At 64.1% G+C, this 110,535-nt stretch carries 111 protein-coding genes, 1 tRNA gene and 1 riboswitch (1 of these 113 only partly in view); of the genes, 58 read left to right on the top strand and 54 right to left on the bottom strand.

Annotated elements, in window-relative coordinates:
- Positions 1 to 201: 201 nt before the first annotated feature.
- From AKL02_RS20170 to tsaD, 4 genes are read right to left on the bottom strand one after another with little or no spacing between them, the layout of a single operon-like run.
- Entirely contained in the window at positions 202 to 624 is a 423-nt protein-coding gene (locus AKL02_RS20170) for an EVE domain-containing protein (RefSeq protein ID WP_083079464.1), read from the bottom strand.
- Positions 624 to 893 (bottom strand): YciI family protein, encoded by a 270-nt coding sequence (locus tag AKL02_RS20165; RefSeq protein WP_083079462.1) that lies wholly within the window; start codon positions 891 to 893, stop codon positions 624 to 626. The genes AKL02_RS20170 and AKL02_RS20165 overlap by 1 nt, the downstream gene beginning before the upstream one ends.
- A gap of 1 nt (position 894) precedes the next feature.
- Positions 895 to 1,851: an NAD(P)H-dependent glycerol-3-phosphate dehydrogenase gene (locus tag AKL02_RS20160; RefSeq protein WP_083079460.1), complete on the bottom strand. Its 957-nt coding sequence runs from the start codon at positions 1,849 to 1,851 to the stop codon at positions 895 to 897.
- Complete coding sequence (gene tsaD / locus AKL02_RS20155) at positions 1,848 to 2,942, bottom strand: tRNA (adenosine(37)-N6)-threonylcarbamoyltransferase complex transferase subunit TsaD (protein ID WP_083079458.1); 1,095 nt, start codon at positions 2,940 to 2,942, stop codon at positions 1,848 to 1,850. Before tsaD ends, AKL02_RS20160 begins: the two co-directional genes overlap by 4 nt.
- A 73-nt stretch (positions 2,943 to 3,015) precedes the next feature.
- Between tsaD and AKL02_RS20150 the strand changes: the two genes are divergently transcribed.
- Positions 3,016 to 3,741 (top strand): uroporphyrinogen-III synthase, encoded by a 726-nt coding sequence (locus tag AKL02_RS20150; RefSeq protein ID WP_083079456.1) that lies wholly within the window; start codon positions 3,016 to 3,018, stop codon positions 3,739 to 3,741.
- A gap of 61 nt (positions 3,742 to 3,802) precedes the next feature.
- Here AKL02_RS20150 and AKL02_RS20145 read toward each other — a convergent pair whose 3' ends face one another.
- Positions 3,803 to 4,525: a hypothetical protein gene (locus AKL02_RS20145; protein WP_133051999.1), complete on the bottom strand. Its 723-nt coding sequence runs from the start codon at positions 4,523 to 4,525 to the stop codon at positions 3,803 to 3,805.
- On the opposite strand from AKL02_RS20145, the gene AKL02_RS20140 reads away from it, so the two are divergent.
- The 3 genes from AKL02_RS20140 to AKL02_RS20130 all read left to right on the top strand — a co-directional run bounded on the left by AKL02_RS20140 (position 4,488) and on the right by AKL02_RS20130 (position 6,968).
- Positions 4,488 to 5,312: a COG4223 family protein gene (locus tag AKL02_RS20140; RefSeq protein ID WP_133051998.1), complete on the top strand. Its 825-nt coding sequence runs from the start codon at positions 4,488 to 4,490 to the stop codon at positions 5,310 to 5,312. The two genes, AKL02_RS20145 and AKL02_RS20140, sit on opposite strands and share 38 nt — an antisense overlap.
- Positions 5,313 to 5,322: 10 nt before the next feature.
- Positions 5,323 to 6,840 carry a heme biosynthesis protein HemY gene (locus AKL02_RS20135; protein ID WP_083079449.1) on the top strand — a complete coding sequence of 506 codons (1,518 nt, stop codon included), beginning with the start codon at positions 5,323 to 5,325 and terminating at the stop codon, positions 6,838 to 6,840.
- A 52-nt stretch (positions 6,841 to 6,892) separates the two neighbouring features.
- A tRNA-Thr gene (locus tag AKL02_RS20130) sits at positions 6,893 to 6,968 on the top strand.
- Positions 6,969 to 7,050: 82 nt separating this feature from the next.
- Here AKL02_RS20130 and AKL02_RS20125 read toward each other — a convergent pair.
- The 5 genes from AKL02_RS20125 to AKL02_RS20105 form a co-directional block, all read right to left on the bottom strand.
- Positions 7,051 to 8,148, bottom strand: coding sequence for a flagellar basal body P-ring protein FlgI (locus AKL02_RS20125; protein WP_198453232.1), 1,098 nt, complete (start codon positions 8,146 to 8,148; stop codon positions 7,051 to 7,053).
- Positions 8,148 to 9,149, bottom strand: a complete 1,002-nt coding sequence (locus tag AKL02_RS20120; RefSeq protein WP_083079447.1) for a flagellin family protein — start codon at positions 9,147 to 9,149, stop codon at positions 8,148 to 8,150. Before AKL02_RS20120 ends, AKL02_RS20125 begins: the two co-directional genes overlap by 1 nt.
- A gap of 1 nt (position 9,150) precedes the next feature.
- Positions 9,151 to 10,605, bottom strand: a complete 1,455-nt coding sequence (gene flgK / locus AKL02_RS20115; RefSeq protein WP_083079445.1) for a flagellar hook-associated protein FlgK — start codon at positions 10,603 to 10,605, stop codon at positions 9,151 to 9,153.
- Positions 10,606 to 10,635: 30 nt separating this feature from the next.
- Positions 10,636 to 11,970 carry a flagellar hook protein FlgE gene (locus AKL02_RS20110; protein ID WP_083079443.1) on the bottom strand — a complete coding sequence of 445 codons (1,335 nt, stop codon included), beginning with the start codon at positions 11,968 to 11,970 and terminating at the stop codon, positions 10,636 to 10,638.
- A gap of 119 nt (positions 11,971 to 12,089) precedes the next feature.
- Complete coding sequence (locus AKL02_RS20105) at positions 12,090 to 12,938, bottom strand: flagellar motor protein MotB (RefSeq protein ID WP_083079442.1); 849 nt, start codon at positions 12,936 to 12,938, stop codon at positions 12,090 to 12,092.
- Between the two features lie 144 nt (positions 12,939 to 13,082).
- On the opposite strand from AKL02_RS20105, the gene AKL02_RS20100 reads away from it, so the two are divergent.
- From AKL02_RS20100 to AKL02_RS20085, 4 genes are read left to right on the top strand one after another with little or no spacing between them, the layout of a single operon-like run.
- Positions 13,083 to 13,697 carry a paraquat-inducible protein A gene (locus tag AKL02_RS20100; RefSeq protein WP_232621678.1) on the top strand — a complete coding sequence of 205 codons (615 nt, stop codon included), beginning with the start codon at positions 13,083 to 13,085 and terminating at the stop codon, positions 13,695 to 13,697.
- Positions 13,694 to 14,308 (top strand): paraquat-inducible protein A, encoded by a 615-nt coding sequence (locus AKL02_RS20095; protein WP_232621677.1) that lies wholly within the window; start codon positions 13,694 to 13,696, stop codon positions 14,306 to 14,308. Before AKL02_RS20100 ends, AKL02_RS20095 begins: the two co-directional genes overlap by 4 nt.
- Entirely contained in the window at positions 14,305 to 16,329 is a 2,025-nt protein-coding gene (locus AKL02_RS20090) for an MlaD family protein (RefSeq protein WP_078551049.1), read from the top strand. The genes AKL02_RS20095 and AKL02_RS20090 overlap by 4 nt, the downstream gene beginning before the upstream one ends.
- Positions 16,330 to 16,341: 12 nt before the next feature.
- The gene (locus tag AKL02_RS20085) at positions 16,342 to 16,905 is read left to right on the top strand and encodes a PqiC family protein (RefSeq protein WP_165757038.1); all 564 of its coding nucleotides are present in this window, start codon (positions 16,342 to 16,344) and stop codon (positions 16,903 to 16,905) included.
- 16 nt (positions 16,906 to 16,921) lie between these two features.
- Here AKL02_RS20085 and AKL02_RS20080 read toward each other — a convergent pair whose 3' ends face one another.
- The 5 genes from AKL02_RS20080 to AKL02_RS20060 form a co-directional block, all read right to left on the bottom strand.
- Complete coding sequence (locus AKL02_RS20080) at positions 16,922 to 17,455, bottom strand: flavin reductase family protein (RefSeq protein WP_232621802.1); 534 nt, start codon at positions 17,453 to 17,455, stop codon at positions 16,922 to 16,924.
- An 80-nt stretch (positions 17,456 to 17,535) separates the two neighbouring features.
- Positions 17,536 to 18,003: a DoxX family protein gene (locus tag AKL02_RS20075; protein WP_078541467.1), complete on the bottom strand. Its 468-nt coding sequence runs from the start codon at positions 18,001 to 18,003 to the stop codon at positions 17,536 to 17,538.
- A complete protein-coding gene (locus tag AKL02_RS20070) occupies positions 18,000 to 18,773 on the bottom strand; it encodes an HvfC/BufC N-terminal domain-containing protein (protein ID WP_083079434.1) in 774 nt (257 codons plus the stop codon). Before AKL02_RS20070 ends, AKL02_RS20075 begins: the two co-directional genes overlap by 4 nt.
- Positions 18,757 to 19,599 (bottom strand): MNIO family bufferin maturase, encoded by an 843-nt coding sequence (gene bufB, locus AKL02_RS20065; RefSeq protein ID WP_108722437.1) that lies wholly within the window; start codon positions 19,597 to 19,599, stop codon positions 18,757 to 18,759. Before bufB ends, AKL02_RS20070 begins: the two co-directional genes overlap by 17 nt.
- 57 nt (positions 19,600 to 19,656) lie before the next feature.
- Positions 19,657 to 19,929, bottom strand: coding sequence for a BufA1 family periplasmic bufferin-type metallophore (locus AKL02_RS20060; RefSeq protein ID WP_078522705.1), 273 nt, complete (start codon positions 19,927 to 19,929; stop codon positions 19,657 to 19,659).
- 126 nt (positions 19,930 to 20,055) lie between these two features.
- Between AKL02_RS20060 and AKL02_RS20055 the strand changes: the two genes are divergently transcribed.
- Together AKL02_RS20055 and AKL02_RS20050 are read left to right on the top strand one after the other, a co-directional pair.
- Positions 20,056 to 20,631 carry a sigma-70 family RNA polymerase sigma factor gene (locus tag AKL02_RS20055; protein ID WP_232621676.1) on the top strand — a complete coding sequence of 192 codons (576 nt, stop codon included), beginning with the start codon at positions 20,056 to 20,058 and terminating at the stop codon, positions 20,629 to 20,631.
- The gene (locus AKL02_RS20050) at positions 20,628 to 21,257 is read left to right on the top strand and encodes an NrsF family protein (RefSeq protein ID WP_083079430.1); all 630 of its coding nucleotides are present in this window, start codon (positions 20,628 to 20,630) and stop codon (positions 21,255 to 21,257) included. The genes AKL02_RS20055 and AKL02_RS20050 overlap by 4 nt, the downstream gene beginning before the upstream one ends.
- 3 nt (positions 21,258 to 21,260) lie before the next feature.
- On the opposite strand, the gene AKL02_RS20045 is transcribed toward AKL02_RS20050, so the two are convergent.
- The 3 genes from AKL02_RS20045 to AKL02_RS20035 form a co-directional block, all read right to left on the bottom strand.
- A complete protein-coding gene (locus AKL02_RS20045; protein WP_078602445.1) occupies positions 21,261 to 22,046 on the bottom strand; it encodes a 3'(2'),5'-bisphosphate nucleotidase CysQ in 786 nt (261 codons plus the stop codon).
- Complete coding sequence (locus AKL02_RS20040) at positions 22,033 to 23,382, bottom strand: TldD/PmbA family protein (RefSeq protein WP_083079428.1); 1,350 nt, start codon at positions 23,380 to 23,382, stop codon at positions 22,033 to 22,035. The genes AKL02_RS20045 and AKL02_RS20040 overlap by 14 nt, the downstream gene beginning before the upstream one ends.
- Before the next feature lie 69 nt (positions 23,383 to 23,451).
- Complete coding sequence (locus tag AKL02_RS20035; RefSeq protein ID WP_165757037.1) at positions 23,452 to 24,942, bottom strand: DUF2125 domain-containing protein; 1,491 nt, start codon at positions 24,940 to 24,942, stop codon at positions 23,452 to 23,454.
- 118 nt (positions 24,943 to 25,060) lie between these two features.
- Between AKL02_RS20035 and AKL02_RS20030 the strand changes: the two genes are divergently transcribed.
- Positions 25,061 to 25,678, top strand: a complete 618-nt coding sequence (locus AKL02_RS20030; RefSeq protein ID WP_083079424.1) for an enoyl-CoA hydratase/isomerase family protein — start codon at positions 25,061 to 25,063, stop codon at positions 25,676 to 25,678.
- 60 nt (positions 25,679 to 25,738) lie between these two features.
- Here the strand turns inward: AKL02_RS20030 and AKL02_RS20025 are convergent, their stop codons facing one another.
- The 4 genes from AKL02_RS20025 to AKL02_RS20010 form a co-directional block, all read right to left on the bottom strand.
- Entirely contained in the window at positions 25,739 to 26,080 is a 342-nt protein-coding gene (locus tag AKL02_RS20025) for a DUF2853 family protein (protein WP_078522711.1), read from the bottom strand.
- A gap of 100 nt (positions 26,081 to 26,180) precedes the next feature.
- Complete coding sequence (locus tag AKL02_RS20020) at positions 26,181 to 26,525, bottom strand: TraR/DksA family transcriptional regulator (protein WP_078541458.1); 345 nt, start codon at positions 26,523 to 26,525, stop codon at positions 26,181 to 26,183.
- A gap of 99 nt (positions 26,526 to 26,624) precedes the next feature.
- Positions 26,625 to 28,016 carry an adenosylhomocysteinase gene (ahcY, locus tag AKL02_RS20015; RefSeq protein ID WP_083079422.1) on the bottom strand — a complete coding sequence of 464 codons (1,392 nt, stop codon included), beginning with the start codon at positions 28,014 to 28,016 and terminating at the stop codon, positions 26,625 to 26,627.
- A gap of 73 nt (positions 28,017 to 28,089) precedes the next feature.
- Positions 28,090 to 28,599, bottom strand: coding sequence for a hypothetical protein (locus AKL02_RS20010; RefSeq protein ID WP_083079420.1), 510 nt, complete (start codon positions 28,597 to 28,599; stop codon positions 28,090 to 28,092).
- A 130-nt stretch (positions 28,600 to 28,729) separates the two neighbouring features.
- Here AKL02_RS20010 and AKL02_RS20005 point away from each other — a divergent pair, with 130 nt between their 5' ends.
- Together AKL02_RS20005 and AKL02_RS20000 are read left to right on the top strand one after the other, a co-directional pair.
- Positions 28,730 to 29,686 carry a glycosyltransferase family 8 protein gene (locus tag AKL02_RS20005; RefSeq protein ID WP_232621675.1) on the top strand — a complete coding sequence of 319 codons (957 nt, stop codon included), beginning with the start codon at positions 28,730 to 28,732 and terminating at the stop codon, positions 29,684 to 29,686.
- Positions 29,683 to 30,267: an HD domain-containing protein gene (locus AKL02_RS20000; protein ID WP_083079418.1), complete on the top strand. Its 585-nt coding sequence runs from the start codon at positions 29,683 to 29,685 to the stop codon at positions 30,265 to 30,267. The genes AKL02_RS20005 and AKL02_RS20000 overlap by 4 nt, the downstream gene beginning before the upstream one ends.
- 55 nt (positions 30,268 to 30,322) lie before the next feature.
- Here the strand turns inward: AKL02_RS20000 and AKL02_RS19995 are convergent, their stop codons facing one another.
- The 3 genes from AKL02_RS19995 to AKL02_RS19985 all read right to left on the bottom strand — a co-directional run bounded on the left by AKL02_RS19995 (position 30,323) and on the right by AKL02_RS19985 (position 31,984).
- Positions 30,323 to 30,631, bottom strand: coding sequence for an H-NS histone family protein (locus tag AKL02_RS19995; protein WP_078541453.1), 309 nt, complete (start codon positions 30,629 to 30,631; stop codon positions 30,323 to 30,325).
- Between the two features lie 71 nt (positions 30,632 to 30,702).
- Positions 30,703 to 31,257, bottom strand: a complete 555-nt coding sequence (locus AKL02_RS19990) for an ActR/PrrA/RegA family redox response regulator transcription factor (RefSeq protein WP_078522717.1) — start codon at positions 31,255 to 31,257, stop codon at positions 30,703 to 30,705.
- A 64-nt stretch (positions 31,258 to 31,321) separates the two neighbouring features.
- Entirely contained in the window at positions 31,322 to 31,984 is a 663-nt protein-coding gene (locus AKL02_RS19985; RefSeq protein WP_083079416.1) for an SCO family protein, read from the bottom strand.
- 105 nt (positions 31,985 to 32,089) lie between these two features.
- Between AKL02_RS19985 and regB the strand changes: the two genes are divergently transcribed.
- The 8 genes from regB to trxA all read left to right on the top strand — a co-directional run bounded on the left by regB (position 32,090) and on the right by trxA (position 44,064).
- Positions 32,090 to 33,472, top strand: a complete 1,383-nt coding sequence (gene regB / locus AKL02_RS19980) for a sensor histidine kinase RegB (protein ID WP_083079414.1) — start codon at positions 32,090 to 32,092, stop codon at positions 33,470 to 33,472.
- A gap of 99 nt (positions 33,473 to 33,571) precedes the next feature.
- Positions 33,572 to 35,176: a PAS-domain containing protein gene (locus AKL02_RS19975; RefSeq protein WP_083079412.1), complete on the top strand. Its 1,605-nt coding sequence runs from the start codon at positions 33,572 to 33,574 to the stop codon at positions 35,174 to 35,176.
- Between the two features lie 40 nt (positions 35,177 to 35,216).
- Complete coding sequence (gene tsaE / locus AKL02_RS19970) at positions 35,217 to 35,711, top strand: tRNA (adenosine(37)-N6)-threonylcarbamoyltransferase complex ATPase subunit type 1 TsaE (RefSeq protein ID WP_083079410.1); 495 nt, start codon at positions 35,217 to 35,219, stop codon at positions 35,709 to 35,711.
- The gene (locus AKL02_RS19965; protein WP_083079408.1) at positions 35,704 to 36,699 is read left to right on the top strand and encodes an aminoglycoside phosphotransferase family protein; all 996 of its coding nucleotides are present in this window, start codon (positions 35,704 to 35,706) and stop codon (positions 36,697 to 36,699) included. Before tsaE ends, AKL02_RS19965 begins: the two co-directional genes overlap by 8 nt.
- Complete coding sequence (locus AKL02_RS19960) at positions 36,675 to 37,358, top strand: nucleotidyltransferase family protein (protein ID WP_083079406.1); 684 nt, start codon at positions 36,675 to 36,677, stop codon at positions 37,356 to 37,358. The genes AKL02_RS19965 and AKL02_RS19960 overlap by 25 nt, the downstream gene beginning before the upstream one ends.
- Positions 37,351 to 40,302: a double-strand break repair protein AddB gene (gene addB / locus AKL02_RS19955; RefSeq protein WP_083079403.1), complete on the top strand. Its 2,952-nt coding sequence runs from the start codon at positions 37,351 to 37,353 to the stop codon at positions 40,300 to 40,302. Before AKL02_RS19960 ends, addB begins: the two co-directional genes overlap by 8 nt.
- Entirely contained in the window at positions 40,299 to 43,688 is a 3,390-nt protein-coding gene (gene addA / locus AKL02_RS19950; RefSeq protein WP_083079401.1) for a double-strand break repair helicase AddA, read from the top strand. The genes addB and addA overlap by 4 nt, the downstream gene beginning before the upstream one ends.
- A gap of 55 nt (positions 43,689 to 43,743) precedes the next feature.
- The gene (trxA, locus tag AKL02_RS19945) at positions 43,744 to 44,064 is read left to right on the top strand and encodes a thioredoxin (protein ID WP_078522726.1); all 321 of its coding nucleotides are present in this window, start codon (positions 43,744 to 43,746) and stop codon (positions 44,062 to 44,064) included.
- A gap of 47 nt (positions 44,065 to 44,111) precedes the next feature.
- Here the strand turns inward: trxA and AKL02_RS19940 are convergent, their stop codons facing one another.
- Positions 44,112 to 45,017 (bottom strand): UDP-N-acetyl glucosamine 2-epimerase, encoded by a 906-nt coding sequence (locus AKL02_RS19940; RefSeq protein ID WP_083079399.1) that lies wholly within the window; start codon positions 45,015 to 45,017, stop codon positions 44,112 to 44,114.
- A 93-nt stretch (positions 45,018 to 45,110) separates the two neighbouring features.
- Between AKL02_RS19940 and hslV the strand changes: the two genes are divergently transcribed.
- From hslV to AKL02_RS19920, 4 genes are all read left to right on the top strand, one after another.
- Positions 45,111 to 45,668, top strand: a complete 558-nt coding sequence (gene hslV, locus AKL02_RS19935) for an ATP-dependent protease subunit HslV (RefSeq protein ID WP_083079397.1) — start codon at positions 45,111 to 45,113, stop codon at positions 45,666 to 45,668.
- Positions 45,661 to 46,722, top strand: coding sequence for a hypothetical protein (locus AKL02_RS19930; protein ID WP_078541443.1), 1,062 nt, complete (start codon positions 45,661 to 45,663; stop codon positions 46,720 to 46,722). Before hslV ends, AKL02_RS19930 begins: the two co-directional genes overlap by 8 nt.
- A gap of 3 nt (positions 46,723 to 46,725) precedes the next feature.
- Positions 46,726 to 48,033, top strand: a complete 1,308-nt coding sequence (hslU, locus tag AKL02_RS19925) for an ATP-dependent protease ATPase subunit HslU (RefSeq protein ID WP_078602462.1) — start codon at positions 46,726 to 46,728, stop codon at positions 48,031 to 48,033.
- A 61-nt stretch (positions 48,034 to 48,094) separates the two neighbouring features.
- On the top strand, positions 48,095 to 49,186 hold the full coding sequence (locus tag AKL02_RS19920) for an alpha/beta hydrolase (protein WP_083079395.1): 1,092 nt from the start codon (positions 48,095 to 48,097) through the stop codon (positions 49,184 to 49,186).
- On the opposite strand, the gene AKL02_RS19915 is transcribed toward AKL02_RS19920, so the two are convergent.
- The 3 genes from AKL02_RS19915 to AKL02_RS19905 are packed head-to-tail and all read right to left on the bottom strand — an operon-like array spanning position 49,183 to position 51,325.
- A complete protein-coding gene (locus AKL02_RS19915; protein ID WP_083079393.1) occupies positions 49,183 to 49,776 on the bottom strand; it encodes a Smr/MutS family protein in 594 nt (197 codons plus the stop codon). The two genes, AKL02_RS19920 and AKL02_RS19915, sit on opposite strands and share 4 nt — an antisense overlap.
- Positions 49,773 to 50,660 carry a murein transglycosylase A gene (gene mltA / locus AKL02_RS19910; RefSeq protein WP_232621674.1) on the bottom strand — a complete coding sequence of 296 codons (888 nt, stop codon included), beginning with the start codon at positions 50,658 to 50,660 and terminating at the stop codon, positions 49,773 to 49,775. Before mltA ends, AKL02_RS19915 begins: the two co-directional genes overlap by 4 nt.
- 5 nt (positions 50,661 to 50,665) lie before the next feature.
- Positions 50,666 to 51,325, bottom strand: a complete 660-nt coding sequence (locus AKL02_RS19905; protein WP_083079527.1) for a Tim44/TimA family putative adaptor protein — start codon at positions 51,323 to 51,325, stop codon at positions 50,666 to 50,668.
- Positions 51,326 to 51,443: 118 nt separating this feature from the next.
- Here AKL02_RS19905 and AKL02_RS19900 point away from each other — a divergent pair, with 118 nt between their 5' ends.
- The 5 genes from AKL02_RS19900 (at position 51,444) to AKL02_RS19880 (ending at position 59,024) form a co-directional block, all read left to right on the top strand.
- Entirely contained in the window at positions 51,444 to 51,971 is a 528-nt protein-coding gene (locus AKL02_RS19900) for an FxsA family protein (RefSeq protein ID WP_083079391.1), read from the top strand.
- 59 nt (positions 51,972 to 52,030) lie between these two features.
- Positions 52,031 to 52,543, top strand: coding sequence for a protein-export chaperone SecB (secB, locus tag AKL02_RS19895; RefSeq protein WP_078522734.1), 513 nt, complete (start codon positions 52,031 to 52,033; stop codon positions 52,541 to 52,543).
- Between the two features lie 135 nt (positions 52,544 to 52,678).
- Positions 52,679 to 53,206, top strand: a complete 528-nt coding sequence (locus AKL02_RS19890) for an isopentenyl-diphosphate Delta-isomerase (RefSeq protein ID WP_108722436.1) — start codon at positions 52,679 to 52,681, stop codon at positions 53,204 to 53,206.
- A gap of 113 nt (positions 53,207 to 53,319) precedes the next feature.
- Positions 53,320 to 55,113 (top strand): autotransporter assembly complex protein TamA, encoded by a 1,794-nt coding sequence (locus AKL02_RS19885; RefSeq protein WP_083079387.1) that lies wholly within the window; start codon positions 53,320 to 53,322, stop codon positions 55,111 to 55,113.
- Complete coding sequence (locus AKL02_RS19880; protein WP_083079384.1) at positions 55,113 to 59,024, top strand: translocation/assembly module TamB domain-containing protein; 3,912 nt, start codon at positions 55,113 to 55,115, stop codon at positions 59,022 to 59,024. Before AKL02_RS19885 ends, AKL02_RS19880 begins: the two co-directional genes overlap by 1 nt.
- A 44-nt stretch (positions 59,025 to 59,068) precedes the next feature.
- Here the strand turns inward: AKL02_RS19880 and AKL02_RS19875 are convergent, their stop codons facing one another.
- Complete coding sequence (locus AKL02_RS19875) at positions 59,069 to 59,962, bottom strand: YihY/virulence factor BrkB family protein (protein ID WP_083079382.1); 894 nt, start codon at positions 59,960 to 59,962, stop codon at positions 59,069 to 59,071.
- Positions 59,963 to 60,281: 319 nt separating this feature from the next.
- Between AKL02_RS19875 and AKL02_RS19870 the strand changes: the two genes are divergently transcribed.
- From AKL02_RS19870 to AKL02_RS19855, 4 genes are all read left to right on the top strand, one after another.
- Positions 60,282 to 62,090, top strand: a complete 1,809-nt coding sequence (locus tag AKL02_RS19870; protein ID WP_083079380.1) for a PhoX family protein — start codon at positions 60,282 to 60,284, stop codon at positions 62,088 to 62,090.
- Positions 62,091 to 62,170: 80 nt separating this feature from the next.
- Complete coding sequence (locus AKL02_RS19865) at positions 62,171 to 63,805, top strand: Aq_1262 family (lipo)protein (RefSeq protein WP_083079378.1); 1,635 nt, start codon at positions 62,171 to 62,173, stop codon at positions 63,803 to 63,805.
- 89 nt (positions 63,806 to 63,894) lie between these two features.
- Entirely contained in the window at positions 63,895 to 64,674 is a 780-nt protein-coding gene (locus AKL02_RS19860) for a MipA/OmpV family protein (protein ID WP_083079375.1), read from the top strand.
- 126 nt (positions 64,675 to 64,800) lie between these two features.
- Positions 64,801 to 65,463 carry a CerR family C-terminal domain-containing protein gene (locus tag AKL02_RS19855; RefSeq protein WP_165757036.1) on the top strand — a complete coding sequence of 221 codons (663 nt, stop codon included), beginning with the start codon at positions 64,801 to 64,803 and terminating at the stop codon, positions 65,461 to 65,463.
- A gap of 51 nt (positions 65,464 to 65,514) precedes the next feature.
- Here AKL02_RS19855 and AKL02_RS19850 read toward each other — a convergent pair whose 3' ends face one another.
- The gene (locus AKL02_RS19850) at positions 65,515 to 65,688 is read right to left on the bottom strand and encodes a DUF1328 domain-containing protein (RefSeq protein ID WP_075776656.1); all 174 of its coding nucleotides are present in this window, start codon (positions 65,686 to 65,688) and stop codon (positions 65,515 to 65,517) included.
- 177 nt (positions 65,689 to 65,865) lie between these two features.
- Here AKL02_RS19850 and AKL02_RS19845 point away from each other — a divergent pair, with 177 nt between their 5' ends.
- The 3 genes from AKL02_RS19845 (at position 65,866) to AKL02_RS19835 (ending at position 67,782) form a co-directional block, all read left to right on the top strand.
- Entirely contained in the window at positions 65,866 to 66,060 is a 195-nt protein-coding gene (locus AKL02_RS19845; RefSeq protein ID WP_093477206.1) for a PLD nuclease N-terminal domain-containing protein, read from the top strand.
- Positions 66,061 to 66,169: 109 nt separating this feature from the next.
- Complete coding sequence (locus AKL02_RS19840; protein WP_078541429.1) at positions 66,170 to 66,589, top strand: phage holin family protein; 420 nt, start codon at positions 66,170 to 66,172, stop codon at positions 66,587 to 66,589.
- Positions 66,586 to 67,782: a hypothetical protein gene (locus AKL02_RS19835; protein ID WP_083079373.1), complete on the top strand. Its 1,197-nt coding sequence runs from the start codon at positions 66,586 to 66,588 to the stop codon at positions 67,780 to 67,782. Before AKL02_RS19840 ends, AKL02_RS19835 begins: the two co-directional genes overlap by 4 nt.
- A gap of 170 nt (positions 67,783 to 67,952) precedes the next feature.
- Here AKL02_RS19835 and AKL02_RS19830 read toward each other — a convergent pair whose 3' ends face one another.
- Positions 67,953 to 68,150, bottom strand: a complete 198-nt coding sequence (locus tag AKL02_RS19830) for a CsbD family protein (RefSeq protein ID WP_078522745.1) — start codon at positions 68,148 to 68,150, stop codon at positions 67,953 to 67,955.
- 158 nt (positions 68,151 to 68,308) lie between these two features.
- On the opposite strand from AKL02_RS19830, the gene AKL02_RS19825 reads away from it, so the two are divergent.
- The gene (locus tag AKL02_RS19825; protein ID WP_083079370.1) at positions 68,309 to 69,370 is read left to right on the top strand and encodes an AI-2E family transporter; all 1,062 of its coding nucleotides are present in this window, start codon (positions 68,309 to 68,311) and stop codon (positions 69,368 to 69,370) included.
- A 54-nt stretch (positions 69,371 to 69,424) separates the two neighbouring features.
- Here AKL02_RS19825 and AKL02_RS19820 read toward each other — a convergent pair whose 3' ends face one another.
- The 4 genes from AKL02_RS19820 to AKL02_RS19805 all read right to left on the bottom strand — a co-directional run bounded on the left by AKL02_RS19820 (position 69,425) and on the right by AKL02_RS19805 (position 73,639).
- Positions 69,425 to 70,996: a phospholipase D-like domain-containing protein gene (locus AKL02_RS19820; RefSeq protein ID WP_083079367.1), complete on the bottom strand. Its 1,572-nt coding sequence runs from the start codon at positions 70,994 to 70,996 to the stop codon at positions 69,425 to 69,427.
- A 62-nt stretch (positions 70,997 to 71,058) separates the two neighbouring features.
- Entirely contained in the window at positions 71,059 to 72,909 is a 1,851-nt protein-coding gene (locus AKL02_RS19815) for a sensor histidine kinase (RefSeq protein ID WP_083079365.1), read from the bottom strand.
- A complete protein-coding gene (locus AKL02_RS19810) occupies positions 72,906 to 73,496 on the bottom strand; it encodes an RNA polymerase sigma factor (RefSeq protein ID WP_078522749.1) in 591 nt (196 codons plus the stop codon). The genes AKL02_RS19815 and AKL02_RS19810 overlap by 4 nt, the downstream gene beginning before the upstream one ends.
- Positions 73,493 to 73,639, bottom strand: coding sequence for a NepR family anti-sigma factor (locus AKL02_RS19805; protein WP_078522790.1), 147 nt, complete (start codon positions 73,637 to 73,639; stop codon positions 73,493 to 73,495). The genes AKL02_RS19810 and AKL02_RS19805 overlap by 4 nt, the downstream gene beginning before the upstream one ends.
- A 97-nt stretch (positions 73,640 to 73,736) precedes the next feature.
- Between AKL02_RS19805 and AKL02_RS19800 the strand changes: the two genes are divergently transcribed.
- Together AKL02_RS19800 and AKL02_RS19795 are read left to right on the top strand one after the other, a co-directional pair.
- Positions 73,737 to 74,534 (top strand): response regulator, encoded by a 798-nt coding sequence (locus AKL02_RS19800; RefSeq protein ID WP_078522750.1) that lies wholly within the window; start codon positions 73,737 to 73,739, stop codon positions 74,532 to 74,534.
- A gap of 180 nt (positions 74,535 to 74,714) precedes the next feature.
- Positions 74,715 to 75,719 (top strand): SDR family oxidoreductase, encoded by a 1,005-nt coding sequence (locus tag AKL02_RS19795; RefSeq protein ID WP_083079362.1) that lies wholly within the window; start codon positions 74,715 to 74,717, stop codon positions 75,717 to 75,719.
- A 65-nt stretch (positions 75,720 to 75,784) separates the two neighbouring features.
- On the opposite strand, the gene AKL02_RS19790 is transcribed toward AKL02_RS19795, so the two are convergent.
- Both AKL02_RS19790 and AKL02_RS19785 read right to left on the bottom strand, forming a co-directional pair.
- Positions 75,785 to 77,683 (bottom strand): glycoside hydrolase family 15 protein, encoded by a 1,899-nt coding sequence (locus AKL02_RS19790; protein ID WP_165757035.1) that lies wholly within the window; start codon positions 77,681 to 77,683, stop codon positions 75,785 to 75,787.
- Between the two features lie 171 nt (positions 77,684 to 77,854).
- Positions 77,855 to 78,559 carry a GntR family transcriptional regulator gene (locus tag AKL02_RS19785; RefSeq protein ID WP_083079356.1) on the bottom strand — a complete coding sequence of 235 codons (705 nt, stop codon included), beginning with the start codon at positions 78,557 to 78,559 and terminating at the stop codon, positions 77,855 to 77,857.
- A gap of 411 nt (positions 78,560 to 78,970) precedes the next feature.
- Here AKL02_RS19785 and ehuB point away from each other — a divergent pair, with 411 nt between their 5' ends.
- The 7 genes from ehuB (at position 78,971) to AKL02_RS19750 (ending at position 85,075) form a co-directional block, all read left to right on the top strand.
- The gene (gene ehuB / locus AKL02_RS19780) at positions 78,971 to 79,813 is read left to right on the top strand and encodes an ectoine/hydroxyectoine ABC transporter substrate-binding protein EhuB (protein ID WP_083079353.1); all 843 of its coding nucleotides are present in this window, start codon (positions 78,971 to 78,973) and stop codon (positions 79,811 to 79,813) included.
- A gap of 76 nt (positions 79,814 to 79,889) precedes the next feature.
- The gene (ehuC, locus tag AKL02_RS19775; RefSeq protein ID WP_078551092.1) at positions 79,890 to 80,555 is read left to right on the top strand and encodes an ectoine/hydroxyectoine ABC transporter permease subunit EhuC; all 666 of its coding nucleotides are present in this window, start codon (positions 79,890 to 79,892) and stop codon (positions 80,553 to 80,555) included.
- Positions 80,556 to 80,558: 3 nt separating this feature from the next.
- Positions 80,559 to 81,230, top strand: coding sequence for an ectoine/hydroxyectoine ABC transporter permease subunit EhuD (ehuD, locus tag AKL02_RS19770; RefSeq protein WP_078541419.1), 672 nt, complete (start codon positions 80,559 to 80,561; stop codon positions 81,228 to 81,230).
- Positions 81,230 to 82,045 carry an ectoine/hydroxyectoine ABC transporter ATP-binding protein EhuA gene (ehuA, locus tag AKL02_RS19765; RefSeq protein WP_078522757.1) on the top strand — a complete coding sequence of 272 codons (816 nt, stop codon included), beginning with the start codon at positions 81,230 to 81,232 and terminating at the stop codon, positions 82,043 to 82,045. Before ehuD ends, ehuA begins: the two co-directional genes overlap by 1 nt.
- Positions 82,046 to 82,147: 102 nt before the next feature.
- Positions 82,148 to 83,194 (top strand): pyridoxal-phosphate dependent enzyme, encoded by a 1,047-nt coding sequence (locus AKL02_RS19760; RefSeq protein ID WP_083079350.1) that lies wholly within the window; start codon positions 82,148 to 82,150, stop codon positions 83,192 to 83,194.
- Complete coding sequence (locus AKL02_RS19755; protein ID WP_083079347.1) at positions 83,187 to 84,362, top strand: M24 family metallopeptidase; 1,176 nt, start codon at positions 83,187 to 83,189, stop codon at positions 84,360 to 84,362. Before AKL02_RS19760 ends, AKL02_RS19755 begins: the two co-directional genes overlap by 8 nt.
- Positions 84,362 to 85,075, top strand: a complete 714-nt coding sequence (locus tag AKL02_RS19750) for a maleate cis-trans isomerase family protein (protein ID WP_083079344.1) — start codon at positions 84,362 to 84,364, stop codon at positions 85,073 to 85,075. Before AKL02_RS19755 ends, AKL02_RS19750 begins: the two co-directional genes overlap by 1 nt.
- Before the next feature lie 44 nt (positions 85,076 to 85,119).
- On the opposite strand, the gene AKL02_RS19745 is transcribed toward AKL02_RS19750, so the two are convergent.
- The 15 genes from AKL02_RS19745 to AKL02_RS19675 form a co-directional block, all read right to left on the bottom strand.
- Positions 85,120 to 85,284 carry a peptidase M23 gene (locus AKL02_RS19745; RefSeq protein ID WP_108722435.1) on the bottom strand — a complete coding sequence of 55 codons (165 nt, stop codon included), beginning with the start codon at positions 85,282 to 85,284 and terminating at the stop codon, positions 85,120 to 85,122.
- Positions 85,281 to 85,769 (bottom strand): hypothetical protein, encoded by a 489-nt coding sequence (locus AKL02_RS19740; protein WP_078551097.1) that lies wholly within the window; start codon positions 85,767 to 85,769, stop codon positions 85,281 to 85,283. Before AKL02_RS19740 ends, AKL02_RS19745 begins: the two co-directional genes overlap by 4 nt.
- Positions 85,770 to 85,772: 3 nt before the next feature.
- Complete coding sequence (locus AKL02_RS19735) at positions 85,773 to 87,047, bottom strand: agmatinase family protein (RefSeq protein ID WP_146673635.1); 1,275 nt, start codon at positions 87,045 to 87,047, stop codon at positions 85,773 to 85,775.
- A gap of 103 nt (positions 87,048 to 87,150) precedes the next feature.
- On the bottom strand, positions 87,151 to 87,942 hold the full coding sequence (locus AKL02_RS19730) for an ABC transporter ATP-binding protein (RefSeq protein WP_083079341.1): 792 nt from the start codon (positions 87,940 to 87,942) through the stop codon (positions 87,151 to 87,153).
- Positions 87,939 to 88,751: an ABC transporter permease gene (locus AKL02_RS19725; protein ID WP_078522763.1), complete on the bottom strand. Its 813-nt coding sequence runs from the start codon at positions 88,749 to 88,751 to the stop codon at positions 87,939 to 87,941. Before AKL02_RS19725 ends, AKL02_RS19730 begins: the two co-directional genes overlap by 4 nt.
- A 56-nt stretch (positions 88,752 to 88,807) precedes the next feature.
- Entirely contained in the window at positions 88,808 to 89,875 is a 1,068-nt protein-coding gene (locus AKL02_RS19720; protein ID WP_083079338.1) for a putative urea ABC transporter substrate-binding protein, read from the bottom strand.
- Positions 89,876 to 89,971: 96 nt separating this feature from the next.
- Positions 89,972 to 90,080, bottom strand: a riboswitch (guanidine-I (ykkC/yxkD leader).
- Positions 90,081 to 90,289: 209 nt separating this feature from the next.
- Positions 90,290 to 91,507, bottom strand: a complete 1,218-nt coding sequence (locus tag AKL02_RS19715; protein ID WP_083079335.1) for an efflux RND transporter periplasmic adaptor subunit — start codon at positions 91,505 to 91,507, stop codon at positions 90,290 to 90,292.
- Positions 91,508 to 91,510: 3 nt separating this feature from the next.
- The gene (locus AKL02_RS19710; RefSeq protein ID WP_165757034.1) at positions 91,511 to 93,874 is read right to left on the bottom strand and encodes an ABC transporter permease; all 2,364 of its coding nucleotides are present in this window, start codon (positions 93,872 to 93,874) and stop codon (positions 91,511 to 91,513) included.
- 4 nt (positions 93,875 to 93,878) lie between these two features.
- A complete protein-coding gene (locus AKL02_RS19705) occupies positions 93,879 to 94,583 on the bottom strand; it encodes an ABC transporter ATP-binding protein (RefSeq protein ID WP_078551102.1) in 705 nt (234 codons plus the stop codon).
- Between the two features lie 140 nt (positions 94,584 to 94,723).
- A complete protein-coding gene (locus AKL02_RS19700) occupies positions 94,724 to 95,218 on the bottom strand; it encodes a hypothetical protein (protein ID WP_083079330.1) in 495 nt (164 codons plus the stop codon).
- A gap of 146 nt (positions 95,219 to 95,364) precedes the next feature.
- The gene (locus AKL02_RS19695) at positions 95,365 to 95,751 is read right to left on the bottom strand and encodes a DUF302 domain-containing protein (protein WP_083079327.1); all 387 of its coding nucleotides are present in this window, start codon (positions 95,749 to 95,751) and stop codon (positions 95,365 to 95,367) included.
- A 28-nt stretch (positions 95,752 to 95,779) separates the two neighbouring features.
- Entirely contained in the window at positions 95,780 to 97,165 is a 1,386-nt protein-coding gene (locus AKL02_RS19690) for an MBL fold metallo-hydrolase (protein WP_083079324.1), read from the bottom strand.
- A 137-nt stretch (positions 97,166 to 97,302) separates the two neighbouring features.
- Positions 97,303 to 98,667, bottom strand: a complete 1,365-nt coding sequence (locus tag AKL02_RS19685; RefSeq protein ID WP_083079322.1) for a sensor histidine kinase — start codon at positions 98,665 to 98,667, stop codon at positions 97,303 to 97,305.
- Entirely contained in the window at positions 98,667 to 99,332 is a 666-nt protein-coding gene (locus AKL02_RS19680) for a response regulator transcription factor (RefSeq protein ID WP_083079319.1), read from the bottom strand. Before AKL02_RS19680 ends, AKL02_RS19685 begins: the two co-directional genes overlap by 1 nt.
- Complete coding sequence (locus AKL02_RS19675) at positions 99,332 to 99,685, bottom strand: PepSY domain-containing protein (protein WP_083079317.1); 354 nt, start codon at positions 99,683 to 99,685, stop codon at positions 99,332 to 99,334. Before AKL02_RS19675 ends, AKL02_RS19680 begins: the two co-directional genes overlap by 1 nt.
- Before the next feature lie 125 nt (positions 99,686 to 99,810).
- Here AKL02_RS19675 and AKL02_RS19670 point away from each other — a divergent pair, with 125 nt between their 5' ends.
- The 8 genes from AKL02_RS19670 (at position 99,811) to AKL02_RS19635 (ending at position 105,505) form a co-directional block, all read left to right on the top strand.
- Complete coding sequence (locus tag AKL02_RS19670) at positions 99,811 to 100,281, top strand: PepSY domain-containing protein (protein WP_078522774.1); 471 nt, start codon at positions 99,811 to 99,813, stop codon at positions 100,279 to 100,281.
- A gap of 460 nt (positions 100,282 to 100,741) precedes the next feature.
- Positions 100,742 to 101,209, top strand: coding sequence for a GNAT family N-acetyltransferase (locus AKL02_RS19665; protein WP_083079314.1), 468 nt, complete (start codon positions 100,742 to 100,744; stop codon positions 101,207 to 101,209).
- A gap of 168 nt (positions 101,210 to 101,377) precedes the next feature.
- Positions 101,378 to 102,265, top strand: a complete 888-nt coding sequence (locus AKL02_RS19660) for a LysR family transcriptional regulator (RefSeq protein WP_083079312.1) — start codon at positions 101,378 to 101,380, stop codon at positions 102,263 to 102,265.
- 106 nt (positions 102,266 to 102,371) lie between these two features.
- Positions 102,372 to 102,995, top strand: a complete 624-nt coding sequence (wrbA, locus tag AKL02_RS19655; protein WP_083079311.1) for an NAD(P)H:quinone oxidoreductase — start codon at positions 102,372 to 102,374, stop codon at positions 102,993 to 102,995.
- Positions 102,995 to 103,633 carry a DsbA family oxidoreductase gene (locus AKL02_RS19650; RefSeq protein WP_083079310.1) on the top strand — a complete coding sequence of 213 codons (639 nt, stop codon included), beginning with the start codon at positions 102,995 to 102,997 and terminating at the stop codon, positions 103,631 to 103,633. The genes wrbA and AKL02_RS19650 overlap by 1 nt, the downstream gene beginning before the upstream one ends.
- Before the next feature lie 12 nt (positions 103,634 to 103,645).
- Complete coding sequence (locus AKL02_RS19645) at positions 103,646 to 103,795, top strand: hypothetical protein (protein ID WP_165757033.1); 150 nt, start codon at positions 103,646 to 103,648, stop codon at positions 103,793 to 103,795.
- Between the two features lie 92 nt (positions 103,796 to 103,887).
- Positions 103,888 to 104,787, top strand: coding sequence for an EamA family transporter (locus AKL02_RS19640; protein ID WP_198453231.1), 900 nt, complete (start codon positions 103,888 to 103,890; stop codon positions 104,785 to 104,787).
- 25 nt (positions 104,788 to 104,812) lie between these two features.
- The gene (locus AKL02_RS19635) at positions 104,813 to 105,505 is read left to right on the top strand and encodes a DUF4386 domain-containing protein (protein WP_232621673.1); all 693 of its coding nucleotides are present in this window, start codon (positions 104,813 to 104,815) and stop codon (positions 105,503 to 105,505) included.
- Between the two features lie 70 nt (positions 105,506 to 105,575).
- Here AKL02_RS19635 and AKL02_RS19630 read toward each other — a convergent pair whose 3' ends face one another.
- Complete coding sequence (locus tag AKL02_RS19630; protein WP_083079309.1) at positions 105,576 to 106,688, bottom strand: zinc-binding dehydrogenase; 1,113 nt, start codon at positions 106,686 to 106,688, stop codon at positions 105,576 to 105,578.
- A 329-nt stretch (positions 106,689 to 107,017) separates the two neighbouring features.
- Here AKL02_RS19630 and AKL02_RS19625 point away from each other — a divergent pair, with 329 nt between their 5' ends.
- The 3 genes from AKL02_RS19625 to AKL02_RS19615 form a co-directional block, all read left to right on the top strand.
- Complete coding sequence (locus AKL02_RS19625) at positions 107,018 to 108,382, top strand: NAD-dependent succinate-semialdehyde dehydrogenase (protein ID WP_083079308.1); 1,365 nt, start codon at positions 107,018 to 107,020, stop codon at positions 108,380 to 108,382.
- Complete coding sequence (locus AKL02_RS19620) at positions 108,379 to 108,993, top strand: glutathione S-transferase family protein (RefSeq protein WP_078570525.1); 615 nt, start codon at positions 108,379 to 108,381, stop codon at positions 108,991 to 108,993. Before AKL02_RS19625 ends, AKL02_RS19620 begins: the two co-directional genes overlap by 4 nt.
- A 175-nt stretch (positions 108,994 to 109,168) precedes the next feature.
- On the top strand, positions 109,169 to 110,535 hold the 5' portion of the coding sequence (locus AKL02_RS19615; protein WP_198453230.1) for a flavin monoamine oxidase family protein. The gene runs 277 nt beyond the window's last position; the window shows 1,367 of its 1,644 coding nt (coding positions 1-1,367); the start codon lies at positions 109,169 to 109,171; its stop codon lies beyond the right edge, outside the window.

Below are 110,535 nucleotides of genomic sequence, written 5' to 3'. Positions count from 1 at the left end.
CGTGAGTTTTCGGTTAACGCCCTGAATTTTAGGAATATTGTCCGTAGATGCCATTTGCGCGACCGCATCTTTGCATATACGCATAAGGCAGAGGCCAGGATGGCCAGACCCGAGATTTAGTTTCACGTGTGGTGCGTAGGGGTGCACGTGGGTGAAGGAGGGTTCTGGCTGGGGTGCCGGAACCCTCCTGTTTTATCCGGTTCAGGTCGGATCGGTCTCGCCCATCTCGCAGACGATCTTCCATTCCTCTTCGGTGACCGACTGAACCGACAGCCGCATCGAGGTCACAAGCGACATCTCCGACAGGCGCGGCTCGCCTTTCACGTCGGCCAGCGTGACCGGCTTGGTGAAGGGTCGCACCGCCTTGAGGTCCACGCAATCCCAGCGTGGATCGTCGGTCGTGGAATCCGGATGGCTCTCGGCCACGATCTCGCAGATCCCGACGACCTCCTTGCCGATATTCGAATGGTAGAACAGGCCGCGATCGCCGATCTTCATCTCGCGCATGTTGTTGCGCGCGAGATAGTTGCGGATGCCGTCCCATTCCTCACCCGCATCGCCCTTGGCGACCAGATCGTCCCAGGAAAACTTGTTGGGTTCCGATTTGAACAGCCAGTACCGCATCAGCCGATCACCTTCTTCCATGCCTTGACCTGCACGTCCGCGAACAGCCCCGCCTTGGCATAGGGATCGTTCGCGGCCCAGTCCTGCGCGGCCTCGAGGCTGTCGACCTCCACGATCACGAGCGAGCCGACCATCTGGTCATTCTCGAGAAACGGGCCCGCCATGAAGACCACGCCGGTCTCTTCGATATAGGCGAGGTGCTTCTCGCGGTTGTCCATCCGGGTTTGCAGAGCGCCGGGCTTGTCGCGGCAGATCACGGCAAAATACATCTCATTCCTCCTTCAAGGGGCGGGCGAGCAGAGCCTGCATCGCCTCATCCACGCTGATTGACTGTTCGGTAAGGGCCATAACCATCGCGGCGACCGGAATTTCCAGCCCGCGCGCATGGGCCAGCTTGTTCAGGGCCTGCGCGGTCGCGGCCCCCTCGACGGTGATCGAGGGATCGAAGGCTTCGCCCGCGCCGATCGCGTGGCCCAGCCGGAAATTGCGCGATTGCGCCGAGGTGCAGGTCAGCACCAGATCGCCAAAGCCCGACAGGCCCGACAGCGTCTCTGGCCGGGCGCCGAGTTCCGTCGCAATCCGCAACATTTCGGCGAAACCGCGGGTCATCAGCGCGGCGCGCGCGGAATCCCCGAGCCCCGCGCCGATTACGGTACCCGCTGCGATCGCGTAGACATTCTTCAGCGCGCCGCCGAGTTCCGCCCCGGTCGTGTCGGTCGTGCGATACAGCCGCAGCGTCGGTGTCGACAGCTCGGCCTGCAGTTCCTCAGAATGATCGGCGCAGGCCAGCGTCAGGGCGGTCGGAAGGCCGCGCGCGATATCGCCGGCAAAGCTCGGCCCGGTCAGCACGGCAGCCCGCGCGCCCGGCACTTTCGCGCGGATCAGGGCCGTCGGCCCTTGGCCGGTGGACAGGTCGATCCCCTTGGAGCAGGAGACCAGAGTCTTGCCCGCAAGGGTGTCGGAGTGGGTGTCGAGAAACCCGGCCATCTTCTGCATCGGCATCGCGAGGAGCAGCGTCTCAGCCTGCAGCGCATCTGCGATTTCCGCCGAAACAGTGACGTTCTCGGGCAGTTTGACACCCGGAAGGCGGCGCGCGTTTTCACCGCTCTCGCGCATGGCCTGCACATGCTCGGCATCGCGCGCCCAAAGGGTCACCGGCCCGTTTTGCGACAGCGTCACCGCCATCGCCGTGCCGAAAGCGCCCGCGCCCAGGACCGAAATACTCATGCCTTGGCCCCCTTCTTTCCCGATCCAAGAAGCGGCGCGGCGCTGCGATCCAGCGGCCAGCGGGGGCGGGCGGTCAGGTCCATCCCGTCTTGCGCGCCACTGCGGAACCGTTCGATCCCGGCCCATGCGATCATCGCCGCGTTATCGGTGCAAAGCTTCAAGGGCGGGGCCACGAAATCCGCGCCCATTTCACGTGAAACAGCCTCTAATCCAGCCCGAATAGCCTGATTTGCCGCGACACCGCCTGCGACCGCGAAGCCGGGGTTGGCGGGTGCGAGTTTCAGGTATTCCGCCAAGGCGCGCCGTGATTTCTCGATCAGGACATCCGCGATCGCCTGCTGAAAACCGGCGCAAAGATCGGCGCGGATCTGGCGCGGCAGCCCGCCATGCTCTGCCACCACCTGATCGCGGGCGCGCAGCAGCGCGGTCTTCAGCCCAGAGAAGGACATATCGCAGCCCGGCCGATCCAGAAGGGGGCGCGGGAAGGCAAACGCCTTGGGATCGCCCTTGCGCGCCTCTGCCTCGACCGACGGTCCGCCGGGTTGGGGCAGGGCCATCAGCTTCGCCGCCTTGTCGAAGGCCTCGCCCGGCGCGTCGTCGATCGTGCCGCCGAGGCGCGAGAAATCCTCCGGCCCTTTCGCGATCAGGAACTGACAATGCCCGCCGGAGACCAGCAGCATCAGATAGGGAAAAGCGAGCCCATCGGTCAGGCGCGGGGTCAGCGCATGGCCCGCCAAGTGGTTCACGCCGACCAGCGGCAGACCCGCCCCGGCGGCGAGGCCCTTGGCGCACATCACGCCCGACATCACCCCGCCGATCAGCCCCGGACCCGCCGTCACCGCAATGCCATCCAGCGCGTCGAGCCCAAGCCCAGCCTCTTCCAACGCCTCTTCGACGCAGAGATCGAGCTTCTCGGCATGGGCGCGCGCGGCGATTTCGGGGACCACGCCGCCGAAGGCCGCATGCAGATCGGTCTGCCCGGCGACGACGCTCGAGAGGATCTCCGGCTTGCCATCCGTCAGGCGCACGATCGCCGCTGCCGTATCGTCGCAGCTCGATTCCAGCCCGAGAAAGGTCAGCGTATCGGTCATCGGGGCGCCTGTTGCGTGGGTTATCCAACGCAGGTAACACCGGGGAAGCGTTCGCACAATCCCGGGGCGGTGGATGGACAGCCAGCCTGAGAGACCGATTCTCCTCGTCACGCGACCCGCCGTCGCGGCAGAAGGATTCGTCGAGGCATTTCGCAACAGGTTTGGGCAGGATTGGCCTGTCATCGTCTCTCCGCTCACGGAGATCGAGCCTTTAGACACGCCGATACCCGAGTTTCAGACCGCAATCTTCACCTCGCAAAATGCCGTGGCCGCCTTCCGACGACTGGCTCAGGGACAAGGCCGCCGCGCCTATTGCGTGGGACAGCGCACGGCGCAGGCGGCGCGCGAGGCCGGGTTCGTTGCCATCGCCGGGCCGGGCGATGCGGAGGCGTTGAGCGAAATGATCGCGCAGCGGGAGCTCGGCGGAAAACTGCTGTTTCTGAGGGGAGAGCAGGTCGCCTTCGATCTCGAAAATCGGCTGAATTCCGCCGGAATAGAGACTGAATCTGCGATCATTTACCGCCAGGTCTCACGCCCGTTGAGCGGTGAGGCGCAGGGGGTTCTGCGCGCATCGCGCCCTGTTTTAGTGCCGATTTTCTCGCCAAATGCGGCGGATCGCTTCCTAAATTCTATGCCCGATGCGCTCAAGCCGCCGCTCTTTGTCGCAGCCATGAGCGAGGCAGTGGCGTCTCGCCTCAAAAGCGCTAGCTTGTGCCATCTGGAAGTTGCCCCGCATCCCGATGCGCAAGGGATGCTCGATGCGCTTGCCGTCTTGCTGCAAAGGCAAAAGGCGGGTTGAGCAGTCGCGGACTGACTTCTAAGTTGATGTGAACGCGCAATTTGGTGCGGCAGTGGAGGGCTTAGACGATGGCGAAACGGACAACCGGAAAATCTTCCGACGCGAACAAGCCGGAAGACGCGAAATCGACGACCGAGTCCGAGACCAAATCTGACGCCACTTCTTCGCAAACCACGCCGAAGGACACGAAGGCCCCGACGACGCCCGAAGCGACGGACAAGTCGAGCGCGGCTGCGTCCAGCAAGCCCGCTGCGGCATCGAAATCGAGCACGCCTGCGAAGTCGTCCTCCACGTCTACGCCAGCGACCAAAGCGGATACCTCCAAGAGCCCGAGCGGGACCGCCAAGCCGACCTCCACGCCGGCAACCAAGGCGGAGACCCCTGCGAAATCCGATCCGGCACCGAAGTCCGGCGCCACGCCTGCGAAGGCCGAGACGACCTCGACCCCGGCCACGACCAGTGCAAAACCGGAGGCCGAGCCGAAGAAGTCGACCGCAAGCGGCGCATCGGAAGATAAAGCGCAGGCCGCGAAGCCCGCGAGCGCTGCGACGACAAGCAGCGCCACGACCACCGACAAGACCCCGCCGAAAAGCGATACGGCAAAGGCGAGCACCTCGCCCCAGCCGGTGATCGAAAAGCGCGGCGGGTTCGGCTCTGCTTTCCTGGGCGGCGTGATTGCGGCGGTGATCGGCGCAGGCGTCGCGATCTGGGCGATCCCCAATCTGCCGCCGCAACTTTCCGGATGGTTGCCGACCGCACCGGCCCCGGTGGACGAGGCGGCCATTCAAGCCAAGCTCGATGACCAATCGAAGCAAATTGGCCAACTCTCCGAAGAGATTGCGACCCTGAAATCGTCGCAGCCGCCCGCGCCCGATCTGTCGGGCGTTCAAGGCGCACTCGATCAGGTTAACGCGGATATCCGGGCGAACAAATCCGCGCTGGAGGATCTGAAATCGCAGATCGCGTCGCTGCAGACCGACACTGGCGGCAGCGCGGCGCAAGCCGAGATCGAAGCGGCCGCGAAAGCCGCCGAAGCCCGGATCAAAGAAGCCGAAGCGCAGGCGCAGAACCTGAAATCGCAAAGTGAAGCGGCTGCCAAGGCGGCGATGACGCAGGCTGCGGCGGCGCGCGTGAAAGCGGCGCTGGATGCGGGCACGTCGCTTGACGCGCCGCTGGCCGATCTGCGCGACGCAGGTGTGGACATCCCGGCGGCGCTCAGTGGTGACATTCCGAGCCTGCAGTCGCTGCAATCGAGCTTCCCGGACTCCGCGCGGGCCGCACTTCAAGCGGCGCGCCGCACCGAGACGGGCGGCTCGATCAGCGATCGCGTCGGCGCCTTCCTTCTGGCTCAGACCGGGGCACGCTCGGTCGCGCCGAAAGAGGGCGATAGCGCAGATGCGGTGCTGTCGCGGGCGCAGGCCGATGTCGACCGGGGGGCCTTGTCCGAGGCGCTCGACGAGATTGCGAAACTGCCCGACCCCGCGCAGGAGGCGATGTCCGACTGGGTGAACCAGGCGAAAGCACGGGTGGCTGCGATCGACGCGGCCAACCAGCTTGGCGCGACGCAATAAGGAGACAGACATGATCTGGTCATTCATCAAAATCGCGCTGTTTCTGATTGTCGTCGCCGCGGCGACCCTGGGCCTCGCGCATCTCGCCGAGATGACGGGCGGTCTGCGGATCACGACGCTCGGTATGGAATTCACCTTGGGCCCGCTGCAGGCGGTGATCGCCGCGATCATCCTCTTCATCGCGATCTGGATCGTGATCCGGGTCGTCGGTCTGGTGGTCGCCTTCCTGCGCTTCCTCGCGGGCGACGAAACCGCGATCACCCGCTATTTCGACCGGCATCGCGAACGCAAAGGCTATCAGGCTTTGTCCGAAGGGCTGCTTGCGGCGGCGTCCGGCGAGGGCAAGCTCGCCATGTCGAAAGCGGCGAAGGCCGAGCGCTATCTGCAACGTCCGGAGCTGACCAACCTTCTCACCGCGCAGGCGGCGGAAGCCTCGGGCGACTCGAAGAAAGCGACCGAAGTTTACAAACGGCTCCTCGCGGATGACCGCACGCGGTTCGTGGGGATTCGCGGGCTGCTGCGCCAGAAGCTCGAAGAGGGCGATACCGAAACGGCGCTGAAGCTCGCGCAGAAAGCTTACGCGATCAAGCCGCGTCACCGTGAAGTTCAGGATACGCTTCTGGGGCTGCAGACTGAGACGGGCGACTGGAAAGGCGCGCGGGAGATTTTGCAGGCGAAGATGCGTCAGGGTGAATTGCCGCGTGACGTGCATAAGCGCCGCGATGCTGTCCTTGCGCTGCAAGAGGCAAAGGGCGTCTGGCAGGAAGGCGCGAGCGTCGAGGCGCGCGAAGCTGCGATTTCGGCCGCCAAAGCGTCGCCCGATCTGGTGCCTGCGGTCGTGATGGCGGCGCGCGCCTATATCGACAAGGGCAAGAAAGGCGCGGCGGAGCGTATCTTGCGGAAGGCTTGGGAAGTGCGGCCGCATCCGGATCTTGCGACCGCTTTCGCGGAGATTACCCCGGATGAGACGCCTGACGCACGGCTGAAGCGATTCTCGAAGCTGCTTTCGAGCCGTCCTGATCATGAGGAAACCCGCCTTCTGAAAGCGGAACTGAACATCGCGGCCGAAGATTTCCCGGCGGCGCGCCGGGCGCTGGGCGATCTCGTCGAGACACATCCGACGGCCCGGTCGCTGACGATCATGGCGGCGGTCGAGCGTGGCGAAGGGGCGGAGGATGTCGTCGTGCGCGGGTGGTTGGCCCGGGCCCTGACTGCACCGCGCGGTCCGCAATGGTGCTGCGACAAATGTCAGAACATTCAGTCCGAATGGACGCCGATCTGCGACAATTGCGGTGGCTTCGACACGCTCAGCTGGCGCGAGCCGCAACAGGCGCAGTCGCCGCTGCCGCATGGGGCAGAGATGCTGCCTTTGATCGTGGGCAAGCCGAGTGCCGAACCCTCGCCCAAGAAAGAGGATGAAACCGAAGACGCCCCCATTCAGGACGCGGAAATCGTCGATCCGCCGAAGGAGGAAGGCGGGGCTGCAAGCGCATCGAAGGAGACGCAAAGCGGAACTGCGACAGCTTGATCATTTTGGGGCTACACATCCCCGAAAGAGCATGGTAATCGCCCGCCACAGTGCCGGTGTAGCTCAGCTGGTAGAGCACGTCATTCGTAATGATGGGGTCGTAGGTTCGAGTCCTATCACCGGCACCACTTCCTGAAAGTTCAGGCGCAGAGGCGGAACCGCAAGGTTCCGCTTCGCTTGTTTCAGGGCAGTCGTTCTCGAGGCTTCAGATCAATTCACGACGAATTCTGCATGCAACGCGCCCGCAGCATTGATGCTCTTGAGGATGTCGATCATGTCGCGCGGGCTCACGCCGAGCGCGTTGAGCCCCGCGACCAATTCCGATAGCGAGCTGCCCTGGGGGACTTCGGCCATGCGAATGCCTGGCTCTTCTGTGAGAGTCGCCTGCGATCTGGGGACGACGACCGTATCTCCTTGCGAAAACGGGTTGGGCTGCACCACGAGGGGGCTTTCCTCCACTTTGAGGGTCAGATTTCCCTGACTGACGGCAACGCGCGAAATCCGCACGTCTTCCCCCATGACGATCGTACCCGAACGCTGGTCGACCACGACCCGGGCGCGCTGTTCTGGTTCGACACTGAGATTCTCGACCCGGCCGATCGCATGCGCGACGGACCGCGCGCGGGTCTCGCGAATGTTCAAAGCGACAGTGCCGCCGTCGAGCATTTCCGCGACGCGCCGGCCGTATTCGCGATTAATGGCGGTTTCAATTCGGCTTGCAGTGGTGAAGTCGGGCGTGCGCAGCGCGAGGCGCACCGTATTGAGGTCGTTAATCTCGAAGGCGAGTTCGCGCTCGACGCGCGCGCCCGACGGAATATTTCCCGAGGTCGGAACGCCTTGAGTCACCGAAGCGGCGTTTCCTTGTGCCACAGCGCCGCCGGCAATGATCGCTCCCTGCGCGACCGCATAGATTTCGCCATCTGCCGCTTTCAAAGGGGTCATCACGAGGGTGCCGCCAAGAAGGCTCTTGGCGTCACCAATTGCAGAGACGGTGATGTCGATTTGGCTTCCGGCACGCGCGAAGGGTGGCAGGCTTGCGGTGATCATAACGGCGGCGACGTTCTTCGGTCGAAACTGTTCCCCGGTAACGTTAACGCCGAGCCGTTCGAGCATGTTCGACATGATCTCTTCGGTGAAGGGGGCGTTACGCAACCCGTCGCCCGTGCCGTTCAATCCAACGACCAGACCATAGCCGACTAGATCATTCCCGCGCACTCCGTCGAATTCGACCAGATCCTTAATGCGGATCGGGGCGCAAAGAGCGATCTGCGGAAGGAAAACGAGGGCAACTAGCAACCAGCGCCACATCACATGTAATCCGTCATCGAGAGGTTGGAGAGCCGACGTGTCAGAAGATAGAGCGTCTCGATCTGGGAGCGTACCGCTTCGAGCGCGGTTGCCGAGGCGTACGGGTCGGCGCCGATGAGTTTCGTCCGTGCAATTTCAAGGCTGGCGCGTTCGCTATCGTTCCGTGTCGCTGCTGAGGCGACTTTGCCTTCGAACGAACCGACTTCCGCGGTGAGTTCGACAGTTGCGAGAGAGCCCGAGTGAATTCTCTCACCCGCTTCCTTCGCAAGCGCACTTCGCTCGGCCAGGTCTCCGTCAAACAAACCCCGGTCCAAAAGCGTGCCTATGGCGTAGCCCTTGATCGCATCTTTGACGCGTGGGTCATTTGCGGTGACGTTGATCGCGGCGGTTTCGCCCTCTGCGATGTGGAATTTTCCCTTGGCTTCGCCACCTTGATAGGAAGTTACGCTGAAACCGCTTGGGTCGGCGAACCACGTATCGAGGGTCGCGAGTACATCCGTCGCATTCGTCGCCCCTGAAATCTCCGCAGACAGGGACGTGATAATCGTTTCGGCATCGGGTAGCGGGGTCGTGTCTCCTTGATCGCCCGCAAATATGTAGCGTCCGACAGAATTCGTGTTGAGCGTTGCGATCAGCGCGTCGAACTTCTCGGCTGTCGACGCGACGGTCGCGTCGATCATGATCTTGCTGGAGGTGGTTGCGGCAGACATGAGGGCCGTACTGATGCCTTCGTCGAGGTTGCCGATCCGCGCGAGGCTGCGTTGCATCGCGTCTGCATGTTGGCTCGCCTCGGTAGTGGCGAGGTCGAATGCGTCGAACAATCTCAGGCTCCGATCGATTGCGGAGAGCGCACCGAAGTCGCCGGATAGGGCGGCGCCGAGATCGGATTTGATACCAGACGTCACTTCTTGGGTAAGGGTCGCCAGTTTCGTATCCAGCGCTGCATTGTGGCGTCGCATCTGGAAATTCAGCGCCATGTCCCCAACAGAGAGATAGTTCATCTTAAATCTCCAGAAGCTGTTTGATCAGTGCATCGACGGTTTGAATGACGCGTGCATTGGCGCTGTAGAGTTCTTCAATTTGCAGAAGTTTTTGCATTTCATGATCAGTGTCGACGCCCTCAGCGAGGGCCTGCTCTTTCAATGTGTCGTAACGGGCCGTTGCATAGGTTTGAGTCGCCTCGTTGCTTTGGCGATCGCTCGTAACTTGGGACAAGAAGCTTGCGAAAAGCTCTGCGCTTGAATGAAGCGACGGGCCGAAATTTCCGGACGCGGGTGCGGACGCGGTCGTTAACGCTGAGGCGAGTGAGAAAAGATTTTCTGCGTTGCTCACGGGGCCAGGGGTAGATGCGCCGAACCCGTCACGCAGCAGCGAGAGCGAGCCGCCTTGTTCAGGGTCCGCGAGCGGGTTGATGACGATCCGACCGGCGAGGCCTGTTTCGTTGAGCGGATCGAGCGGGCCCCCGCCATCTGTAAAGAGACCGGCTGCGCCGCCACTGAGTGTTGGGTCGACCGCCGGGTCGCTGACCCTCTCGATCAGGTTGCGGGAGAGTGCGTCGATCTGAACCTGCAAGTTTGGAGCGAGCGTATCACGGATGGCGAAAAGGGCGCCAAGCGTGCCGCCGCCGAAGAACCCGTCATCGTCACTTGAGACGGCGTTTCCGTTGAGCGTCAGGCCTGAGAGAACCCCTCCGTCGTGGGTCATGTCCGGCGTAATGATTCCGCGCGCCGTGAACCCGATCTCCACTGGGTTGCCTTCGAGAAGGACGGCACCGCCTGTGGTGAAGAGTGCAATTTGATCGTTTTCGCGCGGGACTTGGCGGGTTGGGACGATGCTGGAAATCCGGTCGACCAGCGTTTGACGTTGGTCCTTGAGCGCATTGGTGTCATGGCCTGCGGCCTTTCCGGCCAGGATCGATGCGTTGAGTTCATCGACCTGCGAGAGCGCGCTGTTCAATGCGTCGACCTGCGTCGCGATTTTCCGGTCTGCGTCCATCCGGCTGTCCTGCAACTCTGCGGAGAGCGTATTCAGGTGCCCGGTGACCTCGCGGGCGGCGCTCAGCACTGTGGACAGGCGGGCTTCGCTTTCTGGGCGGCTGCCAGCTTCGACGAGCGAGGCTTCGAACTCTGCGAATTTGGAGGATAGGGAGTTCGCATCCTCCGGCGTGCCGATGCGAGCTTCGAAGGTTGAAAGAAAGTCGCCGCGCAGCGATGCGTTTTGGGCCGCAGCATCGGAGAGGCGGAGATCGCTGCGGAGGGTTTCGTTGACGATGCGGTCGACGCTCAGCACGCGAACACCGGCACCTTGCTGGCCGACGACCTGCGCGCCGAGTGAAATCTCGCGGCGCGCGTAGCCGTCGGTGAGCGCGTTGGCGGTATTGGAGGCCACGACCTCGGCCATGCGAGAGGCCGCGGTGAGGCCCGACAAGGCATTGGATAGCGTTTGCGAGATTCCCATTGCGACCTCCCGTCGCCGATCCGATCAGGATCAGCGTTTGATATTGGTGGTTTCCTGCAGCATCTCGTCGACCGTCTGGATTACCTTGGCGTTGGACGAGTAGGCGCGCTGCGTCTGGATGAGATTGGTCAGTTCCTCTGCAACATCGACCGTCGAACCTTCGCGAGCGTAGCCTTCGATCGACCCGGTCGGACCGTCACCGGCATTCCACAAGAAGAAAGAGCCGGAGTTCGAGGAGACTTCGAAGATCTGATTGTCGAGCGCGATCAGACCGTTCTGATTGGGTACATCGACGAGGGGGATTTGATAGACCGTGCGAATGAACCCGGTGTCGTAGGTGGCTTTGATGTAGCCATCCTCATCGATTTCGACAGCCGTCAGATTGCCGACGGGCGAGCCGTCCTTCGTGATCGATGTCGGCGAGAAGCTGTCGGAGAGCTGCGTCAAACCGTTGGTGTCGCCGATCTTGCCGATGGTGACGCTCAGCGGACCGCCAGCTACGGAGAGATCGAGCGTCCCGGTCGAGGCATCGTAGGTACCACCTGCGATAACATTGACCGAGGCGAGTGTGCCGCCGCTGCTACGGCTGTCGTCGAAGGTCAGGACATAGCGACCGATGACGCTTTCATCGGTCGCAGGGGTGCCCGGGTCATCCACCGTGGCGCTGTCGCGAATGACCATAGCCCATTCGTTCGATGCGCCGGTGGCCGGGACCGTGGGGTGGAACGTGATGTCCAGGGTTTCGGATGTTCCGAGATTTCCGAAATACTCGACAGAAAGTGGTAGCGTGTCACCGGCAGATCCGGCTTCGGTATCTGTTGCGGGCAGGTTGACCCCGAGATTAAGCGTCGTTGTGGGGTCGCCTGCCGTTTGGTTGGCGTTGATCACCACCGGCTCCATCCCGGACATGGTGTCGCGCGCGAAGGTCGGGATGGTGCCATCGGCACTGGCGGGCCAACCGAGCAGAACAAGCCCGGATTCCGTCATCAGTGTCCCGTCGACATCGGTGCGAAACGCGCCGGTCGTGGTCATCTTCAAAGGTTCGTCCCCCGTCGAGTTATCGAGCGCCACGGCCGTCATGACGGGCAGCATACCGCGTCCGGAAACCGCGATGTCGAGCGCGTTCGAGGTAGAGACCAGCGAGCCTCTCTCTTCGATGAGGCGACTCGTGGAGGCACGGACGCCGCCAGCCGAATAGGAGCCAGTCTTCGCCGCCTGATTGATCACCATGCTTTCGAATTCGGTGACGGCGCGCTTGTAGCCGTATGTACTCGAATTCGCGATATTGTCCGAGATCGTGGCAAGACGTGTGGCATTCGCGGCCAAGCCGGCCACGCCCGCGTTGAGCGAGGAAGAAATGGACATGGATGCGCCTTTCTGCTGCTGCGTCCGAAGTTCTTCCTACCTTTGCGCCCGGGTGTTTAAGATCGCCCTAACAGGTCTGCCTTTTTCGACCCGTGGTTACCATTTCGCTAAGACGCGCCTCACCGGCCATTGCGTAGCACGATCACTTCGAGACGGTTGTTGCGCAGGTCCATCGCACGCTCGACCTTGGGCTTGCGATCGGCGAAGCCGCTGACGCGCTGCATCCGATCGGGGGGGAAGCCGGCCTCGTCCAGCAATGTCCGCATCGCTTGCGCGCGTGCGGCGGAAAGCTCCCAGACCGGGTCATGGGCCAGCATTTTCGGGTAGGATCTCGTGTAGCCGTTGATCGCGATGTTGTTTGAGACGAGCGAGAAGACCCGCGTCAGGATTTTCGCCAGATCGGGGAGAACCGGCTGCGGCTTGGCGGTGTCGCCGACGAAAAGCGGCGCGTCGGGCAGGTCGGAAATCTCGATGATCAGACCCTCGTCGGTCACGCGGGTCACGATGTGGCGTGCGAGCTGCTCGCTGATCATCGACTCGCCACCCACGCCCATCAGAGCTTGCTCGATCGCGCGCGCCATCTCTTTCAAGCTGGCCGTGTCGCTGTCCTGTGTGTCGTCCGCGGAGTTTTCGCCGCGGGCCTGACGCTCTTCGGTCGGGCGTTGCGAGACGGCACCGGTGCCGCTCTGTGCAATCTGGTCCTCTGAGAAGACGGAATCCCCGCCGAAAGCGCCTTCTCCGCCACCGGAGATGCGATTGATCGGGATCGTCGGATTGAAGTAATCCGCGATGCCCTTGCGTTGTTTCTCGGTTGTCGCGTTCAGCAACCACATCAGCATGAAGAAGGCCATCATCGCAGTGACGAAATCGGCATAGGCCACTTTCCACGCCCCACCGTGGTGCCCGTCGCCTGCGACAACCTTCTTACGCTTGATGATGATTGGCGCCGCGTTTTCGCGGTTGCTCATTCCACCACCTCTTTTCACCCGCGTCCGGTATAGTAGGTGCGTGTTAACAGGCGATTGACGGATAAAATGCGAGCCATCGGCCTCTTCCCTTGTCGTGGCGCGGCCAATCGCTAGATTTGGCAGATGAATGGGCATCCGAACACAATGACAGTTGACCCGGCCGACCTGATTGCCTGTCCGCAATGCGACGCGCTCTATCGCGCGACGCATCTGCCCGATGGCAAGCGGGCGACCTGTGTTCGCTGTGGAACAGTGCTGATTTCGCCCCGCGAGAGATCGTTTCTACATGTCGTCGCCTTCTCCTTCACCGGGATGATCCTGATGATCGGGGCGATCTTCTTTCCCTTCCTCGAGATTTCGACCCGCGGGCTGAGCCATGAGAGCTCTATCTTCGGCGTTGCGATGGCATTTTCCGACGGATGGATCGCGCCTCTGGCCTTCTTCGTGCTGTCGATGATCGTGGCGCTGCCGATCTTCCGCTTCGCTGCGCTGATCTACACGCTCTGGCCGCTCGCCAATGGCAAACCCGCCTGGAAACATGCCGCGACGATGTTTCGCCTCGCCGAGGAAAGCCAGCCTTGGGCGATGGCGGAGATCTTCATCATCGGCACGGCGGTGGCGCTGGTGAAACTCGGCGGTCTCGCCAAGGTGTCGCTCGGCCCCGCCTTCTGGGCTTTCTGCGTTCTCATCATCGTGATCGCGCTCAAGAACTCCTTTGTCAGCAAATGGACGATATGGGACGCGATCGAACGAAAATGAATGTGCTGACCGCCACCGATGCCGGCTTGATCGGCTGCACCCGCTGCGGCCGGGTCTGGACCCCGGATAATGCGCATTGCGAACGCTGCGGCGCGACGCTGCACAAGGTCGACAAGAGCGGGCTGCAGCGCGTCTGGGCGTGGTGGATCGCGGGGCTGATCTTCTACATTCCCGCCAATCTCTACCCAATGCTGGTCACGGCGACGCTGGGCAATGAGCAGAAAAACACCATCGTCGGCGGCGCGATGGAGCTGTGGCGGCATCACAATTACGGCGTGGCGCTGATCATCTTCGGCGCCTCGGTGATGATCCCGATCGGGAAATTCATCGCCATTGCCTATCTAGCCCTCGCGGTCGGAAACGAGCGCCGCAAAGGCGGCCCTCCGCATCTGCATCTCTACGAGGTGGTGGAATTCATCGGCCGCTGGTCGATGATCGACGTCTTCGTCGTGGCGATCCTCTCCGCACTGGTGCAGCTTGGTTTCGTGGCCTCGATTCATCCCGGCCCTGCCGCCGCGTCTTTTGCCCTCTCGGTTGCATTCACCATGCTATCCGCCCAAAGCTTCGACCCGCGCCTGATCTGGCGCGGCCCTGACAGAGTGAGTTCATGAACGACACCCCCGAGACCGGCCCGGCCGAGCTGGAAACCTCCAACGCTCCGCGCCCGATCTGGACGCGGCTTTCCGTCGTCTGGATCGTGCCGTTGATCGCCTTGCTGATCACGCTCGGCGTCGCATGGAAGACGGTCTCGGATCGCGGGATGCTCATCCATATCAACTTCAAGGATGCGACCGGGGTCGAGATCGGCACGCCGCTCAAGTTCCGCGATGTCGATGTCGGCAAGGTGGAGAGCGTCTCGTTCACCCCCGATCTGGAGCAGGTGCAGCTCGGCGTGCGCATCGACAACGAAGTTGCGCCGTTCGTCGATCAGGATGCGAAATTCTGGCTGGTCCGCCCCGAAGTGTCGGCGCGTGGTATTCAGAACCTCGGGACGGTGCTGTCGGGCACCTATATCGAGGGCTTCTGGAACAATAAGCCCAACGGCCAGCAGAGCATGTTTCAGGGTCTCGACAAGCCGCCGATCTCCCCCGATCCGACCAAGGGTACCATCATTGAGTTGCGCGCGAAGGATGCGGGCGGGATCGTCGATGGGGCGCCGGTGCTCTATCATGGGCTGACGGTGGGCCATCTGCAGAACCTGCGGCTCGACGATGACGGGTCCGGCGTGATCGTGGATGCGTTCATCGAAGCCCCGTATAATAAACAGCTGACGACCCAGACCCGGTTCTGGGACACGTCGGGCTTCTCCGTGAAATTCGACACCTCCGGTCTCAGCCTCGACGTGCGCTCGCTCGCGACGCTTGTGCAGGGCGGGGTGGAATTCGACACGTTCACCAGCGGCGGCGGGATCGTCGAGAATGAACACGCCTTCCGTCTCTACGACGGCAAGGACACGGCGGAAAACTCGGTCTTCCAGTCGGACGTGGTCGACCCGCCGAAATACACGCTGCTCTTCGACGACCCCGTGCAAGGGCTCGAAGTCGGCTCGAAAGTGCAGTTCCGCGGCGTCGAGGCAGGTGAAGTTACCGGGCTTGCGATCAAGATCCGCAAGGACAGCACCGGCCAGAGCTATGCGCAGCAACAGCTGACGATCGCGCTGTCGCCGGACCGGCTCGGCCTGTCCCGCGACGCCGGGGAAGAGGCCGTGACGCAGTTCCTGCAGGGCGAGATTCAAAGTGGGCTGCGAGCGCGGATCGCGAATATCGGGCTTCTGGGCGGGACGACGGTGATCGAACTCACCGATGTGCCCGATCTGCCAGACGCCGAGATGAATCTCGACGCCAAACCCTATCCTACTCTGCCGACCGCACCTGCGGCCGAGAACGATCTCTCGAAATCGGCGCAGGGCGTCTTCAAGCGGATCGAAGGGCTGCCGATCGAGGAGGTGATGAGCTCCGCGATCCGCACATTGGATTCGATTTCGGCCGTGGCCGAGAGCGAGGAAACCCGAAAAGTTCCGGGCGAGTTGTCCGGCCTGCTGGAGCAGCTCAAGACCTTCACGACCGAGCTGAACAAGAAGGATGCCGCGGATAAGACCGTGGCTGCGCTCGACCGGGTGACGGAAGCGGCGTCCTCCGTGCTCGAGGAAATCTCGGGCCTCGACGAGACGCTCTCTTCCGCAGATCGCGCCGCGACGGCCATCGCCGATATGCCGCTCAAGGATGTGGGCGATAAACTCGACACGATCCTCGCCAGTATCGACCAGCTTCTGAACAAGCCCGGCACGCAGGACCTGCCGCAATCGCTCAACGACACGCTCGAGCAGACCGCGGCGATCCTGACCCAGCTGAAGGAGGCGAATGCTGCCGACAAGCTGAACCAGACGCTCGATGCGGCGCAGAACGCGGCGGATTCGGTGTCGAAAGCCTCGGATCAGCTGCCGGAACTGACGCAGAAGCTGCAGTCGCTCGTCGATCAGGCGGGGGCACTGGTCGCGACCTATGGCCGTGGCTCCAACTTCTCGAACGAAACCCTTAGCACCTTGCGCGAGTTGCGTCGGGCGATCTCGAATATCGGCTCGCTCGCGCGTATGATCGAACGCAATCCGCAGTCCTTCATTCTGGGCCGCTGACAGGAGATGACGATGAAAGCTCTAAGCCTGATCCCGCTGTGCCTCCTGGGCCTCGCGGCGTGTTCCGATCCCGAGAAGATCGCGCGCTATCCAATCGACCCACCCACCGCCGAGAAGGCGCTGCCGAACCGGCTGGGCCGGGCCGAGCTGCGGGAAGTGTCGCTGCCTGACTATGCGGGCGGGCAGGAGATCGCGTTCCAGACTGCGGACGGGGCGCTGCGGTCGAACCCCGACAATCTCTGGGCGGATGATCCGGCGCGGTCGGTGACGCTGGCGCTCGCGCGGCAAATCTCGTCCCTCTCGGGTGCCACCGTGATCTCCGAGCCGTGGCCGCTCGCCGATCCGCCCACGCGCAAGATCGAGGTGCGGATCGAGCAGATGCTGCCGGGCGCCGACGGGCTGCTGCATGTTGCGGGCGTCTATTTCGTCTCGGCGAATGGCTATGAGCGTAGCGGAGACACGGTGCGGCGGTTCGACTTCACGGTGCCGATCGCCTCTCAGGAACCGCAGGCCATCGCCAAGGCGAATAGTGCGGCGGTGACGATGCTCGCGCGGCAGATCGCTCAGCTACGCTGATCGGTTGAAGCTTTAATCAGCTGCGCTGATCGGGAAGGAAGCGCCCGAACTGGCCACCCGCGAAGAGCAGGGGGTCGGTCCCGGCGCCTTTCACGAAGCGGGTGACGCGACCGATGATGATCGTGTGATCGCCGCCATCGTGGCGCGCCTCGGTCACGCATTCGAACCGGGCGAGCGTGTCGTCGATCAGCGGGACGCCCGACGCGTTCAGCCGGTAGGACAGACCGTCGAATCCTTCGCCGCGCTTGGTGAACCGCTTGGCCAGCGCCTCCTGATCGTAGCGCAGCACATGCACGGCAAAAGTGGGTGTCGCCGTGAAATGCGCATGTCGGAACGAAGAACGCGCCGCCGACCACAGGATCAGCGCCGGATCGAGCGAGACCGAGGCGAAGCTGTTCACCGTCATCCCGACAGGCTCTGCCGCGTCTTCATGCGCACAGGCGGTCACCACGGTCACGCCGGTCGCGAATTGCGCGAGCGCATCGCGCAAAAGCCGCGTATTCGCCGGGTCAGGCTGGTGGCCGTGGCCCTCGCTCTCGGCGCGGCCCATTGCGGCTTCGATATCATCGCTTTCGCGCATCGGCTCTCCTTTGCGCTCACACATAATCGTGCAGGCGGGGAGAGCAAGGCTCAGCGTTCCAATCCGATGAGCTTATCGAGAGAAAGCCGCCCGGGGCCCTTCATCAGAACCGTCAGAAGCGCGATGGCCCAAAGCCCATGCGTGACCCACGCGCCGGGATAGACGAAGATCTGGATCACCAGCGTCATCGCCAGAAGCGCCAGTGCCGCGAGGCGGCTGCAAAGGCCGAAGATCAGCAGCAATGGGAAGAAATGCTCCGCGAAGGTCGCAAGCACCGCCGCCCATTCATGCGGAATGACGGGCAGGTCGTATTCGTATTGAAAGAGGGTGAAGGTGGAATCCTTGATCATGAACCCCTCCACCTTGGTCCGGCCGGACATCCAGAACACCATCGCCGGAAAGAGCCGCGCTCCGATCAGAACAATCTCCTCCGGGAAGCGCTGGGCTACATCGGAAAACCTATGATACAGCCGGAATAGACCCTGTTTTGGCGTTTTCACCTCGATCGTATCGGTCATGACTCGTCTCCTGTTTCGATGCCCGCGCCGACGATCAGCGCATTTTCCACCAGCAGCAGAAGCGCTGCGTTGAGATCAAAATCCGCTCCGGCGCGGTCTTGTGCGCGGGCGACGGTTTCGCCTGCGGAGAGGGCTGAGACGAAGCGGCCGGTCGAGCTACGCACGACGGAGGTGATCACATGAGAAATCCCGCGCCGCGCAATCAGCAGCGTCTCCGGTCTCCATTCCTTCGCCCGCGGTGGAGCGGGACCGCCCGGTTGTTGCGAGGTCCAGATCGAACCGGCGGGCGTCAGCAGCTGAAGAACCTGCACCGACGGATGCAGATCGAGGCACAGGTCAGTGCCCGCGCGTGTGGCTGTCTCTTGCAGGCGTTCCGGCGCAATAGGCTCTGAATCTGCGGCGTGATAAGCCCGGCTGCGCGCCCATTCGATGCGGGCGACGTCGGGCAGATAGCTCAGCGATTGCAGCGAAGGTTCATCGGCGAGATAGGCCGGAAACGCGCCGCCCCATTCGGTCAGGACGGGCGTGCGCGGCGGGTGCTCGGCGATATAGGCCCGGGCGAGCCCCCTGAAGCAATCCGCGCCAAGAAGCCGTTCGATCGCCGGGAAATGCCGCGCGAGGGCCTGTGTCAGCCCGTGGGCCACGTTGTTGCGATAAACGTCGAAGCGGCGCTCGATTTCGGCCGGATCTTGGGCGGTCGCGTTTTGCGGCGCGGGCCCGCCGGACAGGCCCTCGCGGAACCCGCGGGCGAAGTCACGATGCGAGGGCATGGTGGTCACCCGACAGGATCATCGACGCACGCTTGGCCTCGGCCATCAAAGTGGCGAAGTCCGGCACGTCATTGTCCCATTCGATAAGGCTCGGTAGCTGCCCGGTTTTAGAGACTGTTTCAGCGTAAAGCGCCCAAACCGGCTCCGCGACTTCGCGCCCGTGACTATCGATCAGTAGGGGCCCGGAGGGCAGCTCTTCCTTTTCATGGCCCGCCAGATGGATCTCGCCGACCCGGTTCAGCGGGAACGCGTCCAGGTAAGCGCGCGGATCCTGTCGGTGGTTCACACAGGACACGAAGACATTGTTCACATCGAGCAGCAATCCGCAGCCGGTCCGCGCGCTGATCTCGGTCAGAAACTCTGTCTCGGGGATGTCGGAATCGTCGAAGAGCACATAGGTCGCCGGATTCTCCAGCAGCATCCGGCGGCCGAGATGCTCCTGCACCTCATCGACGTGATCACAGATCAGCGACAGTGTTTCCGCCGTGTAGGGCAGGGGCAGCAGATCGTGCATCCAGACGCCGCCATGGCTCGCCCAGGCGAGGTGCTCCGAGAAGCTCTCGGGGTCGTATCGGTCGCACAGCAGCTTGAGCCGCGCGAGGTGGTCGCGATCCAGCGGATCGGGCCCGCCGATCGAGAGGCCCACGCCATGCACCGAAAGCGCAAAATCCGCGCGCAACCGTTCCAGCATCGCATGCGGCATCCCGCCCGCGCCCATGTAGTTTTCCGCGTGGACTTCGAAGAAACCGAGATCCGGTTTCGTCTCTGTTATGGCGGGAAAATGCTCTGGCTTGAAGCCGAGGCCCGCTTTGCGTGGCAGTGTCATGGCAGCCTCCATCGGTGAGGAAACGGGGCGCGCGCCTCTCGCACGCCCCGCTTGGGATCACATCTCCTTGGGTTCGAGCGAGCCCATGCCGTGCGGCGTCTCGATCTCGGTGCAGGTGCCTGCCGGGACGAGTTTCCAGGCGTTGCCCTGATAATCCATCGTCGCGGTGCCGGCGCAGGTGGTGCCGGGCCCGGCGGCGCAATCGTTCTGCCCGGCCATCGCGACGCCGTAGCATTTCTCCATCGCCTGATCTTCGGCATGGGCGGCGCTGGCCAGCCCCATCGCGCAGGTCAGAGCAGTTGCAAAGCCAAGGGTGGTTTCGGTCTTCATGGTAGTCTCCCTGATTGGTTGGGACCGTTGCGGTCCTGATCACCTTTCGCGAGAGGTCACGCTGGCGTTACGCACCTCACGCCAGCGTGAACGAAAAAAGTTTTTCTATCGGGCTGTAACGAAGGCATGATCGCGAACGAAGGGATGGCGATGATGCATGATCGGCGAGCAGATTGGTCGCAGCTCCTGCGGGCTGCGAATGCGGGCGACAAGCGCGCCTACGGTCTGTTCCTGCAGGCCGTGACCCCGGTGTTGCGGTCTGTCGTGCGGGCGCGCGGTGCCGGGCTGTCCGAAGCCGATTGCGAGGATGTCGTGCAGGAGGTGTTGCTCGCCATCCATCTGAAGCGTCACACGTGGCGCGAGGATGAACCGGCGGCGCCGTGGTGCTACGCGATCGCTCGGCACAAAGTGGTCGATGCGTTTCGGAAGCGGGGGCGACGTATCCATCTGCCGGTGGAGGATTTCGCCGAGATGTTGCCCGCCGCTCCAGAGGCCGATCCCACGGAAAAGGCCGATATAGAGACGTTTTTGACCCATCTCGAGCCCCGCGCCGCGCAGCTGGTGCGCGCTATCGGGCTCGAAGGGAAAAGCATCGCGGAAACTGGCGATGCGTTAGATATGAGTGAGGGAGCGGTGCGCGTGATGCTGCATCGTTCGTTGAAAAAACTGGCCGCGCTTCGCGAGAGGCTGATCGAGATATGAAAACCGAAGACCTGATATCCGTATTGCAACAAGACACGTTGCCCGATCCGCGCCCGAAGCAGGTGCTTGGCCGCTGGCTTGTGCCGGCTCTTCTGCTGTCGGCACTGTTCGTGATTTCGGTCTATGGGCTGCGTTTTCCGCTGGAACAGACCCTTATGACGCCGGAAATCGCCCCGAAATTCTACCTGCCACTGGTCTTGGCCGTGCTTGTGACGCCGATGGCGGTGCGCCTGGGACGGCCGACGGCGAAAGTCTCGACCGGGTGGCTCTGGATTTTCCCGGTGATCGGGGCAGCGCTTTTGGCTTATGCCTTCCTGACCACGCCCGAGGGCCAGCGCATGGCGGATTTCGAGGGCGAGACGATCCTGCCCTGCCTGATCTCCGTGCCGATGCTGTCCCTCCCGGCGCTCGGCGCGCTCCTTGTCAGCCTGCGCAAAGGGGCGGTGACGCGGCCGGCTCAGGCCGGGGCGCTGGCGGGGCTTGCCGCCGGGGGCATGGGCACCGCGATTTACGCCTTGCACTGCACCGAGGACAGCCCGCTGTTCTACGTAACGTGGTACGGGGCGGGGATCGTCATCGTGATGCTTGTGGGGGCTTTGCTCGGGACGCGGGTGCTGCGTTGGTAGACCCTAATCCGGCCAAAACGCCAGATTTTCGATGAATTTCTCATGCAGGGTCGGGTTGGCGACGACCAGTCCGCTTGATTGCGGCGGGGAGCGGTTGAATCGCAGTGCGCGCCCGTTGCGATCCGTTGCCAGAAGCCCCGCGCGTTGCGCGATCAGGCTCGCCGCGGCGATGTCCCATTCCCATGCCGGACGCAGCGAAATCGTCGCATCGAACCGGCCTTCCGCCACCAGACAGAGCCGCCATGCCAGCGAGGAGCGGAAATGGCGGTGGTAATCCGGCTGGGCGTGCCGCCAGAAGCTCGGATTGTCGGAGAGTTTCGATGTCAGGACCGTCGCGCCCGTGAGCGCTTCTTGCGTTCCGGGCCGGAGCTGCTCCCCGTTCAGGCAGGCCGGACCGTCGATCGTCGCGGAATAGGTGAGATCGTGAACCGGCAGATGCACCACGCCCGCAACGACCGCGCCATCGCGCACCACGGCCAGCGCATGGGCGAAACCACCGTCATGAGCGAGGAAGGCGCGCGTGCCGTCGATCGGATCGACGATGAAGGTCGAGCGCGCCTCAAGACGCGCCGGATCGTCGGTGCTTTCCTCCGACAGCCAGCCGTAATCGGGCCGGGCGCCGCGCAGACGCTCTTCCAGCAGCGCGTTCACCGCCAGATCGGCCTCCGAGACCGGACCGGCCCCGTCGCCTTTGTCCCAGGCTTCGGGCGCCTTTTTCCAGTATTTCAGGGCAAGCGCACCGGCCTCTTTCGCGGTCTCGATCAGAAGGGGAAGATCAGTCTCCGGCAAGCGTCATTCCTTCGAGGAGAAGTGAGGGCACGATATGGCTCAGATGCATCCGCGCGTCATTCGCGGGCCGGATGCTGCGGAGCATATCGCGCAGGTTGCCCGCGATGGTGCATTCATTGACCGGATAGACCGGCTCGCCGTTTTCGACCCAATAACCCGAGGCCCCGCGCGAATAATCGCCCGTGTTGGGGTTGATCGTGGCCCCGATGAAAGAGGTCACGAGAAGCCCGGTGCCCATCTCGGCCATCAGTTCCTCGCGCGTCTTGTCGCCTTGGGTCAGGGTCACGTTGCCGATGCCGGGCGAGGGCGGCGAAGAGGTGCCGCGGCTGGCATTCGCGGTCGATTGCAGCCCCAGCTTGCGCGCGCAGGCGAGGTCGAGCGTCCAGCTTTTCAGCACACCGTTCTCGACGATGGCGCGGCGCGCGGTGGCCAGACCCTCGGCGTCGAAGGGGCGCGAGCCGGAGACGCGCTTGCGATGCGGCTCCTCGATCAGCGAGAGGCCTTCGGGCAAAACTTGCTCGTCCAACGCGTCGCGCAGCCACGAGGCCCCGCGACAGATTGCCTGCCCGTTCACCGCCGACAGAAGATGCCCGATCAGGCTGCCCGAGACGCGTTCGTCGATCAGCACCGGATAGGCACCGGTTTTCGGGCGGCGCGGATTGGCGCGGGCCGCGGCGCGTTCGCCCGCCAGACGCCCGATTTCCTGCGCGCTGGGCAAATCGGCTTGGAAGATGCGGCTCTCGGCGGCCCAGTCCCGCTCCATCCCCAGCCCCTCGCCGGAAATCGCGACGGCCGAGACGACGCGCGAGCTGCGATCATAGCCGCCCGCGAAACCGTTGGAGGCCGCGACATGGACGCGCCGATAGGAATAGGCGGCGGAGGCGGATTGCACCTGGGTGACGCCTTCGACGCCAAGCGCCGCGGCCTCGGCCTCGAGCGCGTCACTTTGCAGCGCCTCGGCGGAGGGTTCGGCGCTCGGATCGGCCAGTTCCATGCCTTGCGCATCGCGGCGGTCGGTCAGCTGCGCCGGATCGGCGAGCCCGATGAAGGGATCTTCGGGCGCCTCGCGGGCCATCGCGATCGCGCGCTGCGCCATTTCCTCGAAGGTGCGGGAAGAAATATCGGAGGCGGACACACAGGCCTGTTTGCCGCCGAGAAGGACACGAAGCCCGATCTCGACGCCCTCCGACCGCTCGGCCTGTTCAAGACGGCCTTCGCGGACATCGATCGCAACCGAGCGCCCATCGACCGCAATGGCATCGGCGGCAGGCGCACCTGCGCGCTTCGCGGCCCCGAGCAGCGACTGGGTCAGATCGGAGAGGGAGGGCTTGGTCAATTTACACCTCGTGAGAATAACGAAAGCCGCCCGGAGACCCGGACGGCTTCTCGCCGTGGGTTTCAGTCTTTACTGGACGCGTTGGCCGTTGACGAGGATTTCCCCGCCATCCTTGAACTCGACCTGCGACTCGTAGGCATCGTCGCCCGTGGGCTTGGCGTAGAGGCCGAGCATCATCCGCCCGAACATGATCTGATCCTGCGGCACGAGCCCCATCGCAACCAGCTTGTCCATCAGCGCATTCGCCCCGGTCAGCGTCAGGTCGATCTTGCCCGTGGGCATCGGCATCGGCCCGCCATTCTTCAGCTCGAGCGCGCCTTTGCCGTTCAGATCGGCGCCGACCATCGACAGCTTGATGTTGTTGATGTCGACGGTGTCGACCTGCATCGGCGGTGCGTCCATCGCGGCGGCGGCCGGGCTGAACAGGTCCTCGGAGAGCTTCATCTTGCCCGAGAGATCGACCTGCAGTGTCGCCGGGTCATGGGGCAGATCGCCGTTCGGGTCGAACATGGCCCAGATATTGTCGGAGACGGTGACGCCGTTGAAGCCAAGCTTCGCCTTGTAGTCCTGCGCCTCATCCGATTTCGCGACCGGCATCGCGAAGCTCATGTCCGCCGACTGGATATCTGCGGTGATCGGGAAGGGCAGTTCGGGCGTCGTCATCTCGATATGGCTGGAATTGCTCTGGCCACCGAAGGACAGACCGTCCTTCGACATCGCGATATCGAGCTTGCCGCCCTGATCGGTGGACTTCTGATCGACCTTGCCGTCGGGACCGTCGGCGCTCACCGTCCAGTTCGAGCCGGCATAGGTCATCGCAAGATCGAGGTTCGCTCCGGCGTTGAGCGCCTCGTCGAGCTTCTCGGAATCGATGCCCTTGGGCATCGCGAACGTTCCTTCATAGGCGAGGTCGTTCATCTGGCCGTTCATGTTGAACGTGCCGCTGCCCTCGGGATCGGCACCCGACGCGGTCAGGTCCAGCGTTCCGATGGACATCTTGGAATCGACCGAATGCATGTCGCCGTCGACAACGTGGTAATTGCCCTTGGTGTTCTCCAGCGAGAAGTACATTTTGACCGGCACGTCCTGCCCCTCGGCGGTGACGGTCTGGTCGAGATCCATCGTCATCTTCGGCGCGTCGATATCGTAGGTCAGGTCGCCCGGCGAGCCGGATACGATGACTTTGCTGTCGGTCTGGGTCATCGTCATCTTCATGGCGATGTCCGAGGTGTCGGTGCCCGGCTTGCCGGTCATGTCGCCGGTCATCGTCTCGGGGAAGACGGTCTCCACCGTGCCGTCGCCAAGATCGCGCAGTTTTAGTTCGGGCAAGTCGAGCGTGAGGCTCATGTTGTCGACATTGCGCACCATCTTCACGTCGGAGACGGTGAGCGTGTCGCCCTCGCGGTTCTGGCTCCCGACCATCACCTCATAGCCGTAGGTCTGGTATTCGGATTGCCACGCCTGCCAGACCTGCTCCGCGGTCACATCCGCAAAAGAGGCCGTGGTGGACAGCAGCGAAACCACAACGGCGCCGGAACCGACGGTTTTGAGCCATGCCATAAGAGGGGTACCTTTCCACTGAGAACCAAGTCGCGCCATCCTCCTTTGGGTCAGGCCGATGGTCAAGCCTTCCCGGGGCTGCTAGATGGGTTTCACGGGAGTTGTGAGGAGGCTGGGAATGATCCGCCACGAGATCGAGAACGGGCTGTGGCGCGTGACCATAGACCGGCCTGAAAAAGCCAATTCGCTGACCGGTGCGATGCTGGGAGAGATCGCCGATCTGGCCGAGCGTGCAGGGCGCGAAGAGGCGCGGGCTTTCGTGTTGAGCGGGAATGGCAAGGTCTTCTCCGCCGGGGCCGATCTGGACGAGGCGAAATCCGGTACACTGGCGACCGATCCGGTCTGGGAGCGGCTTTCGGGCGCAATCGCATCGCTGCCCTGCCTGACCATCGCGGCGCTCAATGGCACGCTGGCCGGGGGCGCGATGGGCATGGCGCTGGCCTGCGATCTGCGCATCGCCGTGCCGGGCGCGAAGTTCTTCTATCCGGTGATGAAGCTCGGCTTCCTGCCGCAGCCCTCGGACCCTGCGCGCATGGTCGCGCTGGTGGGGCCTGCGCGGGCGAAGATGATCCTGATGGCGGGACAGAAGATCGAGGCCGAAGAGGCGCTGAGCTGGGGGCTGATCGACCGGATCGTGCCGCGCGAGGCGCTGGACGAGACGATCGAGACGCTGACCGCCGATGCACTGGGCGCGCGGGCGGTGCATGTCGCCGGGATCAAGGCGCTGATCCGCTAAAGCGAACGGCCCGGACAGGCCGGGCCGTGGGTCGTCATAAGTTGCGCGAGGTGCTCGCGATCAGGCGTAGACGCTTTCTTTGCCGAAATGCTTGGTGAGCATGTAATAAATCACGGCGCGATACTTGTTGCGCTCGGACCGGCCATAGGTCTCGATCACGCTGTCGATCGCATCCATCAGCGCCGGGCTGTCCGAGAGGCCAAGCTTCTTGACGAGGAAGTTATCCTTCACGGTCTCAAGCTCTGCCTTGTCCGTCGCCGCGACGGTCGAAGAATCCGCATTGTAGATCGAGGGCCCGCAGCCGATCGTTACCTTGGTCAGAAGATCCATGTCCGGGGTCATGCCGCATTTGGATTTCAGATCCTCGGCGTATTTCTCAATCAGCTCGTCTCTTTTACCCATGTGTCCCACCTATCAGGTTGCTCTGCCCAGAAATGAAGGCAGCCGCAGGGTAAGCCGAGATAGTGAAATTACAAAGCGTAAATCCCGGGACGCGCGCGCCTCAGCCTCCGCCGCGACAGGAGACGCATTGCGTGAAGGTCGGGTCGAGTTCGAGGCGCTTCTCGGGGATCGGCTCGCCGCAACTGTCGCAATAGCCGAATTCGTCTTCCGCGATGCGCTGGAGCGCGGCCTCTATCGCGGTGATCCGGTGCTGACGGCGGCCATCGACCGCATTGGCCATCGCCTGGTTCTGCAGCGCATCCATGCGCGACAGCCGCCCGACGCTTTGCTGGTCCAGCTCGACGGGTTTGCGGGTCTGCGCGGTATCCTGCGATGCGCTGCGCAGCTCGGCCAGCTCCGCCTCCAATTGTGGTTTGAACCGCGCGGCAAGGTCTTCGGGTGTCATCGCTCTCCTCCTGTCCCGAGGAAAACCGATCATGGCCTGCGTTGCACGTAAAAAGGCCGCACCTGAAGGCGCGGCCTTTGAAATCGCGATGCGATCGGGTCAGTAGCGGTAATGCTCGGGCTTGAAGGGCCCTTCGACCGTGACGCCGATATAGTCGGCCTGATCGGGCTTGAGCTGGGTCAGCTTCACGCCGATCCGCTCCAGATGCAGGCGGGCGACCTTTTCGTCGAGATGCTTGGGCAGGATGTAGACGCCCGGCGCATAGTCTTCGCCCTTGGTCCACAGCTCGATCTGCGCCAGCACTTGGTTGGTGAAGCTCGCCGACATCACGAAGCTCGGGTGGCCGGTGGCGTTGCCGAGGTTCAGCAGGCGGCCTTCCGACAGCAGGATGATGCGCGAGCCCGAGGGCATCTCGATCATGTCCACCTGGTCCTTGATGTTGGTCCACTTGTGGTTCTTCAGGTTCGCGACTTGAATTTCATTGTCGAAATGGCCGATGTTCCCGACGATCGCCATGTCCTTCATCTCGCGCATATGCTCGATCCGGATGACGTCCTTGTTGCCGGTGGTGGTGATGAAGATGTCGGCGCTGTCGACGACGTCTTCCAGAACGACGACTTCGAACCCGTCCATCGCGGCCTGCAGCGCGCAGATCGGATCGACCTCGGTGACCTTCACGCGAGCGCCCGCGCCGCGCAGCGAAGCCGCGGAGCCTTTGCCCACATCGCCGTAACCGCAGACGACGGCGACCTTGCCGGCCATCATCGTGTCGGTGGCGCGGCGGATGCCGTCCACGAGGCTCTCTTTACAGCCGTATTTGTTGTCGAATTTCGACTTGGTGACGGAGTCGTTCACGTTGATCGCCGGGAAGGGCAGCAAGCCCTTCTTGTGCAAATCATACAGGCGATGCACGCCGGTGGTGGTCTCTTCCGAGACGCCCTTGATCGCGTCGCGCTGCTGGGTGAACCAGCCGGGGCTCGCCGCGAGGCGCGTCTTGATCTGGGCGAACAGCGCCTCTTCCTCTTCCGAGGTGGGCACTTCGATCAGGTCGGGCTCGCCATTCTCGACGCGCGCGCCGAGCAGGATATAGAGCGTCGCATCCCCGCCATCGTCGAGGATCATGTTGCAGGTGCCTTCCTCGAACTGGAAGATCTGGTCGGTATAGGACCAGTATTCCGCAAGCGTCTCGCCCTTGATCGCGAAAACGGGCGTGCCGCCCGCCGCGATCGCCGCGGCCGCGTGATCCTGCGTCGAGAAGATGTTGCACGAGGCCCAACGTACATCGGCGCCAAGCGCCTTGAGCGTTTCGATCAGCACAGCGGTCTGCACGGTCATGTGCAGCGACCCCGCGATGCGTGCGCCTTTGAGCGGTTTGCTTTCCCCGAATTCCGCGCGGCAGGCCATCAGACCCGGCATTTCGGTTTCGGCGATGTCGAGCTCCTTCCGGCCGTAGTCGGCCAGAGCGATATCCTTGATGACGTAATCGGCCATGTGCGGCTCCCAATCTGAATTTGGAAGCTATGTAGCACTGGGACCGTAAAGCGGCAATGAAGGCCGATCACGATCAGGTTGCGGGAAGAATCCCTTCGCGATGCAGGAGCGCCACCGGGTTATTGCCACGCTTCCAATCGGTGCCCGAGGACACGATGCAGGAGACGTTGTCGGCACGGGTGTAGACCGCAGTCCAAGTGCCCATAATGCTCGAGGCGTAAAGCTCGACCTTACGGTGATCGCCAAGCTGCTTCATCATCGCGGGCTTCTCGGCGAAGTCGTGATTGAGCGAGTCCACGAGCTTCGCGCGGTTGTCGCAATAGGGCTGATCGGGTCTTTGCGCCTCGCCGATCGCGGTGACGTTGTCGAAGGCCGACAGATCGCCATAAGGAATTTCGGACGGAATATCTTCCATCGGGCGACCGTCGCCCTCGTAGCCATCCAGCATGACCTGCCGCGCCGATTCAGCTTGCGGGGCGGGCGTCACAGCCTCGTCGCTGCGTACGGCGGCGAGGGCAATGGTAGCGGGGATCGAGATAATCGCGATCCCGGCGGCAAAGAACGTAGTTTTCGAGGTCTGCATTTTGGCGTCCCCTTTTTCTCTCCGTGTCAAGCCAAGAACACACTCCGCGCGAAAATGTTCCTCAATCTGTGGCGTTTACAGCTGCAATGGCTTTGGCTAGTCACAGATACGCGCTGCATGAGAGGGGCGAATGGAGATCAATCTGGCCTGTTCGAAACCTGCGCAGCACCGCAAGGCGATCGCGTTTTGCTGCGATGACGCTTACCTGCCTTATGCCGCACATGCGGCGGGACAGATCGCGCAGCTCCACCCGGATCGGGATTTCGATATCTGCATCGTCAGCGCCGAACCGGTGACGCTTCCGGCGTCGCTCGAAGGATTGAATCTGCGGCTGTGCAGTTTCGATCCCGAGCTGATATTTTCGGGTTTCTCGACCGATCGGGGACGCAGTTCGGCCATGTATATGCGCCTCATGCTGCCGAAGATTTTCGCGGATGATTATGATCGCATTCTCTATCTCGATGCCGATATTCACGTGGATAGCGGCGATCTTTCGCGGCTGCTGACGGTTGAACTCGGAGGGAAACCGGTCGGAGCAGTGCGAGACAATCCGCAATGGCGGACGCCGTCGCGGATGCCGGAAGATTTCAAGGATTTCGATCTAGAGAATGCCGCCTATTTCAATTCCGGCGTGCTGCTGATCGACGTGGCGAACTGGAATGCCCAAGGCATTCTCGACGCGGCGCTGAGTTTCGGGGAAAAGAACGGCGCCCGCCTGCGCCGGAATGATCAGACGCTTCTCAATTGCGTTCTCTATCGCAACTGGGCGGAGCTCAGCCCGATGTGGAACTGGCAATATACCCCGGCCTCGCGGCTGCATGAGGCGATGGTCAGCGCGCATATCGTGCATTTCATCGGCCCGTCGAAACCGTGGAAAGCGCGACCGGAAACGCTGCCGCCCCGGTTCGGGCGGGCTTTGCGCCATTTCTGCGCCGTGCATTTCCCGGAGCGGCGCTTCGATATTCCCGACGGTCCCGGACCGGGCAGTAAGCTGATGACGAAAATGCTGGTTCGACATCTCATCAATCGAAACAAAATGGCGCGCTATCTCGCGCGCTTTCCCGACGACTATACGGTGATCACATGAAACGCGCTTGGCAACGGATGCTGTCGGGGCGCAGGCTCGACCTGCTGGACCCGACGCCCGTCGATATCGAGATCGAAGATATAGCGCATGGTCTGGCTTTCGTGGCGCGCTGGAACGGTCAGACTTTCGGCGACTGGCCCTATTCCGTGGCCGAGCATTCGCTGCTGGTCGAGCAGATTTTCTGCCATCAGAATCCGAAAATCGCCGCGAAATGGAAACTGGCGGCGCTTTTGCACGATGCGCCGGAATATGTGCTGGGCGATATGATCAGCCCGGTGAAGGCGGCGATCGGTGAAGGCTATGGCACGCTCGATGATCGGCTGATCGCGGCAGTGCATATACGCTTTGGTCTACCCGCAGCGCTCCCGGTGCGAATCAAACGCGCGATCAAAAAGGCGGATATCATCTCGGCGCGGTTGGAAGCCGAACAGATCGCCGGATTTTCCAAGGTCGAGGCCGACAAGGTTTTCGGAAAGCTCGCGCCCGAATATGCCGAAACCTTCAAAATACATCTGCGACCGCCGTCGGAGGTGCGCACGGATTATACCGCACGCCACGAAGCGCTTTTGTCAGAGCTGTAATACGAGTGTCTGCAATTCCGGCAGGCACTCGTATTCAAAAATACTTATTTGTTTCTCAGATCTTCAGATCGTCGAGCGATTTACCATTGTCGAGAGCGGCTTGCACCCAACGCGGCTTACGGCCACGACCGGTCCAGGTTTCGCTGGCATCGTCCGGGTTTGCGTATTTCGGCGGCACGGTGCGGCGCGGTTTGGCCGAACCCGATCCGGTCAGTTCTGCCAGCGAATAACCCATATCACGGGCCGCGCGCTCAAGCTGATCGATCGCTTCTTTCTTCTTGCGATCCTCGTAGCCGGAGATCGCCTTGTCGACTTGCTTACGAAGAGCTTTCAGCTCGTCGAGGGACATATCATCTAGATTCATTTTAAAGCTCCGAATTGGATATCCGGAGCATTAAATAGAAACCTTAAATATTTAACAACCTAACCAAAACGTCAGCGAGGGCTTCTCTTAGCCAAAATCCGCTGAAGGGTCCGGCGATGCATATTCAGGCGGCGCGCTGTTTCCGAAACATTCCGGTCGCAAAGTTCGTACACCCGTTGAATATGTTCCCAGCGCACGCGATCCGCGCTCATCGGGTTTTCCGGCGGCGGCGGGGCAACCTCGCCTTTCGCCAATAGCGCATTTGTGACGTCGGTGGCATCGGCGGGTTTCGCGATATAATCGGTCGCGCCCATTTTCACGGCGGCCACGGCGGTCGCGATGGCCCCATAGCCGGTCAGCACCACGATCCGCGCATCGGCGCGCTTTTCGCGCAGCGCCTCGACCACGTCGAGCCCGTTGCCATCCTCGAGCCGCAGATCAATCACCGCATAGGCGGGCGGGTTCGACTGCACGATGGCGCGCCCTGCGGCGACGGTTTCGGCGGTCTGGGTCTCGAAGCCGCGTTTCTCCATCGCGCGGGCCAGCCGCGTGAGAAACGGTAGATCATCATCGACGATCAGAAGCGATTTGTCCGACCCGATATCGGCGCTGATGTCTTCAGCCATTATCGTAACTCCCTCTCGCCGAGTTTGACGCTTGGATTTGTTTTAAGCTGTTGCGCCTGCTCGGTCAATTTCCGGCTGCGCCGTCGGGATTGGCCTTTTTCCACGCATCGACGAAACAGGAGACGCTGTCGGCCATCTGCTCGGGCGTGGTGTCGCGGTTGTAGTATTCCGCGAAGCCTGTGTCCGGGAAGACCAGATAGCTTTGGGTCGAGTGATCGATCAGGGTGTAGGGGTCGCCCGGATCCTGCACTTTGAAATAGGTGCGGTATTCCTGCGAGACCTTCTTGATCTGCTCCGGCGTGCCGGTCAGCCCGATCATTTTCGGATGCATGAGATCGGTGAATTCCTTCAGCAGCTCGGGGGTGTCGCGTGCGGAATCGACCGAAATGAAGACCGGCGTCACCGAATAGCCGCGCTTTTCGAGAAGGCTTACGGCTTCGGCATTGCGCGCACTGTCGAGCGGGCAGACATCAGGGCAATAGGTATAGCCGAAATAGAGAATGCTCGGCTCGGTGATGACATCCGTATTCGTCACTGCCTTGCCGTTCTCATCGGTCAGAGTGAATGGACCACCGATTTCGCCCGCGCCGCCTGCAACGACGCTTTGCCGGCACTGCGCGAAAATATCGTCGTCATTGCTGCGGGTCGCGGCGAACCAGGTGACGCCCAGGCCGATGACCACGATCGCGGTCGCGGCGGCGGCGGAAATTTTCGCAATACGGTTCATATTGTCACTCCTCTCACGGCTGCATTGATCGCGCGGCGGGCGCCGATTATCAATGCTTTCATGCCGCCAATTCCGGCGATGTGCGCTTTGGACGCGGGAGACGACATGGCTCAACGCCTCGAGGCCCAACCCGGCCCGGCCGAGATTCACCACGACTGGGTGCGCCTCCGGACGCTGATCTTCCTGCGCTGGACCGCGATTGTCGGTCAGCTCGGCGCGATCTTCGTCGCCTATTTCGTCTATGATATCGCGCTGGATCTGGCGCTGTGCCTTGCCACGGTCGCGGCGGCGATTGCGGCCAATCTCGTGGCGATTTTCCTGTTTCCCGACACCAAGCGCCTGACCCAGCCCGAGGCGGCGGCGACGCTGATGTTCGACATGGCGCAGCTTGCGCTGTTGCTGTCGATCACGGGTGGGATGAACAATCCCTTCGCGCTGCTCATTCTCGTGCCGGTCACGATAGCGGCCACCGCGCTGGAGCGGTCGGCGACGATCCTGCTGGGCCTTGCGACGATGGTGATGATCTCGATCGTCGCGGTGGTCTATCTGCCGCTGGTTAGCAAGACCGGCGAGGTGATCGCCGTGCCCGACGTGTTCGAATTCGGCTACTGGCTGTCGATCATTATCGGCGTGGCCTTCCTTGGCGCCTATGCACATAAGGTCGCGAGCGAAGTGCGCTCCATGGGCGACGCGTTGCGCGCGACGCAGCTCGCCCTGACGCGCGAGCAGAAGCTGACCGATCTGGGCGGCGTCGTCGCGGCGGCGGCGCATGAGCTGGGCACGCCTCTGGCGACGATCAAGCTGGTGAGCTCTGAGCTGGCCGACGAACTCGAAGACAGCCCCGATCTGCGCGACGATGCGCTCTTGATCCGCGAGCAGGCCAATCGGTGCCGCGACATTCTCCATTCGATGGGCCGGGTCGGGAAAGACGACCTGCATATGCGGACCGCGCCCATCGTCGCCGTTCTGCGCGAAGCGGCGGACCCGCATCTGGAGCGCGGGATCGAAATTCACTTCGATGCCCATCCCATCGTCGAGGGGCTGGAGCGTCAGCCGACGATCTACCGCTATCCCGAATTGATCCACGCGCTGCGCAATTTCATCCAGAACGCCGTCGATTTCGCGCACTCCACGGTCTGGGTCGAAGCGGAATGGGACGACGAAGAGATCACCGTGCGGATCAGCGACGACGGCAAAGGCTATCCGACGAGCGTGCTCAACCGGATCGGCGATCCCTTCCTGCAGCCGCGTGCGAATGCGGCGGAGCGCAAAGGCTATGAGGGGATGGGGCTTGGCGTTTTCATCGCGAAGACCCTGATCGAGCGCACGGGCGGGCGGCTCACCTTCTCGAATGGTGACGCGCCTTTCGCGCCCGGCGCTGTAACGCCCGCGCGCTCCGGTGCGGTTGTGGAAGTCGTCTGGCCCGCCGCGCGTCTCGTGGCGCGGGACGACGCAGGTCTTGGGCTGAACCAGCCGATCGCGGTCTGACCGCCGTCCCTCTCTTGCCGCTCCCAGAGCGAAGTTAACGCTGAGTTAACGAATCTTTCGCACCCTCGGCCTGGGGACAGGTTTGAGAGGCCGAAAGACATGACGACTGCATGGCTTGAGGCGACGATGATCGCGCTTACCTCGGTAGGCGCGGCCTTGGTCGCGTTGCTGCTGACATGGCTCGCCGTGGGCCGCGCGCCAGGACGCAGACTGACCCCCGCTGCGCGAGAGGACGTCGAGGAGGTGGCCTTCCTGTTCGACGACGAGGCGCTTGTGGATGCAACGCCGCCTGCGCGGCGCTTGCTTGAGTCGATGCCTATCGGGGCGAGCGATTGGACACGGTTCACCGCTTTCGCCGCGCCGCGCTTTCCCGAATTTCAATCCCGCATCGGCCAGCTCGCCGATCTCGGGCGGCTTGAGATGACCGAGGTTGCGAGTGCCACCGACAAGCCCCGGCTCCGCCTCACCGTCGAGAATTTCAACGGTCTGGCGCGGATCACCCTCGTCGATCCTGAAGGGGAGGGGCAGGGCCAGCGCGTCGACAGTCTCTCTTTCCGCGCGATGGAAGACGAATTGGAGATGATGCGCACGACGCTCGACCGCTCGCCGGTTCTGATCTGGAGGACCGAGAAGGGGGGTGAGCTGAGCTGGGCAAACAGAGCCTATCTCGTGCGTGCAGGGGCTTTCGATGTGGGCGAAGAGGGGTTTGGATGGCCGCTGCCGAACCTGTTCACGCTACCGCCCGACGCATTCGACGGGAGCGGGCCGCATCGTCTGGAGATTGGCCCCGCCGCGCGGAGCGACACCGATGCCGCGACATGGTTCGACTGTCACTCCGTCGTTCTCGAACGCGGCACGCTGCATTTCGCCCTCCCCGCCGACGCTGCCGTGCGGGCCGAGAAGGCGTTGCGCGATTTCGTCCAGACGCTGACCAAGACCTTCGCCGACCTGCCGATCGGGCTCGCGATTTTCGACCGGGACCGGCAGCTGCGGCTGTTCAATCCCGCGCTGAGCGATCTTCTGCAGCTCGGGCCGGAATTCCTCGCCACGCGCCCGACGCTCTACGCCTTTCTCGACCGGCTGCGCGAAACCAAGATGATGCCCGAGCCGAAGGATTACCGAAGCTGGCGGCAGGAAATGACCGAGCTGGAGCAGGCTGCTGCCTCGGGGTTTCACGCCGAAACCTGGAACCTGCCGGGCGGGCAGACCTATCGCGTCACTGGACGCCCGCATCCCGACGGTGCGGTGGCGTTCCTGTTCGAGGACATTTCGTCCGAAACGTCTCTAACCAGGCAGTTTCGTGGTGAAATCGAGATGTCTCAGGAGGTGTTCGACCGGGTCGGCGACGCGATCGCGGTGTTCCGCCCCTCGGGCGAATTGGCGATGGCGAATGCCGCCTATGGCGCGCTTTGGGGTGTCGAGCCGGAGGCGACGCTTGGCCGGGTGACCCTGCTCGACGCGGTGAAGCAATGGCAGGCGCGCGCCGAACCCAGCGCCTTCTGGTCGTGGCTGCAAAATCTCGCCCGGGAAATCGGCGCGCGCGAAAACCTGACCGAAGAGATCACCCTGCTCGACGGACGGCATGTGACCTGTCAGCTGGAGACGCTTTCGGGCGGGGCGTTTCTCCTGCGTTTCCGCGCCGACGCGGCTTCCGGCAAGCCGCCGCCACGTCAGACGGGCACCACCGTCGCGCAGCAAGGCTAGCCGCTTGGCAAAGGGGCGATCGGCGCGCTAGAACCGAGCCATGCCCGCGCCGACGCACGCCCCCGTTTCCAGCGAAATGCCCTGCCTCGATCTCCCCGATCCCGAGGCGACGGAGCGGCTTGGCGCGCTCTTTGCCGAATTCGCCGGGCCGGGCGATGTGCTGCTCCTCGAGGGTCAGATCGGCGCCGGGAAGACCCATTTCGCGCGCGCCCTGATCCAGACGCGGCTCGGCGTGGCAGAACATGTGCCCTCGCCGACCTTCACGTTGGTCCAGACCTACGAGGCGGATTGCGAAATCTGGCATGCCGACCTCTATCGGCTCACCGATCCCGACGAGGTTCTCGAGCTCGGGCTGGATGCGGCCTTCGACTCTGCGATCTGCCTGATCGAATGGCCCGACCGGCTCGGGTCCGCCGCGCCGAAAGGGGCGCTTCGGCTGCGCTTCGAGCAAACCGAAGACGGCGCATCGCGAAGGGTCTGTTTCGAGACGAATACGCCTCTTTCGCGGCAGGTTCTGGAGGCGTGGAATGGCTGACGAAGCCCAGATTCAAAGCTTCCTCACCGCCGCCGGGTGGCACGACGCCAGCCGCCGCCCGCTCGCCGGAGATGCCTCGGCCCGTAGTTACGAACGCCTGACCCGCGGCGAAGATCGCGCCGTGCTGATGAAAGCGCCCAACGGGGCCGAGATCGCCCGCTTCACCCGCATCGGCGATTGGCTGGCCGAGGCCGGTTTTTCCACCCCGCAGGCGTTCGCGCGCGACGATACATCTGGCCTGCTGCTGCTCGAAGATTTCGGCGATGCGCTCGCGGCTCGCCACCTCGACGCGACGCCCGAGGACGAGCCTGCGCTCTATGCTCTGATCACCGAATTCCTCGCCGATCTTCCCCGCCATGCGCCGCCGGAGGATCTGCCGCTGCTGGATGGCCCTGCGCTCGCCGATCTTCTGAATTTGGTGCCGGAGTTCTACCCCTGCACGGATCGTGTTGCCGCAGATGCGCTCCAGAAGGCGATCACCGAAAAATTCGACACTCTTCCGGCGTGGAAGCCGGTCCTCTGCCTGCGCGATTTCCATGCGGAGAACATCATTCTGCTGGACCGTCCGGGCCTGCGCCGCCTCGGGCTTCTCGACTATCAGGACGCGCTGCGCGCCCATCCCGCTTATGATCTGGTTTCCGCGCTGCAGGATGCGCGCCGGGACGTGAGCCCACAGGTCGAGACAGCCGAGATCGCCCATTACTGCGTGCTGACCAAGGCCGACCCGACCACGTTCCGCCTCGCCTACGGTCTGCTTGGCCTGCAACGCGCGCTGCGGATCCTCGGTATCTTCGCACGGCTGACCATTCGAGACGGAAAGCCGCAATATCTTGAGTATATGCCCCGCGTTTACGCCTATATCTCGCGTAACCTCGCTGATCCCGCGCTTGCCGATCTGGCAGAGCTGTTCCACGCCGCCTATCCTGCGCCCGACCCGAATTTGATTGCTGATTTGAGACGAAAATGCCCGACCAGCCCGACGCCTTGATGCTCTTCGCCGCCGGTTTCGGCACGCGCATGGGCGCGCTGACGCAGACCCGGCCCAAACCGATGATCGAGGTCGCAGGGCGTCCTTTGATCGACCACGCGCTTGACCTTGCCCGGGCGGGCGGGGCGCGGCGGCTGGTGGCCAATGTGCATTACCTCGCCGATCAGGTGGTCGCGCATCTGGCCGGGCAGGACGTCGCGATCTCGGATGAGCGCGACGAAATTCTGGAAACCGGCGGCGGGCTGCGCAAGGCGCTGCCGCTGCTGGGTGAGGGGCCCGTGATGACGCTCAACACCGATGCCGTCTGGCGCGGCGCGAACCCCGTGGCCCGGCTGCGTGAAGCGTGGCGGCCCGAGGATATGTCGGCGCTTCTGATGCTGGTGCGGCCCGAAAATGCACGCGGACATGCGGGCGCGGGCGATTTCACGATGGACGAGACCGGCCGCCTGACCCGCGGGCCGGGTTTTGTCTATACCGGTGCGCAAATGCTGAATCCTGCTGGAATAGGCTCTATTTTCGAGCGGAGCTTCTCGCTGAACATCCTGTGGGATGAGATGATCGCGGCGGGGCGTGTCTTCGGCCTCGTGCATGACGGGGGGTGGTGCGATGTCGGGCGACCCGAATCCATTTCGCTGGCCGAGGCGATGCTCGATGAGTGAGGACATCGCCTCCGTCTACGCCCTCCCGCCGGGCGTCGATTTTCCCCGCGTCTTGGTTGCTGGCCTGCGCGCGCGCTTTGCCGATCAGCCGCCCGAGGCGCTGGCCCGGGTCACGCTCTATCTGAACTCCGGGCGGATGCGCCGCCGCGTGCGGGAGGTCTTTCTCGAAAACGGCGCGCTCTATCTGCCGCGGCTCCTGCTGGTGAGCGATCTCGGGGCCGATCCGCTCGCGGGTCTGCCTCTGCCCGTGCCCCCGCTGCGCCGCAAGCTCGAACTGGCCCAGTTCGTGGAGCAACTCACCCGCGCCATGCCCGAATTCGAGGCGGGCGCGAGCCAATTCGCGCTGGCCGAGAGCCTGTATTCACTCCTCGCCGAGATGCAGAGCGAGGGCGTCCATATCGACGATCTCGATCAGCTGGAACTGACCGAGACCCACGCCCGCCACTGGCAGGAGAGCCTGCGCTTCATCCGGATCATCGCGCGTTATTTCGACAACGACGCCGAGCTGGACCGCGAGAGCCGCCAGCGGATGGTCGTGGAGGCTGTGATCGAGCGTTGGCGCGAGACCCCGCCCGCTGATCCGGTGATCGTCGCAGGCTCGACCGGTTCGCACGGGGCGACCTCGCTCTTCATGCAGGCTGTCGCGCGGTTGGAAAACGGGTCGATCGTTCTTCCCGGCTTCGACCGCGACATGACCCAAGCAGCGTGGGATAGTCTCTATTCCGGCCCATTTCCGCTCGAAGACCACCCGCAGTTCCGCTATCGCAGCTTGCTCGATAAGCTCGGGCTCTCGGCGGAGGACGTCGTCGATTGGGATGAGATCTCCGCGCCGGACCCGGGCCGCAACCGCCTCCTTTCGCTGGCGCTGCGGCCGGCGCCGGTCACCGATCAATGGCGGCGTGAAGGCGCTGGGTTGGGGCCGCTCGTTCCTGCCTGTCAGGGGCTGTCGCTGATCGAAGCGCGCGATCCGCGACATGAGGCGCTGTCGATCGCGCTCGCGCTGCGCGACGCGGTCGAGCGGGGCGTCAGTTCGGCTCTGATCACGCCCGATCGTCTTCTGGCGCGCCGCGTGTCGGCGGCGCTCGACCGGTGGGGAATCGTGCCGGACGACAGTGCGGGACAGCCGCTGCAGCAGACTGCGCCGGGCCGGTTCCTGCGGCAGATCGCGGCGATGCGGGCGCGTCCGGTCGGGATCGCCGATCTGATCGCGCTGCTGAAACATCCGCTGACCGCGACAGGTGAGGAGGAACGCGGGCCGCACCTGCGCAACACGCGCGAGCTGGAGCTGCGCCTGCGCCGCTATGGGCCCGCGTTCCCGGATCGCGAGAGTCTCACGAAATGGGCAGAAAAAGACCCTGATTCACGGGAATCTTGGGCGCAGTGGCTCTGCGATATTCTCGAAGATTTCGCGGCACCTCCCGCGGCCGCGCTGACAGATCACGTGGAACAGCACTTCCGGCTCGCCGAACGGGTCGCCGCCGGACCGAGTGCCGCGACCGAGACCAGCGAGCTGTGGCGCGAGGCGGCGGGCCGTGAAGCGCGTCGCCTGATGGAAGACCTGCGCAGCCAGTCCGGCTTCGGCGGGCTTCTTGGCGCGCTCGATTACGCCGATCTGGTCAATCGACACCTTCAGAGCGGGCTCGTGCGGCAGACACTCGCGGCGCATCCTTTGATTGCGATCTGGGGGACGCTGGAAGCGCGCGCGCAGGGGGCCGAGCTGGTGATCTGTGGCGGGCTGAACGAGGGAAGCTGGCCCGAAGCGCCCGCGCCCGATCCGTGGTTCAGCCGTCAAATGCGGCTGGAATCGGGTCTATTGCTGCCCGAACGGCAGGTCGGCCTCTCGGCGCATGACTTCCAGCAGGCGGTTGCCGGGCCGCAGGTGATCCTGTCGCGCTGTGCGCGCGATGCAGAGGCGCAGACGATCCCGTCGCGCTGGCTCAACCGGCTTTTGAATCTCGTCGACGGCTTGCCCGATCAAGGCGGCACCGAGGCGCTGGCCGAGATGCGCGGGCGCGGTAAACGCTGGCTCGATCTGGCGGACGCGCTGGAGACGCCGCGGATCACGCTGGAGCCCGCCAAGCGCCCGTCGCCGCGCCCGCCGGTCGATGTGCGCCCGCGCGAATTGCCGGTCACCGCGATCGAGACCCTGATCCGCGACCCCTACGACATCTACGCGAAGCGCATCCTGAAGCTGCGCGCCCTCGATCCGCTGCGCCCCGAACCCGACGCCTTGCTGCGTGGGCAGGTCCTGCACCAGATCGTCGAAACCTTCGTGAAGACCTATGACGAGACCGCCACCATCGAAGCGGCCCAAGCACGTCTGATGGAGATCGCGGAGGAGGTGATGCTCCGTGAAATCCCGTGGCCCAGTGCGCAGCGCATCTGGCTCGCAAGGGTCCGAGGGATCGCCGAGACATTTTGCCGGGCCGAGGCCGAGCGTCGCGCGCAGGGCGCGCCCATGGTGGTAGAGAAAAAAGGCTCTGTTTCACTGCAAAACCCGATTTTCACGCTGACTGCGAAGCCCGACCGGATCGACATTCTCGAGGACGGGCGCGCATGGATCTACGATTACAAAACTGGCACGCCGCCTTCCGAACGGGAGGTGATGGCCTTCAACAAGCAGATGCTTCTGGAGGCCGCGATGGTCGGGCGTGGGGCCTTCGAGGCGATCGGGCCGCGCGAGGTCGCGGGCATGTCCTATGTGCGGCTCGGCGGCGACGGCGCCACCACGCAGATCAAGGGCAAATCCGGGGATCGCAGCGAGACGCCCGAGGAGAGCTGGGAGAAATTCCGCAAACTGATCGCGCGCTATTTCGAACCGTCGCAAGGCTTCACCGCGCGGCGCGCTCCGCAAAAAGCGCGCGCGCGGACGGACTATGATCAGGTCTCGCGCTTCGGGGAATGGGATGTCACCGATGAGGTCGAGGGGGAGGACGTGTCATGACCCATCCGGCCAGCCTCAGACAGCATCAGGCCTCGCAACCGGACAGCTCGGTCTGGCTCGCCGCGAATGCGGGCTCGGGCAAAACCAAGGTGCTGACCGACCGCGTCGCGCGCATGCTTTTGGCGGGAACAGAGCCTCAACGCATCCTGTGCCTGACCTACACCAAGGCCGCCGCGGCGGAGATGCAGAACCGACTGCTTGGGCTGCTGGGCGGCTGGGCGATGATGGACGAGGCGAAGCTGCGCGAGAAGCTAAGGGCGCTGGGTGCCGATGAGGCGCTCTCTGCCGAGGATCTGGCGAAAGCGCGGCGGCTGTTCGCCAAGGCGATCGAGACGCCGGGCGGGCTGAAGATCCAGACCATTCACGCCTTCTGCGCGGGGCTGCTGCGCCGCTTCCCGCTTGAGGCGAAAGTCTCGCCGGGCTTTTCCGAGATGGACGACCGCGCCGGCGAATTGATGCGCGAGGATATCCTCGAGGAGATCGCGACTGGCCCGGATTGCGACCGGCTCGATGCGTTGCTCGGCGTCTATTCCGGCGAGGATCTGACGTCGCTTGCAGCCGATATAAGCCGGAATAGGGTCGGTTTTGCAGGCGATCTGGGCTTGCCCGATCTGCTGGAAGCCTACGATCTGCCGCGGGACATGACCGAAGAGGCGCTGCTGTCAGAAGTCTTCGACGACGGCGATCTGAAGATGATCCGCGAGGTCGCGCCTGCGTTTCTTGCAAGCTCCAAGAACGATCAGCGCGTCGGCGCAGGTCTGGCGGCGGCGCGCACCCGCGATCTGGACGCTGTGCAGGCCCTGGAAGATGTGCTTTGCGTCAAGAAACCGAAGGACGGCCCGCCCTATCAGCCCAAGCTCGACAAGGTTGCCACCAAGGCGCTCGCCAAATCGCTGGGCGACGGCACGATGGCGGCGCTGTCCGACCTGTCCGAGCGCGTCTCCGAGAACCGTCCCCGCCGTCTCGCTTTCGTCGCGGCCAAGCGCGCCCATGCGTTGCACCGGTTCGCGCAGGTCTTCCTGCCACGGCTCGACGCCTATAAGGCCGCGCGCGGCTGGCTCGATTTCGACGATCTGATCGACCGGGCGGCGGCGCTGCTGGATGAGCCGTCTGTGGCGCAATGGGTGCTGTTCCGCCTCGATGGCGGGATCGACCATATCCTCGTCGATGAGGCGCAGGATACCAGCCCCCGGCAATGGCGGGTGATCGAGCGGATCGCCGAGGAATTCACCTCCGGCGAGGGCGCGCATAAGGGCGAACGCACGCTGTTTGTGGTGGGCGACCGCAAGCAGTCGATCTATTCCTTCCAAGGGGCCGACCTCCAGCAATTCGAGGAGATGCGCGCCCATTTCGCCCGAAAATTCGCGGATATCGGTCGCGCGCTCTCTCCGCTGGAGCTGGAGCATTCCTTCCGATCGTCCGCCGCCGTGCTGCGTTCCGTGGACCTCGCTTTTGCGCGCGGGGCCGAACAGGGCCTGGGCGGCGCGCCCTCGCATATCGCCTTCCACGAGGCGCTTCCGGGCCGCGTCGATCTGTGGCCCGCGATCGAGGCGGTGAAGACGGATGATGAGGACGATTGGGAGAGCCCGGTCGATCTCACGAGCGCGGAATCTGCGATTTCTCAGCTGTCGCGCATGATCGCTGCCGAGATTTCCGCGATGATCGCGCAAGGCGTGCAGATCCCGGATCACGAGGCGCCCGGCGGCGCGCGCCCGGTGCATGAGGGCGATTTCCTGATCCTCGTGCGGCGTCGCTCGGAGCTGTTTTCCGAGATCATCCGCGCCTGCAAATCGATCGGGCTGGCGGTCGCGGGGGCGGATCGCCTGAAGCTCGGGGCGGAGCTTGCGGTGCGTGATATTCGCTCGCTTCTCAGCTTCCTCGCGACGCCCGAGGACGATCTGTCGCTGGCGGAGGCGTTGCGCTCGCCGCTTCTGAACTGGTCCGAGCAGGAGCTCTATCAGCTCGCGCAGCCCCGGAAGGGCTATCTCTGGGAGGCGCTCCGCCGTGGCGAGATGCGGCGCGATACGCAGGAGATGCTGAAAGATCTGCGCGACAATTCTGATTTCCTGCGGCCATTCGAGCTGATCGAACGCCTGCTGACCCGGCATGGCGGGCGCGAGCGGCTTCTGGCGCGGCTCGGCCCCGAGGCGGAGGACGGGATCGACGAGCTGATCTCGCAGGCACTGGCGTTCGAGCGTAACGAAGTGCCCAGCCTGACCGGGTTCCTCGGCTGGCTCGATGCGGATGACGTGCAGGTAAAACGGCAGCTGGACGGGGCAGGGCGCGCGATCCGGGTGATGACGGTCCACGGCTCGAAAGGGCTGGAAGCGCCGATCGTTATCCTGCCCGATACGGCGAAGAAAAAAGAGCCTAATCCGCCTAAAATCCTGCGTTTGGACAATGGCGTCGCGGGCTTGCGGCAGCCCACGACGGACGCGCCGGAGGCCCAGCTTTCGGCTGCGGGTAAGGAGACGACTGCCCGCACGGAAGAGGCACAGCGGCTTCTCTACGTTGCGATGACGCGGGCGGAGAAATGGCTGATTGTGGCCGCAGCCGGTGAGGTCGGCGAGGGCGACGAGACTTGGTATAGCCGGATGAAATCGGGCCTCGAAGCTGCCGGGACCGAGGACGTCACGGGGCTTTCCAAGCCGTTGCAGGAGCTGGGCGAGTTTCCACGCCACGCCACGGGCGCATGGCCGGAAAACGCGCTCGCGCCAGCGGCCGCAGAGGAGGTCACGCGACTGGATCTGCCCGCATGGAGCCTCACCCTAGCCGCTGCCGTCGAGCCGCCGCCGCGTCCGCTTTCGCCCTCTGATCTGGGCGGGGCGAAGGCTCTGTTCGGCGGTGGCGAGATCATGGACGAAGACGAGGCGCTGCGGCACGGCCGCAACCTGCACCGGCTCCTCGAATATCTGCCCGAACGGCCGCGCGACCAGTGGGAAGACCTTGCCGAACTGCTGCTGTCCGAGGGCGAGGATGTGCTGCTTCCGGGTGAAATAGAGCCTGTTTTGGCCGAAGCGATCCGCGTTCTCGAAGCGCCGGGCATGGCGGCCTGGCTGGGTCCGGACTGTCTGGCGGAGGTCGAGATCACCGCCGCGCTGGAGGAATTCGGCGGCCAGCGGATTCACGGCTTCCTCGACCGTCTGCGGATCGATGCCGAAGGCGTTCATGTCCTCGATTACAAATCCAACCGCATCGTCCCCGCGTCACCCGATCAGGTGCCCGAGGGGATCGTGCGACAGATGGCCGCCTATCGCGCGGCATTGCGCCAAATTCACCCCGGAAGCGCCATCACCTGCGCGATCCTGTGGACACAGGACGGAACGATCATGCCGCTCGCAGATGCACAGCTAGACGGGAGCTTGCGCACGCCCACTGTATCTTGACGCCGACGGGGGCGGAACTTACCTTCCTTGCCGACCCAATATTCAGGAGGCTGACATGGCTACCGTTGCTGTTACCGACGCCACTTTCGACGAAGAAGTGCGCAAGTCCGACGTTCCCGTCGTGGTGGATTTCTGGGCTGAATGGTGCGGCCCCTGCCGCATGATCGGCCCGTCGCTCGAAGAGATTGCCCAGGAAATGTCGGGCAAGATCAAGGTCGTGAAAGTGAACGTCGACGAGAACCCCGACAGCCCGGCGACGCTGGGCGTGCGTGGCATCCCCGCCCTGTTCCTGTTCAAGGATGGCGAGGTCGTCTCGAACAAGATCGGCGCAGCCCCGAAAGCGGCGCTGCAAAGCTGGATCAACGAATCGATCTGATCTGCGGATCAGGTTTGACGGAAAAGGGCGCCCTCGGGCGCCTTTTTTCATATCGGCCAGCCGAAATGGCGCAGCCGCGCGCGAAGCCGCTCTTCGAATTCGGGGCGGCCCGCGTTGAGCGATTGCAGCTGCAGGAACCAGTAGAGGTATCGCGCCACCGGCGGGGTCTCGCGCAGTTTGGCGAAAGCGGCCTCGATCCCGTCGCGCGGCACCGATCCGGCGATGTGGTGAAAATCCGACAGGCCGAACAGGATCGCCGGTTTGCGCAGGAAGAACCCTTCGAGGGCGAGCGCGCTGTTTTGCGTTGCAACGAAGCGGCAGCGGCGCAGCAACTCAGGCGAGCCGCCGGACTGAAAGCGAAAGCGCGGGTGACGGGCCGCGATTGCCTCCAGCGCCTCTATTTCGCGTGCTGTGTAATCCTCGTTGGGGTGCAGCGTCGCCACGACCGGGCCGGAGTGTCGGGCCAGCACCTCTTCGATCATCTGCACCGGGCTCACCGACTGAAACGAGCGGTGATCCAGCAGCCGTCCCTGTAGCGGGATGAAGGACAGATCCTCCTCATCGAACGGTTTTACGCCGGGATAGAGCCTATTTCGCGTGGAAAAGAAGAATTGCGCGGCGGCGTCCCCGTCCACTTCCTCGGCATCGAACGCTGCCTTCGCGACCGGCCAATCCCACCGCTCCGCCTCCGCCTCCACATGCCAGAACGCCCCCACATAGGTCCGTCGGCAGGTCAGCGCCCGCGCATGGGTCGGCGGCTCCATCCGGTAGAGCGCATAGCCCTCGCGCGCGGGGGCCGCCGCGCGCGCCTCGGGGCCTGTCCGATGCAGGCTGACGGTCCAATCCGCCGTCTCCACCGCTCCGATCAGCCGCTTGAAGAAATTGTGTTCACCGGCCCGGACCTGCTCCAGAATCCAGTCATCGAGATAGATCGAAAGGTGCTGCGCGCTCATGCGGTGACGCTAGCCGCAGGCTCACGCACCGGCAAGCGGGGTTGCAGCCCCGGCCTGCGGGTTACATATCTTTGGCGCAAACGGAGGACTAACATGGCCGAAGAGAAATTCCCGGGCTGGCACGGCACGACGATCATCGGCATCCGCAAGGGTGGTAAAGTGGTGGTCGCGGGCGACGGGCAGGTCAGCCTTGGCCAGACCGTCATCAAAGGCTCGGCGCGCAAGGTGCGCCGCCTGAGCCCCGGCGGTCACGACATCGTGGCGGGCTTCGCAGGCTCGACCGCGGATGCGTTCACCCTGCTGGAGCGGCTCGAGAAGAAGCTCGAAGCCTCGCCCGGGCAGCTGATGCGCGGCTGCGTGGAGCTGGCGAAGGATTGGCGCATGGACAAATACCTGCGCAATCTCGAAGCGATGCTGATCGTGACGGATGGCAAGGACCTCTATGTCCTGACCGGCGCGGGCGACGTGCTGGAGCCGGAACACGGCATTGCCGCGATCGGCTCTGGCGGGAATTTCGCCCTCGCCGCGGCGCGCGGGCTGATGGAAACCGATCTCGACGCCGAGGCGGTCGCGCGCAAGGCAATGGCGATCGCGTCGGACATCTGCGTCTACACCAACGGCAACCTGGCGGTGGAGAGCATCGGTGGCTGAGCTGACGCGCGACGATCTGCGCGCGGCGGTCGCGGCTGGCCATATCAACGAGGCGCAGGCCGCGTCTGTGATGGCGCTGGCCAGTAACCGCCTCGCCGGTCGCGCGGCCCTTCCGGCCGAGGACGAACCGTTCGAGCTGTTCAAAGGTTTCGCCGAGATCTTCGTGACCGTCGGCCTCGGCATCCTGATCACCGGGTCGTTCGGCTTCCTCCTCTTTGCGGGCGGCAAGCTGGGTTACGCGATGCTGATCCCGCTGATCGCGCTGCTGGGCGAATATTTCACCCGCAAGCGCAGGATGGTGCTGCCCTCGATCCTGCTGACGCTCACGCTGGGCGGGGCGGTGCTGGCGAGCTTCCTCGGCATTCCGATCCTCGGGATGCGCTTCATCGCCGAAGCCCCGAACTTCGATCTCGCGCTGGTCGCGACCGCCGTCGCGCTGATTGCGTGGTTCCTGCGCTACCGGGTGCCGTTCTCGATGTTCCTCGTGGGGCTTTGCGGGCTGGGCCTGCTTCTGTCCTTCGCAAAAGGCTTCGACCCCGAAGCGCCGATTTCGCAGACGGTCGACCTGTTTGATCTGTCCAACGGCTCGGCGCTGTCGCTGGCGATGCTGGTCTTCGGGCTTCTGGCGCTCGCAGGTGGCATCTGGTTCGACATGCGCGACCCGCATCGGCTGGGTCGGCAATCGGCCTCGGGCTTCTGGCTGCACGTGCTCGCCGCCCCCGCGCTGGTCAACACGCTCGCGCTGACCTTCTACAAGATGGGGCCGGGGACGGGCTATGTGCTTCTGCTCGCCACGCTTGCGGTCTTTGCCGCGCTGGCGCTGATCATCGACCGGCGCTCCTTCTTCACGGCCGGGATCGGCTACATGATCTTCCTCAGCTTCTACGCGTTTGGCGACGCCGCCGATCCGCGCAGCTGGTGGATCACGCTGATCCTGATCGGCCTCTTTCTCACCGCGCTCGGCTCTTTCTGGACCGAGCTGCGCACGCGCCTGATGCGCGCGCTTCCCAATTTTCCCGGCAAGCACCGCCTGCCGCCCTATGCCACGGAGTAATCCATGACCGATCTGACCCCCCGCGAAATCGTCTCGGAACTCGACCGTTTCATCATCGGCCAGAAGGACGCCAAGCGCGCCGTCGCCGTTGCGCTGCGCAACCGCTGGCGCCGTCAGCAACTGCCCGACGATCTGCGCGAAGAGGTCTATCCGAAGAACATCCTGATGATCGGCCCGACCGGCGTCGGCAAGACCGAGATCTCGCGCCGTCTGGCGAAACTGGCCCGCGCGCCTTTCCTGAAGGTCGAGGCCACGAAGTTCACCGAAGTGGGCTATGTCGGCCGTGACGTGGAGCAGATCATCCGCGATCTGGCCGATGTCGCGATGGTGCAGACCCGCGACTACATGCGCGAAGAGGTGAAGGCGAAGGCGCATCAGGCCGCCGAGGATCGCGTGATCGCCGCGCTCGCCGGCACCGATGCGCGCGAAAGCACCCGCGAGATGTTCCGCAAGAAGCTGCGCGATGGAGAGCTCGACGACAAGATCATCGAGCTGGACGTGGCCGATCAGTCCGGCGGCATGCCGCTCGGGATGATGGGCGGTCAGCCGGGCATGGAACAGCAGATGCAGGGTCTTCAGGACCTGTTCAAAGCCTTCGGCGGCAACCGCACCACGCGGCGCAAGATGACCGTCTCGGAGAGCTACGAGACGCTGATCTCGGAAGAGGCCGACAAGCTTCTCGACGACGAGACGGTGAAGACCGCAGCCCTCGAGGCCGTGCAGCATTCCGGCATGGTCTTCATCGACGAGATCGACAAGGTCACGGCGCGCTCGGATGCGCGCGGGGCCGATGTCTCGCGCGAAGGCGTGCAGCGCGACCTGCTGCCGCTGATCGAAGGCACGACGGTCTCGACCAAGCTCGGCCCGGTGAAGACCGACCATATCCTCTTTATCGCCTCGGGCGCGTTCCACATCGCGAAACCCTCGGACCTGCTGCCTGAATTGCAGGGCCGTCTGCCGATCCGCGTGGAGTTGCAGGCGCTGACCGAGCAGGACTTCACCCGCATCCTGTCGGAGACCGACAACGCGCTGACCCGCCAATATCAGGCGCTGATGAAGACCGAAGAGGTCGAGGTCGCCTTCACCGAAGACGGCATCGCGGCGCTCGCCCGGATCGCGGCGGAGGTCAATCAATCGGTCGAGAATATCGGTGCGAGAAGGCTCTATACCGTCATGGAACGCGTGTTCGAGGAGCTGTCCTTCACTGCGCCCGACCGTGGCGGACAAAGCGTCACCGTCGATGCGGAATTCGTCGAGAACGAGCTGGGCGATCTGACCCGCGACACCGATCTGAGCCGCTACGTCCTCTAGGGCACTGGCACCTCGCGCGCGCTCTGTTATCCTCCTGCGGGAGGGATGCGAGGCACGGGCGATGGCGCGGTTTCTGATCGTAATCTTGATGCTGAGCTTGGCCGCCTGCGCACCGCGTGGGCGGCTTGCCTATCTCGATCACCCGGTCGCCGATGCGCGCTCGATTTTTGTGGGCTCGACCCGGGCGCCCGATCCGCAGACCGGGCAACCCTTCGGCACCGCGCGCAGCCAGCAGCTGCGGCTCGCACGTTTCGACGTCGCGACGCCCCCGGACCGCGAGGTGGCCGAGATCGCCTATCCGATGACCGACACCTTGCCGGTCGACCCGGACAAGCAGTTCCTCGTCTCGCAATCCGAGATCGACATGAAGCGCCCTGCGTTCCAGTCGGAGCTGCGCACGGCGCTGCGCAAACATGACGGGCAGGCGGTGCTGTTCGTCCACGGCTTCAACAACTCCTTCGCCGAGGGCCTCTATCGGATGGCGCAGATGGGCGCGGATTTCGATCTGCCCGGCGTGCTGGTGCATTATTCCTGGCCGTCGCGGGCGAATGTGCTGGGCTATGCCTATGACCGGGATTCGGTGCTGTTCGCGCGCGACGGGCTGGAGAGATTGATCGACGATCTGAACGCGGCGGGGGCGAAACGCATCCTGATCGTGGGGCATTCGCTGGGCGCGGAACTGGTGATGGAGGTGCTGCGTCAGGAGGCGATTACGCGCAAACAGGGTCGATTTTCGACGATTTCCGGGGTGGTCCTGATCTCGCCGGACATTGCGGTGGATGTGTTCAAGACGCAGGCCGACGCGATCGGTGCGTTGCCGCAGCCGTTCATTATCTTCACCTCCGCGAAGGATCGCGCGCTCCAGCTATCGGCGCGGCTGTCGGGCAAGCGCGACCGGCTGGGCAATCTGGAAGACGTCTCAAGTATCGCGCATTACAAGGTGACGCTGATCAACGTCTCGGCCTTCAACACAGGCGACGGGCATTTCAACGTCGTCACCTCGCCTGCGCTGATCCGGCTGCTCGACAGCGCGCAGAAAGTGGCCGAGGTGCTCGAGGTCGAGCAGTTCGGGCGCACGGGGCTGGGCGATGCGGTGGTGCTGACGGTCGAGAATACGACGCAGATCATCCTCGCGCCGATCTCGGGCGGTTAGCGAATCCGGCGCAGATAGACGTAGTAGGCGCCCGCGCCACCATGTTTCAGATGTGCTTCGTTGATCTGCATGACGGCGGGCGCGAGCGGCATCATCCGCAACCAGTGCGGCACCTGATGGCGTAACACCCCCACCCGCCGCGGGATCGGGCCGTCATCGTCGCCGCGCTTGCCCTTGCCTGTGATCACAAGCACCAGCCGCTTGCCGTGGCTTTGCGAATTCAGGATGAAGCGGATTAGTTCGGGATGAGCTTCGGTCAATGTCAGCCCGTGCAGATCGAGCACGCCTTCGGGCTTCAGCTTGCCGCGCGTCATCGCCTTATGCGCCTTGCGGTCCATCGTGACGGGCTGACGTGCGAGATGCTCGCCCGGCTCCGGGGCAAGGTCGTGACGGCCCGGCGAGGGTTTCGCGTGCTGACCCATCTCGAAACTGCGCAGCCCCTCGGCCCTCGCTTTCGGCTTGGGTTTCGGCGTCAGAAAAGACTCTAATTCGGCGGGATCGGCCTTTTTCGGGCGGTAGTTCTCCGTCGTCGACGCCACGCGATCCCACAGCGCGCGTTCCTCGGGGCTGAGTTTGCGTTTGCGGCTCATGCGCGCCTCCGCAAGCCGATCATCCGGCCCTTGGCGTTGATCGCGCCCGCGATGCGCCCGGCGTCCATGCCGGTGCCGATGAAGAGATCGCCGCGCCCCGCGCCCTTGATCGCAGAGCCAACGTCCTGCGCCACCATCAGCCGCTGTCCAAAGCCCGGACAGTCGATCCAGACCGGGCTGCCCAGCGGCACGACCTCGGGGTCTACGGCGAGGCTGCGTCCCGCGCTCACCGGACGCCCCATCGCGCCCAGGGGGCCGGTGTCGCCCGGGATATCCAGCACCCGGAAGAATACGAAAGAGGGGTTGTGATCGAGCAGTCCTTGCAGCTGATCGGGGTTCTCGGCGGCCCAGCGTCGGATGAACTCGGGCGTCATCTCCTCGGGCGGGGCTGCGCCGCGCGCGATCAGCTCCTTGCCGATCGAGCGGTAGGGATGCCCGTTCTTGCCGTCGAACCCCAGCCGCAGGCTGCCGCCATCTTCAAACCGCACCCGCAGCGAGCCTTGCACCTGCGCGAGATAGGCCTCGATCGGGCTCTCCAGCCAAATCAGTTCGTGCCCCGCCAGTAGATCGCCCGCCGCGATCTCGGCGCGGGTATACCACGGCGAATTAGACCCTATTTCACCCGGTTTCGCATAAAGCGGCCAGGTGAAGCGGTCGGATTTCTTCCGCGCGCCGGGCAGTTCGGGTTCGTAATATCCGGTGAAATGCGCAGCCCCCTCGGGGGCGATTTCATAGGGGGCGAAATAGGTTTCGAAGGCGGTTCTGGCATCGTCCAGCCCGGCGGTGTCCATCCCATAGAGATCGGCCGTAACGCAAAACGCCGCCCAAGCGGCGGCGTGATCGTCCCGGGTCCAGCCGGGAATATCGGCGAAGGACAGCGCCACCGGCTTCAGCCGCCCGTGGCGACGAGCTGCCAGTTCGGGTCATTCGCACCCATCGTGCGGGCGAAGGTCCAGATATCACGCTGCTTGCGCGGCGACTTGGGATCGCCCTCGACCACCTCTCCGGCGGCATCGCGCGCGACCGAGATGATCTCGGCCCCGAAGCGCACGGTCACTTCGGCTTCCTTCGTGGAGTGGTCGAAATCGGCATTGCTCAGCACCAGCTCGCGCAGGCCGAGGAATTCCGCCTGAACGTCGAGACCCTTCTCCTTGCGCGCTTCCACAGCGCCCTCGAAGGCCTCGTAGACCTCGGCCGACAGGAAGGGGCGCACCTTTTCCAGATCGCCGGTCTCGAAAGCCATCAGGATCATCTCATAAGCGCCGCGCGCGCCTTGCAGGAATTCCGACACCGAGAAGCTCGGCTCGACGCGTTTCATCGCGGCAAGCGCTACGGCGGCGGTCGAGCCCTCGGGCACATTGTCGATGATATCGTGATCGGGACCGCCTTCGATCACGTCGAAATCGCGCTTCGGCGCCGGGGCGTCCGGCGTTTCGGGCGCGATCGGCTTTTCATAGCCCTCACGGGTCCCGAGCACGCTTTTCAGCTTGAAAATCAGGAAGATCGCAATCGCCGCGAGGACGATAAGCTGAATGACGGCACCGGACATCGAGACCCCTGTGTTTGGCTTCATGTTTGTTTCTAGGTCAATGGCTACTTATGTAAGGCGTCAACTAGTTCAAGTCCACCGGCGCAGCTTGCCCGGAGACGCGATAAAAGAGGATGCCATGTGGATCTTTCTGGCCTTTCTGGCCGTGCCGCTGATCGAGATCGGTCTGTTCATTCAAGTGGGCGGGCTCATCGGCCTGTGGCCGACGCTGGGGATCGTGTTGCTGACCGCGATCGTCGGCACGTCGCTGGTACGCCGGGAAGGGGCGCGTGCGCTCAACGATCTGCGCAGCTCTCTCAATGAATTGAGCGACCCGTCGCGCCCGCTGGCGCATGGCGCGATGATCCTCGTGGCCGGGGTGCTGCTGCTGACGCCGGGCTTCTTTACCGACACGGTCGGGATCCTGCTGCTGATCCCCGGGATTCGCGACTGGGTGATGAAAGCCGCGGCGAGCCGGGTGAAGGTGCAGCGATTCGAGATGGGCGGCGCGTACCGGACGACGACCCAATACGATCCGCGCCGCGAACCTCCGAACCGTCCACGCGATCCGGAGATCCTCGACGCCGAAGAGGTCGAAGAGATGACCCATCGCGACGATCCGAACGGCAAGCCTCCCGGCGGGCCGTCCGGCTGGACGCGTCATTGAGAATTGAGGCTTCTTTCTGCCGGTGCTAAACCTCGCACAATTAATTTTGGGAGAGGTCGATGACTGACGAAGCAAATGGCGAGACCAACGGCGCCGCGGATCCGCAGCAAGAGCAACAAGGGCTGCGTATGAACATCCTCGCGCAATTCACGCGCGACATGTCCTTCGAGAACAATGTCGCCACGAAAGGCGTGCAGACCAGCGACATCCAGCCCGAGATGCAGGTGCAGGTGTCGCTCGACGCCAAGAAGCGCAACGCCGAGCACCAGTACGAGGTGATCACCAAGTTCAAGATCACCGCGAACAACAAGTCGGACGGCGCGACGCTCTACCTGCTCGAGCTCGATTACGGCGGCATCTTCCACGTCGAAGGCGTGCCGGAAGATCAGCTTCATCCCTTCCTGCTGATCGAATGCCCGCGCCAGCTGTTCCCCTTCGTGCGCCGCATCGTTTCGGATGTGACCCGCGACGGTGGCTTCCCGCCCTTCAACCTCGAGATCGTCGATTTCGTCGCGCTGTATCGCAACGAACTGGCGCGCCGTCAGCAGACCGAGGCGCCCACGACGGTCTGATTCGTCAAGCTGGCCTGAGGCGCGGCATCGTGCCTCAGGGACAAGCTGACACCGTGACTCTGGCCTGTCACGGACCCATTTTGTAACGGTGATCCCGCCCGCGACCCGGGCAGGATCATCGGATTCAAAAGAGGTATCATGGGCCAGATACAGGCATGGATCGAGGGCACGCTCGCCCCTGTCGATGTGATGGATGCGCATCGCGAAGGGATCCGCCACCGGGCGGTTTCCATTTTCGTCATGGATGGCGAAAAGCTCCTTTTGCAGAAGCGTTCGGAAAACTGCCTGCAATCTCCCGGTCTCTGGTCGAATACCTGCTGCAGTCACCCTGATTGGGGGGAGCGCCCCGAGACCTGTGCGCTGCGGCGGCTGCGCGAGGAACTGGGCATCGAGGGGCTCTATCCTGCCCATGCCGACCGTATCGAATACCGGATGGATGTCGGCGACGGGCTGATCGAGCATGAAGTAACCGACATCTACATCGCCTATGCGCAGCGCGGCCTTTCCGTGAATCCCGATCCCGAGCTGGTCTCGGAGACTCGCTGGATCGGTCTTTACGACCTCGGTGCCGAGGTGCGGCGCTATCCCGATCGGTTCTCGCGCTGGCTGCGGTTTTACATGCAGGAGCATATCTCCCGCATCCTGCCCGCCCTGATCTGCTGAGCGGCGGGGATTTCTGCCGATTGCCTTAAATTGCTACGCGGAATTCCGCGCTTGCCCTAGCTTTCGCATCGCTTACCTGTAACTCTGCTCTCGATTGGGCGGGGGCATGAGTAATGGGACCGAAGACCATCCGAGTTTTTCATTTGAGCGTGGCGGCGCTTGCGATCCTCGCGACCCCGGCACTCGCATATTCGTTAAAGTTTAATACTCCCGGCGCGTCGGACGATCTGCGCAATACGATCAAGGGCGCGTCGCTTCTGGTGCAATCCGCAGATGACGACAGCAAGGACGCGCAGGACGTGCTCTCCGAGGCGCGCGCCGACTATAACCGCATCGTTTCGGCGCTGTTCGCCGAGGGGCGGTATTCCGGCACCGTGTCGATCAAGCTCGACGGGCGCGAGGCCGCCACGATTCCGCCGCTCGATGCGCCTTCCACGGTGAACAACGTCACCGTGACCGTGACGCCGGGCCCCGAGTTTACCTTCTCGCGCGCCGATATCGCGCCGGTCGCGCCGAAAACCGATCTGCCCGAGGGTTACAAGGTCGGTGCGGTCGCGAAATCGGGCGTGATCGTCGACGCCGCAAGCGCGGCGACGACCGGCTGGCGCGATGCGGGCCACGCCAAGGCCGAAGTCTCCTATCAGAACATCGTCGCGGATCACCGCGCCAATCAGCTGGCTTCCGACGTGCGTCTGGCACCGGGGCCGCTCGTGACCTTCGGACGGCTCGAGACTTCGGGAAACAAGCGCCTGCGCACGAAGCGCCTGCGCGAGATCGCGGGTTTCCCCACCGGCGAGGTCTATGATCCGAAGAAGCTCGATCAGGTTCAGTCGCGGCTGCAGCGCACCGGGATTTTCTCCTCCGTGGCGATCACCGAGGCAAAGACGCTCAACCCTGATGACAGCCTCGATGTGAACCTCGCCGTGGTCGAGCAGAAGAAACGCAAGATCGGCCTCGGCGCGGAACTCAGCTCCAGCGACGGGCTTGGCCTCAACGGCTACTGGCTGCACCGCAACCTCTTCGGCGGCGGCGAACGCTTCCGCGTGGATGCGGGCATTTCCGGGATCGGCGGCGCGACGGGCGGCACGGATTACTCGATCGGCGCGCGGATCGACCGCCCCGCGACCTTCAACCCGGAAACCAGCGCCTATATCACCACCGAGATCAGCCAGAAGAACGAAGAGGATTACACCGAGAACGCCTTCGATATCGGCTTCGGTCTGACGCGGATCTTCAACGACAAGCTGACCGGCGACGTCTCGATCAATTATGGCTGGTCCAAGGTGACCGACGACTCGGGGCAAACCTATTTCCGGCAGGTCTATCTGCCGACGAAACTCACCTGGGACGATCGCGACAACAAGCTCGATCCGACCAAGGGCTATTTCATTCAGGCGGGCGTGACGCCCTTCGTGGGGATCGGCGGCGATACCGGCACCGGGGCTCAGGTCACGGGCGATCTGCGGGCCTATCGGGGCTTCGGACAGAACGACCGCTTCGTGCTCGCGGGCCGAGTGCAGCTTGGCGGGGTCTATGGCTCCGATCTCGAGGAAACCCCGCGGGACTACCTGTTCTATTCGGGCGGCGGCGGCACCGTGCGCGGCCAGCCCTATCAGTCGCTTGGCGTCGAAGTGCTCGACGGCGGCACGCTGAAAACCGGCGGCACCGAATTCGTGGGTTTCCAGGGCGAAGCGCGCATCGGCATCACCGACAAGATCGGCGCGGTCGCCTTCTACGACTACGGCTATATCGCGGGCGGCGGCGACTCGGGCTCGCAGGCAGGCGCGGGCCTCGGCCTGCGCTACAAGACGGGCATCGGCCCGATCCGCCTCGACGTCGGCTTCCCGGTCTCGGGCGGCACCGGATCGGGGGCGCAACTCTATATCGGTATCGGGCAGGCCTTCTGATGAAACGTTTCGCTATCCTTCTCGCCTTCTGCCTCACGCCGCTGGTCGCCACCGCGCAGGACAGCGCGCCGCAGACCGCGGACGGGGCAGGGGCCGCGACCGACGAGCAGACGCAGCGCGACCGCTCCTATCTGACCGGTCTGATCGAGGATAACCTCTCGGGCGCCGGGCGCACCGTGCGGCTTGACGGGTTCTCGGGGGCGCTGAGTTCGCGGGCGACCTTCGATCAGCTCACGATCTCCGACAAGGACGGCGCGTGGATCACGATCAAGGACGGCGCGCTCCAGTGGAACCGCACGGCGCTGCTGACCGGCAAGATCGAGATCGACGAGCTCTCCGCCGCCGAGATCGACCTGCCGCGCCTGCCGACCTCCGAGAGCAGCTCGACCGCCCCCAGCCCCGAGGCCAAGCCCTTCCAGCTTCCCGACCTGCCCGTCTCGGTGCAGATCGGCAAGATCGACGCGAAGAAGGTGATCCTCGGCGAGCCGATCCTCGGGCAAGAGGCGACGGTCAAAGTCTCTGGCTCGATGTCGCTCGCAGGGGGCGAGGGCAACGCCAAGCTCGACATCGCCCGGATCGACAACAAGAAGGGCCAGTTCTCCCTCACCGCATCCTACGAAAACGCCACGCGCGAACTGGGCCTCGACCTGCTGGTGGACGAGGGCAAGAACGGGATCATCGTCCAGAAAGTCGGCCTTCCGGGCAATCCGGCGATGACGCTCGCCGTTTCGGGCAAGGGCCCGCTCGACGATTTCACCGCCGATATCGTGCTGAGCACCGAAGGTCAGCAGCGTCTGGCGGGGCAGGTCTCGGTGGGTAGCAAACTGCCCGAGGGAGCACCCGAAGGCAGCGACAAGGTCACGACCTTCTCCGTCGCGCTGGGCGGCGATATTCGTCCGCTCCTGCCGCCCGATTACCACGAATTCTTCGGCAACGAGGTCGCACTGGTCGCGGATGGCACGCGCACGGCCTCGGGACAGACGACGCTCAATACGCTCGATCTGAAATCGCGCGCGCTGCAGCTGAACGGCTCGGCGCAGACCGGCGCCAACAACATGCCGGTGAAATTCGACCTCACCGCCAATCTCGGCCTCGGCGATGGCCAAGAGGTGCTGCTGCCGATCTCGGGGCCGAAAACCTATGTGCAATCGGGCACGCTCGATCTCTCTTATGACGAGGCCGAAGGCGATGGCTGGAAACTGACGGGCCGTCTGAACCAGCTGCGCCGCGAGGATGGCACCAAGATGCTGACCGCGAACCTCTCGGGTTCGGGCCGCATCCGGCAGGCTTCGCCGCCCTCTGCGGGTGGCACCGTGCTTTTGGGCATCAACGGGCTGGAGCTGTCCGATCCAAAGCTGAGCGCGGCGGCAGGCAGCGCCGTCACCCTGCGCACCGTGTTCTCGTGGCAGCAGGACAAGCCGCTGCGCCTGTCGCAACTGGCGCTGAAAGGCTCCGGCTACAGCCTGAATTCCAACCTCACGATCGACAATATCAGCGAGGGTGTGACCATCGAGGGCGCGGCGCAGATCGACCATTCGAACCTCTCGATGCTGTCGGGTCTGGCGGGGCGTGATCTCGGCGGCGCGGCGCGGATGACAGTCGCGGGGAAATACACCGTTCTCAGCGGCGCCTTCGACGCCAATCTCAACCTCGTCGGTCAGGACATTTCGGTCGACCAGCCGCAGGCGGATCGTGCCTTGGCGGGCCGGTCGGAAATCGCGATCTCGGCCAAGCGAGACGAGACCGGGCTGACACTGGATTCGCTTAACGTGCAGACAAGCGCGGGCACGCTTCAGGCGCAGGGCGATCTGGCGAGCGAGAACGGCAAACTGACCGCCACGCTCGACACCAATGACCTGTCGCTCCTGGGCGATCAATATGGCGGCAAGTTGGCCGCCGATGCGACCGTGACGCTGAATGGCGGCACCTATGGGGTGACACTCAAAGGCACCGGCAATTCCCTCGCGATCGGTATCCCCGAGGTGGACCGCGCGTTGGCCGGACGGTCTGAGATTTCGGTCTCGGGCTCGCGCAGCGATGCCAGCATGACGCTCGACTCGCTCGACGTGAAAACCGCAGCGGGAGAGCTGCAGGCGCAGGGCAATCTCGATGGCGACAAGGGTAAGGTGACCGCTCATCTCGACACCAAGGATCTGTCGGTGCTGGGCGCGAAATATGGCGGCACGCTTGTGGCCGATGCGACGGCGACGATGGATGGCGCGACCTATGGGGTGACGCTCGACGGCACCGGCAAATCCCTCGCCATCGGTCAGCCCGAGGCGGACAAGCTTCTGGCGGGCACGACGAACCTCTCGCTGCAGGCGAAATATGCGAACGGCGCGGTCGAAGTACAGAACCTCGACCTGAAGAACCCGCAGCTCGACGTTTCCGCCAAGGGGACCGCGGGCGAGTCCTCGCGCAAGGTCGACCTGAACGCGCGCCTCGCCAATGCCGCGCTGCTCGCGCCGGGCTTCCCGGGACCGGTGACGGTGTCGGGCACGGTCACCGAGGATGGCTCTGGCTATAATCTGAACCTCTCGGGCACCGGACCGGGCGGCATGGACGCGAAAGTGTCTGGCCGCATGGCGACGAATTTCGCTGATGCCGACCTCTCGATCACTGGGCAGGCGCAGACGGCCCTTGCCAACAGCTTCATCGAGCCGCGCTCGGTCCAAGGCCCGCTCAGCTTCGATTTGCGGATGAACGGCAAACCGGGGCTGGCGGCGCTGTCGGGCACGGTGACGTCGAATGGTGCGAAACTCGTCGCCCCCAATCTCGGCATGGTTCTGGAAAACGTCGACACGCGCGTGCAGCTTTCGAATGGCAGTGCGCAGCTTGGCGTGACCGGGCGGCTGGGGACGGGCGGGCAGATCACTGTCAACGGCCCGATCAACCTCTCCGCGCCGTACAACGGCAACCTGACGATCCGCTTCGACCGCGCGCGGCTGAAGGACCCCGAGCTTTATGACACGCGCGCTTCGGGCACGATCACGATGGACGGCCCGCTGACCGGCGGTGCGAAAATCGCCGGGCGCATCACGCTGAGCGATACCGAATTGCGGGTGCCCTCCTCGGGCGTCGGCGGCGGGGCTTCGGTCCCCGACGGCATCCAGCATGTCGGCGAGAGCGGTGCGGTGCGCGAGACACTGAAGCGCGCCAGCCTGCTGAACAATGGTCAGAGCGATGCGAGCGGTGGTGCAAAGGCCTCCGGTCCGTCCTTCCCGCTCGATGTCACCATCGCCTCCGAACGCGGCATCTTCGTGCGCGGCCGGGGTCTGGATGCGGAGCTTGGCGGTTCGCTGCGGATCACCGGCACCACGGCGAACGTGATCCCGATCGGGCAGTTCCAGCTGGTGCGCGGGCGGCTCGACATTCTGGGCCAGCGCTTCACGCTCGATCAGGGCCGGATCGCGCTGCAAGGCGCGCTGGTGCCCTATATCGACTTCACCGCGACCACGACGCAGGACGATTACACGATCTCGATCAACATTCAGGGGCAGGCGAATGCGCCACTGGTGACCTTCGCGTCCTCGCCCGACCTGCCGCAGGACGAGGTTCTGGCGCGGCTGATCTTCGGGCGGTCCATCGACAATCTCTCGCCCTTGCAGGCGGCGCAGTTGGCCTCGGCCGTCGCGACGCTCGCGGGCAAGGGCGGCGAAGGGATCATCGGCAAGCTGCGGAAGAATTTCGGGCTGGATGATTTCGACGTCTCGACCGATGCGCAGGGCAACACCCAGCTCAAGGTCGGGAAATACCTGTCGGACAATATCTATACCGATGTCACGGTGGGCGGCGACGGCACCTCGCAGATCAACCTCAATCTGGATGTGACCAAGAGCCTCACCGCGCGCGGCACCGTCGGCTCTGACGGCAAGAGCGGGGTCGGCCTCTATTTCGAGAAGAACTACTGATCCATAAGTTTCACTTCATTTCCGCGCCCGGAAATAAGTGAAACTTATGATGAGGGGGCTTCCTTGGTCTTAGCCTCGTCGTCGCCCTCGATTGCGTCGCGGAGTTTCTCTTGCGCGCGGCGCTTGCGGAAGGCGGCGAGCTCGGCGTTCAGCGCGGCCCCCATCAGAACCGAAAAGGCGCTGAGATAGAGCCAGACGAGAAGCGCGATTACCGCCCCGATAGAGCCGTAGATCTTGTTGTAATTGCCGAAATTCGACAGGTAGAAGGTCAGCCCGATCGAGCTGAGCCCCCAGAGCGCCGTCGCCAGAACCGCGCCGAGCGTCAGGATCGGATCGCGCTTGCCCTCGGTGTTCGGGCCATAGCGATAGAGAATGCCGAGCGCGGTCAGCATCAGCAAAAGCATCGCCGCCCATGGCAGTCCCGAGAGCAGGATTTTTGAGTATTCGTGGAAGGGCAGGAAGTTGATGACGACGGGCACGACGACCACCGTCGCCATCGCGGCCAGCATCACGCCGACCAGCGCGATGGTCATCAGGTAGCCCATGATGAAGCTCCAGATCGTCGCCCGGGGCCGGGTGCCATGGATCACGTTGAGGCTGAGCACCAACGCCGCGACACCCGCGCGGGCCGAGAACAGTGTCACGGCGGCAGAGAACATCACGCCGAGCCCGATCGTTGCGCGCGGCCCGATCAGCCAGTTCTGAATCTGGTCGTTGATCAGCGCATAGGCTTCGGGCGGGATGAAATCATCCGCCACGTTGAGATAGGTGCGGATCACGGTCGGATCGGCAAACGCGCTCCAGAGGGCGATGGTCGCGGAGATGCCGGGGAAGATCGCGAGCATGGAATAGAAGGCGACCCCCGCCGACACGAGGGTGATATTCGATTGGAACAGCCGCCCGAACAGGCTGACCGCGAATTTCGCCGTTTCTCTCACGCGCTACTCCTCGTTTCATTCACCATTGCTCAAGCCCCGCGTGATCGCAACGCGGGGCCCGCGCTTTGCTGAAAGCTGTTGCGTCTCAGGCGCTTGGCGTCGCGCGAGCCGAACCGTGCCTGTGCCAGACAGGGCCGGAAACACGAAAACATGCTGGAATAGGGTCTATTTTTGGCCAAGGCGCAGGTCAGTACGGGCCGAGCCACGCGCGCCCTCCGCCCGTGGTCGGGGCCAGGATCACGAAAGCGCCAGATTGTCACAAAAGGGAATCACTTCGCCGTTAGGAGCGTCGTGAACGCAACTAGCCAAGGGATCAGCCATGTCGCTTCGTACGACCCTCCTCCAAGCCACCGCTATCGCTGTGCTGCCGCTTGCGGCGCATGCCGGTGACATCTCTTTCTCGCCCGTTCCTTTCGCCAAGGACGACGCGGCCAAACGTCAGGCTATCGCCTCCGACACGGTCACCATCGACGGCAAGGATTACAAGATCGGCTATCACGTGATGGCGCGCTCGGGCGACAAGATCGGTGACAACACCTTCGCCCTGCTGACCGACAAGGACGGCAACCCGGTTAAGTCGGCCGACGGCTCCGAGCATATCTCGGACTCCGCCGATTTCACCTCGCTCCTCCGTCAGGGCGACAAGCTTTATTCGGTGACGCATTTCGAGTCGCGCCCCGGTGCGATGTATCTCAGCGAAGTCGCGCAGGATGCGGACGGCAACCTGAAGCTGGTCTCCACCAAGCCGATCGACTTTTCCGAATATCACGGTCTCTGGGTGCCCTGCGCGGGGTCCGTGACGCCGTGGGAGACGCATCTGGGCTCGGAGGAATACCCGGCCGATGCGCGCGCGATCGAAGCGGCGACCTCGCTCGACGAGATCGACGATTACGATTTCCCGATGGTGCGCTATGCGGGCGTGAACCCCGAGGGCATGAGCCTCGAGCAGTTCCGCGACGCGTATAAGCCCTATCGCTACGGCTACCCGACCGAGATCACCGTCTCGGAAGACGGCTCGGCCAAGGCTGACAAGCATTTCGCGATGGGCCGCGTGGCTGTGGAGCTGGCCTATGTCATGCCCGACCAGAAAACCGCCTATATCTCGGATGACGGCACCAATGTCGGCCTGTTCCGCTTTGAAGCCGACACCGCAGGCGATCTGAGCGCCGGTACGCTTTATGCGGCCAAGTGGAACCAGACCTCGGCAGAAAATGGCGGCGCGGCCGATCTGGAATGGGTCGATCTGGGCCATGCCGACGACGCGACGATCCAGAAGGCGATCGAAGCCGGCACCCAGTTCTCGGATCTCTTCGAGACCGCCGAGATGGGCGAGGACGGTTCCTGCGCCGATGGCTTCTCGGCTTCGAACGCCGAAGGCAATCCCGAATGTCTGAAGGTCAAGGACGGCATGGATGCGATCGCCTCGCGTCTGGAAACCCGTCGCTATGCCTCGATGAAGGGCGCCACGACCGAGTTCCGCAAGATGGAAGGCATCACCTACGACGCCGACAAGCATCAGATGTATCTGTCGATGTCGGCTGTCGAGAAGGGCATGGAAGACGGTGCCAAGCAGGATCTGGGCGGGATGAACGCGATCAAACTGCCCAAGAACAAGTGCGGCACGGTCTATTCGCTCTCGCTGGACGACAAGTTCACCGCGACGAAGATGATGGGTCTGATCTCGGGCAAGCCGCTCACCGAAGAGCACAAGGTCAAGGCGCAGGACGCAAGCTGCGACCCGGCGCATGACATGTGCGGCGACACGGCCGAGCTGAACAGCTGCGATATCAACGGCATCGCGAACCCGGACAACATCACCTACATGCCGGGCTACAACACGCTGATCATCGGTGAAGACACCGGTTCGGGCCACCAGAACGACGTGATCTGGGCGATGAACACCGACACCAAGGAGCTGACCCGCATCCTTTCGACGCCCTACGGTTCGGAAACCACCTCGACCTACTGGTACCCGAACGTCAATGGACACGGCTATCTGATGGCGGTCATCCAGCACCCCTATGGCGAGAGCGACGAAGACAAGCTGACCGACCCGGCGCAGGCGCGCGCCTATGTTGGCTATGTTGGTCCGTTCCCGCAGATGGATGCCACCGCGAAGACCCAATAACGGGCGCTCGCGAGACATTTCTGGCGAGGCCCGGCGGAGACCCGGGCCTCGCCTTTTCTTTCAAGACTGAGGACTGACGGATGCTGCGGATTTCGATACTGGCGCTGCTGAGCATGACCAAGATGGCGGGGGCGGTCGATCTGAAGACCACGGTGCTGGGCAATCCGACGGCCTATATTCCTCCGCAATGCTATACCAAAACAGAAGATGCGGCGGGCGAGGTGCATAACCCCTGCCAGACCTGTCACACTTATCCGCGCCATCCCAATTATGTGCGCGATGCCGATCTGCAGACCGAATACGCGTTTCCGGGACCTGCGCTCGAGAACCCGTGGCGCAACCTCTTCGTGGATCGCCGCGCCGCGGTGGCTGCGACCCAGAGCGCGGAGATCCGCGCCTATGTGCGGCAGGACAATTACCACGATGCGGCGGGCGGGATCGCCCTGGCCGCGAAGCTCGCCGATCCGCCAGAGGCCTGGGACGCGAACGGCAATGGCGAATGGGACGGCTATATCCCTGACGTTCAATTCGCTTTCGACGAGGAGGGGTTCGACCGCAGGCCCGATGGTCGCCTGACCGGCTGGCGCGCCTTCGCCTATCAGCCGCTGCCCGGTACGTTCTGGCCGACGAATGGCTCGACCGATGATGTGATGATCCGTCTGCCGGAGGCGTTCCGTCAGAGTGCCGACGGGGTCGAGAACCTCAGCGTCTACAAGACCAACCTCGCGATCGTGCAGGCGCTGATCACCCGCGCGGATGTCGCGATCGAGCCCACCGACGAGGTCGCGATGGACGTCGATCTGGACCGCGACGGGGTGATGGGGCAGGCGGAGGTGGTGAAATTCGCCTTCGCGCCGCTCGATGGGATCACGATGCATTGGGCGGGGCGCGCGGGTGTCGAAGGCGCTCGGCTTGCCGCGGGGCTCTATCCCAAGGGCACGGAATTCGTCCATTCCGTGCGCTATATCGACCCGACGCCCGAGGGCATCGAACTGGCCGCGCGGCTGAAAGAGCTGCGCTACATGGTCAAGACGGATTGGGAGAGCTATGCCGATCTGGAAGAGACCGCGCTGGCCGAGTTGAAGGAAGACAGCGCCTTTCCTGACCGCACCAAGCAGTTCTTCGGCAGTTCCGAAACCGGTGTCCCCAATACGTTCGGCTGGCGGCTGCAGGGTTTCATCGAGGATGCGACGGGCGATCTGCGCCCGCAGAGCTTCGAGGAAACTGTGTTCTGCGTCGGCTGTCATGGCACGCTGGGCGTGAACGACGATTCCACCTTCGCCTTCGCGCGCAAGCTGGGCAAGGACGCCTATCGCGGCGGCTGGTATCACTGGACGCAGAAGGGGCTGGCTGGCACGCCTGACCGGGTGCGCGCCGATGGCAGCGGCGATTACGCCCATTACCTGCGCACCAACGGGGCCGGGGACGAGTTCCGCGCCAATGCCGAGCTCATCGAGGAGTGGCTCGAGGCGGGAAAGCTGCCGCCCGAGAAAGAGGCGGCTTTGGCCGAGGATATCGGCCCGCTGATCCTGCCCTCGCCAGAGCGTGCCGATGCGCTCAACGCGGCCTACCGGATGATCGTGCGCGACCAGAGTTTTACCCAAGGCCGCGACGCGACGGTGGCCCCGGTCGACGGCACGGTCTGGCGTGAAGTGGAGCAGGATCAGCCAACAGGGATCGAGGAAATCGCCCAGCCGTGGTATAAGCGCCGCTAATCTGAACCAATCTGCGCCAGCGGATTGCGTTTTTCGCCGTCAATTGGCAGTGTTTGCGCAAATCGGTACATTTTTTCGGGAGCGCCATCATGGCAAAAGTCATCCGCCAACTTTCCGCAAGCGCCGCAATCGCGGTCGCTGCTGTCTGCACCGCCGCGAGCGCGCAGGCAGAAAGTGGCGTGACCTTCACCATCGGCGCGGGCGCACGCTATGCCCCGTCCTATTTCGGCGCGGATCATTACGACACCAGCCCCACCGCGAAGGTGAAGCTCAACAGCTTCTCGCTGCAGGGGATGCGCTTCGGTTCGAACGATCCGAATTACGAAAAGCTGGGCCCGAACGTGCATGGCTCCTTCCGTCTCGTCGGCGGTCGTAATTCGAGCGATTATTCCGAGATCGCGGGTCTCGACGACGTCACCACGTCGCTCGAACTGGGTCTCGGGCTTGGCTATCAGGCGCCGCAATGGGGTGCTTTTGCCGATATGCGCTATGGCGTGGTCGGGCATAACGCCGTGGTCGCTGAAATCGGCGCCGATTGGAAGCCGATCAAGACCGACAATTTCAAGCTGAGCATCGGGCCGCGCGTCTTCTATGGCTCGGGCCTCTACAACCGCACCTATTTCGGCATCAGCCCGTCGGAATCCACGGCGAGCGGTCTGGCGGCCTATTCGCCCGATGGCGGCCTCGTCTCGACCGGTCTGGAACTGTCCGCGACCTATCAGCTGGGCAATGACTGGGCGGTCGAAGGCAAGCTGAACTACGATCGCCTGCAGGGCGATGCGGCGGACAGCCCGATCGTGCAGCAAGGCTCGCGCGAGCAAAGCTCGGTCTCGCTGATGCTGACCCGCCGGGTGAGCTTCCCGTTCTGATCGGGACAAAGCTTCCTAAGAGACACGTAAAGCCAAGCCGCATGGGTCGCCCGTGCGGCTTGCTTTTTTTTTCGCGCCGCGCCGCGCATGTTGGCGGCAGATTTCCTCTCCAGACGTGATGCGCCGATGACCCAGACACAGCCGCCCGCCCGTGATCGCACCGCGCGCGCCCTGATCGAAGCCGGGATGCGCCTGTTCGGGACGAAAGGCTTCGCGGCCACCTCGACGCGGGAACTGGCCGAGGCGGCGGGCGCGAATGTCGCCGCGATTTCCTACCATTTCCAAGGCAAGGAAGGGCTACGCCGCGCCTGCGCGTTGGAATTCGTGCGGCGCATGGAAGAGGTGATGCGGCCTCTTGGACCCCCGGAGGCGCTGTCGCCCGAGGCGGCGGAAGCGGAGCTCAAGACGCTGATGGAGGCGATGATCTCGCGCATCCTTACGCAGCCGGATGCGGCCTCGATGATCGGCTTCGTGATGCGCGAAGTGACCGAAGGGGGCGAGACGCTCGATATTCTCTATGACCGTCTGATTTCGATCGTGCATGGGCGTCTGCTGGCGCTGTGGGCCCGGGCGAGCGGGGCGTCGGAGGACGATCCGGAGAGCGCGCTGCGGGTTTTCGCGATGATCGGCCAAGTGCTTTATTTCCGGCTCGGCGCGGAGGTCGTGCGTCGCAAGATGGGATGGTCGGAGATAGGCTCGGCGGAGGTTGCGCAGATTTCCTGGGTCGTCGCAGACAATCTGGATGCGATGCTGGTGCAGGCGCGTGGCAAGACCGCCCCCGACGCATGAAAAAGGCCGCCCCGGCGGGAGCGGCCTCGAAAATTCATAGCGTCTTCGCACTTATACCGGCGGTTTGCCTTTTACCGCCCGGGCGACCATGGCCACCACGAACAGGATCAGGAAGACCACGAAGAGGATCTGTGCGATCCCGGCAGATGCGCCTGCGATGCCGCCAAAACCGAGCGCCGCGGCAATCAGCGCGATAACGAGAAAGGTCAAAGCCCAACCAAGCATGGGTATTCTCCTTCGGATGTTGCGTACATTAGCGCTGAGTGCTGCGCTTTCATGACATCCAAACGTGCCGTTTTCCCGAAAGTTCCATTACCCTGAGTCAGCAAATTCGCGGAACATCGTGCGCTTTCCGGCGTTTGGGCGGCGATTCACAACCTCACGAAAAAGGGAGATGGGGACATGGAAATGAATATGACGGGCCTCGGCGGCTTTTGGGGTATCTTACTTCTCGCACTTGATATCTGGGCGCTGGTCTCGATCGTCGGGTCGAATTCCAGCACCGGCAAGAAAGTGCTCTGGGCGCTTCTCGTCTTCTTCCTGCCGCTGATCGGTTTCCTGATCTGGCTGGTGGCCGGGCCGCGCGCCTCGAAGTGACGAAATCAAGGGGGGCGGCTGCGGAGAGCCTCAAGGAACCGCATTCCCCAACCCGCGTTGGAACCACAGAAATCGCGGCAAGAGGCCGTGACATGTTTGGGAGAGGTCGATGAGTTACCACGAGACCGAAGAACCTGACGGCCACGAGGGCCGAGGAACGGTGACCGATTTGCTGAACCGGGTGATCGAGCAGACGCGCGAGATCGCACGGACCGAGGCGGAATTGGTGCGCGCTGAAGCTGCCCATCGGGCTGGTCTTGCGCGCAATGCCGTCATTCTCGGCGCGGTCGCCCTGGTTTTCGCGCTCGGTGCGATCTTCCCCCTGACGCAATCCGCCATCTACGGGCTGGAATGGGCCGGCCTCGACCGGGGCCCCGCGACGTTGATCGTCGGCGTGGTGCTTCTGATCCTCGGCATCATCGCGGCGCTGATTGCCGCATCGAAGCTGCGCAAAGTGTCGAGCCCACCCACCCGTCTCAAGGAAAACCTGTCTGCTGACGCGCAGGCGCTTAAGGAGAGCTTCAAATGACCGAGAAGAAAACCATTGAGGAAATCGAGAACCGTCTGCGCCAGGACCGTGCCGATCTCGCATCGACGCTCGGCGATCTGACCGGCCGCATCGCGCCGGACTATCTCTCCGATCAAGTTTCGCAAGTCGTGCGCGACTATGCGGCGCCGGCTGCGCGCAGTGCCGAACAGGCCGTGCGCAAGAACCCGGTGGCCTTCGCCCTCGCGGGTGCCGGTATCGCTTGGTTCCTGCTGCGCCAGCGCAACTCGGACACCGTTGAGCAAGAGGATCTTGTCGCCGATGCCGATCCGCTCGTGATGCCGAGCGAAGCGGGCGCCGATGGCTGGATCGACGAGATCGACACGCTGCGCCACGATGCGTCGGTGCGTCTCGAAGATCTCGAGGCCGAGCAGCGCAGCTCGACCGACAAGGCGCGTGACTTCGTCAAGGAGCGCTCCGAGGTGATGCAGAAATTCGCGAGCGACCTGCGCGGCTCGCTGTCCTCGGGTCTGAGCGACCTCAATGAGGATGCGCGCGACCGCGTGGTGCGGGCCCGCGAAAGAGCCTATTCCGCCCGGATTCGCCTACAGGACGGTGCGACCCAAGCCGGTACGACCAGCAAACAGATGGTCAAGGATCACCCGCTGATCGCCGCCGCTATCGGCTTCGCCATCGGTGCCGCGATCTTCAACGCGGTGCCCAAGCCGGACGTCAATGTCAGCCGCCGCAGCTTCGGACCGCGTGCGAACCGTCTGTTCGACGAGGCCGAGCGCCTTTACCGCGACGAGAAGCGCCGTGCGGGCAAGGTTGCCGATCAGTTCAACGACGAGCTGAAGCGGACCGCGCGCTCGGTGATGAGCTCGGCCGGTGACGAGGCACGCAGTGCTGCACGTGACTTCGGCGATCAGGCGATGGCCGCAGGCGAGCAGCTGATCGACCGCCTTTCGCGCCAGCTTGCTCAGGAAGCCAACCGCGCGCTGCGCGACGTCGGCCAGTCGCTGCAAAAAGGCGAAGAGGAAGTGCGCGCCGGGGCCGAAGAGGCCAAGGATGCCGCGAAGTCCAAGGCTGAAGAGGTCGCGTCCAAGGCTGAGGCGAAGACCCACGAGGCGGCCGAGAAGGTGAAGGCGAACCATTCGTCGTCCTCCTCCTCGTCCACGTCGAGCGCGTCCTCGACCAACCCGACGTCCTCGTCGGCGCCGAAAACCACCCACTGATCCGATCGGTGGATCTGATTGGAAAAGGCCGGGCCTCGTGCCCGGCCTTTTTGTTTGGCGGCTCATGGCGCTCGCTGCGCGTGACCGACCCGCAAAAGAGAACCGGCGCCGCAATCTCTGCGACGCCGGTTTATACTGTTTTACGCTGGAATAGGGTCTAATTCCGAAGATCAGACCGAGCTCGACCAGGTGTCGACTTCGCGCTCGGCATCCTCTTTCGTCTTGCCGTATTTCTTCTGGATCAGGCCGACCATCTGCTCGCGATGGCCTGCCGCCTCCTCAAGTTCGTCATCGGTCAACTCGCCCCAGTTCTCGCGGGCCTTGCCCTTCATTTCTTTCCAGCTGCCTTTAATCTGATCCCAATTCATGGCGTCACTCCTTTCAAGATGAAGACGCGGGTCTCGGCGTCGTCCATCAACGTTTCGCCGGGGGCGATGTTCCTGTGTGTGAGGGCGCAAAAACTCGGGAACTGCGGGGGCTCCAGCGGCGTTAGCTCGCGAAACCCAAGAGGGAAGTAATTCTCGAAATGCATCGCCTGGAGACCCTGTCGCGCATCGCCATGATCGTGATCGCTGTAATCGCTGTCGTGGCTGCGCTTAGCCAGGTGGAAAGCTTGCTTGCCCCCGTCGTGCTCGCGCTCGTCGTTGGGATCGTGCTTTCACCGATTTCCGATGCATGGGAGAAAAGAGGTCTGTCGCCTGTCTGGGGGGCACTTACCTCGCTCGTTATCTCTCTGATGATCGCCGTGTTGCTGGTTCTCGTGATCCAGCCGGTGATCGCGGAGCTGATGCGTCAGGCACCGAAGGTGATGGACGACATGCGTTCCACCATCATTCATATGCGTCACATGTTCCAAGGCATTCAGGACGCCTCGAAGGAGGTGAGCGATGCGATCACCCCGGCGAAGGATGCCGCGCAGGATGGCGGTGGCAATGGCGACAAGAGCGCCGTGCCGGACGCCAAGGATCTCGTCATGCTCGCCCCGGCCATCATTGCGCAGGGGCTGATCTATATCGGGGCGCTGTTCTTCTTCCAGCTCTCGCGGACCGAGATTTACAACTGGATCGCGAAGCACCTCGCGGAGCCGGCGAGCCGCGGCGCAACCGCTGCGCGGCTGCGCAAGGCGGAGACCCGGGTGTCGCGTTATTTCCTCACGATCACGGTGGTGAATGGCGGTCTCGGGCTGGCGGTGGGCGTCGCGATGCAGCTGATCGGGTTGCCGAATGCGCCGCTCTGGGGGCTGGTGGCCTTCCTGATCAACTACATTCTCTATCTCGGCCCCGCGGCGCTGATTATCGCGCTGGGATTTGCAGGCGTGGCGACGTTCGACGGGATCCGGGTGATCCTGCCGCCGCTTATCTACGTGATGCTCAACGCGACCGAGGCGCAATTCGTGACCCCGGCCGCGATCGGGCGGCAGATGCGGCTCAATCCGCTTCTGGTCTTCCTGTCGCTGACCTTCGGGATCTGGCTCTGGGGGCCGCTGGGCGGGATCGTGGCGATTCCGCTGCTGCTCTGGGCTTTGGTGCTGACCGACAGCCTGCCGGATCCGAAATCCGAGGCTGAGCAGAAGCTCGAAACCAACTGAGCCGGCGCGGCCCGCCCCAGATGAGGCGACGCGGCCCGCGATCAGCCAGTGCGATCAGACCATCTCTTCGGGAATGAACGGCAGCTTGCGCGCAATTTTGCGCGCGGCTTCCATGTCGTAGGGGAGCACGAAGCCTTCCCGGTCCTCGGGGGCTTTGGTGCCGTTCTCGCGAGCGAGTTCGGTCCAGGCCGAGACTGCGCGAGTCGGGTCGAAGAACGCCTCTTCGGGCGCAGGCGGCAGCCAATGGCGCATAAGGCGACGGCGCATCGCCGGGATGCCGTCGTTGCGGCGCAGATAGACGCCCGCCTCGCTGTCCCAGTGCAGAGACCGCCCGTTGAGGTTTGCGGAGGTGATAAGCGCCGCGTCCTCGTCGAAGATTGAGACTTTCGCGTGGACGTAAATCAGCGGCGCGCCACCGGTGCGCATCGCCCCGTCATCATCGGGATCGGCGATGCGCGGCTCTGCCGGGCAACCGATGAACAGGCGGCTGCCGAAGGCTTCCCTGATGATGTCCAGCGCGCGGACCTGAAGATACTCGCCATAGCGCACGTCGCTGGTCGGGCGGTCGGCCATCATCAGCGTCTCGGGCGCGGCGGGCAGTATCAGGATCAGGTTGAGATTGGGGTTCTCGCGCGCGGCGCGGGCCAGATGATTTGCGAGATTGCGCGAGCGGAAGAACTGGCTCTCGAGATAGATCAGCTTCTGCGCGCGCGCGATCAGCATCTCATGCGCGTTCTCGATCTCGGTCCGATAGAGCTTCGGCCCGATCCGGAAGGTCGCGAATTTGCGCCGCTGCGAAATCGTGCGGAGCAGGCGACGCGGCGGCTTAGCCAGCTTGTCGCCGGCGCAGCTTTCGTGGAAGGTCTCCAGATGGGCCTTCGCCTCGGCGACGACGGGGCCGGTCATCATCAACTGCACATCGTGCCAGGTCATCTCGCCGTCGCGCTCGTGCACGGGCGTGTCGAAGCGGCGGTTGTCGAGATCCAGCCCACCGATATAGAGCTTCTTGTCGTCGAACACGGCAAGCTTCTGGTGATGCGTCGCCGGGAACAGTTTCGGAGGCGCGCCGCGGAACTTGCGGTGGATTTTATTATCCGATCCGGTCTTGAGATATTCCCGCAGCCCCGGCATGTCGCGCATCGCCGTCAGCCGCTTGGCCTCGTCCATCCCGTTGAGCCAGCTCGCGTGGTTGCCGAGCTTGTAATAGACATAGGGCCAGAAGATCGTGCGCGGCAGGATGCCCGATTGCGCCGGGTGCATCAGTGCGCGCAGCTGCAGATTGGCGTTCGGCCCGGCCAGTTCGCGCGCAGCGCAGAACATGCGGATCGACGACCACGTCATGCGATGCAGCTCGGGCTTGGCGCAGGGGTCGAAGTCGGTCAGGTCGATCTGCATCGCCACGCCACGTTTCAGCAGGTGGATGATCAGGTCGAACCAAGTCGCACCGATGGCGCGCCCGCGATCCGATTTCAGTTTCGTGTTGAGGTCGAAGACGCGGAAGGAGGCGTGGATAGAGTGCCGCGAGTCGAGGAAGGCATCCTCGAGCACGGGATAAGCCTCGGCTGCTGTCAAAAGCAGTCTGACGCGGCTCTCGGCGTGAACTCCGGCTTGTTTAAGACGTTCCATGCGGCTCGTTTTTTCTGAACGGCCGCGAAGGTGACCAGAGGTCGCCGCGGCGGGTATCTCACTCAATTGCTCTCTTCAGAAACTGTTTCGTGTTTCCGAGATTTCAAGCGCTCTTCGTGACGCAATTCGCTCTCGACGAGGGGGCGCAATGTGAAGTCAGCATTGAGCAGGTATTCGTCGTTTGTGGTCTCGATCTCGATCGTGCCGGAGAGCTGCTGCACGAAGGCGTTGACCAGTTGCGACCCCAGCCCGGTGCCGTCCACAGCCTCCAGCGGCGGGGCGTCCGTATCGACGGTATTGCGCACGCTGAGACGCGCCTGCATCCCTTCGAGCTTGTTCAGCGAGATGTCGAGCTTCGGTTTGCCGTCACGGGCGGAGGCGTATTTCATCGCGTTGGTCATCGCTTCGGTCAGGAGAAGCGAGAGCGGCACGGCCTGATCGGGCGTCAGGTGAATGTCGTCGATATGGCAGTCGACCGAGACATGGCGGCCCGGCCCGGTTGCAAGGCGGGTGATCTGGCGCACGATATCGGGTAGCAGCTCCTGCGCGCGGATATCGGTGAGCCCGGAGGTCTGGTAGAGGCCGCGGTGGATCGTCGCGAGCGAGATGACCCGCTCCTGCAGCGATTTCATCAGCCCCTTGGCTTCGGGCGTGCGCGCCTGCCGCATCTGCATGTTGATGATCGAGGCGATGAGCTGGAGGTTGTTCTTCACCCGGTGGTGGACCTCGCGGAGCAGCACTTCCTTGTGGTGCACCATGTCTTCCAGTTCGGCCTCGTCATGCAGGATAGTCTCGGTCATCCGGTCGTAGGCTTCGGCGAGATCGCGGATTTCCGAAGGCGCGGTCGACAGGTTGAGATTGCCCACGATCCGGCTGCCGGTGGCGAAGCTGGTGATTGCGCTCGACAGTTTGCGGACGTGGCCGATGACCAGTTTCTGCATCGCGAAATAGGCGACGAGCAGGCTCGCCATCCACATCAGCGCGGGGAACAGCACCGGCGAGATATCGGCGAAGGGGCTCAGCGCGGAGGCGGCCTGCGCGGGCCAGCTACCGAGTGCATAGAGTTGGTCGGGGACGAGTTCGACGACGGAATAGACCCGCTCTATTCCGAGGTTGGAATCCCCCGAGAAGGTGACCGCGCCATTGCCGGCCAGCAGTTTCAGGGAGCGGTCGACGGGCAGGTGCGACTGGGTGTTCGACAGTCCGTCCGAGGAGGTCAGGATCGTACCCTCGCGGTCGAAGGTCATGATCACCAGCGGCCGATCGTCGGCGAGCTTCGGCCCGTCCTTCGCCAGCGAAAGCGAGGAGTGGCTCATCGAGATCGCGATGATCCCGATATGATCGCCCGCCGCGTTGTAGACGGGATGGGCCACGCCCAGCACCGAGGTGCCCGACACCGGCGCATCGCGATTGACGTAGAAGCTGGTGCGATCCGCGGTCATCATCCTCTCGAAGATGTCCTGACCTTTGAAATCGTAACTCTTGCCCGAGTTCGAGCAGCTCATCTTACCGCTGTCGGGAATGAAGGCGACGAGGGAGAATTCGGGGAAGGCGCCCGAGATCTGCCGCATCCAGTTCGAGCAGGCCTCGTCACTACCCACGAGCGGCTGGACGGTGCTGGCAAGGACGCGGGCTGCATCCTGCGCGTGCTGGATCACCCGCGTCTCGCCTGCGACGGCGCGCATCGTCTCGCCCATCAGGGCGGCCTCGGAGCGCGCCTGCGCTTCGCGAACGACCGAGGTCGATTGCAGCACGGCGATGATCAGCAGGGGGAAGAGCGCGACGGCCAGCATGAAGGCCAGCCGCACGCCAAGCCCGTCAAAAAAGGGAATGACGCCCCGTTTCCGAGCTTGAAACGGGGCGTGGTCACTGTAGTGCTCGTCGTCTGCCGCTTTCGCGGCTTCCGAATTCATGCGGCGGCAACTCCGGATTTGCCCATCACGGCCAGCGAATTTCGATCCGAGCCGGACAGAATGTCTTCACCTTCTTCCAGCCCGAGCATCTCCGCAAGCCGGGCGCGGGCTCGGTTGGCACGACTTTTCACCGTCCCGACTGCGACGCCCATCATTCCGGCGGCTTCCTCGTAGGAGAAGCCCGAGGCGCCGACGAGGGTCAGAACCTCGCGGTGTTCGGGGCTGAGCTGATCGAAGGCCACGACGAAATCGTTCATCGCGAGACGTCCGTCATGCGCAGGTTTCTCGTAGAGCGAAGCCGCGTGGATACCCTCGGGGTCTGCAACCTCGCGCTTACGCTTTCGGCGGTCCGAGTAGAAGGTATTGCGCAGGATCGTGAAGAGCCACGCACGCAGGTTCGTGCCGCGCTCGAATTTCTCGATATTCGACCACGCCTTGACGATCGTGTCCTGCACGAGGTCGTCGGCAGAGGCCGAATTCCGGGTCAGCGACAGGGCGAAGGCGCGCAGGGCTCCGAGATGATCGGGCAGTTCCTCACGCGGATCGCGGGCTTCGGTAGACGAGTTGGCTTTGGAGGACGAAGTCATTTTTCGCCCTCCTTCGCCTTGAGTTGCGCCAGCAAGTCTTTGAACCGATCTGGCACTTCTTCCTGAAGCGCCTCCTCATAAACCTTCTTCAGGTTTTGATTGATCTGGTCCCTGATACTGGACTTAGGCTTTTCGTCTGCCATATCACTATACATCCGGTTTCGATCCCACTCATTTTGCACGGAACCGAACGCGGGGCCAGAGAGTTTGGTTCCCGAAAAAACGCAAAAGGGGGTTTTCATGTCCGAAGACATCGCCGGCACCATCGGAGCCAACCTGCCGTATCTGCGGCGCTACGCCCGAGCCCTTACCGGCAGCCAGGACAGCGGCGACAGATACGCCGCGGCTACGCTCGAGGCCATACTCGAAGACACGACGCCTTTCGAGAATAACGATCCGAAGCTCGCATTGTTCCACGCCTTCCATCTGGTCTGGGCCTCCGCCGGTGCGCCGCTGGGCGAGCCGGACAACCGGCTGTCGGCACGTGCGCAGGATCACATGTCGACGCTCACGCCGAACACGCGTGAGGCACTTCTGCTGCACTCGATCGAAGGGTTCCGCGTCGAGGAGATCGGCACGATCATGCAGGTCGACACCGACGAGGCGAAGGAACTGATCGACATCGCGATCCGCGAGATGGAAACCTCCGTCGCGGGCAAGGTGATGATCATCGAGGACGAGGCGATCATCGCGATGGATATTCGTGCCATCGTCGAGGATATGGGGCACCAGATCACCGGTATCGCCCGGACCCGGACCGAAGCGGTGGAGCTTGCTTCGACCGACAAGCCCGACCTGATCCTTGCCGACATTCAGCTGGCGGATAATTCCTCGGGCATCGACGCGGTGAACGACATTCTCGCGCAGTTCGGCAACGAGCTGCCCGTCGTCTTCATCACGGCCTTCCCGGAGCGTCTGCTGACCGGCGAGCGGCCCGAACCCGCCTTTCTGATCACCAAGCCCTACACCGAGAGCCAGGTGCAGTCGGCTGTCAGCCAGGCGATGTTCTTCTCCTCCACGGAGACGCTTGCGGCCTAACGGCGGGATCAGGCGAAACACATGAAAAAGGCGGCTCCGGGGATCGGGGCTGCCTTTTTTCACATGCGGGTCGCGTGCACTACAGATTGAAGCCGCGTCCCTGCAACCAGCGGCAGCCGCGCGCGGTTCTTCCTTCAGAGACGAATTGACGAAACCCATTCAGACCGAAGGAGCCGCCCCATGACGAATATCGTGATTACCGGCGCATCCGCAGGCGTGGGACGCGCCGTCGCGCGCCGCTTCGCCGCCAAAGGCAACCGCATCACCCTGATCGCGCGCAACAAGGCGCGGCTCGAGAAAGCGGCGGAGGAAATTCGCGCGAAGGGCGGCGAGGCCCTCGTGCAGCCGCTCGATGTTGCCGATGCCGATGCGGTCGAGGCCGCGGCTGTCGCCGCCGAGCGCGCTTTCGGTCCGATCGACATCTGGATCAATATCGCGATGGTCACGGTTCTGTCGCCCGTGGCCGAGATGACGCCCGAGGAATATCGCCGCGTGACCGAAGTGACCTATCTCGGGACCGTCAACGGTACGCTCTCCGCGCTGAAGCGGTTCCGCCAGCAGGGGTGGGGCACGATCGTGCAGACAGGCTCTGCGCTGGCCTATCGCGCGGTGCCGCTGCAATCGGCCTATTGCGCGGCGAAGGCGGCGATCGTGGGTTTCACCGACAGCCTGCGCTCCGAGCTGATCCACGAGAAGTCCGACGTGAAGATCACGGTCTGCCACCTGCCGGCGGTGAACACGCCGCAATTCGACTGGGCGCGCAACAAGCTGCCCAACCGTCCGCGCCCGGTCGCCCCTGTGTTCCAGCCGGAGCTGATCGCGGATGGCATCCATCACGCGGCCTTCCATCCCAAGCGGGAATATTGGCTGGGTTTCTCGGCGGTGAAGGCGATCCTGTCGGAGAAGATCTCGCCGGAGCTGGGCGACCTATATCTGGCGCGCACGGCGATTACCGGGCAGCAGACGGAGGAACCCGCCGATCCTACCCGGGCGGACAATCTCTATGACAGCGTCGATGGCGATTGGGAGGCGCGGGGGCGGTTCTCCGACGAGGCGAGCGACAGCTCTCCGGCGATTGTGATCTCCGAGCATGGCGGCTCGCGGCTCGTCGCGGGCGGTGGTGCGGCGCTGGTCGCGGGGCTGATGCTGGGGGCAGTCTTCGCCGCGTCACGGCACCGTGGCTGAGCACCCGCAAAAAGATTTGAAGAACGCGCGCCGAGCGGCGCGCGTTTCTTTTTGGGAGTGAGCGATCAGCCCTTCACGGCCGAACGATAGGCGGTGATCGCCGCGATCATCCCGGCATGGGACAGCCCTTGCGGGAAATTCCCCAGCTGCGCGCCAGTTTCGGGGTCGTGTTCCTCGGACATCAGACCGAGATCGGTCGTGGCTTTCAGCATCCACTCGATCTGGGTCTTCGCATCGTCGAGCCGCCCCGCCCGCACGAGGTAATCCGCTGCCCAGAAGCCGCAGGCGTTGAAATACCCCTCGACGCCTGGCAGCCCGTCTTCCCGCAGGTCGTAGCGCCGCAGATGGACGCCCGTGCCAAGCCGCTCGCGGATCGCGGTGTAGGTCGCGGCCATCTTCGGGTCGTCGGCTGCGATCACCCCGATGCGCGGCATCAGCAGGACGCTCGCATCAAGCCAGTCCTCGCCAATCGCGCCGGTGAAGGCGCCGATTTCCTCATTCCACGCTTCTTCCCGGATCAGCGCCTTGATCGCGGCGCGCTCGGCTTTCCAAAGCTTTGTGTCGGCATCGATCACACCGCGTTCGACCAGCGCGATGACGGCATTCAGCGCGCCCCAGCACATCGCCTTGGAATAGGTATGATGGCGGCGCGGATCGGGCATTTCCCAGATGCCGTTGTCGGGCCGGGTCCATTGTGAGACCACGACATCCGCGAAATTCGCAAGCCGGATACCTTCGCCGGGATGCAGCTCGCCGCCCGCTTCGACATAGGCGCGCGCGGCCATGATCATCGACCCATAGGCGTCGAGTTGCAGCTGTGTCGCAGCGCCGTTGCCAAATTGCACCGGGGCCGAGCGGCGATAGCCCTCGACCGTCTGCAGTTTGTGGAGGGATACGTCACTGTCGCCCTGCACCGTGTAGAGCGTGCCCAGTTCTGGCGCCGTTTCGCGCGTGGCCGCCATCAGCCAGCGGAAGAACGCGTCGGCCTCGCCGGTCAGGCCCTGATCGAGAAAGGCATGCAGCACGAAATAGGCGTCGCGCAGCCAGCAATAGCGATAGTCGTAGTTGCGGATACCGCCGATCACCTCCGGCAGGCCCATCGTCGGCGCGGCGATCACGGCGCCGGTGGGGGCATGGACCAGCAGCTGCAGCGCCATCAGCGAGCGTTTGAGCGCCCCGGAGAACGGCCCATCGCCGAAATCCGTCTTGGACTGCCGTTTGCGCCATGCCTCGCGGGTCGCGGCGAGCGTCTTGTGGGCCGCGTCCATTCCCCCGACATGGCCGTGGCCGCCTTGGGTGATCGTGAGGGTGACGTAGCCTTCTTCTCCAGCGGCGAGCGTGCCGCGCCCGTTCAGCCGGCCCGAGCCTTCGATTTCCAACTCGATGGAGCTGTCGATCAGGACGATGTCGCCGTCTTGTGTGAATTGCCAGCTGCCCGGGCCGCGGCGGATGAAATTGGGGGTATTCAGCGCGTAATCGCAGCGTGGGGCGATGCAGATTTCCACTTCGGCGTCGCCCTCCTGCGCCTCGATCAGCCGCACGACGGAGCGCCCGAAACTCGCCGCTTCTTCGAGCGAGTCTGGCAGGTTCATGAAGTCGGTGACCTTGAGCTGGCCGGCTTCGGTCGGGTGGGTCGTGGTCAGGATCGGGCCGTAGTCTTCATAGGCGCGTTCGGGGGTGGTCGGGCGGTCCGCATCCGGCACCGGGCCAAGGTAGAACGTCCCGCCGCGAAACTGGTCGAGCAGCCGCCCGAAGACCGGATCGCCGTCGAAATCGGGGCCGCAGAGCCAATCGATCGCGCCGTCGCGGGCCACCAGCGCCGCCGTGCGCGTGTCCCCGATGACCGCGTAATCGCCGATGGGGAGATAGCCGCGCCGCCCTTCCAGAAAGCGCAGCGGCGGGCTGTCCGGATCGGGCGTGGTCTTCGCGGATCGGTCGGCGGAAGGGCGGGTGAGATCGGTCATGGAATGCATGTCCTTCGTCGCATCTCCGGGCGTCGCCCCCCGGAGACAATCACATCCCTCTCAGTGATCGAACGGACCCGCCGCGCCGCAGTTCCTTGAACAAACCGTGTGCGTTCGAGAGCCGCGCGTGGGGTAAACCCGGTCGCGGAGGCTGCGGCCTCCAGTCGTCCGCTAGGGCGCTTTGATCAGGACGGGCATCCGCGCGAAGCTCATGGAGATATGGCCGCGCCGCATATGGCCGAGTGCGTCGAGATCGCCGAGCCGCAAGGCGCGCAGGATGTCGCGCAGCTCGTCATTGTAGATCTCGATCTCCTGCATCAGGTCGATCTGCGAGGCGGTGACCTGCTGCAGCCAGATCCGGGCCGTGCGGAAATACAGCGCCTCCGACATTTCCCTCAGCGGCGCATTTGCAGTCAGGTCCAGCAGGCAGAGGAAGGTGTCGCGGTCCAGCTCGGCAAAAGCGCGGGCGGTGGGTGCATCGACAAGGGCGCGGCCGCGTTCCTGCAGCCTGACGAAAGACGCGATCAGCGCGGCGCTTGGCGGCACCGGGTCGAGCGTGGTCTGCAGCACCGTGAGTTCGCGCCGCAGCCGGAAGACCTGAGCCAGTTCGGTGTAATCGACATCGGTGACGAACGTGCCGACCCCGTGCACCGAGCGCAGCAACCCGTCATCCTCGAGCCGCGCCAGCACCCGACGCAGCGGTGTTCGCGAGATGCCGAATTCGGACGCCAGCGCGGTTTCCGACAGGCGCATGCCGGGCGGGTAGTCGAGCAGGCAGATGCGGCTACGGATTTCGGCATGGATGAGATCCAAGCGGTCGCGGCCACGCAGTCGTTCCGGTTCGGTTTGCCGAGGGATCAGGGGTATCTCGTTCATCGGGTTTTGTCGTCTCTTCGCGCGAAGGCCATGATCGGCGGCGGCGGCGCGCAGGTCAATCTGCTTCGCGGCGACGGCCCAAAAGGCATTCCGATTTCACATATTGCGCCTGTGGGGGCGGAGCAATCGGCCCGATATGGAGGTTGTTGCCCGCACAGGACCTGTACGGGGCCCGCACTGGGTCCGCACGGGCGCGCGAGATATGCGCGTTCCGTGTTCAACGCTGCGATATTGGGCAATATTGGTGCACAACATCTGCGCAGGGAACTTCACAAGCCCACGATATCTGTCTGGCAACCCTGTATAATCAATGTGATCTGCTTGACACTCCCCGGAATCTCATAGGTGTTGTGTACATCAAGCGCGGAAGGCTTTCGGCTTTCCGTTAACAAGAGCCAACAGGAGAGACGCATGAAATCGATTTGGAAATCTGTCGCCGCTGCCGGTATGGGCCTCGCGATGAGCGCCACCGCCGCACTGGCCGGACCCCTGATGGACCGTATCAACTCTGGCGAGCCGATCCGCATCGGCTTTGCGAACGAAGTTCCGTGGGCCTATCCGGGCGAAGACAACAAGCCGCTGGGCTTCGTGAACGCCTATGTTCTGGGTGTGCTCCACGAGATGGGCTATGACAACATCACCCCCGTCGTGACCGATTGGGGCGGGCTGATCCCGGGCCTCAACGCGAACCGCTTCGACATGGTCACGGGCGGTCTCTACATCCTCAACTCGCGCTGCCAGAACGTCGCGTTCTCGGAGCCGATGGCGAAGGTGGGCGATGCGTTCATCGTGCCGAAGGGCAACCCGAAGAACCTGAACAACTACGAGCAGATCGCCAAGGCTGGCGCGACCTTCGTGACGGGTGCGGGCTATAACCAGGTGGAATCCGCAGCCAAGGGCGGCATCCCGGATGGCGACGTGATGACCGTGCCGGGTCCGACCGAAATCCTCGCTGCCGTGAAAGCGGGCCGCGCGGATGCAGGTGGCGTGACCTATTTCACCGCGCAGAACCTTGCCAAGCAATCGGACGGTTCGGTTGAAGTGTCGGACGTGAGCCAGCTTCCCGAATGGACGCAGAACTGGGTCGGCATCGGCTTCCGCAAGGCGGATCAGGACTTCGTCGACAAGTTCAACGAAGCTCAGAAGAAGTATCTCGGTTCGGACGCGATGATGAAGGCTGTCGAGGAATACGGTTATTCCAAGGACAACCTGCCGGGCGACAAGACTTCGGCTGAAGTCTGCAAGATGCGCTAAGCGCAGCTGCTGAAGACATGGACGGGCCAGCGCATGGCCCGTCCATTTTGACATTCACCGCCGGGGCGGGACGGGAATGAGTTACATAGAATTTTTGAAAGAATACGGGCCGCGCTTCTGGGACGGCACGCTCGTGACGGCGGGGCAGTTCTTCCTGGCCTCCGCTCTGGCGATCGTCATCGCGCTTGTTGCCGGGCTTATGAAGCTTTCGCGCAACGGGCTGATCCGGGGCATCGCCGTCGTCTATATCGAAATTTTCCGCGGCACCTCGCTGCTGGTCCAGCTGTACTGGATCTTCTTCGTGCTGCCGCTGTTCGGGCTGACGCTGCCGAAATTCACCGCGGGCTTCGTCGCGGTGGGGATGAACCTCGGGGCCTACGGCGCCGAGCTGGTGCGCGGTGGCATCCAATCCGTGCCGAAAGGGCAGTGGGAGGCGGCCTATGCGCTGTCGATGAGCCCGATGAGGCGGATGTGGCGGATCATCCTGCCGCAGGCTTTCGTCAACATGCTGCCGCCTTGGGGCAACCTGCTGATCGAACTGCTGAAGAACACCGCGCTGGTTGCGCTGATCTCCGTGTCGGACCTGATGTTCGAAGCGAAGCAGATCAACGGCTCCACCTTCCTCTCGGCGCAGACCTTCGGCACCGCGCTGATCATCTACTACGTCTTCGCGCGCTTCATCGTGACGCCGTTCATGCGCTGGCTGGAGCTGGTCATGCGGCGCAAGCTGGGGAGGGCCTGATCCATGGGGTTCAACTGGAACTGGGAATTCACTTGGGAAATTCTGCCCAAGCTGATGCATGCGACGCTCAATACGCTGATGGCAGCGGGCTTCGGCTATGCCATCGCGGTGGTGCTGGGCATGGTCTTCGCGCTGGCCCAACGCACGCCCTACTGGGTGCTGACCAAGGTCGTGCGCGAATTCATCGAGTTCATCCGCTCGACGCCTCTGATCCTGCAGATCTTCTTCGTCTATTACGTCGGCCCGCAATTCGGTCTGAAGCTGGGGCCGTGGACGGCGGGCATGATCGCGATCGGGCTGCACTATTCGGCCTATCTGTCGGAGGTCTATCGCGGCGGTCTCGACGCGGTGCCGAAAGGCCAATGGGAGGCCTGCACCGCGCTCAACATGTCGACCCGCGATACCTATTGGCGCATCGTGATCCCGCAGGCCATTCCGCCCGCGCTGGCGGGGATGGGCAATTACCTCGTGGGGATCTTCAAGGATACGCCGATGCTCTCGGTGATCGGGGTGGCAGAACTGATGCACACCGCGAATGCGATCGGCTCGTCGAGCTATCGCTATCTCGAACCCTATACGCTGGTGGGGATCATCTTCCTCGCCATCTCGCTTCCCACCGCTGCCCTGATCCGCGTCTTCGAGGATCGCGTGCGGCGTAAACTCGGATTGAAATGATGGAAGACCTTTCGAACTATCCGCTCGAACTGACGGGCGACAATGTGCCGATGGTGCGGTTCCTGAAAGTCACCAAGCGCTATGGCGATCTGGTGGTGCTCGACCAGCTCGATCTCGACGTGGCCGAGGGGGAAATGGTCACGATCATCGGCCCCTCCGGCTCGGGCAAGACGACCGTGCTGCGGATGCTGATGACGCTCGAGACGATCAACGAGGGCGTGATCTACGTGGACGGCAAGCCGCTGACTCATATGGAGAAAAACGGCAAGCTGGTGCCCGCGGACCGCAAATATCTGCGCAAGGCCCGCAGCCAGATCGGCATGTGCTTCCAGCATTTCAACCTCTTCCCGCATATGACCGCGCTAGAGAATTGCATGGAAGGGCCGGTGCAGGTGCTGGGCATGAAGAAGGCCGAGGCGCGCGAACGGGCCGAAGAACTGCTGGAGCTCGTGGGCATGTCCGACAAGCGCGACCAGCATCCCTCGCGGCTTTCGGGCGGTCAGCAGCAGCGCGTCGCAATCGCGCGGGCGCTGGCGATGCGTCCCAAGGTGATGCTGTTCGACGAGGTGACCTCCGCGCTCGACCCGGAGGTGATCGGCGAGGTGACCAACGTGATCCGGTCGCTCGTGGAGAAGCACAATCTGACGATGCTGATGGTGACGCACCAGATGGGCTTCGCGAAGGACATCTCGGATCGGGTCTGCTTCTTCTTCGACGGCAAGATCGAGGAGCAGGGCGCCCCCGAGGATCTGTTCGGCAACCCGCAGAAAGAGCGCACGCAGCAATTCCTCTCGGCGGTGAAAGAAGCCGACTGACGCGCCTCACGATGTCGCGCAATGGCCTGTCTGAAAAGGTCATTGCGTGCGCGGACGTCTCGTTGCCTTATGGGCCTGCTTTCATCGCAGCGAGGGTCCGACATGCCGATCATCATAGACAATCCCTGGCGCGGTGATGGGCTCGACCCGGAAGGCATCCAGCCGATCGCGGATGCCTCGGGCGTGGCCCGCCTGCTCGCCCAATGTCCGGCCCATCGCGAGACCCCACTGCGCGCGGCGCCCGAGATTGCGGAGCGCGCCGGGGTCGGCGAGGTCTGGATCAAGGACGAGCGTGCGCGCATGGGGCTCGGCAGCTTCAAGGCGCTGGGCGCGGTCCATGCGATCGCCCGGGAGGCGGCGGCGAGGGCCGAAGGCGGCGACCTGCAAACGGCCCTCGCCGGAGAGACCTATGTCGCAGCCAGCGCGGGTAACCACGGCCTTTCGGTCGCGGCAGGCGCGCGGATATTCGGGGCCCGCGCGATCATCTATCTCGCCGAGACCGTGCCCGCAGCCTTCGCCGCGCGGTTGGAGGCACGCGGGGCCGAGGTCGTGCGGGCTGGCGCGGAGTATCAAGCGAGCATGGAGGCCGCCGAGACGGCCGCCGCCGAGAACGGCTGGACGCTTCTGTCGGACAGCTCGTGGGAGGGCTATGTCGACCTGCCACTGCGGGTGATGGAGGGCTACACTCAGCTTGCCGCGGAGGCCGTTGCGCAGATCGACGTGCCGCCGACACATATCCTGCTGCAGGCCGGGGTCGGCGGTCTCGCGGCCGCCGTCGCGGCCCATTCGCGGCTGGCTTGGGGCGACGGGCCTGAGATCATCGTGGTCGAACCCGATGCGGCGCCTGCGCTGATTGAGAGCATTCGCGCAGGGCATCTGGTGAGTACGGAAGGGCCGGTTTCCTCGATGGGACGGCTCGATTGCAAGACGCCCTCGATGGTGGCGCTGGCGAGTCTGTCGCGCGATGCGGATCGCTTCGCCACGATCACGGAAGCCGAGGCGCAGTCCGGCGTCGATATCCTCGCAGCGCACGGGCTGGCCACGACGCCTTCGGGTGGGGCCGGGCTGGCGGCTCTGCTTGCCGGGCTGTCGCTGGGCCCCGAGGCGCACGTGCTGGCTATCCTCAGCGAAGGCCCGGAAGATGGCTGAGCGCTCGCTCATCTTTCCGGCCGAGGAGTTTCGCACCCGCGTCAGCCGACTTCAGGCCGAGATGAGCGCACAGGGTCTGGATGTGCTGTTCCTGACCTCGGCTGCGGATATCTTCTACGTCACGGGCTTCCTGACCCGGTTCTGGGAAAGCCCCGCGCGCCCGTGGTTCGTGATTGTCCCGGCCAGTGGTGACCCGGTCGCGGTGATCCCCTCCATCGGGGCGGAATTGATGGGCCGCACATGGATGACGCAAGTTCGCACTTGGGAGGCACCCGATCCGACGGATGACGGGGTGAGCCTACTTGCCGAGACGCTCTGCGATCTGCTGCCCGAGAGCGCGCGGATCGGGGTGCCGATGGGGCTGGAGACGCAGCTGCGGATGCCGCTCGCGGATTATGCGCGGCTCGCGGAGCGTATCGCGCCGCGGCGCTTCATCGACGGCACCGCCGCGATTCAGCGGGTGCGCGAGATCAAGAGCGCAGCCGAGATTGAGAAGATCCGTAGGGCCTGCGCCATCGCGGGTCGCGCTTTCGCCCGCGTGCCCGAATTCGCGGGGCAGGGGCGTCCGCTCGACGGCATCTTCCGCGCCTTCCAATCGGCGCTTCTGGAGGAGGGGGCTGATTGGGTCAGCTACGTCGCCGGGGCGGCGGGGCCGTCGGGCTATGACGATGTGATCTCGCCTGCCGGGCCCGAGCCGCTGCAGGCGGGCGATGTGCTGATGCTGGATACCGGCGCGGTGCGCGACGGGCATTTCTGCGACTTCGATCGCAATTTCTCGGTCGGCCCGGTGTCCGATCCGGTGCGGCGCACCCATGCCGCGCTGTGGGAGGTGACCGAGGCGGCAATGGCGCAGCTACGGCCCGGGATGCGGGCGAATGATGCGCATCGTCTGCTGGTCGAAGGGCTGTCGGCGCGCGGTGTCGCGGCGGGTGGTGGGCGTCTGGGCCACGGGCTGGGGATCACGCTGACGGAATGGCCGTCCTTCACTCCGCGCGACGACACCGAACTGCGCGAGGGCATGGTGCTGACGCTCGAGCCCGGCGCGTGGGTCGAGACTGCGGATGGCCCGCGCCGCCTGTTGGTTCATGAGGAAAACATCGTCCTGCGCGCGACCGGGGCGGAGCTGTTGTCGCCGCGCGCCCCCGAAACCCTGCCGGAGCTGAGCTGATGGCCGATTTCCCCTATCGCCTTCGCGAAGACGCCACGCCCACGATGGGCCTGATCGTGCTGCGCGTGGACGAGACCATCGAGGACGAATTCCGCAGCTATATCCCACCGGACGACGCGCGGATGCATGTCACGCGCGTCCATTCGGGCGATGATCTGACCCCGTCGAGCATCGCCGAGATGGAGCGTGCGTTGAGCGGCGCGGCGGCGCTGCTGCCGCCTGCGGCGACGTTCGATGTGGTGGGCTATGGCTGCACCTCGGGCGCGGCGCTGATCGGGCCGGACGAGGTACGGGCGAATGTCATGGCGGGCGTCACGACGCGGCATGTGACCGATCCGCTGAGCGCCGCGCTGGCTGCGATTTCGGATCTCGGGCTGGAGCGCGTGGGCATCGTCTCGCCCTATGTCGCCTCGGTTGCGGAGCCTCTGCGGTCGGCCTTCGTCGCTGCAGGAATCACCGTTCCAGCGACCCTGTCTTTCGGTGAGGAGGTGGAGGCGCGGGTGGCGCGGATCGACCCGGCCTCGATTGCCGAGGCGGCACGAAACCTTGCAGGGCAGGCCAAACTGGACGGGATTTTCCTGTCCTGTACCAACCTGCGTACGCGGCGGATTTTGCCGGAGCTGAAAGCGGAGCTCGGGATGCCGGTGCTCAGCTCGAACCAGGCGCTGGCTTGGCATATGCGAAAGCTTGCGGGGCTGGGGGAGCCGAAGTGAAACAAGGCGCCCGTCGGGGCGCCTTGTAAGGTCGTTTCGAAAAATCAGCGGCGCGATCTGACGAATTCGACGATGCCATAGACCGCGAGGGCGGCGACGCCGACGATCAGCATCGGCTCGACACCGTGGGTATGGAAATGCGTGCCGGAATGCGCGAGGGCCGGGCTTGCTGCCATTGCGCCCAGAAGCGTTGCGAAGCTGGTCTTCATTGGTCGATCTCTTTCTTGCGTTGTGTCAGGAAGTCGCGGATGTCGAGGACGGATTTCTCGTCCATCGACACGTAGATCAGCGACATGTTGGTGCGTTCGCGGACCATCTCGCCCGGGAACGGAAGGTAGGACAGTTCGCGCGAGCCGAAGGAGGGCGAGGCGGTGCCCACCTGCCATTCGGTCTTCAGCTCCACATCCACGAGTTTCAGCGATTTCGGCCCCGTGGACGAAGGACGCTCGAAGGGAACGCCCGCGAGCTTGAGATAGCTCGTCTTGTCGGAGGCCTGCATGAAGCCGTCGATGAACTGGGTGGCCAGAACCTGCAGGTCCGCCGCCTCGTCCTCGTGATGCATGTGGCTGTGCAGATGCTCGCCATGGGCGTGGTTGTGACCATGCCCGTGATGCGCGTGGTCGTGCGAATGCCCGTGACTGTGCCCGTGATCGTGGTGGTGATGGTGCCCGTGGGGGGCGTGATCATGCGGCATGGCTCAGCCCACCTTATGCGGTTCGGAATTCGACCAGCGCTTGCCCTCGAATTCGCCATGGGGCAGCGAGACGGGTTTGTCGATATGCTTGCGATGCGCGCCGAGTTTACCATTGGCCACCAGTGAGCCCAGCACGTCCACGATCACCCGCGTGCCCATCAACGCGGTGATGTCGGACACGTCATAGGGCGGCGCGACCTCGACCAACTCCATCCCGCAGATGCCCTCGGCGGCGATACCCGAGGCCAGCGCCAGCGCCTCGCGCGGCAGGAAGCCGCCCGGTTCGGGCCAGCCGGTGCCGGGCACGAAGCCGCAGTCGATGGAGTCGATATCGAAGGACATGTAGACCATGTCGACCCCGTCCCACGCCATCTCCAGCGCCATCTCGATCGTCTTGTCGATGCCCATCTTCTCCATGTCGCCCATGGTGATGATGTTGGTCTCACGCTCGCGTGCGACCTTCACCGCCTCGCGCGGGACCTGCCAGCCGCCGATGCCGATCTGCACGAGGTTCTTTGCGGGCACGTTGGGCAGGTTGGTCGAGTGGAACCACGGCGTGGTGTGCATCCGCTCGTCGAGGTCTTTCTCCTGAATGTCGGCATGGCGGTCGAAATGGACGATGCCGATCTTCTTCGAGGTGCATTCGGCGATGCCGCGCACGCAGGGAAAGCCGATCGAGTGGTCGCCGCCGATCATGATCGGGAGCGAGCCCGAGGAGAAGACGTGGCTGACCGCGCGGCTGATCTGGTCGAAGCTCTTCTCGATATTCGCCGGGATGGTGAACACGTCGCCCGCATCGCAGAGCGTCATCTGCTCGCGCAGGTCGACGCCGATCTCGTAGTTGTAAGGCGTGTAGAGCGCGGAGATCTTGCGCACGCCCTGCGGCCCGAAGCGGGTGCCCGCGCGGTAAGTGGTGCCGCCGTCGAAGGGGATGCCCAGGACGGTAGCGTCGTAATGCGAGACCTCCAGCACGTCCTCGGCATAGGGCGCTTTCAGGAAGGTGTTGATGCCCGCGTAATGGGGCAGCTCGCCGCGTGCGAAGGTCGGGATCGACTTGTCCTCGATGCTGTCGGCCCCGGTCAGTCCCATGCGCAGCGCCCAGCGGCGTTCCTCGTCCCAGCGGCCCTCGGGGAGTTCCGCCTCTTTGCGCATCGCCTTCCAGCCGGCGAGCTTGGTCAGGTCCGGGTGGTGCTGGCGGCGCTCGCGCAGGGCATGCGCCGCGATGGCCGCTTGCGGGTGGTGCGGGCGCGATCGCCCGCCTGGCAGGTCATGGAACATCTCTGTCTCCAATCTATCGAAGCCCCGGATCGGGGCAGGCTGTCTGGACCTTGGCGGCGGCCCGCGCGCGGGGCCCAGCGGCGCGCGCGGTGAAACTTTGATCTCAGTCCGGCGCGGGTGCGGGTTCGCCTGCGGCGGCCAGAGACGGGATCTTGTCGAGGATGTGCTGATACGGAATGCCGTGATCGCGGGCGTCGAAATCATAGGTGATCGTCGCGCCGTAGCGTTCGGGATAATCCGGATCCCAGCGGGTCTTGTCGAACACGAGAACGCGGTCGCCCAGCTTGAAGCCCTCGCCCAGATCATGCGTGACCATGAAGACGGTCATGCTGGTTTCGGCGCGCAGCTGCGTCAGGAATTCGTGCATCGAGAGCCGCGTACCCGGATCGAGCGCGCCGAAGGGCTCGTCGAGCAGCAGGATGCGCGGGCGGGCATGCAGCGCCTGCCCGATGGCGAGGCGTTGCTGCATCCCGCCCGAGAGGGTCGAGGGGTAGTTCTTCGCCACATGGGCCAGCCCGATCCGCTCGAGAACCTCATCGGCGCGGGCCCGGGCCTCGCGCAGCTTCGCGCCACGAAACCAGCCGAAGCCTTTCGGGAAACTCTCGGCGGCGACGATGTTGTCGCGCACCGTCATATGCGGGAAGACCGAGTATTTCTGAAACACCACGCCGCGCTCGCGGCCCGGTTCGCGCGCAGGCGTGCCGCCATCGACGGTGATGCGGCCCCGCGTCGGGGTCTCGTCGGCCAGCAGAAGCCGCAGGAAGGTGGATTTGCCGCAGCCGGAGGCGCCGACGATCGAGACGAACTCGCCCTCGGCCACGTCGAGATTGACGCGTTCGATGATCGGGCGACCGTCGTATTCCTGGAAGACATCGCGGACGGTGACGAAGCTCATAGCCCACCTCCCAGCCACGGGAAGGCTTTGCGTGAGAGCGTCTTGAGCGCGAAGTCGATGAGGAAGGCGAGCAGCGTGATCCAGATGACGTAGGTCAGGATGATATCCATCGCGAGGTAACGCCGGACGAGGAAGATGCGGTAGCCAAGACCGACCTCGGCCGCGACGGCTTCTGCGGCAATGAGGAAGAGCCACGCGGCGCCAAGCGACAGGCGGATGGCCGCGATCAGGCGCGGCAGGATTTGCGGCAGCACCACGCGCAGCGCGATGACCCATGTGGAGGCGCCCAGCGTCTGCGCCTTCACGATCTCTTCGTGCGGAATGTCGAGCACCCGCTGCGAGAGGTCGCGGATCAGGAAGGGTGTGATGCCGATCACGATCAGCACGATTTTCGAGGTCTCGCCCAGTCCGAACACGATGAACAGGATCGGCAGCAGCGCCAGCGGCGGCACCATCGAGAGCACCGCGACGAAGCTCGACAATCCGCGCCGGACATAAGGCAGCAGCCCGATCCCGACGCCGACCGTCAGCGAGATCAGCGCCCCGATGCCGACACCGAAGGCCAGACGCCGCAGGCTCGCGAAAGTATCGGCCCAGAGGAGGATTTCGCCGGTGCGCTTGTTCGGCTCGGTGAACAGCCGCCCGGCGGTGTTCATGATGGTCTCGGGCGCGGGCAGCAGCTTGTCCTGCGGGTTCGCCGCAAGCCGGATTTCCGAGCCGATCCAATAGGCGATCAGCACCGCCACGAAGGGCAGCGCGGCCAGCAGGATGCCGGTGGGCCGGGTCGGATGTCGGTTGAGCAGACGCATGGGCGCTTTCGGCAATTGTCGGAAAAGGGCCCGGCCCGAAGGCCGGGCAAGTCAGATCAAAGCGCGCCGTCGGCCGCCATCTGCATGTAGGTGGTGTCGAAGCGCAGCTTCACGTTGGCTTCGTCGCCTGTCACCGAGCCGTCGGGATATTCGACGCCCACGAAATCGGCCGAGGGCGCATCCACGCCAAGGATGCCCTTGTCGAACAGGAAGTTCGCGACCGTCGTCATGGTCTCGGGCATCTCCGCACTCGAGGCCTGCTCGACCGCCTTGGCCGGATCGTAGAACATCGCCGTCGCGGCGAGCTGGGCCTTGTAGCCTTCGAGATCGGTGCCGGCAGCCTCGGCCATCGCGGTCAGGGCCTCTTCGTCGCCTGCGGCCATCTTCGACATGACCTCATACCAGGCGCCGACCACGGCCTTGCCGAAATCGGGATTGTCCTTGAGCGTCTCGGTATTCACCACCATCAGATCGAGGATTTCACCCGGGATCTGCGAGCTGTCGAAGAGCTTGTTCGCATCGGGGTTGGTGTCGAGAATTTCCGACACCAGCGGGTTCCACGTCACGACAGTCTCGACCTCGGGGGTCGCGAAGGCGGCGATCATGTCGGCGTCGGAGGTGTTCACGACACCGGCCAGATCCTTCTCGGCCAGCCCGGCTTTGTCGAGCGCGCGTGCCAGCAGGTAATGCGAGACCGACAGCTCGACGAGATTCACCTTCGTGTCCTTCAGCTCCTCGATCGAGGTCGCTTTCTTCGAGATGATCGCGTCATTGCCGTCGGAATAGTCGCCGACGATCAGCGCGGTCGTATCGACACCGCCGCCCGACGGGATCGAGAGTGTGTCCATGTTGGTCGCTGAGACGCCATCGAAGCCGCCTGCGGTGTATTGGTTGATCGATTCCACGTAGTCGTTGATCTGAACGATATCGACGGTGATGCCGTATTTCTCGGCCCATTTGTCCATGATCCCCGAGCTCTCCAGATAGCCCCAGGGCATCCAGCCGGCATAGATCGACCATGCGAGTTTGAAATCGGTTTTCTGCTCGGCCATCGCGGGCGAGAGAGAGGCGGCGAGAACGCCCAAGCTGAGGGCCGTGGCGGACAGGAATTTCGTTCTGGTCATGGTCTTCCCCGTTGGCATGCGTCCCGCCGTCATATGGCGTAGAGGCCGACCCGCTGGCGGAACAAGAGATGAGGCGCGGGTCAGACCTGCGCAGTAATCTCCCGGGATTTTGGCCCGCCGTGTGCCCGCACGGAATTTGCCGCGTGGGTGGCACTTCTCGGACCAGACCTGCCTTGTCGGCAACGGAACCCTAAGCGCCCTGCAGGTTCATTCGGGCATGACCTTGGTGCGTTTCCAAAGGTGGAGAGGGGGAAAATGCCGTCTCGATTGCGGCTCGCATGGCATTTGGGCGCAAAAAACTCTCAAGTGATGGTTTTTTGGGCGTCGCCCCAAGCCACTTTGATCGGTTGGTGTGCTTTTTGCGCGGCTTCGTGATTCCTCGCGAGGTGGGAGGGGCGGGGCGTGAGGCGCACCTCACCCTCCCGAACGCGCTTCCACCGGCGAGCCGTCTTCCAGCGTCTCGACCGGATAGAGCACGACCTTGTCGCCCTCGCTCAGACCGTCCTGAAGCTCGGCATAGGTGCCGTTATCGGTCCCGATTTTCACGTTCACTTCCCGCGCGCGCCCGTCCTCGACCTTGAAGACGGCCCAGCCGGTGCCGCGCCGGAACAGCGCGCTCGACGGGACGCGCAGCGCGTCGGGGTTCTGCCAGACCACGATCCGGGCGGTCACCTGAAAGCCGTGGCCCAGACCGGCCCGCTGTGCGGCGTCGCCGGTAAAGGCGATGACCACGCCGACGCGTTGCTCCTCGACGCCCAAGGCGGAGACCTTCGTCGTGCCCGATGGATCGATGCGGACCACCTTGCCCTCCAGCACGTCCGGCCCGCCCCAATCGGTGATCTCCACCGGATCGCCGAGGCGCACGCGCACCGCATCGCGTGAAAGAAGATCGGCGACGACTTCGAGTCCCTCCGAGATGTCGCCGATCTCCATGATCGGGGAGCCCGCAGAGAGCACGGTCTCGTTTTCCTGCAGGATTTGCAGCACCGTTCCGGTCGCGGGCGCATAAAGCGGGATCGGCTCGACCCCGTCGCTGTTGTTCGCGGCAGCGTCGTTCTGCAGCACGGATTTCGCCGAAGCCAGCGCCGCCTCGCGCATCGCGATGGCAGCTTTCGCGGCGGCTTCCTGCGCGGCGGCGTAATCGGCATTGATCTGATCGCGGTCCAGCTTGGACTGGCTGATCGTGCCGGAAAGCGCGAGCCGCTGCGACCGCGCGAGATCGCTATCGGCCTGTTCGCGCATCGCGACGGCGGCGCGGTAATCGCCCTCGGCGGCACTCAGCGCGGCTTGGGCCTCGGCCAGCGCGGCCTCTGCCTGCGCCCGGCTGCGCGCATCCAGAACGGCGGGCAGGGCGGGGCGCATCCGGGCGACGACCGTCTCATTCGCGACGACATGATCGCCGACATGGATATCGAGCCGCTGCAGCCTGCCGCTGACCGGGGTCGAGACCGTATAGCTTTCGCTCACGCGGGTCCGGCCATCATCCTCGATCACGAGCTTCATCGGGCCGCGCGTGACCTCGCCCATATCGACGGTCTGCGGCTGCGGCCAAAGCAGCGCGGCGATTGCGCCCGCCGCGATCAGGCCGATCAGTATTAGAATGAGCCATCTGGTCCGGGGTTTTGGTGTCACGGGTCAGTCCCTCGCCTTGAGCGCCGAAATCATGTTCAACCGATCCAGCGCGCGGCGCAACATCAGGATCGAGGCCAGCGTCGCCGAAACCACGACCAGCACCGCCGTCGCGATGCTGGGCAGATCGAAGCTGACGCTGACCCGGTAGAGTTCATTGGAGAAAACGCGTGCGATCAACTTGGCAAGTGTCCAGCCGAACCAGATGCCGACCGGGAGCGCGCAGGCGACCAGCAGGGTGATCTCCCCGGCCAGGATCAGCGTCACCTCTCCGCGGGTGAAGCCAAGGACGCGCAGGCTCGCCAATTCATGCGCGCGTTCGGCAAAGGCGTTGCGCGCGGCGTTGTAGACGATGCCGAAGCTCAGCACGAAGGCGATCGCGCCGAAAACGAAGCGCATCTGGCCCGCGCCCTCGTCGGCGATTTCCCGGAAAGCTGCCAGGCTATCGGATTTGATCGAGACGCCCGCGACTTTGGGGCGCTCGCGCAGCTCGTGCAGAAGCTCCGGCGACGGGGCGCCCTCGGTGCGGATCGAGACCGAGGTGATCCGGTCCGCCTCGCCCACGGCCCGGGTCAGCGAGTCGAGGCGCATATAGGCTGGAGCGCCCAGCAGGGTGTCGGAGATCGCGGCGACCGGCAGCGAGAGGGTCCGCTTGCGGCCCTCGGTGACTTCGGCGGTGAGGTTTTCGCCCGGCTGAAGTTTCAGCACATCCGCGAGCCCCCGCGAGATCACGACGCCCTGCGCGGGCAAGGCGATCGGCTCCAGATCGGGGCGCAGCGCGCGGTTGAGCTGCGCATCCTCGGACAGGCCGGTGAGTTCGCCGCGATGGGTGATGACGCCGTTGCGGAACAGGACCGGCACGTAGCGCGTCGGCTCGGCCTCCAGCACGCCGGGCAGGTGCGCAATCTCATGCGTCACATCGCGCGAGACCGGGTGGATGAAGCTCACCGTCGCGTCGGAGCGGTCGGCAAAGCCGAAGGTGACATCCATCGTGTGATCGAAGCCCGAATAGATCATCAGCATCGCCATGTTCAGCGCGAGGCCCGCGGCCACGCCCGCGACGGTGCCGAGGCTGCGTACAGGTTGCCGCGTGATCTGGCGCAGGATCATCCGTCCCGGCTGGTCGAAGACCCTCGTGACGATCGCGAGGAAGCCGACGCGGCCATGGGTGAAATCGGGCGGGTTAGGCGGGCGCATCGCCTCGGCGGGCGTCAGGCGGAACACCGTGCGCAGCGCAATCGCCGCACCGAGCGCGGCGGCGATCAGCGAGAAGGCGAGGCCCCCGGCGAAGGGGCCGGGATGCATCGAGAAGACGAGATAGGGGAATTTGTAGAATTCCATGTAGAGCCCGGTGATCGACCGTCCCAGCATCACGCCCAGGGCCGATCCGAGCAGCGCGCCGGCGAAGGCGATCATCAGCGCCATTTCTAGGTAATGCCCCGCGATCTCCGCCCCGCTATGGCCGAAGGCTTTCATCAACCCGATCTCGCGCCGCTCGGCCTGCACGATCCGGGTGATCGTGACGTTGAGCAGGAAGGCCGCAACGGCGAGGAAGATCGGCGGCAGAAACACCCGCGACTGGCGCAGGCCCTTGAGTTCTTCCTCGATGAAGCGCGCCGAGGTCTGCTGGTCCTGCACATAGCCTGCGCCGCCGCCATAGGGCGCCATCAGCCGGTCGAGATCGGCGAGCACCGCCTTGCGGGGACGTTCGCGCGTGGTGAGCGCGAGCACCTCGTTGAACGCGCCGTCGAGATCGAGCACGGCGGCAGCGGCCTTGCGCTCCATCCAGATCACGGCGAAGCGGCCATCGGTCGGGAAGAATTCGCCCGGCGCGGGCATGAACAGGAACTCCGGTGCGCGGGCGAAACCGACGACCTGCAGTTTTTGGTGGCGGCCCTCGACGGTGACGCCGAGCGTATCTCCAAGCGCGATCCCGCGTGCGGCTGCGAACGTGTCGAGCAGCACGACCTCGTCGCTGCGCCCGGCGATGGGCTTGCGTCCCGCCGTCATCAGGATGCCATTGAGCCCCGCCGCACCGGGCAGCGACAGGATGCGCGCCTGCACCGGCTCGCCGCCGTCTGCATCGATCCGGCCGAAGCCGCTGATACGGCCTTCGGCGGCCAGCACGCCGGGAATGGCGTTGACCTGTTCCATCATCGAGCTGGGCGCGCGGGTGAGCGGCTCGAAGACCTGCGCCAGCCGGTGCCGCTCGAAATAGGCGTCGCGGGTGACGGTGAGCGTATCGGTCAGCCCCGCCATCATCACCTGCACCATCACGCCCAGAGCCACGACCGCCGAGATCGCGAGCGCCTGCGCCCGGATTCGCCAGAGGTCGCGGAAGAGCTTGCGATGGAGAACGGTCAGGGCCATCGGCTCACCATTCGATCTCGGCAGGATCGGCGCGGGTCTCGTTGACAATCGTCTCGCGCAATTGGCCATCGGTGAAATGCAGCACGCGATGCGCCATCGCTGCCGTCGCCGCCGCATGGGTGACGATCAGAACGGTGGTGCCCAGCTCGCGGTTCACATCGTTGAGTACCTGCAGCACGCGCCGCCCCGTCGTGCTGTCGAGCGCCCCGGTCGGCTCGTCGCAAAACAGCACCGCCGGGCGCTTCGCGATGGCGCGCGCGATGGCGACGCGCTGCTGCTCGCCGCCTGACATCTGCGCCGGGAAATGGTCGAGTCGTTCCTCCAGCCCCACCAATCGCAGCGCCTCGCCCGCATCCATCGGGTCATGCGAAATCTCGGTCACCAGATCGACATTCTCGCGCGCGGTGAGGCTGGGCATCAGGTTGTAGAACTGGAAGACGAAGCCGACATGGCTGCGCCGATATTGCGTCAGCGCCCGGTCGGACATTTCGGTCAGGTTCTGATCGCCGAACCACGCTTGACCCGAGCTTGGCCTGTCGAGCCCGCCGATGATGTTGAGAAAGGTGGATTTGCCGCTGCCCGAGGGGCCCAGCAGCACCACGACCTCGCTGCGCGGAATTTCCAGCGTCACCTCTCGGAGCGCGTGAACCGCGGCAGGACCTTCGCCGTAGGTCTTCGACAATGCTTCGGTGCGAAAGGCAGGCTGCACGCTCGGCCTCTTGAGATAGATCGGGCAAAGTGCCCGACCCAGATCAGATCACAGCTTCTTCAGGCAGTCAAAATTTGTCGGCTCTGGCGGGGAGTTGAGCGCTTCAGCGTGGCCCCGCCGCATCGAGGCGCAGGGGCGCGTTACGTGCTGAGGCTGTGGAAGAAGAGGTCGATCTCGAGCGCCAGTCCGAACTCGAATTCGTTCAGCTCGGGATGGGTCCATTCGTGCTGCTCGAGATGGTCGAGGAAGTCGCGCCGTTTGCGCTCGTCGCTCGCATCCAGCGACAGGGTCTCGGCGGCGCGCAGCAGGTCGATCCGCTTATGGACCTCGCGCATGGCGGAGAAGGCTTCCATCATCACCGGCATCAGGCGCGGCTCGCTCTGCCAGGTTTGCCCGCCGAAGACCTCCTGGACGACACGGTTGCCGGAACCTAGGCAATCATAGGCGACGCAGCCCGCCATCCCTTCCTGCGTCAGCTTGTCGTGGATCGAGCAATCGTGCCCACAGAGATGCCGACAGGGCTCGCCGGGGTTCTTGCTGAAGGCGAAATCCTTGCCCTTGTCGAAGGCCAGCACCAGACAGCACAGGGCTGCACATTGGGAACAGTCGGTCTTGAGACGATCGGTCTGGGACATTCTGGCCTTCGCTTAACGGGACCTCGCATGGGAAGTCGTCGGGCCGTGATATCCCGCAAAACGGCTCTCGAATGCAAGGGCTGCGCGGGACGCGTGTGCGGGTGCCCCGGCAGCGGAGGAGGCCTCGCTGCCGGGGTCATTCCAGCTCAAAGGGCTTCAATCGCCTTTGCCAGCATGTCGCGCACTTCGCCCGCGACCGACTTGAGCTGCGGGTTGTCGATCGCCGTCATCGAGGCCTGCGGATCGATCGCGCAGACGAGGATGTCCGAACCGTCCTGCCGCAGAATGACGTTGCAGGGCAGCATCGCGCCGACATTCGGCTCCAGCTGGATCGCCTGATGCGCCATCTTCGGATTGCAGGCGCCGAGGATCATGTAGCCGGGCATGTCCTCGTCGAGCTTCTTCTTCATCGTGCCCTGCACGTCGATCTCGGTGAGCACGCCGAAGCCTTGCTCCTTCAGGGCCTCGCGGGTCCGGGTGTCGGCCTCTTCCAGCGTGGTATCGGTGAGGCGTTTGTCGATGGTGTAGCTCATGGTGTTGGCTCCTTGAGTTGAAATCGGTTCAGGTTTCGACCGGGTAGTCCTGCGCGGACCATGCGCCGAAGCTACCCGGCACAGCGGAGACGTTCTTGAACCCGGCGCGGTGCAGCAGGCTCGCAGCGACGCTGGCGCGGTAGCCGCCCTGACAATAGACCGCATAGTCGGCGGAACGGTCGAGTTGGTCCATCTCGTCTTCCAGCGTGCCGAGGAAATGGTGGATCGCGCCGGGGATACGGCCGCCGTCCCACTCCTCGTTCTTGCGCACGTCGAGCGGGGTCAGATCGCTGCCCTTGAGCTCCTGCACGGTGACCTGCGGGATATGCGCAAGCGGTCGCCCGGAGGTGCGCCACGCGGCGATGCCGCCGTTCAGGTAGCCCGCGAATTTCGTGAAACCCACGCGCCAGAGACGCAGCACGGCCTCGTTGATGTCGGTCGTTTTTTCGCTCACAAGCGCGATGGGCTTGTCGGGATCGAGCGTCCAGCCCGCCCAAACCGACAGGATCGGCTGCAGCCCGATGTTGATCGAGCCCTCGATGAAGCCGCCGCCGAAGGCGAGCATGTCGCGGAGATCGACGAGCTGCACGTCGTCCTTGGCGATCAGCGCCTCGAACTCCTCCGGCGTCTTGCCGATGCAGCGCGGCAATCCGTGCATCACCTCGGGGCCCGCCGCGTTGACCTTCTTAAGGCGCGGGTAATGCGTGGGCACCGGCGGCGCGTCCTTCGTCATCTCGTCCTTGAAGGCCTCCAGATCGGTGATCTGGACGTATTTGTTATGGGCTTTCTCATAGGCGATGCTGGTCGACATCCGGTCGCCGATATTCGGCCCGCAGGCCGAGCCCGCGCCGTGACAGGGATAGACCAGCACGCCCTCGGGCAGTTGCATGTAGAATTCTTGCGTGGTGCGGAACAGCGCCTCGGTCAGCTCCTCGGTCTTGTCGTCGCCCAGAAGGTCGGGCCGGCCGACCGAATCCACGAAGAAGGCATCGCCGCTGAGCACGCCCCACGGGTCGTCATTGTCCTTCTCGTAGAGCAGGAAGGAGACGTGTTCGGGCGTGTGCCCCGGCGTATGCCGCGTCTCGAGCGTGAGCTGGCCGAAGGTGAACTTGTCGCCGTCGCGGATGCCCTCATGCGCGAAGTCATATTCGGCGCCGCCTTCGACGCTGACGCAAAGCTTGGGCGTGCCATCCAGCCGGTCCACCAATTCGCGCGCGCCCGACAGGAAGTCGGCATGGATATGGGTCTCGAACACATGGGTGATCGTCAGGCCGAGCGCCTTGGCGCGCTCGATATAGATATCGCAATCCGGGCGGGGATCGACGACCGCGGCGGTGCCGCTGCCGGTGTCGCCCAAGAGGTAGGAGCACTGTGCGATCCCTTCCGCAAGGATCTGTTCAAAACGCATGGTCATGTCATTTGCCTCCGAATTTCCGTCAGCTCGGGATTGCCGGAGAAATGCGCCGCGATCGATTCATGTTCCAAAACTTGAATATGTAGGCAGGACATCGCTCATAAACGATGCGTGAGGATGATGCGCGTTTCAGGTGTTCAGGGGCGGCGCGTCCCGGGAACGCCAGCGCGGGCGTCCGGAAGGATTAGCGTCACACGCAGCCCGGTCTCCGCATTCGCGATGCTCAGCGTGCCGCCGACGGCCTGCGCGATCTCGGCGCTGATCGACAGTCCCAAACCATGACCGCTTTCATCAGCGCGCGCGCCGCGTTTCTGAAGATGCTCGATGCGGTCCGCCGAGATGCCGGGGCCATCGTCCTGCACGTCGATGGCGATTGCCGCGTCGCGGCGGCTGGCGCGGATCGTGACCTGCGATGTGGCGTGGCGGCTGGCATTCTCGATCAACGCCCCGAGCGCTTCGGCAAGATCACTGGCGTCGAGCGTCACCTGTAGGTCATCAGGCACGACAATGTCCCACTCCACCGCGCTCCCCGTGGGCGTGCGCCGGATCACCGAGACGATCTGCTGCACGACAGGGGCCACCGTGGCCTTGTCTTTCACGACGCGCCCCGCGAGGCGCGACCGGGTCAATTCGCGATCGACATGGCGGCGCATCGCTTCTGCGATCTCCTCGATGGCGGCGGCGGGCTCGGTCTGGCCGGTCTGGCGCAGCCGGTCGGCCTCGCCCATCAGCGCCTGCAGCGGGGTCTTGAACCCATGCGCGAGATCGGCGGCGCGGTGGCGCGCGCGGTCCAGCTCGGCCTCGCGGGCGTCGATCAGCGCGTCGACCTCATTCGCGAGCGGCTGCACCTCTTTCGGGAAATCGCTGCCAAGCCGCCGCTGTTCGCCCGAGCGCACGGCGAGCACGCGCCGCCCGACTTCCGATAGCGGGCGCAGGCCGAAGAAGAGCTGAACCCATCCGGCAACGATCAGAGCGGCTGCGAGGATCGCATTATAGGGTAGCAGTTCCTTGAGAAAATCGCTGCGCGCCTGATCCAGATCGGTCGTCGTCAGGGCGACCGCCGCGCGCACTCGGCCCTCGCCCAGCGAAGGCGGCAGGGTCACGCTGCGCTCCAGCGTCAGAAGCGTTCCGCCGGTCTGATCGGGCAGGCGATGCACATGGACATGCCCGTCGGGCAGCGCATCGGGCGGCAGCGGCAGCACGTAATCCCAAAGCGAGCGCGACCGCAGCAGCGTGTCGCCGAGGTCGATCTGCCAGTAAAGCCCGCTCAGAGGTTGGTCGAAGCGCGGATCGGCGGGCGGCGTCTGCAGCGCCAGCCTCCCGTCGGCATCGCGCCCGAGCGCCGCCACGACCTGATCGAGTTGCACCGACAGTTCGGCCTCGGCCCGGCGCTGAACATGGGCGGCAAACAGCGCCGTCAGCGCGGCGGAGGCAATCGCCAGCGCCAGCACCACCGCGAGCGCGCCGCCAAGCGCGAGCCGGAGGCGCAGCGACAACCGCATCACGCGTCGCCGCCTTCGAGGAAATAGCCAAAGCCGCGCCGCGTGCCGATCACGCCGGGGCCGAGTTTGCGGCGCAGCCGCGCGACGAGCGCCTCCAGCGCGTTGGCCTCGCGCGAGTCGTCGTCGCCATAGAGATGTTCGAGCAGTTCGGTCGGCGGCACGACGCGGTCGCGATGCAGCATCAGGTAGGAGAGCAGCCGGAATTCCAGCGCCGTCGCCGCAATCGGCACGCCGCGGATCGACACGCTCATCCGGTTCGCGTCGAGCGTCAGCTCGCCCACGCTCTGGTTTGCCGAGGCTCGCCCTGCCGACCGCCGGATCAGGGCACGCGCACGGGCGACCAGCTCTTCCATGCGAAACGGTTTGGGCAGGTAGTCATCCGCGCCCGCGTCGATGCCTTCGACCCGCTCGGTCCAGGCGCCGCGCGCGGTCAGCACGAGCACCGGCATTTCGCGATCATTGGCGCGCCATTTCTTGAGGATGCTCAGCCCGTCCATCTTCGGCAGGCCGAGATCGAGAATGACGAGGTCGTAATCTTCGGTATCGCCCAGAAACCACGCATCGAGCCCGTCCGCGCAGGTCTCGACGAGAAACCCCGCCGCCTCGAGCGCAGCCTTGAGATCCGCCGCGATCCTCTGGTCGTCCTCGACCGCCAATACGCGCATTACTTGTCCCCGTCGCGCTCGCTGTCTTCGGGACCACCAATCGGCAAACCGGTCGCCGCGTCAACCTCAAGCTCGATGATCCGGCCTTCCGGGGTGATCAGCTTGAGCTCGTAGACATAGTGACCGTCATCCGATTCGAGATCCAGCTTGATGACGCGGCCGCCGAAACGGTTGCGCACGCCGCCGAGGATTTTCGACAGCGGCAGAATCTCTTCGCGCTCGACCGCGCTGCGCGCCCGGTCGTGATCCGAGCCGCCTCGGCCCGAGCCACCGCCGCCGCCGCCCGCACGATCGGCGAGGGCGGGCGTGGCCGTGGCCAGCGAAAGAAGGAGAAGGGTCGTGAGCGTTTTCATACGGCTTTCCTAGCGCAAACAAGCTGACAGAACGCTGACAAAGCCCGTCAGTACGGCGTCAGAGTGAATCTGCCAATGTCGTCTCATCCGGGCAACTCGCCCCTATCCGATCACAGGAGTTAAAGATGAAACGCACTCTTCTCTTCACCGCCGCCCTCGGTGCCGCTGTCGGCGCATTCAGCCTCGGTGCCGCACAGGCGCAGGGTCCTGGCGGCAATGGGAATGGCGGCGGCGGGCAGTCGGGCGGTCAGGTCATGCTGCCGCAGAAGAATGCCACGCAGACCAAGTCCCAGAACCGCGAGACCTATGAATACCGGAACGAATATCGCAACTCGTATCGCAATGGCGAGTCCGAGGGCGAATACGGCATGCCGTCGAACTACCGCGAGGAAGTTCGCAACATGAATCAGGCACGCGAGCAGTGGAAGAAGATGGACGAGGTCGCCAGCGACCTGCGTGCCGAGGGCTACCAGATCAGCAAGATGGAGATGGAGCGCTACAGCTATGAAGCCAAGGTCCGCGATCGCGACGGTCGTCGACTTGAGCTGAAGCTCGACCCGGTGTCGGGCGAGATCATCGGCTCCGAGCTGGACTGATGAGCGAAAGAGCGGCCAGTCGGGTCTGAGGCCCTTTCGTCCGCTTCGGATACTGAGGGCTGGTGGCGAGATTCGCCACCGCCCACCTGACACTCGACCTGAGTGTCCTACATTTGGGAGGCGTGCACCTCGCGGGCCACTCCCATCCCGAACACCTCGCGAGAGCCATGGTCACCGGCCGCAAACACGCCTGACCTGAGCCGCGGGGTATCGAGCGAGCTTTGTTGTGCCGTCCCCACACCCCTCACAAAGCTCGCTCGATTATTTTCCAAAGCTCCGAAATGGCGAATATCCGAGCGCCGCTGTCTGCTGGCCCGCCGCTCGGGCCTGCCCGCACCGTGGACATGGACGCAGTTGCGGGGCGCCCTCCGGTTGACCCGCACTGGATTTCTGTGTCAGGCACGCGACCTTTCATAAGGACCCTCGGCGCACGTGCCGGGCCCAGCCGAAGGAAGGACATATGGCACTTACCCTGCGCCGCAACCGCGATCGCGATCTGGCACCCTTGGCAGCGATGCTGTCGGACGCCGAAATCCCGTTGCTCAATCCCAATGCGAAAGTCCCGTTCGACGAGATGGAATGGCATCAGAAGTGGCTCGGAGACCGCGAGGATGTCTCCTTCTACCTACAGGATGCCGCGGGGCGAGATGTGGGTTTCTTCGCGCTGCGTGAGGGTGTCGGGCCGGAAGTGCGGCACCTTACCTATGTCTATCTCGTCGAAGAGGCACGCGGCGGGGCTGCTGCGGAGCTGACGAGCCATGTGGAGCAGGCAGCACGCGACCTCGGCGCGCTGACCCTGACCTTGAAGGTGGAAGTCGACAACGCGCCAGCCCACAACGCCTATCTCTCGGCTGGTTATGAGGAGCTGTCGCGGCGCCAGGGCATGGCCACGATGCGGCTGAATCTGGAGGAGCGGCCTGCCCAGTGAGCGGGCGCTCTGGTCGCAGCCTTGGGCAGCGGTCCTGTAGGTCGCCTTCGTCTCCCGCGATGCACCCTGCGGCTTCGGCACTTGCGGCCGCTCTCTGCGAGGGCGTTCGCGTGGCGCGAAATTCGTGCTATTCGGAGCGCTACCTGACCGCCCCGAGGGTTTTCCGAAATGGACAAGCTTTCCGTCATGCAAGCCTTCCGCCGCATCGTAGAGCGCGGCAGTTTCGCGCGCGCGGCGGAGGATCTCGGGGTGTCGCCCGCGCTTTTGAGCCGCGAGATCAAGCTGCTGGAGGAAAGCCTCGGGAGCTCGCTGCTGACACGCACGACGCGCTCGATGTCTCTGACCGATGCCGGGCGGCTCTACTATGACGAGGCAAGCGGAATCCTCGACGCGGTGACCTCGGTCGAGACACGTATCCGCGACGGGGCGGGGGCGGTGCGCGGGCATCTGAAAGTGAACGCCTCCAGCTCCTTCGGACAGACGGTGATTTCCCCGATCCTGCCGGAGTTTCTGGAGGCGCATCCCGATCTGCGGCTGTCGCTCTCGCTCGATGACCGGGTTGTCGACATGGTGGAGGGCGGCTTCGACGTCTCGATCCGCATCCGACCGGCGATGCCGGATTCGGCGCTGGTCGCGCGCAAGATCGGCACCATGCGTCAGCGCATCTTCGCCGCGCCTGCCTATCTTGCCCGAGCTGGGACGCCCGAAGGGCCGGAGGATATCGCGGGGCATAGGGTCATCGGCTTCCTGCTGGCCGACCATCTGACGAAATGGGCGCTGCACGGGCCGTCCGGGGCCACCACGCTAGATCTCGATCCCGCCATTCGCGTGGGCAACAGCCTCGTGCTGCGCGACCTGCTGATCGCGGGGCAAGGCATCGGCACCTTACCGGATTTTGTCTCGAACGAGCCGGAGAGGCGCGGCGATCTGGTGCGCGTGCTGCCGGAGTGGGAACTGCCCGCGCCGGAGATTTTCGCCGTGACGGCCTCGCGGCTGGGCATGGATGCCAAAGTGACGGCGTTTCTCGATCACCTGCGGGCGGCGATGGAAGCCTGACATTCTTCAACCGGCGTAAAGAGTGATTTGCGCCTCGGCCGCTTATTCCGACGCGGCTGATCCGCGATCTTCTCAGGCAATGAAACCCATGCCCTAAGAGGATCCAATGACCCGCGTTCTCGTTCTCTATTATTCCAGCTACGGCCATGTCCGTGCGCTCGCCCAAGCCGAGGCGGAGGGCGCACGCAGCGTGCCCGGCACGCATGTCGATCTGCGCCGCGTTCCCGAAACCCTGCCTGACGACATCCGGCAGAAGGCTGGCTTCGCCGCCGACGACACGCCCGTCGCCAGTCCCGCCGATCTCGAAGCCTATGATGCGATCATCTTCGGCACGCCCACGCTGTTCGGGATGATGGCCGGGCAGGTGAAGTCCTTCCTCGATCAGGCGGGCGGGCTCTGGGCGCGCAATGCGCTGGTCGGCAAGGTCGCCGCCGTGTTCACCTCGACCGGCTCGCAGCATGGCGGGCACGAGGCGACGCTGCTTTCCACGCAGATTCCGCTGCAGCATTTCGGGATGCTCATCGCCGGGATGCCCTACACTTTCGCTGATCAGATGCGGGCCGACGGTATCGTCGGCGGTGCGCCCTACGGCGCTGGCACGATCGCCGGGGCGGACGGGTCGCGGACACCGACCGAGACCGATCTCGCGGGCGCACGGTTTCAGGGCGCCCATGTCGCGCGCATCGCGGCGCGGTTGGCAGGGGCTGCTCTGAACGAGGAGGCCGCGTGATGCCCAAGCTCACCATCGATTTCTTTCACGACGTCGTCTGCTGCTGGTGTTTCAACATCTCGTCGCGGATGCGCAGCCTCGCCTCCGAGTTCGATCTCGACATCCGGCATCGCACATTCGTCCTGCAGGCAGACCGCGCCGAAATGGCTGCGCGCTGGGGCTCCCCCGGATCCGCGCGCGAGACCATCCTCGGGCATTGGGCGGTCTGCAGAGAGGTCGGCGACCGGCCAGAGCTTGTCGATATCGAGGCCATGCGAGCCGCGCCGTTCGACTATCCCCACGGGATGACCGCCGCGCTCGGATGCAAGGCCGCAGAGGCGCTGGGCGGGCAGGACGCCCATTGGGAGATCTTCGACCGGTTGCAGCGCGCGCATCTCACCGAGGCCCGGAACATCGCCGATCCGGTCATCGTGCGCGACGTCGCGCGAAGCCTCGGCTTCGAGGCGGCGGCCTTCGCAGAGGCGTTCGACGATCCGGCCACAGCCCAAGCTGTCGAAGCCGATCGGCAATGCGCCCGCGCGCTTCAGGTCCGCTCTATTCCGGCGCTTATCGTCCGGGAAACCGGCGCGCGGCTCGTGAACGGGACGCGCGACGACCTCGCGGCACAGCTGCGCAGTTCCCTGAAACTCGTCGCCTGAGGAGTGCCCCTGATGAAGATCCGTTTGTTGTTCCGTGGTCTCCGGCATCGGCGCTTCCATCCGCGACGCGTGCCGCGCGATCTCTCGCCCCATTTGATGCGCGATATCGGGCTCGAGCCCTGGCCCGAGCGCCCCTGTCTCTCGCCGCGCCACTTCCGCTGAGCGACCCGACCGAAGGCGCCAAAGGCACCTTCACGCGGTCCGCCGATACCGCCCGCGAAACCCCAGTCTTCTCCCTGAATACGAGTCACCCAATGTCACGCACCACCGATATTCTTCTTACGGCGCTCGCCCCGGCTGTCTGGGGGAGCACCTATCTCGTCACCACCGAGGCGCTGCCCGCTGGCTACCCCATCACGCTTGCGGCCTTGCGCGCCTTGCCTGCGGGGCTGTTGCTGGTCGCGCTCACGCGGTCGCTGCCGCCGCGTGCATGGCTTGGCCGCACCTTGCTCCTTGGAAGCCTGAACTTCGCTCTGTTCTGGAGCCTTCTCTTCGTGGCGGCCTATCGCCTGCCCGGCGGGGTCGCGGCGACGCTCGGCTCGCTGCAGGCGATGATGGTCATCCTCATGGCGCGCGGCTGGCTTGGCACGCCGGTGCGCGCCGGGGCCGTCACCGCTGCGGCGACGGGCGTTCTGGGCGTCGCGCTTCTTCTGCTGGGGCCAGAGGCCGCGGTCGATCCCGTGGGTGTCATCGCGGGTATTGGAGGGGCCGCGTCGATGGCGGCGGGCACGGTGCTGAGCCGCAAATGGCAGCCGCCTGTCTCGGCGCTGAGTTACACCGGCTGGCAACTGACGGCAGGTGGGCTGATCCTGCTGCCACTGGCTTGGATCGTCGAGCCGTCCCTGCCGCCGCTGACCGCGCTGAACCTGTCAGGGCTGATCTGGCTTGGCCTGATCGGTGCGGGCGCGACCTATGCGATCTGGTTCCGGGGCATCGCCCGTCTCGAGCCCGGCGCGGTCTCGATGCTCGGGATGATGAGCCCGGTCACGGCGGTCTCCCTCGGCTGGCTCTGGCTGGGGCAGGGCCTGTCGTTGCTCCAGATGAGCGGCGCGGCTATCGTTCTGATCTCGGTCTGGGCCGGGCAGCGCGCGAACCGTCCGCGGGTTGCCCATAGCTTCCGCGCTTCGCGCGTGGCGCAATCGAGAGCGGCCTGACAGGCATTCAACGGAGGACTTCCGCGTGGCCCAACTTCCCCTGACCGACGACCTGATCCGAAAGTCGCGCCTCGCCGGGCTGCTTTACCTCATCATCATCGTCATGGGGCTCGGCGCCGAGCTTGGCCTGCGCGCTCCCCTGATCGACCTTTCAGATGCCGCGGGCACGGCCGCAGCGATACTGGCGGCGCCGGGCCAGTTCCGGCTGGCGATCATCGCCGATCTGGTTATGGCGCTGAGCGATGCGGGGCTTGCCGTCTTGCTTTACCTGATTTTCCGCGGGGTTGCTCCGGGTCTTGCCCTGTCGGCGATGGTGTTTCGGCTGATTCAGGCGTTCCTCATCGCGGCAAATCTGATGGCCTTGCAGACGGCCTGGCTGCTTCTGTCAAACGCACATGATCTGGCCGACGCCCAGTCGCTGGCTCTGATCTTTCTCGAGCTGCATGGCCACGGCTACGATCTCGGGCTGGTCTTCTTCGGTGTGAACAGCCTGATGATGGGCGTTCTGGTCTGGCGCTCGGGCCTCTTCGCGAAAGCCTTTGGGGCGGGGCTGGCGCTGGCCGGTCTGGTCTATCTGATCGGCAGCGGGATCCGGTTTCTCGTCCCCGACCTCTCATCGGCGTTCGCCCCGGCATATGGGGTGACGATCTTCGCAGAGACTGCGTTCTGCCTCAGATTGCTTTTCCCGCCGCGCCGACACGGGCGGAGCGCGAGCTGACCAAGGTCCGTTCTCGCGACTTCCGGCGATGCGACCCGGGTCGGATCCAGGCCACTTCGGCGATGCATCATCAGGACCAGGGGGTCACGAGGTATTTCTCTCCGGTCTTCATCTTCCGGTAGTCGGTCACGGCTTCTTTCGTCAGCATCTCGTCGAGATTGACGCGCGTCTTGTAGTGGCTGGCGAAGGTGGTGGTGAGATTGTCGCGCACGCGCTTGCGCATGCGACCGACGGTCTCTTGTCCTGCCGCTTGCAGGAACGGGAAAAGCAGCCAGCCCGAGAGCGTCCAGCCGAAGCCGTAGCTCGGGGAAAGCGTCGTCGGGCCAGTGTCGAGCCGACCGTAGATGAACATCCGCTTGGGCTGGTTCGAGCCGTAGCGCGAGTATTCCGTCATCCGGCTCACCGCGACCTGCTCCATCGCCTTGAACGCGTTGTCGACCGCGTGGCCGCCGCCGATCGGGTCGAAACCGTAGAAGGCCCCGGTGTCGTCGATTGCGGCGCTGAGTTTCTGCATGAAGTCATCCTGCGACGAGTTCACGACATGGGTCGAGCCGATCTTCTGGAGCAGATCGACCTGATCGTCCTTGCGCACGATATTGACGAGGCCGAGCCCGTCCTCCTGACAGATACGGGTCAGCATCTGGCCAAGGTTCGACGCCCCGACCGTGTGCAGGATCGCGTCCTGCTTATCCATCTTGGCGTTCTCGGCGAACCCCAGCGCGGTCATCGGATTGACGAAGGCGCTCGCGCCCTCCTCGGAGGAGTGATCGCCCAGCGGCAGGCACATCTGCGCGTCGGCGGTGCAATATTGGCTGTAGGCGTTGCCCGGCACGCAGGACACGCGTTGCCCCATCAGCGCCTTGGCCGCGTCGCTGTCACCGGTCGCGACCACGGTGCCCGCGCCCTCGTTCCCGGCGGGTAGCTTAAGGCCGTGCCGCGCTTTCGAACCCGCGTTGAACGGCTCGGGCATCTTGGCCACGAATTTGCCGGGGGAATATTCCGCGTTCTCCATATCCGCCGCGCCGACGAGGATGGCGAGGTCCGACGGATTGATCGGAGCCGCTTCCATCTTCACGAGGACCTGATTGCCGGTCGGATCGGGGAAGTCCACGTCCTCGATCGCGACGGTGAGCGTACCGTCTGCCTCCAGCGTCGTGAACAGTTGCTTGCCAGTGGTCGCCATGTCGATCTCCAGATTTGAATGTCGTCGGGAATAGGTTGGTTCACGCCCGGGGGTTTCCGAGGGCGCGCTTGCATTGCCAGATAGAGCGCCCTGCGTTCGAGGCGACCGCAAAGCGTGCAGCGAAAAGGCGCGCGGCTACGTTCCGCTGCGTCTTTTCCGGGGTCTTCAAATGCTTGGCCCCGGGTGAGAGCGACAAGACCGGGCTAGGGACAAGTTTTCGTGGTCAGCAGTGACCGTTTCGCGGGCCGAAAGACGCCGCGTTACCGACGCGGGCGCTGGAACTCCTCGACTGCGGTGCAAGTTGCCCTGGTGAAATCGAAGGAGTTCTCATGTCCACGATCACCACCACCAACCCTGCGACGGGCGAGACGATCCAGACCTATCCGCTGATGTCCGAGCAGGAGGCCGTCGAGAAACTCGAGGCCGCGCAGTCCGCTTTTCTGGAGTGGCGTAAGCTGTCCCATTCCGAACGCGCGCCCTACCTGACCAAGATCGCCGCGACGCTCCGCGAGAATGCGGAAGAGCTGGCCGAGCTCATGACGCGCGAGACCGGAAAGCTGTTGAAGGACGGCAAGGCCGAGGTCGAGATCTGCGCCGCGATCTTTGAATATACCGCGAACAACGGGCCAGACGCGCTGGCCGACGAGGAACGTACCCACGGCGCCAACGGATCGCGTGGTGTGGTCACTTATCAGCCGACCGGCGTGATCTACTCGATCCAACCGTGGAACTTCCCGCTCTATCAGCCGGTCCGTGTTCTGGCGGCGAACCTGATGGCGGGCAACGCCTGCTTGCTCAAACATGCGAGCATCTGCACCGGCTCCGGGCTGCGCCTGCGGGAGCTATGCATCGAGGCCGGGCTGCCCGAGGATCTGTTCCAGGTCATCCTGATCGACCACGAGACCAGCGACAATCTGATCGAGCATCCGCTGGTGCGCGGTGTGACCCTGACCGGCAGCGACGGCGCGGGTCGGCATGTGGGCAGCGTCGCGTCGAAGGCGCTGAAGAAGACCGTGCTGGAGCTGGGATCGAACGATGCCTATCTCGTGCTGGAAGATGCCGATATCGAAACGGCGGTGAAATTCTCGCTGATGGGGCGGCTGTATAACAACGGCGAGACCTGTGTGTCGGCGAAGCGGTTCGTCGTGGCGGACAAGGTCTATGACGCCTTCGTCGAGCAGATGAAGGCGGTGAAGGTGGGCGATCCCACGAAAGACGACACCCAGCTTGGTCCGCTGTCCAGCGAGGATCAGTTCGAAACCGTGAAGGAGCAGGTGGAGCAGAGCCTCGCCAAGGGTGCAAAGGCTCTTTGCGGTGGCGAGGCCCCGGGCGGCACCGGCGCCTATTACCCCGCGACGGTGCTGGTCGACGTGGTCCCCGGCATGCCCGCCTATGATGACGAAATCTTCGGTCCCGTCGCTGCGGTGATCCGCGCCAAGGATGACGAGGATGCGATGCGCATCGCCAATGATAGCCGCTATGGCCTTGGCGGCGGGATCTTCAGCAAGGATGAAGACCGCGCCCTCAAACTCGCCCGCGATCACTTCGACACCGGGATGGTCCGGATCAACTCCTTCGGGACCGCCGATCCGAACATGCCCTTCGGCGGGGTGAAGGATTCCGGTTACGGGCGAGAGCATGGCGGCTTCGGCATGAAGGAATTCGTCAACGCCAAGGCGGTGTTCCTGCCATGATCACGCTTCACGCTCTGCACTATTCCCGCGCGACCCGGGTGCTGTGGCTGCTCGCCGATCTTGGCGAGCCTTGCCACCGGGTCGATTATCAGCGCACCGAGAATTTTCGCGCGCCGGAGGCCCTGTCCCGGGTTCACCCCTTGGGCAAGTCTCCGGTGATCGAGGACGGCAATCGGATACTCGCGGAGTCCGCGACGATCCTTCGCTACCTCGTCGCGAAATACGGCGACGAGACCCACACACCGCCGCGGGGCACTCCGGAATTCTGGCAGCACGAGGAGCTCCTCGATTACGTCGAGAGCTCCTTCGCCGAGGTCGTGCTGCAAGCGATTTTGCCAGCCTTTCGCGACAAGCCGGTCCCCGCTCAGGCGCAGGCGGCGCTTGATGCCCATCTCAATTTCATCGCACGGGCGATCGGTACGGGGCCTCTGCTGTTCGGCGACAAGGCGATGCTGGCCGATATCCAGATGTCCTATGTCATTGCCTTGTTGGCGCGGTTCGACCTGCTCGCGGATCATCCGAAGGTCGCGGCCTATTGGGCGGCGCTGCGAGCGCAGCCGGGATACATCGCGGCGACGGAAGCCGCCGGCCCGATGGCGCCTCCCGGGTGAGAGCCGTCGCGGATTTCGCTGCGGTGACTCGGGCTTGAAAGGCCGGATCGATCTGGTCAACCCGCCGGCCCGAGCGCCCGCGGAATGCCCGCTTGCAGACCCTGACATTCTCGTAGAGGTCTTCTTTACCGCATCCATCGGGTTGCGGTGACGACTGGCGGAGCAGGAGACAGCTATGCAGCAATTGACAGCCTTTGGACCGGATTTCCCCTTTTCCTACGAGGACTGGATCAGTCATCCCGCGGGTCTCGGCACGGTTCCGAAGAATGTACTTGGCGCGCCGGTCGCCATCATCGGTGCCGGAGCGGCCGGGGTAATCGCGGCCTACGAATTGATGAAGCTGGGACTGCGACCGGTGGTTTACGAGTCCTCTCAGTTCGGCGGGCGGTTGCGCTCGCAGAGCTTCGAAGGAACGGATGGGGTCGTGGCGGAGCTTGGCGGTATGCGCTTCCCCGTCTCCTCGCGCGGGTTCTACCACTATGTCGATCTTGTCGGATGCGAGAGCCGACCTTTTCCGAACCCGCTGACGCCCGCCGCCGGGTCGACCGTCATCGAGCTCGAAGGCCAACGCCATTTCGCTCGCAGCCTCGAAGACCTGCCCGAGCAATACCATCAGATCGCAGAGGCCTACGATGAGGCACTCCGCAGTCAGGCGGCCTTTCCCGACCTGCAAGCCGCGGTGCGCGCCAAGGACATTGAGGCCATCAAGGCGATCTGGGATCCGCTCGTCCAAGACTGGGATGAGCGCACCTTCTACGATTTCGTGGCCCATTCCGACGCGTTCCAGAAGCTCGATTTCTCGCACCGGGAGATTTTCGGTCAGGTCGGCTTCGGCACTGGCGGCTGGGACTCGGATTTCCCGAACTCGATGCTGGAGATCCTGCGGGTGAACCTGCTCGGGCTCGACGACGATCAGCGCTATATCGTGGACGGGGTGGAGACTGTCCTGCATCGCCTCTGGAACGCGGCGCCTGCCTGCGCGCATTGGCCGGAGGGCACGACGCTCGCGAGCCTGCATGGCGGCGCGACGCGCAGCCGCGCAACCGCCCTGAGCCGCGAAGGTGAGATGATCCGGCTTCGGGACCAATGGGGCAACGAGGACGACTATGCGGCGGTCCTCGCGACCTGCCAGACGCATCTGCTGACGACGGCGATCGAGACCGAAGAGGATCTGTTCGATCAGAAGATGTGGATGGCGCTCGACCGGACCCGCTACATGCAGGCCGCGAAAACCTTCGTCATGACCGACCGGCCGTTCTGGAACGACGTCGATCCGGAAACCGGCGAACCGCTGATGTCGATGACGCTCACCGACCGGCTGACGCGGGGCACCTATTTCTTCGACAACGGACCCGACCGCCCCGGCGTGATCTGCCTCAGCTACGCCTGGATGAGCGACGCGCTCAAGGTGCTGCCGCTCAGTGCAGAGCGCCGGGTCGAGCTGTCGCTGCAGGCGCTGGGCAAAATCTACCCCGGCGTCGACATTGCCTCGCATATCCGCGGCCAGCCAATCTGCGTGAGCTGGGAGGCGGATGAAAACTT

Origin of the sequence: Thioclava electrotropha (assembly GCF_002085925.2) — a bacterium.
In the GTDB taxonomy this organism is placed as follows: domain Bacteria; phylum Pseudomonadota; class Alphaproteobacteria; order Rhodobacterales; family Rhodobacteraceae; genus Thioclava; species Thioclava electrotropha.
The sequence above is the reverse complement of the archived record's forward strand: the minus strand, read 5'-3'. Positions and strand labels throughout refer to the sequence as shown.

Excerpts from the sequence above, each read along its gene's own strand:
- AKL02_RS20050 (WP_083079430.1), top strand. The coding sequence starts at position 20,628 with ATGAAAACCGAAGACCTGATATCCGTATTGCAACAAGACACGTTGCCC.
- AKL02_RS19850 (WP_075776656.1), bottom strand. The coding sequence starts at position 65,688 with ATGCTTGGTTGGGCTTTGACCTTTCTCGTTATCGCGCTGATTGCCGCG.
- AKL02_RS20100 (WP_232621678.1), top strand. The coding sequence starts at position 13,083 with ATGACAGTTGACCCGGCCGACCTGATTGCCTGTCCGCAATGCGACGCG.
- AKL02_RS19865 (WP_083079378.1), top strand. The coding sequence starts at position 62,171 with ATGCTGCGGATTTCGATACTGGCGCTGCTGAGCATGACCAAGATGGCG.
- AKL02_RS20035 (WP_165757037.1), bottom strand. The coding sequence starts at position 24,942 with ATGGCATGGCTCAAAACCGTCGGTTCCGGCGCCGTTGTGGTTTCGCTG.
- AKL02_RS19665 (WP_083079314.1), top strand. The coding sequence starts at position 100,742 with ATGGCACTTACCCTGCGCCGCAACCGCGATCGCGATCTGGCACCCTTG.
- AKL02_RS19645 (WP_165757033.1), top strand. The coding sequence starts at position 103,646 with ATGAAGATCCGTTTGTTGTTCCGTGGTCTCCGGCATCGGCGCTTCCAT.
- AKL02_RS19755 (WP_083079347.1), top strand. The coding sequence starts at position 83,187 with ATGGCTGAGCGCTCGCTCATCTTTCCGGCCGAGGAGTTTCGCACCCGC.
- AKL02_RS20085 (WP_165757038.1), top strand. The coding sequence starts at position 16,342 with ATGAAAGCTCTAAGCCTGATCCCGCTGTGCCTCCTGGGCCTCGCGGCG.
- AKL02_RS19860 (WP_083079375.1), top strand. The coding sequence starts at position 63,895 with ATGGCAAAAGTCATCCGCCAACTTTCCGCAAGCGCCGCAATCGCGGTC.
- AKL02_RS20165 (WP_083079462.1), bottom strand. The coding sequence starts at position 893 with ATGTATTTTGCCGTGATCTGCCGCGACAAGCCCGGCGCTCTGCAAACC.
- ehuA (WP_078522757.1), top strand. The coding sequence starts at position 81,230 with ATGGAAGACCTTTCGAACTATCCGCTCGAACTGACGGGCGACAATGTG.
- AKL02_RS19855 (WP_165757036.1), top strand. The coding sequence starts at position 64,801 with ATGACCCAGACACAGCCGCCCGCCCGTGATCGCACCGCGCGCGCCCTG.
- AKL02_RS20170 (WP_083079464.1), bottom strand. The coding sequence starts at position 624 with ATGCGGTACTGGCTGTTCAAATCGGAACCCAACAAGTTTTCCTGGGAC.
- AKL02_RS19745 (WP_108722435.1), bottom strand. The coding sequence starts at position 85,284 with ATGAAGACCAGCTTCGCAACGCTTCTGGGCGCAATGGCAGCAAGCCCG.
- AKL02_RS20025 (WP_078522711.1), bottom strand. The coding sequence starts at position 26,080 with ATGGGTAAAAGAGACGAGCTGATTGAGAAATACGCCGAGGATCTGAAA.
- AKL02_RS19820 (WP_083079367.1), bottom strand. The coding sequence starts at position 70,996 with ATGGAACGTCTTAAACAAGCCGGAGTTCACGCCGAGAGCCGCGTCAGA.
- addB (WP_083079403.1), top strand. The coding sequence starts at position 37,351 with ATGAGTGAGGACATCGCCTCCGTCTACGCCCTCCCGCCGGGCGTCGAT.
- ehuC (WP_078551092.1), top strand. The coding sequence starts at position 79,890 with ATGAGTTACATAGAATTTTTGAAAGAATACGGGCCGCGCTTCTGGGAC.
- bufB (WP_108722437.1), bottom strand. The coding sequence starts at position 19,599 with ATGACACTGCCACGCAAAGCGGGCCTCGGCTTCAAGCCAGAGCATTTT.
- AKL02_RS19870 (WP_083079380.1), top strand. The coding sequence starts at position 60,282 with ATGTCGCTTCGTACGACCCTCCTCCAAGCCACCGCTATCGCTGTGCTG.
- AKL02_RS19785 (WP_083079356.1), bottom strand. The coding sequence starts at position 78,559 with ATGAACGAGATACCCCTGATCCCTCGGCAAACCGAACCGGAACGACTG.
- AKL02_RS20000 (WP_083079418.1), top strand. The coding sequence starts at position 29,683 with ATGAAACGCGCTTGGCAACGGATGCTGTCGGGGCGCAGGCTCGACCTG.
- AKL02_RS19720 (WP_083079338.1), bottom strand. The coding sequence starts at position 89,875 with ATGACCAGAACGAAATTCCTGTCCGCCACGGCCCTCAGCTTGGGCGTT.
- AKL02_RS19810 (WP_078522749.1), bottom strand. The coding sequence starts at position 73,496 with ATGACTTCGTCCTCCAAAGCCAACTCGTCTACCGAAGCCCGCGATCCG.
- AKL02_RS19985 (WP_083079416.1), bottom strand. The coding sequence starts at position 31,984 with ATGAACCGTATTGCGAAAATTTCCGCCGCCGCCGCGACCGCGATCGTG.
- AKL02_RS19700 (WP_083079330.1), bottom strand. The coding sequence starts at position 95,218 with ATGTCCCAGACCGATCGTCTCAAGACCGACTGTTCCCAATGTGCAGCC.
- ahcY (WP_083079422.1), bottom strand. The coding sequence starts at position 28,016 with ATGGCCGATTACGTCATCAAGGATATCGCTCTGGCCGACTACGGCCGG.
- AKL02_RS19920 (WP_083079395.1), top strand. The coding sequence starts at position 48,095 with ATGGCGCGGTTTCTGATCGTAATCTTGATGCTGAGCTTGGCCGCCTGC.
- AKL02_RS20090 (WP_078551049.1), top strand. The coding sequence starts at position 14,305 with ATGAACGACACCCCCGAGACCGGCCCGGCCGAGCTGGAAACCTCCAAC.
- ehuB (WP_083079353.1), top strand. The coding sequence starts at position 78,971 with ATGAAATCGATTTGGAAATCTGTCGCCGCTGCCGGTATGGGCCTCGCG.
- AKL02_RS19815 (WP_083079365.1), bottom strand. The coding sequence starts at position 72,909 with ATGAATTCGGAAGCCGCGAAAGCGGCAGACGACGAGCACTACAGTGAC.
- AKL02_RS19690 (WP_083079324.1), bottom strand. The coding sequence starts at position 97,165 with ATGACCATGCGTTTTGAACAGATCCTTGCGGAAGGGATCGCACAGTGC.
- AKL02_RS20120 (WP_083079447.1), bottom strand. The coding sequence starts at position 9,149 with ATGAACTATCTCTCTGTTGGGGACATGGCGCTGAATTTCCAGATGCGA.
- AKL02_RS20125 (WP_198453232.1), bottom strand. The coding sequence starts at position 8,148 with ATGTGGCGCTGGTTGCTAGTTGCCCTCGTTTTCCTTCCGCAGATCGCT.
- AKL02_RS19640 (WP_198453231.1), top strand. The coding sequence starts at position 103,888 with ATGTCACGCACCACCGATATTCTTCTTACGGCGCTCGCCCCGGCTGTC.
- wrbA (WP_083079311.1), top strand. The coding sequence starts at position 102,372 with ATGACCCGCGTTCTCGTTCTCTATTATTCCAGCTACGGCCATGTCCGT.
- AKL02_RS19805 (WP_078522790.1), bottom strand. The coding sequence starts at position 73,639 with ATGGCAGACGAAAAGCCTAAGTCCAGTATCAGGGACCAGATCAATCAA.
- AKL02_RS19940 (WP_083079399.1), bottom strand. The coding sequence starts at position 45,017 with ATGAGCGCGCAGCACCTTTCGATCTATCTCGATGACTGGATTCTGGAG.
- AKL02_RS20080 (WP_232621802.1), bottom strand. The coding sequence starts at position 17,455 with ATGGGCCGCGCCGAGAGCGAGGGCCACGGCCACCAGCCTGACCCGGCG.
- addA (WP_083079401.1), top strand. The coding sequence starts at position 40,299 with ATGACCCATCCGGCCAGCCTCAGACAGCATCAGGCCTCGCAACCGGAC.
- AKL02_RS19760 (WP_083079350.1), top strand. The coding sequence starts at position 82,148 with ATGCCGATCATCATAGACAATCCCTGGCGCGGTGATGGGCTCGACCCG.
- AKL02_RS19735 (WP_146673635.1), bottom strand. The coding sequence starts at position 87,047 with ATGTTCCATGACCTGCCAGGCGGGCGATCGCGCCCGCACCACCCGCAA.
- tsaD (WP_083079458.1), bottom strand. The coding sequence starts at position 2,942 with ATGACCGATACGCTGACCTTTCTCGGGCTGGAATCGAGCTGCGACGAT.
- flgK (WP_083079445.1), bottom strand. The coding sequence starts at position 10,605 with ATGGGAATCTCGCAAACGCTATCCAATGCCTTGTCGGGCCTCACCGCG.
- AKL02_RS19790 (WP_165757035.1), bottom strand. The coding sequence starts at position 77,683 with ATGACCGATCTCACCCGCCCTTCCGCCGACCGATCCGCGAAGACCACG.
- AKL02_RS20030 (WP_083079424.1), top strand. The coding sequence starts at position 25,061 with ATGATCCGCCACGAGATCGAGAACGGGCTGTGGCGCGTGACCATAGAC.
- AKL02_RS19965 (WP_083079408.1), top strand. The coding sequence starts at position 35,704 with ATGGCTGACGAAGCCCAGATTCAAAGCTTCCTCACCGCCGCCGGGTGG.
- AKL02_RS19680 (WP_083079319.1), bottom strand. The coding sequence starts at position 99,332 with ATGCGCGTATTGGCGGTCGAGGACGACCAGAGGATCGCGGCGGATCTC.
- AKL02_RS20105 (WP_083079442.1), bottom strand. The coding sequence starts at position 12,938 with ATGAGCAACCGCGAAAACGCGGCGCCAATCATCATCAAGCGTAAGAAG.
- AKL02_RS20075 (WP_078541467.1), bottom strand. The coding sequence starts at position 18,003 with ATGACCGATACGATCGAGGTGAAAACGCCAAAACAGGGTCTATTCCGG.
- AKL02_RS19750 (WP_083079344.1), top strand. The coding sequence starts at position 84,362 with ATGGCCGATTTCCCCTATCGCCTTCGCGAAGACGCCACGCCCACGATG.
- AKL02_RS20060 (WP_078522705.1), bottom strand. The coding sequence starts at position 19,929 with ATGAAGACCGAAACCACCCTTGGCTTTGCAACTGCTCTGACCTGCGCG.
- AKL02_RS20160 (WP_083079460.1), bottom strand. The coding sequence starts at position 1,851 with ATGAGTATTTCGGTCCTGGGCGCGGGCGCTTTCGGCACGGCGATGGCG.
- AKL02_RS19960 (WP_083079406.1), top strand. The coding sequence starts at position 36,675 with ATGCCCGACCAGCCCGACGCCTTGATGCTCTTCGCCGCCGGTTTCGGC.
- AKL02_RS20095 (WP_232621677.1), top strand. The coding sequence starts at position 13,694 with ATGAATGTGCTGACCGCCACCGATGCCGGCTTGATCGGCTGCACCCGC.
- AKL02_RS20005 (WP_232621675.1), top strand. The coding sequence starts at position 28,730 with ATGGAGATCAATCTGGCCTGTTCGAAACCTGCGCAGCACCGCAAGGCG.
- AKL02_RS19685 (WP_083079322.1), bottom strand. The coding sequence starts at position 98,667 with ATGCGGTTGTCGCTGCGCCTCCGGCTCGCGCTTGGCGGCGCGCTCGCG.
- AKL02_RS19625 (WP_083079308.1), top strand. The coding sequence starts at position 107,018 with ATGTCCACGATCACCACCACCAACCCTGCGACGGGCGAGACGATCCAG.
- AKL02_RS20055 (WP_232621676.1), top strand. The coding sequence starts at position 20,056 with ATGATCGCGAACGAAGGGATGGCGATGATGCATGATCGGCGAGCAGAT.
- AKL02_RS19670 (WP_078522774.1), top strand. The coding sequence starts at position 99,811 with ATGAAACGCACTCTTCTCTTCACCGCCGCCCTCGGTGCCGCTGTCGGC.
- trxA (WP_078522726.1), top strand. The coding sequence starts at position 43,744 with ATGGCTACCGTTGCTGTTACCGACGCCACTTTCGACGAAGAAGTGCGC.
- AKL02_RS19675 (WP_083079317.1), bottom strand. The coding sequence starts at position 99,685 with ATGAAAACGCTCACGACCCTTCTCCTTCTTTCGCTGGCCACGGCCACG.
- AKL02_RS19885 (WP_083079387.1), top strand. The coding sequence starts at position 53,320 with ATGGGACCGAAGACCATCCGAGTTTTTCATTTGAGCGTGGCGGCGCTT.
- AKL02_RS19900 (WP_083079391.1), top strand. The coding sequence starts at position 51,444 with ATGTGGATCTTTCTGGCCTTTCTGGCCGTGCCGCTGATCGAGATCGGT.
- tsaE (WP_083079410.1), top strand. The coding sequence starts at position 35,217 with ATGCCCGCGCCGACGCACGCCCCCGTTTCCAGCGAAATGCCCTGCCTC.
- AKL02_RS20070 (WP_083079434.1), bottom strand. The coding sequence starts at position 18,773 with ATGCCCTCGCATCGTGACTTCGCCCGCGGGTTCCGCGAGGGCCTGTCC.
- AKL02_RS19990 (WP_078522717.1), bottom strand. The coding sequence starts at position 31,257 with ATGGCTGAAGACATCAGCGCCGATATCGGGTCGGACAAATCGCTTCTG.
- AKL02_RS19840 (WP_078541429.1), top strand. The coding sequence starts at position 66,170 with ATGAGTTACCACGAGACCGAAGAACCTGACGGCCACGAGGGCCGAGGA.
- AKL02_RS19835 (WP_083079373.1), top strand. The coding sequence starts at position 66,586 with ATGACCGAGAAGAAAACCATTGAGGAAATCGAGAACCGTCTGCGCCAG.
- AKL02_RS19795 (WP_083079362.1), top strand. The coding sequence starts at position 74,715 with ATGACGAATATCGTGATTACCGGCGCATCCGCAGGCGTGGGACGCGCC.
- AKL02_RS20010 (WP_083079420.1), bottom strand. The coding sequence starts at position 28,599 with ATGCAGACCTCGAAAACTACGTTCTTTGCCGCCGGGATCGCGATTATC.
- AKL02_RS19630 (WP_083079309.1), bottom strand. The coding sequence starts at position 106,688 with ATGGCGACCACTGGCAAGCAACTGTTCACGACGCTGGAGGCAGACGGT.
- AKL02_RS20110 (WP_083079443.1), bottom strand. The coding sequence starts at position 11,970 with ATGTCCATTTCTTCCTCGCTCAACGCGGGCGTGGCCGGCTTGGCCGCG.
- AKL02_RS20145 (WP_133051999.1), bottom strand. The coding sequence starts at position 4,525 with ATGGCCGCCTCGTCCACCGGGGCCGGTGCGGTCGGCAACCATCCGGAA.
- AKL02_RS20150 (WP_083079456.1), top strand. The coding sequence starts at position 3,016 with ATGGACAGCCAGCCTGAGAGACCGATTCTCCTCGTCACGCGACCCGCC.
- AKL02_RS19975 (WP_083079412.1), top strand. The coding sequence starts at position 33,572 with ATGACGACTGCATGGCTTGAGGCGACGATGATCGCGCTTACCTCGGTA.
- AKL02_RS19830 (WP_078522745.1), bottom strand. The coding sequence starts at position 68,150 with ATGAATTGGGATCAGATTAAAGGCAGCTGGAAAGAAATGAAGGGCAAG.
- AKL02_RS20020 (WP_078541458.1), bottom strand. The coding sequence starts at position 26,525 with ATGACACCCGAAGACCTTGCCGCGCGGTTCAAACCACAATTGGAGGCG.
- AKL02_RS19740 (WP_078551097.1), bottom strand. The coding sequence starts at position 85,769 with ATGCCGCATGATCACGCCCCCCACGGGCACCATCACCACCACGATCAC.
- AKL02_RS19825 (WP_083079370.1), top strand. The coding sequence starts at position 68,309 with ATGCATCGCCTGGAGACCCTGTCGCGCATCGCCATGATCGTGATCGCT.
- AKL02_RS19710 (WP_165757034.1), bottom strand. The coding sequence starts at position 93,874 with ATGGCCCTGACCGTTCTCCATCGCAAGCTCTTCCGCGACCTCTGGCGA.
- AKL02_RS19725 (WP_078522763.1), bottom strand. The coding sequence starts at position 88,751 with ATGCGTCTGCTCAACCGACATCCGACCCGGCCCACCGGCATCCTGCTG.
- AKL02_RS19880 (WP_083079384.1), top strand. The coding sequence starts at position 55,113 with ATGAAACGTTTCGCTATCCTTCTCGCCTTCTGCCTCACGCCGCTGGTC.
- AKL02_RS19660 (WP_083079312.1), top strand. The coding sequence starts at position 101,378 with ATGGACAAGCTTTCCGTCATGCAAGCCTTCCGCCGCATCGTAGAGCGC.
- ehuD (WP_078541419.1), top strand. The coding sequence starts at position 80,559 with ATGGGGTTCAACTGGAACTGGGAATTCACTTGGGAAATTCTGCCCAAG.
- AKL02_RS19695 (WP_083079327.1), bottom strand. The coding sequence starts at position 95,751 with ATGAGCTACACCATCGACAAACGCCTCACCGATACCACGCTGGAAGAG.
- hslV (WP_083079397.1), top strand. The coding sequence starts at position 45,111 with ATGGCCGAAGAGAAATTCCCGGGCTGGCACGGCACGACGATCATCGGC.
- AKL02_RS19905 (WP_083079527.1), bottom strand. The coding sequence starts at position 51,325 with ATGTCCGGTGCCGTCATTCAGCTTATCGTCCTCGCGGCGATTGCGATC.
- AKL02_RS19915 (WP_083079393.1), bottom strand. The coding sequence starts at position 49,776 with ATGAGCCGCAAACGCAAACTCAGCCCCGAGGAACGCGCGCTGTGGGAT.
- AKL02_RS19650 (WP_083079310.1), top strand. The coding sequence starts at position 102,995 with ATGCCCAAGCTCACCATCGATTTCTTTCACGACGTCGTCTGCTGCTGG.
- AKL02_RS19995 (WP_078541453.1), bottom strand. The coding sequence starts at position 30,631 with ATGAATCTAGATGATATGTCCCTCGACGAGCTGAAAGCTCTTCGTAAG.
- AKL02_RS19845 (WP_093477206.1), top strand. The coding sequence starts at position 65,866 with ATGGAAATGAATATGACGGGCCTCGGCGGCTTTTGGGGTATCTTACTT.
- AKL02_RS19800 (WP_078522750.1), top strand. The coding sequence starts at position 73,737 with ATGTCCGAAGACATCGCCGGCACCATCGGAGCCAACCTGCCGTATCTG.
- AKL02_RS20135 (WP_083079449.1), top strand. The coding sequence starts at position 5,323 with ATGATCTGGTCATTCATCAAAATCGCGCTGTTTCTGATTGTCGTCGCC.
- hslU (WP_078602462.1), top strand. The coding sequence starts at position 46,726 with ATGACCGATCTGACCCCCCGCGAAATCGTCTCGGAACTCGACCGTTTC.
- regB (WP_083079414.1), top strand. The coding sequence starts at position 32,090 with ATGGCTCAACGCCTCGAGGCCCAACCCGGCCCGGCCGAGATTCACCAC.
- AKL02_RS19620 (WP_078570525.1), top strand. The coding sequence starts at position 108,379 with ATGATCACGCTTCACGCTCTGCACTATTCCCGCGCGACCCGGGTGCTG.
- AKL02_RS19730 (WP_083079341.1), bottom strand. The coding sequence starts at position 87,942 with ATGAGCTTCGTCACCGTCCGCGATGTCTTCCAGGAATACGACGGTCGC.
- secB (WP_078522734.1), top strand. The coding sequence starts at position 52,031 with ATGACTGACGAAGCAAATGGCGAGACCAACGGCGCCGCGGATCCGCAG.